The sequence below is a fragment of the Macrococcus carouselicus genome (assembly GCF_004359515.1).
GTDB classification, from domain to species: domain Bacteria; phylum Bacillota; class Bacilli; order Staphylococcales; family Staphylococcaceae; genus Macrococcus; species Macrococcus carouselicus.
In genome coordinates, this window is the sequence record NZ_SCWD01000004.1 from 1 (window position 1) to 115343 (window position 115343).

A 115343-nucleotide genomic window follows, 5' to 3' on the forward strand; every position below is an offset into this window, starting at 1 on the left:
CTCAAGATGAGATTTCCCAACTTCGGTTATAAGATCCCTCAGAGATGATGAGGTCAATAGGTTCGAGGTGGAAGCACAGTAATGTGTGGAGCTGACGAATACTAATCGATCGAAGACTTAATCAAAAAAGATTTTTTATCGGTCTCGCTTGGCAATCACTTCTTCTTACTTATCTAGTTTTGAGAGTATATTCTCAATCTGTCTGGTGACGATGGCAGAGAGGTCACACCTGTTCCCATACCGAACACAGAAGTTAAGCTCTCTAGCGCCGATGGTAGTTGGACTTACGTTCCGCGAGAGTAGGACGTTGCCGGGCAATTTATAAATGGATGCGATGAGCCGCACGCGAGACCTGTTAGGTCTCTTTTTTTATGCATTTTTTAGTATAATAGCAGTAATCTGTTACAATAGAAGTTATTAAAGAGGGTGATAAAATGAAGTTGACCATAAATTCTTTGGATGAAATAGAACAGTTCGCAAAAAAAATAGCAGAGCAGGCAGAGGAAAACGATGTCTACCTGTTAAAAGGGAATCTTGGTGTAGGTAAGACGACATTCAGTCAGTTTTTTGGTAAGCATCTAGGCGTCAAAAGATTGATCAATTCTCCTACTTTCAATATCATTAAAAGTTATCAAGGACGTCTGCCATTTCATCATATGGACTGTTATCGTTTAGAAGGCAGTGAGGATTTAGGATTTGATGATTATTTTTATGGAGACGGTGTAACATTGATTGAATGGCCACAGATGATAGAAGATTTTCTGCCTGATCAATATATGACGATTGAAATCAGTCGTCTGAGTGATACGAGCAGGCAAGTGGAATTGATCCCATTCGGCAGACGTTACAAACGATTACTGGAGGAAATGACATGATATTACTCAACATCGATACAGCCAATCAGCCGCTATCAGTCAGTGTGACAGATGGAATTGAAGTACTTGCGGAATTTAATAGTGCCAGGAAAATCAATCATTCCATTATGTTGATACCAAAAATCGAGATGGTGATTGAGCATGCTGGTATTGGAATGAAGGATCTTGAAGGCATTGTAGTAAGTGCCGGGCCCGGTTCTTATACGGGCCTTAGAATCGGCGTAACTGCGGCAAAGACGCTCGCCTATACACTGAATATACCGCTCTATAGTGTCTCTTCATTAAAGGCACTGGCGGCTACTGTCAGAATGCATGAGTTCCTGCTTGTACCTGTGATTGATGCCAGACGAAATGCGGTCTACAGTGGTATTTACCGGTTCAAAGGAATATCTGTTGAGCCGGTGGAAGAGGATCGTTACATGATGATTGAGGAGCTGAACGAGTATCTCAAGAATCAGCATATGCCTTATCTCTTCATCGGCATGGATGCTGTCAGGCTTCAGGATGAGCTGCAGGGCCCGGTATTCTACTGTATTCCTCGTAGTGCTGAGATGAGACGAATGATAGACCTCGATAAACCTGAAGATGTTCATAGTTTCGAACCGATGTATTTAAGAATGACGGAGGCGGAGCGCAATTGGCTGAACAATCAGGTTTAACAATCAGAAAAATGACAGTGGAAGATGTGCCAGCTGTCCATGCCATTGAACAGCGTAGTTTTCCGTCGGGTTCCTGGACGATAGATGCTTTCTACCATGAGCTTGAGAAGAATGAGTTCGGTCATTATTTTATTATGGAAGCTGATGACGAGATCATCGGATATCTGGGTATGTGGCTAGTGATCGATCAAGCTCAGATCACGACTGTGGCGATCCGGGAAGATAGACGAGGTCTCGGCCTCTCAAAAATACTGATGGAGTATATCATGAATTATGCGCGTCTGACCTGTGAGATGATGAGTCTTGAAGTCAGGGAAGAAAATACAGCTGCCCGACGTCTGTATGAACAGATGGGGTTCTCTTACGGAGGAATCCGGCGTGATTACTACGGCGCAGGGCAGGATGCGAAAGTGATGTGGGTGAGGTTGAGAGATGAATGATATAACAATTCTAGCAGTGGAGACAAGCTGTGATGAAACAGCTGTCAGTATCGTAAGAAATGGGCGTGAAGTGCTCAGTAATAGCGTGAACAGCCAGATAGAATCACATAAACGGTTCGGTGGTGTTGTACCTGAAGTGGCAAGTCGTCATCACGTTGAGAATATTACGACCGTGATTGATGATGCTTTGACAGAAGCAGAAATGACTATGGAAGATATCGATGCGGTGGCTGTGACGGAAGGTCCCGGGCTGATCGGTGCACTTCTGGTCGGAATCAATGCAGCGAAAGCGTTGGCGCTCAGTCACCAGAAGCCACTGATTCCTGTCCATCATATCGCAGGTCATATTTATGCCAATCATATTGTAGCACCCCTTCAGTTCCCGCTTCTTGCACTCATTGTGTCAGGAGGGCATACAGAACTTGTTGTCATGAAAAATCACCTTGAGTTCGAAGTCATCGGCGAAACAAGAGATGATGCGGTAGGAGAAGCGTATGATAAAGTGGCACGTACTATCAATCTGCCTTACCCAGGCGGACCGCATGTTGACAGATTGGCGGCGGAGGGAGAGGATACATTGAAATTTCCGCGTCCTATTCTTGAGGGCTATGATTTCAGTTTCAGTGGTCTTAAAAGTGCTGTGATCAATACACTGCATAATAAGCAGCAGAAGGGAGAGACAGTACCGCCGGAAGAGGTAGCTGCAAGTTTTCAGGCGAGTGTAGTAGATGTTCTTTCCCTGAAGACTTTTGGAGCGCTGAATGATTATCATATCAGTGAACTGATCGTCTGTGGGGGTGTTGCTGCTAATAGAGGCTTACGCACGAGACTGTCAGAAATGGCAGCAGAGGCAGACATCAATCTCCATATTCCGCCTCTTCAGCTCTGTACAGACAATGCAGCAATGATAGGTGCCGCCGCTTATTACTATTATACGAAGAATATTAGAGCTGAACTTGATTTAAACGGAAAAAGTACGCTTGATCTTTAAGATCAGGCGTACTTTTTCAGTGCGAACATATGTACTTGTACACAAGTTGTTAACTTTTTGTGGATAACTTTTTGTCTATATGCGATATTACACAGAAATAAACAATGGAAATGATTATTTTACTGTGGATAAGTCTAATAACTTTGTGGATTACTGTTAAACTGCCTTTTTTCATGTGTATAACTCTGTGAATAGCAAAAAGAAGCAGATTACTCTGCTTCTTCAAGTTCCGCCCATTCATTCATCGCTTCTTCAAGGCGAGTCTGATAGCCGACCATCTCCTGATGAAGCGCATAACTTTTCTGAGAATCGTTGAAAACATCAGGGTGTGTCAGTTCAAGCTCAATGGTCTGTATACGTGCCTCGTATTTTTCGATTTTCTCTTCTAGCTGCACGAGAGCCCGTTCAATTTTACGACGTTCTTTTCTCTGGGCTTTATTTTCTTCGTAACCCGTCGTCTTCGGTTTCTCTTCTGCAACCTCTATTTTTTCAAATGCTTCGTATGCCAGACGTTCCTCCTCTTTCTCGATGAAGTACGTATAATCGCCGAGGAAGAGACTGGCGCCTTCAGCTGTGACGTTTAGAACTTTTGTCGCAATCTGATTGATGAAGAAACGGTCATGGGAGACGAAGAGAATTGTGCCCGGATAGGTCATCAGCGCCTGTTCCAGTATTTCCTTCGCATCGATGTCCAGATGGTTGGTCGGCTCATCCAGAATGAGAAGGTTATTATTTTCAAGGCTCAGCTTCGCCAGCTGCAGACGTGCCTTTTCACCGCCTGACAGATCATTGATGATTTTTCTGACATCATCCTGTACAAAGAGAAAACGTCCGAGCACAGCACGTATATCTTTCTCAGGCATCTCCGGATAATACTGCCATAATTCTTCAAGAACTGTATTGGACGATGTGAACTCTGCCTGCTTCTGATCGTAGTAACCGATTGAGATATTTGCACCGTATTTGATCTCACCGCTGAGCGCCGGCAGTTTTTTAGCGATAGTCCTGATCAGTGTCGTCTTGCCGATACCGTTGGGACCGATGACGGCGATTGCATCCTGTTTCTTGACATCGAATGTAATCGGTGAGGTGATAGGGGACTTGTAGCCCACTTCGAGTGCTCTGACGTCCAGCACGTCATGACCTGATTCACGGTCGATATGAAACTGCAGATTGACGGAATGGTTATCCAGTTTCGGTGCTTCAATCCGCGTCATCTTCTCAAGAATCTTCCGGCGACTCTTTGCCATGCCGGATGTTGAAGCCCGAGTGATGTTCTTCTGGACGAATGTCTCGAGACGCTCAATCTCTGCCTGCTGTCGTTCGTATTCAGCAGTCATCTTGTCATAAAAGGCGTCTCTCAGTGCCAGGAATTTAGAATAGTTACCGACGTAACGGCTCACACGGCCGAGCGCCACATCATAGACTGTGTTCACGACTTTGTCCAGGAAGTAACGGTCATGGGAAATGACGACGATGGCACCCTGATAAGTGGTCAAGTAGTTCTCGAGCCATGCTGTCGTGTCCATATCGAGGTGGTTGGTCGGCTCATCCAGCATGAGAAGATCCGGTTCGCGGATCAGCATCTCCGCAAGAGCAAGCCGTGTCTTCTGACCTCCGGAGAAGTAATCAATCTTCTGATTGAAATCGTCTGGAGTGAAATTCAGACCGGTCAGGATGGTCTTGATTTTATGCTCATACTGATAACCGCCTGTCGTTTCAAACTGAAGCTGCAGTTTCTCGAAATCAGCTAGTTTCTGATCATACGCCGGCGTCCCTGCCTGAGCACTTTCTTCAGCAAGGTAAGTTGTGATATCTGCCAGTTTTTTCTCCATCTCAATCAGATGACTGAAGGGTTTCAGCATGGCCTCATAGACAGTACCTTCAGCATCGAGTGTCATCTGCTGCGTCAGATAACCGATGTTGATGTTCTTAGCCCGCATGAAATGGCCGCTATCATAACTCTCAGCGCCAGCAAGAATCTTCATCAATGTGGTCTTGCCGGCACCATTTCGACCGACAATCGCTATACGGTCATTCGTCTTTATTTCTATTTTTACGTCAGTGAAGATATCTTCTCCACCGAAGGATTTATTCAGCTGACTAGCCTGTAGTAAAATCAATTTCTTCACCTCAAGTCTATTCTACATGATTAATGACACACATGGTACTTAACGACAAAATTTCACATAGTCAGTCCGGTGGTAACATGTTATAATTTATATACTGTGAAAAAGGTCACAATTATTTTAAGAAGGTGAACAGCGTGTCAAAGACGGAAGCAAAGATTCCTAAAGCGACTTTAAAACGCCTGCCTCTTTATTATCGTTTCGTCAATACATTGCACGGGGCAAACGTGGATCGTATCTCTTCAAAGGAGCTGAGTGAAGGTCTTAAGATTGATTCAGCGACTATCAGAAGAGACTTCTCCTATTTTGGCGAATTAGGTAAAAAAGGTTATGGCTATAATGTTGAGTATTTACTCAATTTCTTCAAGACAACTCTGCAGCAGGATGCTATCACTAAAGTTGCGATTATCGGTATCGGTCATTTAGGACATGCACTGGTCAATTATAATTTCTCTATTAGTGATCGTATGCAGATAGAAGCGGCTTTCGATGTTGAACCCAAGATTGTCGGTGAAAAAATCGGTGATATCTATGTTGAACATATGGATCAGTTTGAGAAGACTGTGGAAGACATCGGTATAGAAGTGGCCATTCTGACGGTACCCGGAAAAATCGCCCAGGATATAGCAAATAGAGTGACAAAAGCCGGAATAAAAGGTATATTAAACTTTACACCGGAACGCTTAAATGTTCCCTCAGATGTTCAGGTACACCATATTGATTTAGGAGTAGAACTCCAGTCCCTTATATTCTTTATGAAAAATCACTAGGAGGTATAACATGCAATTTATTAGTACACTTGGCTTTGCATCACCTACTATTTTAATCTTCCTTGGCGTGGTAGCGCTGATTATATTCGGTCCTAAGAAATTACCTGAATTCGGACGTGCGATGGGCTCATCACTTAAAGAATTCAAGGATGCTACTGATGGCATCATGAAAGACCACGACAGAGACGATAACGTACGTAAATAAGGATTGAATGAAGCGACAGGCCCTGTCGCTTTTGTTATGAGGAGGGAAATACCTTCAGATGAATAAAGATGAATTAACAGTTGTTGAGCATCTTGATGAACTGAGAAAACGTTTAATGATCATCGCTTATTTTCTGATGGGCGGGATATTTGTTGGATTCTACTTCGGGAAACCAGTGACGCGCTATCTCACGAAAGATGATGTGCCGGCAGAAATCACTCTGCATTATTTCAAAGTGACAGACCCACTTTCCATCTATATCTCTGTTATCATGATCATCGCGGTGCTCCTGATATCACCCGTCATACTGTATCAGTTATGGGCGTTCATATCCCCGGGGTTACATCCTCAGGAAAGACGCGCAACGCTGAGCTATATTCCGATCAGCTTTATCTTATTTATCACAGGCCTGACGTTCAGTTATTTCGTCATCTTCCCGTACATGATTCATTTCACGATCGGACTGGCAGATGAGATGGGCGTCGAACAGATCATCGGTGTCAGGGAATACTTCAATGAACTGCTGAAGTTCACGATTCCGTTCGGTTTTGTCTTTCAGCTGCCGATCCTGCTCCTCTTCCTGACGAGACTGGGCATTGTATCACCCGCTTTCCTGAAGAAGAACCGGAAATATGCTTACTTCTTACTGATGGTCATCGCAGCAATCATCGCGCCGCCTGACGTCATGACTTATGTGATATTCGTGCTGCCGATGGTTATACTGTATGAGTTCAGTATCCAGATCAGCCATATCGGTTACCGGATGTATCTGAAAGGTGAACAGAAACTGGTTGAAGAAGAACTAAAACAAGATTAAAACCATCTTTAGGAGAGATGGTTTTTTTATAGAGAAAGAAGATGAAAGGAATGTTTTTAGTGGAATGGACGAAAGAAGAACGTTATAAGAGACTAGAAGAGATACCCGCTGAACAGTATCAGGCATTGCTCGAGGAAACGACTCAGTCAAAATGGCGACAGCACTTTCATATACAACCGCCGACTGGTCTATTGAACGATCCGAATGGTTTTGTCTATCATGAGGGTCTTTATCATCTGTTCTATCAATGGTTTCCGTTAGGACCCGTTCACGGACTTAAATACTGGTATCATGTAACTTCATCTGATCTTGTCAGCTTTGAATCACACGGTCCGGTTATCATTCCCGATACGAAGTATGATTCTCACGGGGCGTACAGTGGATCAGGCATTGTACAGGATAACAGGGTCAAGCTTGTCTATACCGGTAATCATCGTGACAGTGACTGGCAGCGGATTCCTTATCAGATAGTAGCGGCGCTTGAATCAGACAAAGTCACCAAGAAAACCATTATTGAAGGGCCGGCACCAGGCTATACGTCACATTTCAGAGACCCTAAAGTCTGGTATGAAAATGGATACTATTATATAGTCATCGGCGCTCAGCGTACAAATTCAACAGGCACAATAGTAATCTATGAATCAGATGACTTCAATGACTGGAGGTTCAAAGGGGAACTGGGCACGGAATACAATGAATTTGGTTATATGTGGGAGTGTCCTGATTATTTTGAGCTGGATGGTCAGGATGTGGTTCTTTTCTGTCCACAAGGTATCGAGAAATCAGGCGATCAATTTAATAATACTTATCAGTCCGGTTATCTGATCGGTGACCTTGATAAAGAAACATTCAGAATGGAACATGGTGAATTTACTGAGCTCGATAATGGCTTTGATTTTTACGCACCTCAGACGACACTTGGCGCGAATGGTGAACGGATTCTCTTCGGCTGGATGGGACTGCCTGACACCGATTATCCGACAGATGCCGAGAACTGGGCACACTGTCTGACGATACCCCGCGTGCTGTCAGTTGAGAACGGCAGACTCAGACAGCGTCCTCTACCAGCACTGGAGAAGATGCGCGGCGCAGTAGAGACGGCAGAAGGCTATGCCATGAAGCACAATATCAAGCTACATCCTTATGAAGGCAGCTGTTACGAACTCATAGTTGATGTGCTCGAGAATGAATCAACAGAGTTCTATATTGAACTCCGTGTCTCTAAGAAAGAATCCACTAGACTGATTTATAATCGGGCTGATAAGAGATTCACACTTGACCGGTTTGATAGCGGAGCTCTTAGCGAAAAAGTGGAGGGTTTTACACGTTCAGTGGTGTTGGAAGAAGATTTAACGAAGCTGCAGATTTTTGTCGATGAATCCAGTATCGAGATTTTTCTGAACAATGGCGAAAAAGTGATGACGTCACGTATTTTCCCGAGGAAAGATGCAACAGGCATTCGTACTTCAACTGAATCAGGACAGGTCTATTTCAAGTTCACTAAATATGATTTAACGGTTAATTAAAATGCGCAGCCGCGCATTTTTTTGTTTTGCTGCTTTCTCCTCTATAATAGTATGTGAAAAGAGGGATGAAGATGCCAGTTGTGCTAAACCAGATCAAATCCATTGAACATTTACTGTCACCTGTTGAGAAGCGGATCACTGCTGTTATAATCAATCAGCCGGCGCAGTGCACTGAGCTGTCCGGAAGGGAGTTGGCTGCACTTGCAGGGGTCAGCGAATCAGCACTGATTCGTTTCAGTCAGCGGATCGGTTTCTCCGGCCTCCGTGAACTGAAAGTTGTGCTTGCTAAAGAACTGCACCTGATGGAGGAGGAAGCAACGGCACTTATTACGAAGGAAGATTCACCATGTGAAATCAGGCACAAGGTGTTCAGTCAGTCAAGACAGGCATTGTCCCGGACTGAGGCGCTGCTTAATATGAAGCAACTGGAGGAAGCCGCACATTGTCTGTCAGCTTCAAAGTGTATCCTGATATATTCTGCAGGAGAAGCGGTAGTTGCTGCAACAGATTTAAAGCTGAAGCTATTATCGCTTGGATTTATGGTAGAGCTGATTCAAAACATGCAACTATATGATAGGCTGGCTCAGCATTTTTCAGTTGTCTTTATCATCAGCGAAACTGCTCAGCTGAATGATCTGGAGAAGATATACGCATCTGAATTAAAGACCATTCTGCTCTCACAGTGGCCGGATAAGCGAACAGATATTCATCTGCTGACCTCAGCTGAGGAGAATATCAATCGTCTTTCACCTACAGCAGGACGTCTCGTTCAGCTCGCTGTGATTGATGTCTTATGGATGCTGCTGATTCGTCTGCAGCCATAAAAAAGAGACCCGGGTATTCCGGGTCTACTGATTTATTATTATTTTTTGATGATAAAGCGTTCGTTAACCGGTTGGAATTCTTTAGGACCCGCTTCAGTGCCGATTGCGCCGAACGGCATCTGAGCGATCAGTTTCCAGTCATGTGAGATATCGAAGTTCGTGTAGACAGCTTCGTCAATCACACCGTTATAGTGCTGAAGTGAAGCACCGATACCCTCAGTTGCAAATGCAGTCCATACCGCAAACTGGTGCATCGCGTTAGTGTGGTGACTCCAGATCGGGAAGTTGTCTGCATAAGCTGCGAAGTTTTTCTGTAATCCTTTAACGACTGTTTCGTCCTCGAAGAATAATACAGTACCGTAACCTGCCTTGAAGCTGTTGATTTTATTTTCAGTTTCAGTGAAGTCACGCTCTGGCCCCATCACCTTTTTTAATTCCTCTGCTGTCAGGTTCCATAATTTTTTATGTTGATCATTCAGTAATAATACCATGCGTGTTGACTGTGAGTTGAATGCTGAAGGGACGTGCTTGATGATATCTGTCAGGATACTCTCGATTTTAGCGTCCGTAAGAGGTACCGTTCCTTGAATATCATAGATTGAACGACGCTTTTCCATTGCCAGACCAAAATTCTCATAACCTTTTTTATTGAATAAACCCATCTGTAATTCCTCCATTTAAAATTAATTTTTATTTAAATACATAACGCGGATGCCGATACCATTCGGATCACGTATTATCTCTGAACCGCCATCTTTTTCTGTACGGATACCTTTTGCTGAGAATTGTTCTCTGAAATAATCAAAGTCCTCCTGATTCGGAATATTGATTTCAAACTTTCTGAGTCCTGGTGCATCAGGAGAAGGGGGTGATGCTGCCTGCTGCCATGTGTTTAATCCCAAATGGTGATGGTAACCTGCCGCACTCATGAAAGCTGCCTGTGTGCCGTAGAGCTGCATGATGTCCATGCCGAACACGTCCTTGTAAAACTCAATAGAAGCAGGCAGATTCTGAACGGACAAATGCACGTGTCCCATTATCGTATCGGGATGAAGGCCTGTAAATGGTTTACCATCCTGAGCATCAAGGACGCCTTGGTAATCCATCTCAACAGTACCCATCGTTACATAACCATTATCCTGGAAAATCCATTCTTCTGTCGGATAGTCACGGTAAATCTCGATACCGTTACCTTCAGGATCCTGCAGGTAAAGAGCTTCCGACACGTCATGGTCACTAGCTCCAGCAAGTGGATACTGAGTCTGAATGAGGTGATTAAAGATATTACCCAGTTCAGTCCGATTTGGTACAAGAAGTGCCATATGGAAAAGACCTGCCTGACCCGGTGCACGTTTAGCATCTGTCTGGTAAAGATAGATAAGTGGATGCCCTCCGAGACCAAGCGCTGTATAGTCATTGTTTTGTTTGAGAATTTCCATGCCAAGTATTTCATGATAAAAACGAATACTGTTCTCAAGGAAATTGACATTCAGATGAACAGCTCCCATATGTGTATCATTACTGAAGAATTTAGAGCCCATATCATTCCCCCTTAATATATTTATTATATCTGATATATTTAATATATTACATATCACGTGTTAATGCAAGTAATTATAAAGATTTCAGAAATATATTATTTATTAAAACTTGATAACAATATTTTACATAAACGATTATTGCCTCATCTATTCGTTATAATAATCAGTAATAGAGATCTGGAGGACTAATATGTGCAAAATGATAATAGCATCGACTGCCCTTCTTGTACTGTCAGCTGCAGGAACAAGCTATGCAGATGCCAATGAGCCGATCGACACGAGCACTGCTGATGAAACAATAGAAATTATTTCAGCTGAGATGCCCCCTGATAAAACTGAAGCACCAGTGACGACAGAAGTGCCGATGACTGACAGACCGTCGGCACCACCAATGACAGAACAACCTGTGATGGATGAACCATCGCCAGCCGTAGGCGTGACAGAAGTGCCTTCGACAGAGATACCCTTAACTGAGAGGCCTACGACAACCACTCCGTCAACAGAAAGACCGGCACCTACGACTGAACTGCCTGGTTCTGACCAGCAGCTGGAGATAGTGCCGTCACCGGTTCAGCTGTCAGAGGAGTCATCTACAGGTCAGCCGTCACCGGTTCAGTCGTCAGAGGAGCCATCTACAGGTCAGCCGTCACCGGTTCAGTCGTCAGAGGAGCCATCTATAGGTCAGCCGTCACCGGTTCGGCCGTCAGAGGAGCCATCTACAGGTCAGCCGTCAGAGGAGCGGGACATTCAGGCACCGAGCGTCGAACAGCCGTCAGCAACAGACCTCTCAAAAAATAAGGCTCAGTCAGACGAAATCAAGATAGGTAAATTTTATCCTGAGTCAGCGGAGAAGTTCTATAAGGCACTCGATAAACAAATCAGTGACATAATGACAAAAGACAGCAAGAAAAAAGAGGGCAAAGAAGTTAAGAAAAAAGTCAAAAAGAAAAATGACAATCAAACAGATAAAAAGAATCTCCATATACTTCCCGATACAGGTGAAGATAAATCATATTCAACAGCTTTCATCATGATAATCGGTGGACTTGTTCTACTGGCATTCTCAAGACTTAAAGCCTGATAAATAAGCCCCATACCACTGGTATGAGGCTTATTTCAGTTAAAAACTGCTCGTATCAATCTGCTCGATATAATTTTCAAGATACACCATAATATCCTTCAGCGTTCCCGTTCCAAACGGCGAATCAAGATGAGCTTCCTGCACCAGTGCATTAAATGGTAGTGAGCCTCCTAACTGGCAGAGATGAAGATAATCATTCCATGCTGCAGTGAAATCTTCACGGCTGCGTTTAAAGAACTGGAAGGCACATACTTGAGCAAGTGTGTAATCAATATAATAGAAGGGTGAGTTGAATATGTGACCTTGACGATGCCAGAGAGAACCCTCTGCAAGCGGCAGAATACCGTCATAATCGCGATGGGGCAGATACTTTGCTTCAATTGACTGCCAGAGTTCTCTGCGCTCATCAGCGGTCATAGCTGGATTTGCGTAAACACCATGCTGGAATTCATCTACTGCCACACCGTAAGGCAGGAACTGAATCGCATCCGTTAAATGTTTATATTTGAATTTATCAGGATTGCTGAAGAATAAATCGAGCCATGGGTATGTGAAAAACTCCATGCTCATGGAGTGAATCTCACATGCCTCATGCGTCGGCCATAAATAATCAGGGATTGTCTGATCACGTGAAGAATAGACCTGGAAGGCATGTCCCGCCTCATGTGTCAGTACAGTGATATCGTGATCTGTCGTATTGAAGTTCGCAAAGATAAAAGGTGCGCGATAACGATCAATATAGGTGCAGTAACCGCCTGCTTCCTTCCCTTTTTTGGCCAGGACATCAAAAAGTTCATGGTCCATCATATACCGGTAGAACTCATCCGTCTCGGGACTGAGTTCACTATACATTTTGCGGCCGTTCTCCAGGATGATTTCTGCAGAGTCTTTAGGGTCTTCATTACCGTTCAGGAACATGACAGATTCATCATAGAACTTCAGTCGATCGACACCGATGCGTTCTGCTTGCTGTTCGTATAGTTTAGTCGCTACAGGAACAACAAAATCTTCCACCTGTCTGCGATAATCCTTGACCATATTCTGATCATAATCGATACGCTGCATGCGCATATAACCGAGTTCAATGAAATTATCAAATCCAAGTTTCTGCGCAATCTGATGACGGATCTTAACAAGCTGGTCGTAGAGGCTATCGAAGTCCTGAAGATGTTTCCCCATGAATCTCTGGACAGCTTTCGTAGCAGCCGTACGTACATCGCGGTCCGGTGACTGTGTATAAGGTGACATCTGTGCCAGGTTCAGCTCCTGACCATCAAACTCAATCTGCGCACTGGCCATGAGCTTGGAATAGTCGCTGCTGAGTTTATTTTCCTGATTGATCAGGTCCTCGACTTCATCTGAATAAGAATGGACGACATTATACGCAAGGTCAAATAACTGCCGGCCATAATGCGCTTCCAGTTCTTCACGGAAAGGACTCGCTAAGAGTGCCTCAAAATAAGCAGCATCAAGTGCGACGATTTTCGCACCGTTGTTATCGAAATAATCGCGTTCATCCGAATAGAACTGGTCAGTTGTATCGATAGAGGCACGGACATAGGCGATATTCTGGTTTGTGTCGATATCTTTACGAATCTGGTTGATCTCAGTGATTAACTGAATCTGCTGGTCAGCACTGTCAGCATTACGGAACTGTGCCAGTAAATCATCAGCCTTTTTCCGTTCTTCGTTCAGATCTGGCCTGCTGTATTCAAAATCTTTGAATGTTGTCATAAGTCTCCTCCTTGTGTAAGCTTAAATTAATATTACAATATTCTGTCAAATTAAGATACATGATTAGCTTCAAAAAGGGGAACAGGCATTGTAATAGCAAAGGAGGAAAACAGATGACTAAGATCGATGAAACATTAGAACTGAAAGTAGCGGAGCTCGCCCGACAGACCCATGAGGCGAAGATTCCGGTCATGATTGTATTTGAAGGGGTGACGGCGTCAGGTAAATCGCGGCTGTCAAATGAGTTACTGCTGGCACTGGATGCGAAGTATACGCATTTCTATGCGACGAAATCACCCTCAGAAGAGGATCTGCGCATGCCATTTCTTTTTCCTTACTGGAAGAATATACCGAAAAAAGGGGACATCACGCTTTTCTTCCGTAGCTGGTATGCCAATCTGATTGACTACAAATATCATAACCTGAAAGCCGATATCTTCAAGGATCATCATATTCTGATGCAGGAAATCAAGGGATTTGAGCAGATGCTGCTGAACGACGGATACCGCATCATCAAATTCAATGTGGAAGTGGACGAGAAGAAGCGTCAGGAACACATTCAGCAGACGAAGGAAAATCCGCTGACCCGCTGGAAAGCACAGGAATATGAAAAAGCGATTCCGGCCGATATCTATACGGAAGAGATGGAATATCTGATGAAAGAGACAGAAGATATTGCACCTTGGCATACTATCAACTATACGGAGCGTGGTCAGGCAGTCAATGATATGTATGAGCATATTATCGAGGAGCTGGAAAAAGCACTGAAAGATAAAAAGAAAAAAGAAGAAAATAAGAAAGTGGACGGCAAATTCTCGGAGCATTTTGAAACTGATATGTTTGAGGACACGGAGGATGAGATGTCGAAGAGCGAGTATAAAGACCTGCTGCCGGAACTTCAGCAGCGTATGCGGGAACTTCAGTATGCGCTATATGACCGCAAGATTCCGCTCATTCTGGTCTACGAAGGAATGGATGCTGCAGGTAAGGGCGGCAATATCAAGCGGGTACGTGAGAGCCTGGACCCGACCGGTTATGAAGTCAACGCAATCTCTGCACCGACCGAAACGGAACTGAGCTACCATTACTTATGGCGCTTTGCGACACAGGTGCCGAGAACAGGCCATATCGAAATCTTTGACCGCAGCTGGTATGGCCGCGTGCTCGTAGAACGTGTAGAGGGATTTGCATCAACAGAAGAATGGCAGCGCGCGTATGAGGAGATCAATGACTTCGAGAAGAGTCTGGAGATTGAAGGTGCGATAGTCATCAAGTTCTTCCTTGTCCTGGATAAGGAAGAGCAGCTGGAACGCTTCAAGGAGCGTCAGAACACGCCTGAGAAACAGTATAAGATTACTGATGAAGACTGGCGTAACCGTGAGAAATGGGATATCTATTTAGAGGCAAGTAAAGACATGATCGATCAAACATCAACAGACCATGCACCGTGGATTATCGTGCCTGCCAATAATAAGAAAGCAGCGCGGATCAAGGCGCTGCGTGCTATTATTGAACGCTGTGAGGCAAGACTCTGGGGCGTGAAGCGCTACTAATAGGAATATTGAAAAAGTGTCTCAGTTTCTAAGGAACTGAGACACTTTATGATGGAATCAAACAAAAGCGTCCTGCTTAATGAGCAAAGTCAGAGAAAAAATGGTATTGCTAAAAATACGACTCTTTCTATTGGAACAGATGCCAGATCAGCTGACTGGTTGACTTCAGCTGGTCAGCTGCTTCATTCAGCTTATCACCTAAAGCAAGCTGCATGATGACAACGAATGAATTCATCGCCATATGTGCTAAGATCGGCACGATAATGCGACGTGTTGCAACGTATAGACCGGCAAATACAAATGCCATACCGAGATAGATCAGCGTATGGTCGAAATCCATATGAGCTGCGGCAAATAACAGACCGCTCAATGTTCCGGCAATGAGAAAGGCAGCCCAGCGCGGTAAGTTGAGCCATTCATAGAGTTCACCGAAGATGACTTTACGGAAGACGAACTCTTCCAGGAAAGGTCCGGCGAGTGAGATGATCACGATAAAGAATGGATACTGTTTCGCGACTGCCATGATATTATTCGTATTCTGGCTTTCAATCGGCTGATGAAGGATATAGACATTGATCATATTCATGATAGCCTGGATGATGAGTGCCATAAAGAAGCCGGCAATAACCCAGATAATAGTATAGAGCCATCTTTCTTTAGGGGAACGTTCAAGCCGGGTTTCATCCTTGATGCTTCTATTGATGAAGTAGACCAGTATACTAGCAAGCACAAAAGCGCCGATCATATAGGGAATGACTTTCGTCATCATTTCTGAAGGTGAAAGATTCTGACCATGGTAAATTGCTGCGGGTATTAAAGATGAGACCTGTGCACCTGCATAAATCAGGATAATCCAGATGTTGGCCCAAAGACGACTTAATTTCATAATTAACTCCTTTAATTCGATATAGAACCATTGTACAGGAAATCAGGCATGAGTAGAAATTTTATATAGCATATCAATTGCATTTTTGACCTTCTTTGATTAAACTAAGAGTATATTAGCACTTGAACCATCAGAGTGCTTATACATTCCACTAAGGAGGATTTCACATGTTAAGACCATTAGGGAACAACGTGATTTTAGAAATGAAAGAACAGGAACAGAAAACGGCAAGTGGTATCATTCTGACAGATTCAGCGAAAGAAAAATCCAATGAAGGTATCGTTGCTGCAGTGGGACCTGGCCGCTTACTTGAAAACGGCACTCGTGCTGAGATGCAGGTTAAAGCAGGAGACAAAATCATTTACTCACCATTTGGTGGCTCTGAAGTGAAAGTCGGAGAAGCGAAATATTTAGTGCTCTCTGAAGATGACGTACTTGCAGTAGTAGAATAGTTATACAATCAAATTCATCTAAAACTAAACTTAAAAAATAATGGAGGCATTCACACATGGCTAAAGAAATCAAATTCTCTGAAGATGCAAGACGCTCAATGCTGGAAGGTGTTGATAAGCTTGCCAATGCAGTCAAAGTAACACTTGGGCCAAAAGGGCGCAATGTCGTATTAGATAAAAAATTCGTAGCACCACTCATCACAAATGACGGTGTGACCATCGCAAAAGAAATCGAACTTGAAGATCCTTACGAGAACATGGGTGCGAAACTCGTTGCAGAAGTCGCAAACAAAACAAATGAAATCGCAGGGGACGGTACAACAACTGCAACAGTGTTAGCGCAGGCTATGATTCAGGAAGGTCTGAAGAACGTGACAAGCGGTGCGAATCCGGTCGGTATCCGCCAAGGGATCGATAAAGCAGTCGCTGTAGCGCTTGAAGAACTTGCAGCCATCTCAAAACCGGTATCCAGCAAAGAAGAAATCGCGCAGGTCGGCGCTATCTCAGCAGCTGATGAGGAAATCGGTCAGTTCATCTCTGAAGCGATGGAGAAAGTCGGTAACGACGGCGTTATCACTATTGAAGAATCAAAAGGCTTCAAAACAGAACTTGAAGTTGTGGAAGGCATGCAGTTCGACCGTGGCTACGCATCACCTTACATGGTCACAGATTCAGATAAAATGATTGCAGACCTTGAAAATCCATTCGTTTTAATCACAGACAAAAAAATCTCATCATTCCAGGATTTATTACCACTCCTTGAACAAGTCGTACAGACATCACGTCCGATCCTGATCGTCGCTGAAGATGTAGAAGGCGACGCACTGACGAACATCGTCCTGAACCGTCTCCGTGGTACATTCACAGCAGTGGCAGTCAAAGCACCAGGCTTCGGTGACCGCCGTAAAGCAATGCTTGAAGACCTTGCTATCTTAACAGGCGGACAAGTCATCACAGACGACCTTGGCCTTGAACTGAAAGAAACAACAGTCGATATGCTTGGACAAGCAGCGAAAGTGCACGTAACGAAAGACGATACAACAATCGTTGAAGGTAAAGGTGATGTGAACAACATCTCAGCACGTGTCTCACAATTAAAGGCACAGATTGAAGAAACAACATCTGAATTCGATAAAGAGAAATTACAGGAACGCTTAGCGAAATTATCAGGTGGCGTAGCGGTGATCAAAGTCGGTGCGGCAACTGAAACTGAGCTGAAAGAACGTAAACTCCGTATCGAAGATGCACTGAACTCAACACGTGCAGCAGTAGAAGAAGGTATTGTAGCAGGTGGTGGAACAGCACTTGTCTCTATCTACAATAAAGTAGCGGCAGTGGAAGCGACAGGAGATGTGGCAACAGGCATTAAAATCGTCCTGAAAGCACTCGAATCACCAATCCGTCAGATCGCTGAAAATGCAGGACTTGAAGGTTCAGTCATCGTTGAGAAAATCAAGCATGCAGAAACAGGCATCGGTTACAACGCGGCAACAGATGAGTGGGTAAACATGATCGAAGCAGGAATCGTGGATCCAACTAAAGTCACACGCTCAGCATTACAGAACGCAGCATCAGTCGCAGCGATGTTCCTGACGACAGAAGCAGTCGTCGCAGACATCCCGGAAGAAAATCCAGCACCAGATATGGGCATGGGCGGCATGCCGGGGATGATGTAAGAATAGCAATTTAACCACTTTTCAGATTGAATCCGGGAAGTGGTTTTTTTATTTAAAATAAAAAAACCTCACTGAGAATATACGGTAGTACCTGTCCGTATAAATGAAAATAAATTTGGTGCTGGAAAATTTGAAAGGTTCATATTTGAAAGGTAATTTCAGTCTTTTGGTGGTAAAATATATACATCACTTTAAAGGATGAGAGAGATGAATTATTTTATAGTGGGCGATGTCCATGGTTGTTATTACACGTTGAAGAAATTGCTGCAGAATTGGGACAGTGACCGTCAGAAACTGATTTTTGTCGGGGATTATATCAATAAAGGCAAACATTCACGCAAAGTGGTTGAATTAGTGAGAGAACTGCAGTATAGATATCCGGGTACTGTGTGTATTAAAGGTAACCATGAGTATGAGATGGTCCGTTATATTGAGGACGGGACAAAAAACAGTGACATCAAAGAGAACTTCCGCAACACTCTCATGGATTATGATCTGAGGAATAAGTACCGAGATGATGTGAAGTGGATGAAGAGGCTGCCGCTTTATTATGATGATGGCGATATTTATGTGACGCATGCAGGGGTGAACTGGTTAGGTCTCAGGAAGTTCAAGGAGAATTCAAGCTGGTGTGTCCTACGTTACCGCGGCCGGCTGAAGCGCATGTCCAGGCTGCAGGTGTTCGGTCATACACCGACTGAATCGAAACGTCCTGAGTTCAATAAGAAATCCAACGCTATTAATATCGACAGTGGAGCGGGCAACTTCGATAATATGTCTGCCGTGCTGATTGACGATGCCGGAAAGATCAGGAAAATATATACGGAACAGATACGAAAAGAGGACTATCACTAGTCCTCTTCTGCTATATCCGGATGCTTGTATTTGTATAGATAAAGATAAATCAGAAAGATAGTGACAGTCGTTATCACACAGATAATCGTCAAAGTATAGGCGTAGTTTCTGGTTAAATAAGCAATCATAAAGCCGATAATAAGAATGACGGGGATAAGGATACGCAGTTGTCGCGCACTGGTGAATTTCTCATGGGCGTATTGCAAGGTCAGCATCATACCTGAGTAGAAGGAAGCGAGAGCTGCGTACATGAGCTGAATATTGAAAGTGTCTTCCACCGGCTCTTTCGCATTAAGGACAAGTGAAGCATTCAGTAGCCCGATACCGAGAATCATCAGGAAATGAGCAATAATCATGCTGAGTCCTGATGCATAGTTCTCCTTTTGTATCAGCCTGTTTGTCTTGAGCCAGTATGTACCGAAGAGCGATATCAGAATCAGGAACAAGAGAATATAGGTGAAATGAAATTCCTTGATTTTGAATATCTCAGTCAAGCCGATAATTGCTTCGCCGAACATGATGATAATTAATAGCGAATAACGTTCTGACATGTGCGGAACGTTGATCCCTGAAAGCTGCAGTTTTTGATTGAATGGCATCGGCATAAGATTGGCTGATAGTATAGCAAGCACAAACGCCACATACATCCACGGAGCAGATATGAAAATTGCAAGAGACGCAAGTAATGCACTGACCAGCAGAGAGCTGCCGAAAACAATGGAGGCAAACCGGTCATGCGGCAGAATCTTGTCTCTCAGCGTCAGAAAGAACTGAAGACTGGTACTTGTAAAAAGAATGGCAATACAGATGTTGATAGGATCGAAGACCGATTCAATATCGGCCTTTAAGCTGATAGCCAGAAAGATGGCGATGAACATGTTGAACAACAGAAAAAAGAGATCTTTAGTTCTGATCAGTCCGAAACGATTCGTATAGCTTGTCTGATATGACCAGACCGTATAGAAGACCAGCGTCATCATCAAATATTTGGCGAAATTAATAAGCGGGATATTGCCGTGTTCGGTGGACAGGATGGTATGAGAGATCTGGGAAATCGCATAGACAAAGACTAAATCATAGAAGAGTTCGGTCGTATCCACTGCTTTCTCTTTTTCCTCATGGCGATTTGTCAAATCTTCAGGATGGTAGGATTCGTTCATGTATAGCTCCTCGTCATTGATATAAAAAAATCAGCCGCAGCTGATTTTAAAGTGTGTCGATACCTTTCGGTGTAAGTTTAAGGATTTTATTGACATTGATTGATGAATAATCATCGGTTTCTTTGACTGTCAGAAAACCGTTTGCATCGCGTCCTAATTTTGCGATAAAGTTATTGAAGGTGATAGTTTCATTTGTTGTGACGCGTTCATAATGGTAGACGACCACGTTATCTTCCATTAATACCTCGATTTTCAGATACTGATTACTTTCAGACATTAAGAAAAGCTCCTTTGTAAAAATAATTTACTATTCTTTACCCCTCTCTCTCAGTTTTACACATCATATAATAAAGAAGGAATGAAAATATGCTGCATAATGGAGATATATTCTGGCCGGAAACATTTGAAGGGAAAGCGTTCCCAGTTTTAAAGGAATCACTGCGGTGTCAGGTTGTGGTGATAGGAGGCGGTATGAGTGGTGCGATGAGTGCTTTTACCTTTGCGCAGGCAGGCTATCAGACCGTACTGATTGATCAGGGTCAGATTGCAGCCGAGAGTTCAGCCGCGAACACGGGCCTCCTGCAGTATATGAGTGACAAATCCCTGCATGAATGTGTGGAGGACTTCGGAGAGTATGACGCCTATCATTTTTACCGTCAGTCATACGAAGGGCTGTCTCGGATTGAATCATTGTGCCGGGAACTGCCGGATGACGTCCAGTTCATCAAAAGAGAAAGTGTCCTCTATGCATCAAAGAAGCGGGACGCAAGGCATCTGAAGAAGGAATATATAACGTTAAGAAAGTATGGATTTCCGTGTCAGCTGCTGGATAGGGCTGAACTGCAGACGCGTTACAGGATTGAGGCTGAAGCGGCACTCATTACCTATGAGGATGCAGAGATTAATCCATACGTCTTTATTCATCGACTGATTGAAAAAGCGGTCAATGAGTTCGGACTGCTTGTGTACGAGCAGACTGGGATGAAAAAGTGGAAATCGAAGAACGGTAAGGTTCTGTGTCAGACAGACAAGGGATACACGCTTACGGCGGAGCATGCGATTTATGCAGGTGGATATGCGGATACTCACTTTGTGAAGTGGGTCCGAAAACGGAAGCTTGTCCGTTCCTATGCACTTGTCTCAGAACCAGTAGGTCAGTTGTGGCCGAGAAATGCCATGATCTGGGAGACTGCACGTCCGTATCTCTACATCCGACATGCGGAAGGTGGTCGGGTCATTGTAGGCGGACTTGATGACAATACGAAGAGAATTCCGAACAAGCGTAAAATCAAGAAGAAGACTGACCAGCTGAAGCGGTCATTTGAACGTATTTTCCCGGATATCTCACTTGAGATTGAGGAACGCTACGGCGCACGGTTCGGTGAAACGAAAGATGGTTTACCATTCATTGGAGAAGTGCCGGGTAAAAAGAACTGTTATATGCTGCTTGGTTACGGGGGGAACGGTACTGTTTATTCTTCTTTCGGCAGTAAGATGCTACTGGATATGGTAGCAGGCAGACGAAGTGAAATCCAGCAGATTTTCAGACTGAATAGATAAGGGGTGCCGGATGATTCCTGAAAGTGCTAAGTCTCACAAAATGCTGGCTGTTGAGGGAAGAAGTATGATGACAGAAAGGAGCCTATCATGACCTCAAAACTACAAAAAGAAGTGAATCAACTCTACTACGGGGAAGGACTGTCTGCAGCCGGCTTCTTTGTACTGTGGTTCGGCACTGCTTTCTTCAGGCCCGAAACACGTCCGTTCCTGCTCAGTCCGGCTGCATCGATTTCGCTGATCAATATCTGCATCATTCTTTCAACCGGCTCTTATTTCTGGGGCATCATGAAGTGGCATGTGGATGAGCGGCGGCTGCTGAAGCTCACTTCTACTCAGATTCAGCGTTTCAGCCGCATTCATTATCTGATTATAACGATGGCAATCTTATCAACGCTTACTATTATCTTAAGTATGCCGCACTCAGCTGAGATGTGGCTGCTGATTGCACTCACCTACATCTTTATGTGGCTTGAATATATCAATTACTTTCATATCAGGCTCTCATATCTCACACCGCGAGAATTCCGCCAGCTCCTCATCAACCGCAAAGTCACACCTTCTCACTTGAATCGTGCACTGAAGAACAAATAGTTTTATAATTACCATTTATCCGCTAAACTTATCATACGTTGAAAGGAGGACGTTATGGTCTCGAAAGAACAGGAAGCGTTACATTTGGAAGGTGTCAAAAGCCTGATTGACATAATAAATAATGAACTGTCGGGTGAACTTGAGAAGACGACAGGTGAACTGATAGAAGAACGTAAATTCGCGCTGGAGGAACTCGGCTCAGTCATCACGGATGATGCACAGATAGAATATTCGCAAGTACTGCCGTCACTGAAATTCCAGGAGGAGCTGCAGGTCAGTCGTCAGGACGTGAAGAATAGTCTCGGCAAGATGAAGGACCGTCCTTATTTTGGCGCTGTGACCATCAAAGACGAAGATGAAGCGGATTCAGAGAAGCTGTATATTGGCCTTAACAGTCTGAAGGACCCATCGACGAACGACCTCATCATCTACGACTGGCGTACACCTATTGCATCGACTTACTATGCGAACCACCTCGGACGTGTAGAGTACGAAGTCCCTTCTGTCGGTCTGCAGTCTGTTGATGTCAAAGAACGGATTCAGCTAGTCATTGAAAAAGGTGAACTGCTGGATGTCTTTGACTCCGAGCTGTATATCGGTGACGATGCGCTGCAGCATTTGCTCGTTGATACTGCGAAGGACAAGATGAAGTCGATCGTCACAACGATTCAGGAGGACCAGAACCGCATTATCCGCCAGAACTCAGCGCAGGATCTGCTCGTGCTGGGTCCGCCGGGCAGTGGTAAGACGTCTGTCGCCATGCAGCGTATTGCTTATCTGCTGTATCTGCATCGTCATAAGATGAATGCGGACAACATGCTTTTCATCACACCGAATGAGATGTTTGGCGATTATATTGCAGAAGTGCTGCCGGAACTTGGCGAGGCTTCCATCAATGCGATGACATTTTACCGGCTGCATGATAAACTCAGCCGCAGATACGAGTTTGAGACGCTTTTCCAGCATATCGAACGTATGCGCCGTGCAGCTGATACGACGGCATACAGACTCAAATCCTCGCATGATATGCTGAACGCAATCAACAGACATGTAGCAAAGCTTGCGGATAGCGGCATTAAATTCAGAACGATCAAGATCAAGGACGAGCCATTCACCACTGCTGAAGAACTCTCTGAACTCTTCTATCACAAGTTCAAGGACTCGCCGATTGATTCAAGACTTAAGAAAATTCAGGTCGAGTTCTGGCCGCGTTATAAAGAAGTGCTGAATAAGGCCATTAAAGAGCGGACGAAAGCATTGAAGAGAGTAACGAATTATATCGGTACAGATGCTGAACTTGAGAAGCAGGCTGAACAGGAAAAGACTAGACAGTTCCGTGTCGTAAAAAACTATATTAAACGACTCGAGTTCATCAATATCGAAAAAATCTATCTTGATATTCTGAAACAGCTGAATCCAGCTGTCCGTGCCGCGACTCTTGAGTCTCTCAGAAACAGACAGCTGAACTATGAAGACATAGCACCTCTGTTACTCCTTACAGTCAAAGTGAAAGGCCTGCAGCGTGAACCGAAGATCCAGCATCTGATCATTGACGAAGTGCAGGATTACAGCCCCGTGCAGCTCGCGGCCATCACTGCTGTCTTTCCGAACGCGCGGAAAACGATGCTCGGGGACCGCAATCAACTTGTCCATCCGGTGCATATCGATACGATGGAGACGACGGCACTCGAACTCACGAAATCTTACCGCTCAACCATCGAAATCACAGAGTTTACGAAGTCCCTTATCGGTAATACATCAACCCAGTCCCTTGGTGTGCATGGAGACGAAGTGAAGCCTCTGTCATTCACTCATTTTAAGGAAATGCTGAGTCACCTCGATTCTGAAAGTGTCGCGATTATAGCACGGGATGCAGACCATGCTCAAATGGTAGCGGCTGAACTGCCTGACGTCACATTACTCACGCATGACCAGTACACCTTCACAAAAGGCACGATTCTGATGCCCAACTATATGTCTAAAGGCTTCGAGTTCACATATGTCTTTATACTGGACTATGATCTCTACGATAAAGATAAGGACAAATTCCTGCTCTATACAGTAGCGTCAAGGGCAACCCGACATCTTTATTTAGTGGAGACAGAATGATGAATGAAACCATGAATCAGATTGGATGGCAGATTGAAAGTCTGAAGAAACTCTTTAAACATGTCAGCTTCTTCTCGCTGCAGCAGGAGATTTACCCAGGGGGTCGAACGTGTCAGGCACTGCTGAATCATATCGTCCTGCTTCCTGAGGCAGATTACCGATTGAGTCAAGGTGCCACGGAGGAAGAAATAGAACAGTTCTATCTCTACTGGGAGAAGGAACTGACATCGACTGAAATGCTGGAGGCCCGGCTTGATCTCAGTTTCAGTATATTGAAAGATGCCTACAAAGAACTCGAACCTGAGGAACTTGCAGTGAAGACAGCAAGCTACTGGGGAACGAAATATAATCAGACGGAATGGCTGCTCGTTATTCTGACTCATTTAAGTCATCACCGTAGTCAGCTGTTTACATTTCTCAGAACGGAAGGCGAGCAGCTGGATGTTCAATTGTTTGAATGATCAACTGTGTTTTTTGACACAGAAACATGAAAAAACAGCGTGCTATAATCTGAATGAGGTGGCGCTATGGTAATAGGTGAAAGACTTGAGACAGAACGACTGATCATACGGCCGCTTGATCAGGAACTGATAACAGAGATGGGCTCGGATTACAGACACCAGCGATTTCTGGCACATGCTCGTAAACTTGCGATTGATCCTACTTTAAAGGGCTGGGACGCGTGGATAGTCCAAAAGAAAGATGGAACGTATATCCGGGATATAGGCTTTAAAGGAAAACCCAGCATAAACCGGGAGATTGAAATGGGCTACGGTTTTGAAGAAGCTTATAGAGGTCAGGGTTATGCGACTGAAAGTGTAGGTGAGCTGATGCGCTATGTATGTGGTCTTTATCCTGAACTTACAGTCAAAGCTGAATGTCTGACGGATAGCCGAGTGCTCGAAAAGCTCGGATTTAACAAGATTCATCAGGATAACCTGCTGATATACTGGCAGAAATAAAGACCTGCATCTGCAGGTCTATTTATTTTGTCAGTCGATTTAACATTGAATAATACACACCGTTCCAGAATTCAGGAGAGCTCAGAAACTTGTCATGTGCAAGCTGATACTTCTCTTTGCTTTTTGCTTCAAAGCTCGGGTCTTCTTTTGAAGGCAGATCTTTTCTTGAATCTTCAATGAAAGCCTGTACTTCTTCGGCGCGGGGTCCCCAGACAGCCTGCTCTTCAAAGTTCTCATCGATGAAGACGTATATTGGGATAGAACGTGAAGTCCCGTTAGTCAAGTACTGGTCAATTAAATCCAGATGACTGTCACGCAGGACAAATCTGACTTCCATATCTGCTTTTTCGGCAAACTTCAACAGAATGGCGTTATTCATCATCGCATCACCACACCAGTCCTCACTGATAGCTATCACTCTTAATTTTCTTTTCTTCACTTCATCAATTCGTTGGTCTTCAGGTGCTTCAAACTGATCATAAATCTGCTGCATTTCCTCTTTGTTGACCTGCATCTGCGCTTTATAATCTTCTGCAGATAACGCATTTTCAAAGTATTCTTTTAACGATAACATCATGAGCCCTCCTTCTTTTCTTCTTTCATTATACCCATATGAAAAAAATAAGCAGCTGAATACTATAAAAATGTTTCGGTTTCCGATATAATTAAGAGATATGATAAAGGGGGCCAACCAATGACTTATGAAGAGAAAGTTAAGAAATATGCAGAGCTTGTCGTTAAAGTAGGACTGAATATTCAGCAAGGACAGAAGCTGATGATCAGTGCAGATATTGATGCCATTGATTTTGTCAGAGCAGTCACAAAAGCAGCTTATGACAAAGGGGCAGTAGATGTCATCCAGAAGCTGACAGATGGACCATCCAGCCAGCTGAAATATGAATATGCACCCGTTGAGACATTCACTGAAGTACATGATTATCAGAAAGCTGAGATTGATCAGCATCTGACAGAGCGCGTTGCGCATCTGCGGATTTATTCTCAGTCTCCTGAACTTCTGAAAGATGCAGATCCGGACAAGATTGCCGCGAATGCAACAGCGATCGGTGAACTGAACAAGGATTTCGCACGTGCGGTCGGGCGGTTTGACTTCTCGTGGTGTATCGTTGCATTCCCTAATATTGCATGGGCGGAGCTTGTCTTCCCGGAACTGAAGGGAGAAGAGGCACGTATGAAGCTCCTTGATGCCATGATTGCAGCAGTCAGAGCAGATCAGCCTGACCCGATCAAAGCCTGGGAGGAACATAACAGTAATCTGAACAGCCGGGCACAGCTGCTGACAGAAAAAGGTTTTGACCGACTCCATTATAAATCAGAACGTACAGACGTCGAAATCGGGCTGAATCAGCGTCATATCTGGATGGGTGCAAGTGCAGTCAATGCGGACGGCGTGGAGATTCAGGTCAATATGCCGACGGAGGAAGTCTTTACGTCGCCTGACTTCAGACGAGTCAACGGCGTTATCGGTAATACAAGACCTCTCAGCTATAACAGTGCAATCATTGATGACTTCAAGCTGACATTCAAAGACGGTTCTGTTGTTGACTTTGAAGCAGGCAAAGGTTACGAGGTCCTGAAAAATATGCTGGCGACAGATGACGGTGCAAAGCGCCTCGGTGAGATTGCACTTGTGCCTGACGATTCGCCTATCTCAAATTCCGGTATTCTTTATTACAATACACTCTTTGATGAGAATGCATCCTGTCACGTCGCACTCGGTCGTTCATTCCCGGGTGCACTTCAGAATGGCAAAGAACTTTCAAAAGAAGAGCTGGAAGCATATGGACTCAACCAGTCACTGATACATGTTGACTTTATGATAGGAGGACCTGATCTGTCGATTGAAGGAATTCACGAAGATGGCTCGAAAGAATTCATATTTAAGGACGGCAACTGGGTCATTTAAATGTTAGGATGAAAAAAAGAAGTGTTTGTGGTGACAGATGATCTGGTCACTAAGATCAGAAGTCAGATAGAAGGATTCAGTACACAGATCATTGTCAATGCAATGCATTCACGTGATGAAGAAAAGTTTCTTCTCCATTGAAAAAAGCGCCTAGGCGCTTTTTTTACTTATCTTCAGTGACTGCTCCGCTGAATGGATCAACATTGTAATCTTTTTCAGTCGTGCCATTCAGTATCTCTGCTTTAAAGACAGGAACGTTATCCTCGGTTGTAAATGACCATTCTTTTATTTCTGCCTCAGCTCCAGCTTTATCCTGGATGTTTTTGATGATGTCGTCAAATGCCAGGGCTTTATTGTAATTGATGCCTTCTTCTTTTTCATTATCTTCTTCTGTTTTAATTAATTTGCGGTCATTCATGCCGTAAGTATACTCGACATTCTTGTCGCCTTCATTCTGTGCCACTTTATAGACCCAGCGATTATCTTCTTTTTCGAACTTCAGATCAGTGATTTCGCCTTTTTTCTTCTGTGACTCTATGATTTTAATGATATCATCCGGTGTTGAATTGATATCTTGAATAGCTAAAGCTTCTTTAGTGTCTGCATCAGTTGATGAAGGAGTCTTTTCATCATCCTTTTCAGCATCACTGGAGGCGTCCTGATCATTGTCATCAGAATTTTTTGCTGCATTATCAGCTTCGTCTTTCTTCACATCATTGGACTGATTAGTCTCAGCAGAATTTACATCTGACTGGGCATTGTCATCTGGACCTGTCTGTTTATCATTACTATTATCAGCATCACACGCGGCAAGCGCAAGACCTGCTGAAAGAATAAGACTTAGTACCTTGAACTTCATAAAGATATCCTCCTATAAATAAGTATTAATACTTATTTAACCCATTTTGTGAAGGACTAAACAAATCGTCATTGTTTTACGTTAACTTGTGATTAAATAACGATTAAGTGCATCAATTGTCCGGACAAGTGCAATATGAGGGTGAGAAGAAAGCTCCTCTTCTGAGCCATAACCGTAGAGAACCCCGATAGCGTCCATATTATTCATATCTGCACCTATCAGATCATGCTTACGGTCACCGATCATCACACAGTTCTTTGCCTGAAGATTATTCTGTTCAATGACATACTGGATGACCTCAGCTTTATGGTTGCGTGTCCCGTCCAGTTCGCTGCCTGCAATCATCTCAAAATATTGACTCAAATTGAAGTGAACAAGAATCTGACGTGCATAATCCACAGGTTTGCTTGTTGCGACATAGAGCAGCGCCCCCCGGCTTTTCAGATCCATCAGTAACTTTTCAATACCATCATAGACCCGATTTTCAAACAGACCTATGTCTGCAAAATATTCACGGTAGTAAAGGATGGCCTGAGCGTTTTTATCATCAGTTAATCCATAATCAGCTTCAAAGCTGTCTTTCAGCGGTGGGCCGATAAAATGAATGAGCGCATCATTGTCAGGTGCCTCTATATCCATCTTTGTGAGCGAATGGATGATAGCATTTGTGATACCTTCTTTTGGATCGGTCAATGTCCCATCCAGGTCAAATAGAATATGCTTATATTTCAGTGGATTTCTTGCTGCTGTCATTTAATCATCTCCTCAATCTGATTATAGAGCTCAGAAAAGACGGAAGATAATGATATGCTTTTATTCACAGGCTGCTGGAGCAGCACAAACATCCTGAAGTTCAACTTATTAGTCTGCCAGTTGAACTTTAACAAAGTAAAGCACTGCCTAATGTTAGCAATATTCTGTTTTTTTTCTATAATAGAAGAAAGCGCAGTAAGGGTGTGAAGAGATGTATCAAGTAAAGACTGAAGTGAAAATTATTCCTGACGGCTTTGAGGCAGTGAATGATTTCTTTCATGAACATGTATTCCGTAGTTATATTGAACTCGGTGCGAGACTTGTCGGACGCTGGGTTGATGAGGATCATACCCTGATTACTGAGATATGGGATTTTCAGAATCGCGAACATTATCAGCAGTTCTTTGATTTAAGAAAAGAGACATCACACTATAAGAACAGCCGGCTGCAGAAGATTGCCAATGATAAATGGATCATTTCAAAAAAAGAGACACATATGATGCCGACAGGTGACTATTTTCAGCCGCAGCACAGTGTATCAGCAAGTGTCTTCGTGCAGAATGATAAAGGTGAGACATTACTGGTCAGAAGTCTGCATAGGAGCAGCACGCTGGAAATGCCAGGCGGGGCACTTGATAAGGAAGAAAGTCTCATAGATTGTGCGATTAGAGAAACGAAGGAAGAGACAGGACTGGATGTCAGCATCATCGGACTTGTCTGTATCACTCAGAACTTATCCAGCGGGGTGATTAATTTTGCTTTCCATGGTGAAGTGACAGGAGGAGAACTGACGGATTGTCCAGGTGAGACGCAGGACGTCGGCTTCTATGATCTGACTGATCAGAAGATGCATACGCATGTCACCTATCCGCATTTCAAGGAGCGTATCCTTGAATGCAGCAAGCTGAACTATATCAATATCGATCTATATGAAGTCAGACCCTATGAACTTATACAACGACTGAACGGCGCTCATTAAGAGCGCCGTTTTCTATTCGCTGGCAAAGGTGATGTCACTGTCAATCTGGCCATGAAGTAAGGTCATATCAAGTGCATGACCGTCCAGCCATCTGCCGAAATCAAGCATAACAGGAGACTGGTCACCGCCGAGGGCAATCAGTGCTTTCAGTTCCTTCGGGAAGTAGCAGCTCGTATGAATCGTACCGCTCCAGCTGGCATATTTATCACTGAAGATGCCGGCTTTGGTGTCATTCATTATCTTGAAGGCCTGCTCGGCTGGAAGTGTGTCGGTCACCTGTTCTGTCATCGCCTGCATGCGCATCTCAGAATCCGTCAGCACACGTCTGTTCTCGTGGGTCAGCACTTCGAAGTGATTCGTACAGTAATGATGATCTCTGACAACGACGTCACGCGGTGTGATCTCAATGATCTTCGTCTCACCGGACGGGTCAAGAACAATATAGGAGAAACTGGACCGGTGGGGAATCTCGTGCAATAACTCAACGACATCTTCAACAGTTGCGCATGTCTCTAAGATCAGACGACCGACCATATAGCAGACAAAACCATCACCTGGCTTCTTACGGTGCATGAAATTATATCCCATCGCGAGCCCTTTTTCATTGATGCCATCCATGCGTCCTGTAATTCGCGACACTGGTGCCATCGTCGCAAGACCCCCATCATTTGGCTGTAAGAATGTCAGACGACCATCATAAGTAGCAGGATGATAATCATAATTTCTGACGAGATAATCCGCCGTCGTAAAGACAGAACAACCACTTTCCTTGGCGTACACACGATAATGACCGAAGTTGAGCAGCACCTGCTCAAGACTCAGCTTCAGACCATCCTGAATACCGAGCAGTTCCTCCCATATCTTCGGCGCAAAACGCTTATAGACCTCTTCTGTCTCGACAGGATCAATATCAAAACGAGGACGACGAATACGCCACTCCCGCTCACGATTCTCCATCATCAAAGTCGACTTCAGCCATTCAGCCTGATTCAATCCGAAATCATAATGACTGCCTCTGAATTCTGTAATTACACTTTTAACCTGTTGCATCTAATCACGCCTTTATCAGTAGTAATCCTAGTTTAACACAGTCACTCATGACAAATAAAATGATCATTTTGACTAATATAGTTGTCAAAATGATAAATATATTTTACAATAAGGATATATATGTTAAAGAAATAGGTGAAGCTATGAAAAATCGCTTGAAAGAATTAAGAGCACGGGACGGCTACAATCAGACGGAACTTGCTAAAAAAGCAGGTGTCTCACGTCAGACCATCTCACTGATCGAACGGGATGACTTTATGCCGTCCATCCTGACAGCAGTGAGAATCGCGAGAATATTTGATGAACCGGTGGAGAATATCTTTATATTTGAGGAGGAAGAGTTATGACGCGGAGCTGGAAAGGTTTTTTATTAGGTGGATTAGTCGGAGGTATAAGTGGATTTATATTCATGTTTGGAATAGATTTCGTTCGCTTTCTCATGAATTATTATCCTGATTAGACTAAGATGACGGTGGTGACATTTCTCTTTATCTTACTACTGACTTCATTGATTCTTTCTATAAGTAATCTGAAAAAGTCAGAGGAAAGGTTGAGTGTGAATCATTCAGATGATGAACATATTAAATTGATGAATGTTTATAACAGAAGTTCGATGTTTGCAACTATCTCTCTACCTCTCTCTTTATTGTGGTTTTCAAGTGCACTTATATTTTTTGAGAGCTATATTATAATTACTGTATTAGGATTGATTTTTCTTTTCCTTTCAACTTGGCTATGTCGAAAAAATGTTGTAATGATGCCGCGCATTTATAATGGTGATTGTGAATATGATCCAACACGTAAAAATATGAATCGTATTTGGATTAACTCTATGGATGAAGGAGAACGCTTAATCACTTTACAAAGTCTATTCGACTGCTATAGTGCTTTAATTCTATTAAGTAGCTTATCTATGTTGATACTTGCTGGTTATTCAGTACTAGGGGACAACAATCAGCTACTTGGAATCTTGTTGATCGGAATGACAATGATTATTTCAACGTTTGTCTATTACCGTACTGCTGCCAAATACAATCAGTAAGAGAATCAGGATGAAAATAACGATTACGATTCACAGATCATGCCTTATTGACTATCACTATCGCTGGTCTTGGAAGCGGCGTTGTATTCATTCTCTGTATGCTCTCGTGCACGTGCAGTATTGCCTTATCAGTATTCAGACAATCAGTGCTATCTTCAGGATATGACAGATAGCTGGACAACCTTCTTAGGAGGGTTGTTTTTTTGAATGGATATGTAAAGTAAACTTGACGTAAAGGGTGCTTTACATTTAATATAATAACGAGGTGAATATATGAAAAATAGACTCGCTGAATATAGACAGTTGAGAGGCATGTCGCAGCAACGACTAGCTGATCGACTGCATGTATCGAGACAGACAATCATTTCCATTGAAAAAGGAAAGTATAACCCATCACTGCCACTCGGACTGATTATTGCAGAGTTATTTGATGTCGAGGTCACTGAGATTTTTATTCTGGAAGAAACAGATTATTAGGAGGGATGCTTTATGAAACGGACGTTTAATCAGCAGGTTTTACTTGGATTGGGTATCATGCTTACTTTGATGGGATTAGCCATAGGTCTTATTGTAGGAATGAATAATTTGAGTCTATGGCTTACCATGTTTGTTTTAGGAATAGTATTGATTCTCAGGTCTTTTATTTTTGAAGGGGAAAAGTTTGATGAACGTGAACAGATGATTAACTGCAGAAGTTATAAGTTTACTTTTATGATGACGCTCTTTGTCAGTTTTATCTTTTATTCACTTTATTTTTTCAAGATGGTTCATCTAGCTGGTGAAGATGCGTTTATCATTTTCATGGCAACAATGATATTAACACAAGGTATTTCCAGTTTCATTTATGCGAAGTTGCTTTAATTGATGTGTTTATTACTAGTTTCTGACGTTTTCTATAACCCGTCTCTTTTGACTTTGTGTCATTTCTCCCTTAGGCTAATAGATGAGGAGTGATAGAATGCGAACGTTTGAACAGGAGAAGGATCTTTTTTTCATCGACAGTTCAGCGTATGATTTATTGCAAGATCACTTAAAAACAACTGTGGTCTGTCCTAAGGATGAATTCAAAGGGCATATTCTCTATAAAAACTTTCACGTCAGTAACTGCCATCGTACTTGGAAGATCACTGATTACGATTATGTTATCGTCGCGCGTCCAGGCTGGTATGAAGAGCTGCCGGATGAAATGCAGCAATTGATTCTCAGCGAGCAGCGACGGACGGGTTCCCGGCTCGTTCTTGGAGATTTACTGATTACGCAGCATTACTGGCGCAGTTTGTCTGAGGAAAATCAGCAGAAATTAATACGTTTGTATGATGAGCGAATTGAGGATATTGATATCAGTGGACTCCCTGAGCGTTTTCAGCGTCTTCATGGTCAGTATCCTGAAGCGCATGGCGGCAACTGCTTTGCGGCTGCGCTTTATGGTGTCGCTGATGAATCATTTCTGCTCGAGGAATGGGTGCATAGTCAGTCGTTCCTTGATATGCTTGAGCGCAATAACTTCAGACGTTTTGACCGTGCGACAAAGGACAGTGTGCTCGTCTTCGTACAGGAGGGGGTTGTTGTCCATGCATGCTATGTCATTGATGATGAATACTGCTTCAATAAATCAGGGCAGACATTCTTCAATCCGTGGCATATTGCACGTATTGATAAAGTGATAGCAGACTGGGACGACTGTAAAGTCATGTTCTTCTGCGCTCCGGATAAACTGGATCAGCTTGTCTGCTTAGGAATAGATGACAAGCAGGTGGCATAAAAATAGGCAGGAGACGTTGTCTCCTGCCGTTTTTATTTAGTAGACGCCTACTTTAGACCATGCATTTGCGATAGTATTAGCATCTGTTGAACCGTAGAGATCCTGTGCTGACTGGATAAGAGCTGCACGCGCATCTGAGAATGAAGCGTTAGGTGTTAAGTAATAGCTGAGGGCACGGTAATAGATTTTTTCTGCTTTCTGTTTACCCATCACTGTCACTGTGTTGTAGAATGCTTTGTTCGGAATCCCGCTGTTGATGTGCACACCGCCGTGATCACCATCGTTTGTGTTAGGAAGACTACGATACTGGTTCATATGTGCCGGTTGGTTATACTGTTCCGGATTTGACATGCTGCGGAGCGCATCACCGCTCACACCTGGTGTGTAGACATCTTCACCCATCAGGAAGTCAGGGTCAACGAAGTAGCCGAAAACATCTGAGAATGACTCATTTAATGCACCCGGCTGGTTCTCATAGACGAGTCCTGCTGTGTGTTCAGTCACTGCATGTGTCAGTTCGTGTGCGATAACGTCATTAGCACCGGATAATGGAGAGAATGTGCGACCGTCACCATCACCGTAGAACATCGCTTCGCCGTTCCAGAAGGCATTATTATAGTTGGAGCCGAAATGAACGACTGAATAAAGAGGCGCGCCCTTACCATCATATGAATCGCGGTTATGCGTATTTTTGTAGTAATCATAGACCTGGTCCGCATAATAGTGAGCATCTACACCTGCGCGTTGTGATGTACTGGTGAATGCTTTATCGTAATCAGACATTATTGTGAAGTTTGTTTCTGTATTCTTGGCATCATACGTTTCGATGTCACCAGTATGTGTGAGGTCAGTTAAATAATATTTTCCGTTCTCAGCAGAGAGATTAAGTGACTTATAATCACCTTTATTGCCGTAGCCATAGCCTGTCGTTGCCACTTTCTCGATCAAGTTCTGTTTCTTAACGACTTCACCTGTTTCTGCATCAATCTGGATTTTCCAGTTAGCAGGTTCAGGTGTCACGTAAATCAGCTGTACATTATAGACATATTGATTTGTATCTGCATTAATCGCAAGTTCAGCTTTTTTCACAACTTTACGATCCATATTCTTAACTTCAGATTCCTTGACGCCTGCTGCATCAAATGCTTTGCTGACTGCGTCAGCACTTGAAATCTGCTGTGTATTAGTCGGCGCAACTTCTTGTTGATTAAGATCACCATTGACGAAGACAATTTCTCCGGACTGGTTAACGTGGACCTTCACTTCCGTATTGAGGGCCGCTTTGCCGTTGACTTTTGGTTTGAGGGTGTAGTGTGTGAAACCTTCGGCATCTGTTTCAGCGGCCGTTACTTCATATTGCTTATAGTTCTTTTTTACAGCTTTTGAGCCCGGCAGATTTTTAAGTGCTTTTTTTGCATCTTGTTTACTATGGACTTTTTCCAATTTTTTGAGTTCTTTAGAAGCATCTGATTTTGCTTCAGTGACATGAGTTGGCATTAATGAAGCGAGCATCACAGTAGACAGAACAGCAGGTGCAATAATTTTTTTCATTTTCAGGTCCCCTTAGTCAATGAGTATTTTTAAAGCTTAAATTTATTATAATCAGAAAATTATAAAAAGACAACAAAAATATTTAAATAAACATTTTAAAAATGCAAATAAAATTATTTTTAGCATTATAAGTACATAAAAAGCATCTGTCTGTATTAGACAGATGCTTTTAAAAGGTAATTACTGAGCATCCAGCTCCAGTTCAAAGTGGAGACGTGACAGTTTGTTGATTCCATCCACCATACGAAATGTAAATAAACATATTGAAGGTGCATCAAGCTGATTGTAATCTTTATCTTCTCTTGAGATCTTCAAGATGACGAGTGAGTCTTCACCGCGGTCTGACTTATGAATGATGTCGAAATTCCAGTCCTGCTGGGTATTGAATCTTTGCTGAAAAATTTCGATTAATTTGTTATAGTCCCCATATGACACATGTCCATCCCTATACACAAATGTTGCAGTTACATCTTTATCAATCAGTTCTTTCAGTTCTTCCAAGTTCTGCTGCTGCCATGCAGCAAGTAGATGTACATGTGACAAATGGCTCAATCCTCCTTTAGTAGAGTTTTAGATATTATAGCACATATCAGTCTGAAATATTTCTTTAGAGTTATTTTATATGTTAAAATGAAATTACTATAAAGATAGAGGTGAAACAAATGAAGGGATTTTTTAAAGGTTTATTCTTTATCGTATTCTTGTTAGCAATCGTAGTAACTGGTGGCGCTGCTATCTTATTCACTCGCTTTAAAGCTGACTTTGAAGATATTGAGCGTCGTACAAAAGATATTGTAGCTCAAATTGAATCTCAAAATCCATAAGAACTTGCCGAATGGCAGGTTCTTTTTTATGATGCTCTTGAGCGCCGGGCTGCGTAGAGAAGAAAAGAGCCAATGAGAAAAGAGGTCAGGCTATAGAATTTTGTAAAATCATGTTCACCTGTTTCAGGCAGTTTGCTTGAGATAGGAGGAGATGATTTTTTTGGGTTTCGCTTCGAAACCGGCGACCGGGAATCAGACTGATGAGCGGATATGTGTCTGACATCCGTGTCACGTGGATCAACGGTAGGGAGCTGAGGTGGAAGCTGAGGTTTAGGGGTAAGATTTTCTGGTTTCAGGTTATTCCTTCCTGCAGTTTCAGTCTGCTTTTTATGCGATAGATTGTCCTGTTTCATGGTGGTTTGTTTTAAGACTGTTTTTTTCAGGGCTGTCTGCTGATGATTGGTTTGATGAGGAGCTGTTTTCTTATAAGGGATAGCTTTTTTTTGAAAGGTCTTTTGCTGGATGAGCGTTGCGTCTTGAGGGAGAGGTTTCGTATCTTTGAGAATGACTCTACGGGTTATCTTTGTTTGAGTCGGTTCTTTTACTTTTGTATCAACAGGCCTCCTGGTGGGTTTCTGGATGATGAGAGTGGCTTCTGTGCTTGCTTCTTCAGAGGTCGGTTCCTTCTGAAGTGTTCTCGGAGCTGTAATAGTGGATGCGGTGATTGAAGGGGGCTCCTTTACAGTCTCCGGCTGTTCAGAACTTTCGGATTCTATTTCGGGTGACTCAGACAGCGGTTCAGAATTGACCGTAAAGTATTTTTCTTCGCCCGGCTCAATTTTCATTGTCTGATTCTGCAGGCTGAGTTCATAGGAAGTATCCGGCTTAAGTGATAAGGTGAGGCGACCGTCCTGGTCGGTGATGACTTCTTCATCATTCAGCAGAAGATTTTGAGAGGGAAGCGGCTGAGCTGCTGATGTGATGACATAAATGATAGTTTCAGATGAGAGTGCTGGATCTGAGGGTGACTCAGACTCAGCATCAGATTGTGGTTCTGGGTCTATGGGGGGTGCTGGATCTGAGACTGACTCTGTCTCAGGTTCTGGTTCTATTGGATGTTCTGTTGCTGCGCCGTTGTCCGGGGATGGAACTGTCACCGTAACAACGGGAGTCTGAAGAGAGACCTTGTTATCATCTATCATGATAACATCTGACTCTATAAGACGCTGGCCATCTGAAAGTGTGGTCATCTCCAGAATCTCGCCGTTCTCCTCTACAAGACGCAGTGGATAGTGAGGGACAGGATTGTTGTTGCTATCCATCACCTTGACGAGGTGGCTGGCCTGCAGAGGGGCGCTGATGCAAAGGGTAAGGACGGTCAGTAGAAGTATCCGGAAAGTTCTCATAGTTCATCTCCTTAATGTATTCTCCTGAATTGTGACAGATATGAAACCTGACCGCTACACAATTACAGACTGTATAGAATCTCTACAGGTTTTTTTCATTGTTAATACTACTGTCTTACTGCGTTTATTATTCTGGTCAATGCCAGACATTTACTGTAATTTCTTTCTCTATATAATAGTCATTGTGAAAAAGGACTGTAATTTGCTTTACAAAAACTATCTGAGTGGCTCAGATAGTTTCAAGGGCGATATTGATGACATCCATAAATGAAATGAAGCACATCTGCTGATTTGCATGGTTAGTTCCGATGATATGGAGCGCCCACGTATCAATTCGTTCAACGGTCATTGTCAATTCATCGATATAACCATCGTGATAGAACTGAATAAGAACCGGACATTGTCGGTGAAGTGCTTCTTTAAGCTGTATGTCCAGTTCCTGCAGGCGGTCATCTGATAATTCAGGCCGTGTTATTTTGTTCTGATTCTCTATCTGCTGTCTGACATCCTGGAACTGTTCAGGCATGGTCGCAAACGGTGCCCATTTAATCATGCCACGCCCCTTAGGTATGTGCGGATTGAGCTGACTCGTATCGACTTTACGATAATCCAGCTCACCATAGACTGGATGCTGCATGCCATCACTTCTTTCATTGATGTAGCTTCATTATACGAACGTATGTTCTATATTGCAACCTATTTATTTTTTTAGACCATAGCATCTAAAAACAGCCCTATTTCCTAACGGAAAGAGGCTGTTAATTCTGCGATGACACAGGATATAGACTGAGTCTCTGATGAGCGGATATTCTGACCGGACCAGTTACTCATAAAATCTACTTGTTGCTGATTTTTCGCGGCAGCACGTATATCTTTTGTCATGATGTTCATGTAGGGATAGGGCGGAATCTCCAGATGCGATAACTTATCCATCATCTGATTACGAATGCCACGAGCGGTTTTGCCGGAAAAAGCTGACGTATAAAGGGCATCAGTTTCATAGGCCCGACTGATGGCGGCTTTATGAAGTGGATGTGCTGTGCTCTCAAAGGTATTAAGAAAACGAGTGCCTGCCTGAATGTAATCTGCACCGAGCAGAATAGCTGCCTGAACGCCACGTCTGTCACTGATGCCCCCTGCAGCAACGACAGGCAGGTCAATTGCGTCAACAACCTGAGGTACAAGTGCCATCAGACCGATGGATGGACTATCAGTGAAGCCCCCTTTATGACCACCGGCCTCGTATCCTTGAGCGATGACTATATCAATACCGAGATTCCGCATCCTCAGGGCTTCACCTACAGTGGAGATGGTGCCCATTATAGTAACACCTGCATCATGCAGTTTATCGACGAGGGATGGAGTCGGACAGCCAAATGTGAAGCTGACGACTGGCACTTTATACTGGATACAGAGATCGACGTAACTTTCAAGGGGTTCAGCTGTTGTGAAGCTGTAGCTTTCAATAACCGGAATACCCAGCCGCTGTCTGATGGTATTGAGTTCTTTATTAATCGCTGCGATAGCGTAGGGTTCAGGATAATCGTTTGCGAACAGATTGACCTGAAAAGGGGACCGCGTCAATGCATGTACGGTTCCAATCTGACTTTCCAGTTCAGTGATTGACAGACCGCCAGCCGCAATGGAACCGAGACAGCCTGCATTTGAAATGGCTGCAGCGACATCAGGCGGTATAATACCGCCGGCCATCGGGGCCTGGATAACTGGATATTTGATGTTCAACATATCATCACCCCATTAATCAGGAATTGGCTGTTTGAATATTGTTGAGTGAACAGCCAGGTAGAAGAGCAGCATGCCGATCAGTCCGAGAACGATCACATAGACAGACATCATCATGCTGTTCAGCACTGTACCGATAATCAGCCCTGAACTGGCGACAAGACCAGCTCCGCTGAAACCGAGGGAACTGAAGGCGATATAACTCGCCCGTTTATCCGCCGGCATTAACTTGGCCTGGAAGACAGAGATGATCGGTGTCTGCATCAGTTCGCCGACTGTTGCGAGGAAGATGACAAGCATCAGTAAATACCAGGTTGTCAGATGATGAGCAAGACCATAACCTGCTGTGTAAAGAAACGTACCCATCAAGAGGACATAGACCTGATTGCGATGTTCTGTCAGCTTTGCTATCAGGAAAGTGATGGTGACGACAAGCAATGTATTCTCGATCAGCAGGATACTCATCATACGTACCCCGTCAACATGGACACCGAACAGGTCAACAGGTTTAAAGACATTGTGGAGACGCACACCGATATAATTAGTCAGAGCGAATTCAGCTGAAAAAACAAAGATCATCGCTGACGTAAAGACAACAAAACGTGTATCTTTCAACGCAACCTTGTAACTGCTCAGTAAATCACGTACCCAATGAGCTTCAACAACTTTACGTGCTTTATGGACAGTCGGATCTATAAGATAACGCTGGAAGATAACCGTATTGACCAGCATGATGAGTACGATGAACATAAAGAGCAGAACCCGATGGTCCTTGTAGAACAGACCGCCGATCGCTGTACCGATAGCAGTCGCAAGATTGTTGGTCCAGTAAGACATCACATAGACAGATTTTCTCATCTCTTCAGTTGTAGAATCAATGATGAGAGCTTCAAGCGCCGGGAAAATCATAGCCCCGCTGATGGCAGATAGCATAAAGAGGATGGATACAATCCAGGGCATATTGATAGCAGGGTGAATAAAAATCGTCATCAATATCATAATCATGGCAAATAAGAGCTGACCGGCAACAAGCTGTCCTTTACGGCTGAAACGATCAGCAAAATAACCGCCGCACAAATTACATATGAGGCTAAAGACGACATTGACACTTAAAAGAATGCCGGATGTCACTTTGCCCAGTTCATCAGCAATATAAAGGACCATAAATGGCATGACACTCATACTGGCTGCATGATCAAAGAAACCGCAGATAATTCTGAGTTTGACGTTGGAGGGGAATTGTGAAAACTTCATAGTTGAATCCTCGTAGTTCTGTAGAATAACTCTATTATACCTATATTGAAGATGAAATAGTTGGATTTTTCTAACATTTATCACTCGGAGAATATGACGCGATAGAAAGAGTTATGAGCGATAAACGGCAAATATCGCTCATAACGCTGTGCCGCAATAAAAAAGGTCCTCATACATCAATATGTATGAGGACCTTTTATCTATTTTGTGATGGCAAGCATCAGTTCGCGTGCGACTTTTGCCGCGACTGCATTGGATACACCTGATGCATCGTACGGTGGAGAGAGCTCCACGATATCTGCTGCGACGACGTTCAGCTGTTCAAATACTTTGAATGCCGGCTGCAGTTCCTTGTATGTCAGTCCACCGGGTTCCGGTGTGCCGGTACCCGGGAAGATGGACGGGTCAAGACAGTCGAGATCTATTGTCACATAGACTGGTGTGTCTTTTAACAGGGCCGGCAGGTCTTTCAGTGTATCGATAGAGAATTTCTCTAAGTGCGTATGTTCAGTGCTCCAGTCGAATTCTTCTTTCGTGCCTGAACGGATGCCGTACTGATAGATACGGCCGTCGCCTGTGATGTCATGAATACGGCGCACGACTGTCGCGTGACTGAGTGGCTCACCCATATAGTCATCGCGTAAGTCCGTATGTGCATCGAGCTGCACGAGGACGACATCCGGATATTTCTCGTGGACAGCACGGAAAGGACCGAGCGTCACTAAATGCTCGCCGCCGATCATAAACGGCAGCTTGCCGGCAGTCAGAATCTCGCGTGCTGTTGCTTCCAGTTCATCCAGCACTTTCACTTTGTTGCCGATTGTAATGTCAACGTCGCCTGAATCCATGATGCTGACATCTTCTAAGTCTTTATCAAGATAAGGGCTGTAAGTCTCAAGACCGTATGACTCAGAACGGATGGCATCCGCTGCGAAACGTGTGCCCGGACGATTGGACACAGTGCCGTCAAACGGTGCGCCGTAAATAACGGTTGATGCTTCTTCAAACGATGCCTCGCAGGCCATATAGACATGCTTATTCGGCTGCATCTTCAAGCATCTCCTTGACGAATGTCGGCAGGGCGAATGCACCTGTGTGAATATCAGTATTGTAGTATTTGGTTTTAAGTCCAAGCTTGTTCCATGCATCTAAATCTGCATCTTTCAATGGATCATATTTCTTGGATGCGAAGCCGAACAGCCAGTGACCTGATGGATAAGTCGGCATATGGAACTGATACACACGTGTGATCGGGAATAAGCCTTTGATTTTTGAGTGTGCACGTTTCATTTCGTGTGCGTAGCTTGGATAATATGGTGACTCATGCTGGTTGATAAGGATACCGTCATCTGTCAGGACGCGGAAACAGTTGTTGTAGAAGTCGTGAGAGAACAGACCTTCACCAGGACCGATCGGATCTGTTGAATCTACGAGGATAAGATCATAGTAGCCCTCTTCTTTATTTTTCACGTAAGCGAGACCGTCTTCGAATAGCAACGTCACACGTGGGTCTTCAAGCTTGCCTGCTGTGATCGGTAAGTATTCCTGTGACAGACGGACGACACGTTCATCAATCTCCACCATATCAATCTGCTCAATGGACTCGTAACGTGTCAGTTCGCGCACTGTACCGCCGTCACCGCCACCGATAACGAGAACTTTCTTTATATTCGGGTTTGTTGCCATTGCGACGTGTGTGATCATATCATGATAAACGAATTCGTCCTTTTCGTTGACCATCATTAAGCCGTCCAGTGTAAAGAATGTACCGAATTCTTCAGATTCAAAGAAGTCGATCTGCTGGAAGTCAGACTGCTCAGAGTGGATATGTTTATTGGTTTTGATTGAGAAACGTACGTTATCTGTATGATTTTCTGTGTACCAAAGATCTAACATGATAATCCTCCTTATTTAACGTCTACTTCAACAGGTTTGAATGATTCTACAACAATTTCGCCTTTAGAGTATTTATGAATTTTATCAGCCATACCGCGGCCGATTTCGTATGAGTCAGAGAGCTCAGCTTTCAATGCTTTCTCAAGGTAATCTTCAGCTCTCCATGGGTCTACTGTATCACCACATGTGAAGACATCAACTGATGCGTAGCCGTATTCAGGCCATGTGTGGATGGTTAAGTGAGATTCAGAGATGATGACTGCACCTGATACGCCGTACGGATTGAATGTATGGAAGCAGCTTTCAACGATAGTCGCGCCTGCTACACGTGCAGCATCGTTCATGATTTCCTCAATTTTAGCATTATTTTTTAAGATATCTTTGTCACAGTTGTAATATTCGATTAAAACGTGTCTGCCTAAAGTCGTTAATTTCATAATGATTTTTCCTCTTTTCTATTGATAATATAAACTTGATTTGAATTTTCTGTACCGATCTTGATAATCGGCTGATTGTTGATGAACTGCCAGTAATCAATGACTGCCTGAGAGATTCGCTCTCCTGCCATCAGTATAGGGATACCCGGTGGATAGATCATCAATGATTCTGCACAGATTTCACCGAGCGCGTCCTCGATTGCGACTGCATGTTTCTCAGCGTAAAGCACTTCGCGCAGGCCCATTCCTTGTTCCGGAATTGCAAGCTGCTTCAGCACCGGTGCATGTACTTCCCGACTGGCATCATGATGTTTACGGCTGATATCAGCCAGCGCCTCCTGCAGTCGTTCTAATACGTACAGATTGTCGGCTGCTGATACAATACCCATCACGACATTCGGTTCTGCCAGTTCCATCTGAATATGATAATCGCTACGTAGTAATTTGTAAATTTCAAAGCCTGATAGGTTAATAGTTGAGTCCACATATATCGTCAGCTTCGTTTCGTCAAGATTCTGACTATACACTGATCTGAACTCGTCGCCATCCACCATATGAAAACCTGGAATCCTAGTCACTGCTTCTTTGAAGTGACGGACATGCGGCATCAGCTTTCTGAACCGTTCCTGACCGTTCAGTGCGAGGTGTCTGCGTGCGATATCAAGTGATGACATCAGCAGATACGAAGCTGATGTTGATGTCAGCATATTGATGACACTTTTGACTTTATGAGGGTCAACCCGGTTCCCCTTGACAAGCAGAACACTCGACTGAGTGAATGAACCGCCTGTCTTATGAAGACTGGTAGCAGCAAGATCTGCGCCCGCCTCCATACTGGATATCGGCAGTTCCGGCGAACATCTGAAGTGAGCCCCATGCGCCTCGTCAACTAAGACCGGCATATCGTGTGCATGGGCTAAGTCAACGATTGTCTTTAAGTCGCTGACTGCGCCGAAATAAGTAGGGTTCATAATGAAAAGCGCGCGAGCATCAGGATGCTGTTCAATCGTGTCAGTGACAGATTTCACGCTTAAGTTATGGGCGATACCGAATTCCGTGTCGAATTCCGGCAGGACGTAAATCGGTGTGACATCCGCCAGTGCCATCGCATTCAGCACTGATTTATGGACGTTACGGGGTAGAATCAGTTTATCGCCTGGCTGACAGACCGAGAAAATCATCGCCTGGATGCCTTCTGTCGTACCATTGACGAGAAAATGCGCCTCGTCAGCCAGATAGAAGTCCGCCATCAGATTCTGGGCGTCCTTGATAACGCCTTTCGGATTATCATAGTTGTCAAGCTGTGGCATCGAATTTACGTCATGACGCAAAGTGGAAGAACCGTAATAGTGAAGAGCGGTTTCCGGATCGAGCCCGCGCTTATGACCGGGTACATCAAAACTGATGACATCCTGTTCTTCATATAATTTCAATGCGTCGAACAGGGGTGTCTGCTGGTGCAGGTCATTATCGACAGGGATGAAGGTTTTGAGATCATAAGGCTTAATCATGCTGACACCTCCTGAATACAAAATTGTAAAATATAGTATGACTTAACTTGAGGTTTTATACGACTACTAATTTATTTTTACCAAACAAATTGTAATGTATTACTAAACTGATGGCAAGGAAAAATTTCTGATTTTGCATATGTTTTTTTGATAAGGGAATAGTCTGATAAAATAAAAGAAAAAGGAGGCAATAACATGATCGGCTATATTGGTTCATATACGAAAAAAGAGGGCAAGGGCATTTACCGTTTTGAATTGGATGAAAATGTGAAAGAAATCAGTACAGTAGAAACAGGATTTGAAGTCCCTGCATCCACTTACGTCGTACAACATGGTGACTTCCTTTATGGTATCAAAAAAGAGAATGATAAAGCAGGAGTCGCGGCTTATAGAATCGGTGCGGAAGGTAAACTTGAATTGATCAACGACTGTCTGGAATCAGCGGAATCAGGCTGTCATATCTCTGTGAGTGCAGATGGACAGTATTTATTTGAAGCGGTCTACGGTGCTGGAGAAGCTAGACTTTACGAACTGGATACAGCAAGTGGTGCCATCAAATATTTAATTAACGTTGTAGTGCAGGAAGGTCTGGGACCAAATGAAGACCGCCAGGATAAGGCGCATACACACTTTATCCAGCAGACACCCGACGCGAAATATGCGGTGGCAGTTGATTTAGGTGCTGATGAAATCATCACGTTCACGTATGATGAAGCAGGGTTGAAACGAAAATGTGCACTGAAAGTACCGGCAGGAACCGGCCCGAGACACTTAGTATTCAATCAGAACGGACAGTATGCGTATGTGATGACTGAATTAAGCAATGAAGTATTTGTGCTGAAGTATCAGAATGGTGAGTTTGAACTGCTTGAACAGTATCTGGCTATTCCAGCTGACTTTACGGAGAATACGCAAGGCGCAGCCATTCGTATGAGCCATGATAATCAGTTTGTCTATGCGTCAAACCGAGGTCATCAGAGTATCGCTGTATTCAAGGTTGAAGCAGACGGCGCAGCGTTATCGTTAGTTGAGATTGTAGATTGCGGTGGAGACTGGCCGCGTGACTTCAATATTTCCAATGATGACCAGTTTTTGGTCTGTGTGCATGAAGTGAGCGGTAATCTGTCATTATTTGAAAGAAATGTTGAGACAGGTCGACTGGTGATGCTTGACAATGACAAGAAAGCAGCAGAAGGTGTCTGTGTGCAGTTCCTGACATGAGATTAGCACTTTATCAGATGGAAGTCGTTCCTGGGCACCCTGGGAAGGCGATGGGGAAAGTAGAGTCGTGGATTGAAAGTCTTGAGAATACGGATATCGCCGTAATGCCGGAGATGTGGAATACCTCTTATACCCTCGACCGTCTGGAAGAACTGGCAGATGAGAACGGCAGACGTGAGGTGGAGTTTTTGCAGCGGCTCGCACGTGACCATCATATCAATATTATCGGTGGTTCAATCGCAGTGAAAAAACACGGTCGGCATTATAATGAAAGTGTGATTGTGAACAGAAAAGGCGAGGTCATCTATCAATATGATAAGATTCATCTTGTGCCGATGCTGGATGAGCCGAAGTATTTAACGGCAGGTGATCAGTTCGGGATATTTGAAATTGACTCGGAGAAGATGGGTGTCATCATCTGTTATGACCTCAGATTTCCGGAATTATCTCGTCAGCTTGCATTGGAAGGTGCAGAGATCATCTACGTTGTCGCTGAGTGGCCGGTCGAACGCATGGATCATTTTGCAGCGTTACTGAAAGCGCGGGCCATAGAGAACCAGTGTTATATCGCCGCATGTAATGCAGCAGGTGAATGCGAAGGAACGGTGTTCGGTGGTCGGTCAATGGTGATCAGTCCTTCAGGAGAAGTAATGGCTGAAGCTGGCACTGATGAAGAGACACTGATAACTGAAATTGATATTGAGGTCTCTAGAAGAATTCGCCAGTCCATTCCTGTGTTTGAATCACGAAGAACTGACTTATATTAAATAGTGATTATGGAACCGCCCTTGTGCTAAAGGGCGGTTTTTTTGATGGGACAGGTGAGTGGTGGAGTTATGGACGGTAACAGGGGAATATCGGTCATAACTATGGGAGGAAGCCGGTGAGCGGGGAGTTATGGACGGTAACAGGGGAATATCGATCATAACTATAGGATGAAGCCGGTGAGTTGGGAAGTTATGGACGATAACAGAGGAATATTGATCATAACTATATAAGTTACTTTAGAATATACTGTCGATTTTTATTTGCTCCTTTTGAATGACAAGCATTAGACATCATTCTTTTAACAGTCTGATGAGGCATACCACTCCAATTACTCACTTCTGCTGCTTGCAGTGAATCATTCTTAAGTAACGACATTTCTTTTATCAGCTGCAGTAAAGCGGTCTTATTATCTATACGATGACGGCAATTACTGCAAAAAATATACCTTTTATTATAATCAGGCGTCATAGTCAATCTCCTGCACTTTTCGCATCTTATTCCACCTTTATACTCTCTGAAGGGATAGTAATGAATACGTTCCTGAATAAGGTCATCATTATGGTAAGATATTATTTTTTCAGCAGTTGCTTGATGTTCTCGTAATGGTTCGATGGATTGAATATGTCGAACGACATTCTCAACTTGGTGAGGTAGTAGTACGTTTTGGGGGACAGTTGTGACTGCCAGATCATAATCACAATTGACAAACAATATTCTGCTAACCAGTTTGTAAGGAATATACTGCTTTTTCAAAAACATTTCTAATTTATAATGTGCTTTATTTAATTGTGAGATTACATCAGCATGTACATGGCCATTTGCTGAAACGAACTGCTGGTTCACCAACTGATAAGAACCCGTATAGTTTTTGATATCGATATGGAAAATGGTACTTTTGTCAAAAATCAAAAAATCGAACTGACACCCAGATAGATAGTCAAGGCGAAGGTCCCAGATTTTTACGCATTCAGTGTTCTTAAGCTGCTCGTGAAAATAGGTTTCTCCTTCAACACCTTTTGAATAGGTAAATAATTTATGCTGATCATAGTCATGCAGAATGGTACGATGCTCCGCAGCAAGAAGAAACTTCTGATAAGTATTAGGTTCATGTATTTTAAGGAACATGGTTTCACCTCGTTCCTAATATAGCGACCTTCTATCTAAAAATCAAAAAGCAGAAAAAGATGAAAATGTCTCGTTTGAACGACTGAAAATGATAAAAAACTATCGTTTCGTTATATTCAGTGAAAAATTCATTGAATTTGTGGAAAGTGGCTTACTTGGCAATTTTTATTTTTCTGCTTCAATATATGCTATTCTGAAAAGTTCAACAAAAAAGACTACTGATTGTTCAGCAGCCTTCTTAACACGTACTTATTTATAGATTTGTCTGATATATTTGAACTTTCCTTTATAAGGCGGGAACATCAGTCCTGTCTCCAGCTTCGTGCCTTTTGTCATATAAGCTTTCTGGTGGCTGAAGAGGTCGAATGAATATTTGCCGTGATAGTGTCCGATACCGGAAGCACCGACGCCACCGAACGGCAGGTAAGGGTTTGAGACGTGCATCAGCGTATCATTGATACATCCCCCGCCGAATGACAGACGCTTGAAGACGGTTTTCACGAAGTCTTCGTCTTCACTGAAGAGATAAAGTGCAAGCGGTTTGTCATACGATTTGACGATGCGGAAAACGTCATCACGGTCATCAAATGCAACAATCGGCAGTAAGGGACCGAAAATCTCTTCTTTCATCAGTTCGTCATCCAGTCCGACGTTATCGATGAGGGTCGGTGCGATATAGCGTGCTGCTCTATCTGTTTCACCGCCGATGACGATATCATTCTCAGCACTTTTCAGTAATTCGTTCAAGCGGTCAAAGTGTCGTTCGTTCACAATGCGGCCGTAGTCTTCCGAGTTCTGTGGATTCTTCCCGTAGAAATCCTTGATTGTTGAACGCATCGCCTTGATGAACTGATCTTTCACTTCGCGGTCGATTAAGAGGTAATCCGGTGCGACACAGGTCTGACCGGTATTCATAAATTTCCCGAATGCAATCCGTTCTGCTGCCACTTTGATGTTCGCAGTCTTGTCGATGATGGTCGGACTTTTACCGCCCAGTTCAAGCGCAACGGGCACTAAGTTCTTGCTGGCTGCTTCGTAGACAATCTGTCCGACTTTTGTGCTGCCGGTGAAGAAGATGAAGTCAAATTTCTGTTCGAGGAGTTCTGCTGTCACTTCTTTTTCACCCTGATAGACTCTGACATAATCCGGTGCAAAGACAGTGGAGATAATCTCCTCGATCACCTGACTGGTCGCAGGGGTCTGTTCAGAGGGTTTCACGACTGCACAGTTACCGGCAGCGAGTGCACCGACGAGCGGCTCCATCACGAGCTGGAACGGATAGTTGAAGGGCCCGATAATCAGCACAGTCCCAAGCGGCTCGCGCATAATGTAGCTTTTTCCCGGGAACTGCATCAGCGGAGTATTGATTGTCTCGACTTTACTGTAGTTCTTCATCTCTTTGATGAACATCGAGATTGATTTCAGGACGATACCGATCTCTGAGGCATAACCCTCTAATTTCCCTTTGCCTAGGTCATGTGCCAGTGCGGCTAATATATCTTTTTCACGTGTTTTGATTTCTTTGCGTAAGGCCTTCAGCTGTTTCTTTCTGAACTTCGGATCTTTCGTTCTATCTGTATCAAAAAACTGATTGATTTCTGCTAAGTCAGATCTAAACAAGTCGTTCACCTCTATATGTGATTTGTATTTAGTGTACAATATATCGTGGCTCGTTAAAATCAATTGAACTTAAAAGAGGTGCTCTATATGAAGTTTGGAATAGTCGGTACGAACTGGATTACAGATCGATTCATCGCGGCAGGACAGACAATAGAAGAATTCGAAGTGACTGCCGTCTACTCACGTACACAGGAGCGTGCGGATGCATTCGGAGATAAACACGATATTGCCTATCGCTTTACAGACTGGCAGAATTTTCTGGCGAGTGATACATTCGATGCACTCTATATCGCGACGCCGAATCTCCTGCATGCAAAGCAGACGATGGATGCACTGACTGCCGGCAAGCATGTGTTATGCGAGAAACCGCTGACCTTAACAGCTGAAGAAGGCAGAAAGCTGTTCGACTGTGCCCGGCATAATGAGGTCGTCCTGATGGAAGCGATGAAGTCGACAGAAGCAGCAGCTTTCAAGGAGCTTGAGAAATGGATTCATGATATCGGCACGATCAGGCGTGTGAACTTCCATTACAATCAGTATTCATCACGCTATGACAAGCTGAAAGACGGCATCGTCGAGAATGCCTTCAAACCGGAACTGGGTAATGGCTCACTGACAGATATCGGTGTCTATACAATTGCGCCGCTCGTCAGACTCTTCGGACTGCCGGAGCGAACTTATGCTGAGGGCTATCTGTTGTCGACAGGCGCAGACGGACAGGGGACAGTCATGGCGCGCTATAAGGGGATGACAGCGGTGCTCAGCTTCTCGAAAATCATTGACAGCCATCTGCCGTCTGAGATCATCGGTGAGGAAGGGATCATCACGGTCGACAAAATATCAGCGCCTGCAGTCACCCAGAAACTGAACAGGCAGGGTGACGTCATTGAGCGTTTTGAACATCATGAACCGCCGATGTCATACGAAATCAGCACGTTCATCGACTGCTGTAAAAAAGGCATAGGATCAGCTGAAAATGAACAGATGAGCATGGACACATTAATGATGCTTGAGGAGATCAAGCAGCAGATTCATCAGGAGGGTTATCTTGAATAACAGTAAAGCGTGGACACTGCTCGTTATCGGCGGCTTCCTGGAAGTCGGCTGGGCAGTCGGCCTTAAATATGCGCATGGATTTACAGATTTGAAGTGGACCTTGATCACTCTTGTCATTATGGTATTTTCATTTTACTGTTTCGGCTACAGCTTATCGAAACTTGAGATCGGCACGGCATATGCCATCTATACCGGTATCGGTGCAGTCGGAACAGTACTGTACGGGGTGTTCTTCCTGCAGGAGGATATGTCTCTCCCGAGAATACTTTTTCTGATTCTGCTGATCGGTTCAATTCTCGGCCTGAAGCTGATTGAAGGAGGGGATGAAGTGTGAACTGGATTATATTAATTCTGGCCGGTGTGATGGAAATTCTGATGGTCACAGCCCTTAAGAAAGCAGATAGCTTTAAAAATAAGAAGTGGACGATCATCTGGTTTATACTCAGCATGATGAGTTTATTTCTGCTCTCGGTCGCTATCAAAACGATTCCGCTCGGCACGGCATACGGGGTCTGGACCGGAATCGGTGCGATGGGCAGTGTCATCGTCGGCATGGTCTTCTATCACGAGAAAGTCAGTCTCCTTAAAATTGTATTTGTCACCTGTATCATCATCTCGATTGCAGGTCTTAAAATAGTATAAAAAAGCCGGTATTCAGATTTGAATACCGGCTTTACTGTTACTTCAGTACATCGTGAGTTGATGCATCACGGTCCATCACTACTTTAGCATAGGAACATAATGGCACGATGACCAGGTTGTTCTCACGTGCATAGTCGATGACTTTATCCACTAATTGTTTCGCGATACCTTGACCGCGAAGAGAAGGGTCAACAAATGTGTGATTGATCACAATCGTCTTTTCGCCTTCAGGGTAAAATGTGATTTCAGCTTTATCATCTATATAGAATCTATTACCTGCCTGCTTGATTTCCATCAGAAAAACCTCCTTACGATAAGACGTCAGTTAATTGAGGCACCACTTGTTTCTTGCGGGATACAACACCTTTAAGAAGCGCCGTGTTTTTATCTAAAGCTACATTGAATGCTTTATTCACAGCTTCCTGTTCCTGACCTAGAGCGAGAATCCTGGAATCAGAGTTGATGATATCTGTCACAACGAGAACGAATAAATCATAACCATTTTGTGCAGTTTCAGCATTGATTGCATTCTCAAGTTCTTCCTGACGTGCGAATACTTCGTCAATGTCAACAGTATTCACCTGAGCGACACGGACTTCTTTCTCGCCCATTGAGAATGATTTGGCATCAATATTCAGTAATTCTTCTGCTGTTTTGTCAGCTGTGGAAGCGCCCGCTTTCAGCATGTCAAGGCCGTATTCTTCTTTGCTGATGCCGGCGATTCTTTCAAGTTCTTCAGCTGCTTTCACATCTTCTTCAGTGCATGTCGGTGATTTGAATAATAATGTGTCAGAGATGATCGCTGATAACATCAGACCTGCGATCTCAGGTTTGATTTCAATGTTGTTCTCTTTATACATTTTATTCAAGATGGTCGCTGTACAGCCGACAGGTTCTGCACGGTAGTAGAGCGGCGCTGCTGTCTCGAAGTTGGAGATGCGGTGATGGTCGACTACCATCAGGACAGTCGCATCTTCAATGCCGGGTGCTGACTGCTGGAATTCGTTATGGTCAACAAGAATAACAGTCTGTTTCTCAACTTTGTCAATTAAGCGAGGTGCCTGCACTTTGAACTGGTCAAGTGCGTACTGAGTCTCTGCACTGACTTCGCCTAGTCTGACGGCCTCCACTTCTTTACCTGCAGCATTCTGAAGATCAGCCATTACAAGCGCTGAAGTAATAGTATCTGTATCAGGATTCTGGTGTCCGAATGTTAAAATTGTCATGAGTTCTACTCCTTTGATATGAATATCTATTATTTTATCATGATTGACTGGTAATCGTCATGCCGAGTGAATGTTCAAAGTGAGAAAGTGCAAACTCATGCCCTTCCTGACTGAATGACTGCACAGCATCTCTATCGACAAGTATCGTGTAGCCAAGGTTATAGCCATCAACGGCTGTGTGCAGGACGCAGATATCGGTACAGACACCTGTCAGTTCAATGATCTTAATCTGACGTTCTGATAAATACTGATGCAGCGGTGTACCGGCGAATGAGCTGTAGCGTCTTTTGTCAATCCAGAAGACAAGCGGATTATCCTTGTGCTGATCATAAACCTCTTTGACAGCACCGTACAGTTCCCGTCCTTCAGTGCCGCGGATATTATGCGGCGGAAATAGCTTGGATTCAGGATGAGCCATATCATTTAAATCGTGCAGATCCATCATAATGAAAACAGGGTTATCTTCAGCTAGATAGACCTCAAACTTACAGGCGATGGCCTGCTGAATAGCTTGACCCGGCTTGCCGCATGTCAGTCTGCCGTCGTCAGCCACAAAGTCATAGGAATAATCAATAATCAACAGTGCTTTATCCATAGTGAACCTCCTGATAGGGTATAATAGCTAAAATTATAAATAACAATAAGGATGAATGAAATGAGAAAAATCACGGTTAAACAATACGGTGCACGGGGCTGCAACCCATTGCTCGATACAATCAGCTTCCAGCGGGCTTTGAACCAGGCGAAAAAAGGACCGACTGAAATATATGTATCAGAAGGAACCTATTATATCGCAAAAGAACTTGTTATCTATTCTCATACTACCCTTATTCTCCATAAAGATGCAGTGATCAGAAGGATGAGCAATGGCGCGCTGTTGAAAAATGGGAAGAAACCCGGCTATCACGGTTACGAGGGTCAAGGGCATATTACAGTCAAGGGTGGGACATTCGATCAGTTCGGTCATATACTCAACTTCAACAATACAATCATGTCGCTCGGTCATGCCCGTGAAATCAAGTTAGAAGATGTGACCTTCAAGAATGTAGTAGGTGGTCATGCCATTGATGCGTGTGGCCTGGATGGATTTCACGTGAAAGACTGCCGATTTCTAGGTTTCAGAGATGACTCAGGTCGCCGGCAGTTCAGTGAAGCCATTCAGATTGACCTGCAGCTGAAGGATTCCTTTCCGAAGTTCGGCTACTACGATGGTACGCCGACAAAGAATGTCATCATTGAAGGCTGTTATTTCGGTGACTCAGGTGCCCCTCACATGAGATCCTGGAACCGCGCCATCGGGTCCCATGCGAGTCGGTACGATATTTACTATGAGAACATCTTTATCGAGAATAATATATTTGTAGGTATGAGTGACTATGCGGTGACGCTGCTGAAGGCAAAGATGGTCAGTGTTTCAGGCAATCAGTTCATCGACTGCGAAGGCGGTATCCGCTATCTCGCAGTCAATAAAGGCAAGTATTCAACGACGATAGACGGGGTCGACAAAGGGGTGCAGGGCGGTAAAGAAGTCATCATCAGAAATAATGACTTCAGGTCCATCAGAAAAGAAGATGTCATTCTGATCAAAGGCTACGCCGGCGTCAGGAATGAAAAGATCTATATCTTTGATAATGTATTCAATGACAAAGAAACATGCGCCATTAATTTGAAGGAAGCGGCAGATGTCTATTGCCGAAGCAACCAGAATCTCCACACAATTCATCAGTCCCATGTGCAAGGCTTATATAGTGATATGTAAAAAAGCTCGTTCAAGCTGAACGAGCTTTTATTGTCCAGAGAAGGGACACCTTTTTTTACGGGAGTAAAAATTCGGATCTCTGTAAGTGTTGTCGTAGCCTTTATGGAAATTATGGACGAGGGAAGGTGATATCGGCGGAATGAGCCAGGTCCAGTCGCCTGTGACTTTGCGGCCGCACTCTGCTTCCTGTTTCTCAAACTTCTCGAACTGTTTACTAGCGGTGTAATGGTCAACAATCGCAACACCTGCTGCCTTATAGGAATGATAGACGGCATAGTTCAGTTCAACCAGTGTCTTGTCACGCCAGTAAGATGATGTCCTGGAACGGTCGAAGTGGAAGCTGTCAGCAATCTCCTCGAGCAGATTATAACGGTAGCAGTCGAGCAGGTTGCGGGACGCAATCTCTGACTCCATATACCAGCCGTTGAACGGTGCGCAGGGATAGATGATGCCACCGATTCTGAGCTCCATGCCTGAAATAATCGGCACGGCATACCAGGAAAGATTCAGGTTGCTGAAGTCAGCATAATGAGGATGGCGGAGTGGAACTTCCTTGATGATCTCTTCCGGCAGCCGGAACGAGCGGATCTCATTGTGATGACGGTAGACGATCGGCAGGAAGCGGTCCTTGATACCCGGCACCAGTTTTCGGACAGGTTCCGCGAGTGTATCGCTTGTATAACGAATCAGCTGATCATTCAGTATGACAAAGGGTGCGCCGTTTCGTGTCTGTTGAGGGAATACCGTGATGCTCGGACGTATCTTGCCGTTGTTGGTCGCGTACTGGATATGTTCCGTGACCGCTGCTTCAAAGTCAGTGGCATCATCGATATGACGCTGATCGATTAAGAATAGCTTATCCCAGAACAGACGGCCGATGCAGCGGTTGCTGTTGCGCCAAGCGACACGTACGCCGTACTGCAGTTCGTCTGTAGTATGACTATAGGTTTCTGTTTCTTCAATTTCTGCCTTGATCTCAGAGAGTCGTCTGTCGGTGACGGTATGTTCGATGTTCAGTTCGGCATGCATCTGTTTGATGAAAGATTCAGCCTGTCGGTACATTTAATCACTCCTCAGTTGATTGGCGGTTAGTCATGATAAAGATAAAAGTAGCGAAACTTGTCAGCAGTATCAGTGAGCTGATAGCAATAAAAAACGATTGATGATCAGTGGCTGAAATCACAGCCCCACCGATAACAGGACCCATTATGCTGCCGATACTGAAGACAATTCCGCACATCAGATTGCCGGCTGGAAGAAGATGTCTCGGCGTCAGCTCCGTCATATAAGTCACGCCGAGGGAATACAGTGAACCGACGAAGACACCTGCAACGAAGAAAATACCCATCATTATATAGCGATGGATGATGAAGACATCACCGAGTATAAATACAGCGGCCCCTATCAAAGTCAGGACGAGCATGAGACGGCTTCTGCTGACGTGGTCAGACAGACTGCCGATCGGCACCTGGAACAGGATGGTCCCTAGGCTGAACATCGGCAGTATCCAGGTAATGTCAATCAGTGCCAGTCCATGCTTCAGAGCGAATATCGGAAAGTTACTGTTCAGAGCGCTTTCCATCACGCCGAAGACCATCGGAAATAAGAAGGCGACCCATGAAGTTTTGAACACTCGGCTGAAATTGATGAATGTGGACTTCAAGGAGACTGGCTTTTCGTCTGCTGCCGGGTAACTGTTCTTCAGTGTGAAGACGAGTGCGAATGCAATCAGCGTCATCATGGCACTGATCAGAAACGGCAGTGACTCATGTATATTGACGAGCGGCACGATGAGTGGGCCAAGCATGAAGCCGAGTGAGAAACTGAGCCCGTAATACGCGAGCGCCCGACCGAGCTGAGCGCGCGGTGTAACATGAGTGAGCCAGGACTGTGTCGCGAAGTGCAGCATATTATCACCGACTCCGACCAGGAGCCGCAGCATAAACCAGAAAGTCATTGTCTTCATTATAGGAAAGAGCAGGAAAGATAGACTGACAAGCAGACCCCCTGTGATGATCAGTGGTTTAAAGCCCCATTTCCTGAGCAGTCCTTCCAGGAAGAGGGAAGTCAGAAAGACGCCGATATAGAGGGAAGTGGCATGCATGCCGTTAACGATGCTTGGCACGTGATCACGTTCGAATATAAAAGAGATGAGTGGCAGCAGCATGCCCTGTGAAAATCCAGAAATGGAAACCACGGCCGATAGAATTAGGACGAATTGTTTATTTTTCATGACCTGACCTCATTTACTAGTTATTTGAATTGTAGCATTATTGAGTCGGTTCAGGGTATGTTAATATTAAATAAATGAACAATATCACATGGAAAATGAGGAGATTAGATGTTTCAGAAAAATGACGATAGCTTGATGCTTCATACAGACTTATATCAGATCAATATGGGGGAAACTTACTGGTTTGACGGAATCCATGAAAATATCGCTGTCTTTGATGTCTACTTCAGAAGTATGCCGTTTGACGGCGGTTATGCAGTATTTGCCGGCCTTGAGAGAATCATTGACTACGTGAAGCGCTTCAGATTCACGGACAGCGATATTGATTATCTGCGTGAGCAGGGATATCAGGAAGATTACCTCGCTTATTTAAAAGATCTGAAGTTCACGGGCAGTATCGTTGCCATGCAGGAAGGTGAAATCTGCTTCAATAATGAGCCGTTACTCAGAGTGGAAGCACCCCTTATCCAGGCCCAGCTGCTTGAGACAGCCATTCTGAACATCGTGAACTTCCAGACATTGATCGCAACGAAAGCAAGCCGCATCAAGAACATCGCGCCGGACGAGATCTTCATGGAGTTCGGGACGCGTCGTGCCCAGGAGATGGACGCAGCGATCTGGGGCGCCCGTGCCGCTTATATCGCAGGCTTTGATTCAACGAGTAATGTTCGTGCCGGTAAACTCTTCGGCATACCGATTTCAGGGACACATGCCCATGCGATGGTCCAGGCTTACGACGATGAATATACAGCATTCAAAAAATATGCTGAACGTCATAAGAACTGTGTCTTCCTGGTCGATACATTCCATACACTGAAAAGCGGTGTGCCGAATGCGATCCGGGTAGCGAAGGAACTGGGCGATAAAATCAACTTCATCGGTATCCGTCTCGATTCAGGCGACTTAAGCTATCTGTCGAAAGAAGCGCGCAAAATGCTTGACGCAGCAGGATTTCCGGATGCCATTATCTTCGCATCGAATGACCTTGACGAAGCGACTATCATCAACTTAAAACAGCAGGACTGTAAAGTGACGGCCTGGGGTATTGGTACGAAACTGATTACAGCATATGACCAGCCGGCACTTGGTGCAGTTTATAAGCTGGTGGCGATTGAAGATGATGAGGGTGTGCTGCAGGACCGCATCAAAATCTCAAATAATGCTGAAAAAGTGACCACACCGGGTAAAAAAGAACTTTATAGGATTATTAATAATAAAACAGGGAAATCTGAAGGAGACTATATCACGCTTGCACATGAAAATCCTCAGGCTGCAGAAGTGCTGAAGATGTTCCATCCGATCTACACTTACAAGCAGAAGTGGGTCAAGGATTTCACGGCGAAGAAACTGCTGCAGCCTATCTTTGAACAGGGTGAATATGTCTATGAACAGCCATCACTGGATGATAGCCGTTCATTCCATCAGGAGAATCTTGGTCTCATATGGGAAGAGACAAAACGCTATATGAACCCCGAAGAGTATCCAGTGGATTTGAGTACGGCCTGCTGGGAGAATAAAAACAATAAAATTCATGAAGTGGCAGACAGAATAAAGGAGTGGGACTAATGACATTACAACAGCAGATTATTAAAGAACTTGATGTTAAGCCATCAATTAATGTTGAAGAGGAAACGCGTGCTATCCTCGATTTTATGAAGGATTATCTTAAGAGCTATCCTTTCCTGAAATCTATGGTCTTAGGTATTTCAGGCGGACAGGACTCAACTTTAGCAGGTAAACTTGCACAGATGGCAGTGGATGAACTGAACGCTGAAGGTTCAGATTATCAGTTTATTGCCATCCGTCTGCCTTATGGTATCCAGAAAGATGAGCAGGATTGCCAGGACGCGCTTGATTTCATCAGTGCCTCAAAAGAACTGACGGTGAACATCAAGCCAAGTGTGGATGCCAGTCTCGAGTCACTGAAAGAAGCGGGTATTGAGCTGACTGATTTCCAGAAAGGAAATGAAAAAGCACGTGAACGCATGAAAGTTCAGTATTCAGTGGCAGCTGCGACCAGCGGAATTGTACTGGGTACAGATCATGCAGCGGAGAGCATTACCGGTTTCTATACGAAATATGGTGATGGCGGTGCTGATATTCTGCCGCTTGCTGGCCTCAACAAACGTCAAGGTCGTGAGATTCTGAAATATCTAGGATGTCCGGAACACTTGTACAACAAGAAACCGACTGCTGACCTGGAAGAAGACAAGCCGCAGTTACCTGATGAAGTCGCACTTGGGGTATCTTATGATGCCATTGATGATTATCTTGAAGGACGAGACATTCCTCAGCACGATAAAGACGTGATTGAAGGACATTTCCTGAAAACACAGCATAAACGCATGATGCCGATCAGTCGCTATAATCTTGATACACTGATTCGCTAGTCTTGTGCAACTTCTTAATCTCTGATAGAATTCCATTGAATTAGGAGGTGCACAATTGTTGGAGAATCCCTGGCTGATGGTTGCTGTTATATTTTTTATCAATATTATTTACGTTTCCTGTCTGACGATGAGAATGATCCTGACGCTGAAAGGCTATCGTTACCTGGCAGCTGGTGTATCTGTTGTTGAAGTGCTGGTTTATGTCGTCGGTCTTGGGCTTGTCATGAACAGTCTGGATAACATCTGGAATGTGCTGGCCTATGCTTTCGGGTTTGGTGCCGGAATCATAGTCGGTATGAAGCTTGAGGAAAAGATTGCACTTGGCTATATCGTAGTCAATGTGACAACAGCGGAGTACGAACTGGACATCCCCCATACACTGCGGGATCTGGGATATGGTGTCACCCATTATGCAGCACATGGGCGCGATGGCCAGCGCATGGTCATGCAGATTCTGACACCACGGAAATATGAAGTGAAGCTGACAGATACCATCAAGCAGCTGGATCCGAAGGCCTTCATCATTGCATATGAACCGAAGAACATCCACGGCGGGTTCTGGGTCAAAGGTGTCCGCAGCAAAAAACTGAAAGCGTATGATACAGATGAAATTTGAAGTTGCAGAAAATGAAACGATTGCTGAATGTCTGGAACGTATGAAAAAAGAAGGCTTCACGCCGGTCAGAAGAATGGAGAAACCCATTTTCCATGAAACAGAGACCGGCATAGAAGTACTACGCCAGCAGATTATATTTGTCGGCAGGAAAATCGAATAACAGGCCTATCTGATGATCAGTTAGGCTATTTTTTTGCTCCTTTTCCGTACGTTCAATTATTTTTAATATTTAATGTACGTAAATAGAAACATTTGTTATAATGGAACTGAAATCTAATCAGTTAGGAGAATACGGATGATAGAACGTTACTCAAGAAAAGAAATGACAGATATCTGGAGTGAGCAGAATCGCTTTGAAGCATGGCTCGAAGTGGAGATCTTAGCATGTGAAGCATGGAGCAAGCTGGGTGTGATTCCTGAAGAAGATGTGAAACTTATCCGTCAGAACGCTAAAGTAGACGTAGAACGTGCGAAAGAAATCGAGATGGAAACACGTCACGATGTCGTTGCATTTACAAGACAGGTCAGTGAAACACTCGGAGAGGAACGTAAATGGGTACATTATGGTTTAACGAGTACAGACGTAGTCGATACGGCCCTCAGCTTTGTCATTAAACAGGCGAATGAAATCATCGAAAAAGACCTGGAACATTTTATCGAAGTATTAAAAGAAAAGGCATTGAAATACAAAAACACGCTGATGATGGGACGTACACACGGCGTACATGCAGAACCGACAACTTTCGGTCTGAAGATGGCACTCTGGTATATGGAAATGCAGCGTAACTTAAAGCGTTTCAAAGAAGTACGTCAAGAGATTGAAGTCGGTAAGATGAGTGGTGCTGTCGGAACATTCGCCAACATCCCGCCTGAGATTGAGGCGTATGTCTGCAAGGAACTCGGCATCGGATTCGCTGAGATCTCCACACAGACGCTGCAGCGTGACCGTCATGCTTATTATGTCGCAACACTCGCATTAATCGCAACCTCACTTGAGAAATTCGCAGTTGAAGTCCGTAACCTGCAGAAGACTGAAACGCGCGAAGTGGAAGAAGCATTCGCTAAAGGCCAGAAAGGCTCATCAGCAATGCCGCATAAACGTAATCCGATCGGTTCAGAGAATATCACAGGTATCGCACGCGTCATCCGTGGTTATGTGACCACTGCATACGAGAACGTACCGTTATGGCATGAACGTGACATCTCGCACTCTTCAGCAGAGCGCATCATGCTGCCTGATGTGACGATTGCTCTTGACTACGCATTGAACCGCTTCTCCAATATCATCGAGAACTTAACTGTCTACGAAGAGAATATGAAGCGCAACATGGCTAAAACATTCGGTCTGATCTACTCACAGCGCGTGATGCTGACATTGATCGATAAAGGGATGGTGCGCGAGGAGGCGTATGACTTAGTGCAGCCTAAAGCAATGGAATCATGGCAGACAGAAACACCGTTCCGTGAACTGGTCGAAAAAGAAGAGAAAATCACTTCATTACTGTCACCGGAAGAACTTGACGAGTGCTTCAATGAGAATCACCACTTAAATCAGGTGGACACACTCTTTGAACGTGCCGGTCTAGAATAATATGACCTTAAAAATCTCTGCGCTACAACGCAGAGGTTTTTTAATGACGAAGGTCTATTTTTATCAATTATTTTGATGTAAAATACTTATACATGTTCAAAAAAAGAGAATGAGGTGACTAAGATGAACCAGGATAATGTGGAAGTCATTTTAACATCAATTGATAATAATGAAGCTCAGAGCATCAATGAACTGGAGCTTAATCGGGATGAGATGGGTGATACGCTGACTTATATCAAGAAGAATAAGCTCGCGGAAGATATATTACTTCGTAAAATTGAAAATACATATACAATGATGGATGTCAGCCAGGCTTATCTGACGCCTAAAGGAAAAGAGCAGTTACCAGATAGTGAATAATGCTGTACTTCATTCCATTAATGCGCTAAACTTAGATTATATTAGTCAAGGGGTTGAAGGCGATGCAGATTGAAAAATTAAGAGGTAAGCGTCTTGATGATTTGTTCGATGTGATTCTCGCACTCGAAAATCGTGAAGAATGCTACCAGTTTTTCGATGATTTATGTACAGTGAATGAACTTCATTCAATGTCACAACGAATGCAGGTTGCTAAAATGATCAAACAGGGTCATACATATGCAACAATTGAAAAGGAATCAGGCGCTTCGACAGCGACAATCTCTCGGGTTAAACGTTCATTGCAATGGGGAAATGATGCGTACACGATGGTGATGGAGCGTCTGGAAGAGAAATAGACAGAAAATGGTACTGAATTGATTCAGTACCATTTTTGTCTTATAATAGAGTCGAAATGAGGGGGTAACGTGAAGAAAATAATAATAGCAGCTCTGGCTCTCATCGCCTTATCAGGCTGCTCAGAACAGGTAGAATATAGCGCTTCGATTACTGACAACATCAAGAAAATCAGCCCTCTCGAGCTCTGGACTGAAAGCAAGGAGAAATCAGTTGTTGATGGCATCACTTATTACGGGGATACGCTGATTGTCAATAAAGAGATTGCCCTGCCTGAAGACTACGCCCCTGGAGAAAATGCCGCTGCAAGAAAAGCGCTGAATCAGCTGATAGCAGCAGGAGAAGAACAAGGACTTCATTTTGCAATCAGAAGTGGCTATAGAAGTTATGATGAGCAGAACGTGCTCTACAGTAATTATGTAGCGCGTGACGGCAAGGCTGCAGCCGATAAATATAGCGCTGAACCTGGTCATTCTGAGCATCAGACAGGGCTGGCCTATGATCTCGGCAGCGTGGAATCAGTGAAAGATTTCACTATTTCATTCGGCGATACGCCGGAAGGCAAATGGCTCCAGACACATGCTCAGGAATATGGGTTCATCATCAGATACCCTGAAGGTAAGACGCATGTGACCGGTTATCAGTATGAACCCTGGCATATACGCTATTTAGGCAGGGCGCTGGCACAGGATGTCTATCACAGTAAACTTACATTAGAAGAATATTTCGGCATGTATAATCCCGCTGAAAGTCAGTCGTAAAGGCTGGCTTTTTTTCGTTATCAGTTCATGAAAATGCTATAATTATAAATATGTCTTTAAAAGGAGTTTCTATATGTATGAGATAAATGACTGGCAGCATGTATTTAAACTGGATCCGGCAAAGTCGATTGATGATGATTCACTGCAGCGAATCTGTGAATCAGGAACAGATGCCATCGTCATCGGCGGAACAGACAGTGTGACGATGGATAATGTGCTGGACCTGATGTCGCGGGTACGACGATATACCGTGCCCTGCGTACTTGAAATATCTAATCTGGAGAGTGTGATTCCTGGATTTGACCGCTATCTGGTGCCGAGTGTTCTTAACAGTCCGAATGTGCAGTTCCACAATGGCTTACTGATAGAAGCGCTTAAAGAATATGGCCATATGCTGAACTTTGATGAATTCACGATGGAAGGTTATATCGTTCTGAATCATGACAGTAAGGTCGCTAAGCTGACAGCGGCGGATACGACACTTGATAAGGAAGCCCTCTATGCTTATGGTCAGATGATTGAACATTTCTATCGTTTTCCAGTCTGCTATATCGAATACAGCGGCACATATGGTGACGTTGAGATGGTGAAGGAAGTGAAATCTGCACTCCAGCATACACGTCTCGTCTACGGCGGTGGGATTGAGTCGCTGGAACAGGCACGTGAGATGTTCCAGTATGCCGATACGGTTGTCGTCGGCAACATTATCTACAGAGACTTGAAGCAGGCACTTGAGACCGTGAAAATCAAAGGAAAGAAAGGATAATTCCTGTGAATGAACTACTGAATAGAATGAATGATGAACAGCGGGCAGCTGTCAGAACAACAGAGGGACCGTTACTGATTATGGCGGGGGCTGGTTCGGGTAAGACCCGTGTTCTGACTCACCGCATCGCCTATCTTATGCAGGAGAAAGATGTGAATCCTTATAATATACTGGCGATCACTTTCACGAATAAAGCAGCTAAAGAGATGAAGGAACGTGTGCAGAAGCTGATTGGTGAAGAGGCTGAAGCGGTCTGGATTTCAACTTTCCACTCGATGTGCGTACGTATATTAAGAAGGGATATCGACAGAATCGGCATTGAACGTAACTTCACAATTCTTGACCCGACTGATCAGCGTTCCGTGATGAAAGAAGTGCTCAAACAGGAGAATATCGATCCAAAACGTTACGAACCACGCTCCCTTCTCGCACAGATTTCCAATCTGAAGAATGAACTGAAGACGCCGGATGATGCCGAGAGGGAAGCGAATGACTTTATGGCGCAGATCGTGGCAAAGGCATACAAACGTTACCAGAACATACTGCTGAAGAACCATGCACTGGATTTTGATGATCTGATCATGATGACCATCCAGCTGTTCGAACGCGTTCCAGAAGCGCTCAGTTATTATCAGAATAAATTCCAGTATATCCACGTTGATGAGTATCAGGATACAAACAGAGCGCAGTACCTGCTGGTCAAGATGCTGGCTGAGAAGTTTGAGAATATATGTGTGGTCGGTGACTCTGACCAGTCCATCTACGGCTGGCGTGGAGCTGATATTTACAATATCCTGAGCTTTGAAGAGGACTATGAGAATTCGAAAACAATTTTCCTTGAACGAAATTATCGTTCGACGAAGAACATTCTTCACGCGGCAAATGAAGTCATTCGCCACAACTCGGAACGTAAGCCGAAAGCACTGTGGACTGAAAGTAATGAAGGCAGCAAGATTAAGTATTTCAAGGCTCAGAGTGAACGTCACGAAGCGGAATATATCATCTCTGAGATTCAGAATAAACAGCGTGAAGGGTACCATCTCGATGATATGGCTGTATTGTACCGGACGAATGCGCAGTCACGTGTGCTGGAGGAAACACTGCTGAAATCTAATATCAGCTACACGATGGTCGGCGGCACGAAGTTCTATGACCGTAAAGAAATCAAAGACATCCTGAGTTATCTGCGACTTGTTGCGAACAGCAATGAAGATATCAGTTTCACACGTGTCATCAATACACCGAAGCGTGGCGTCGGTCCAGGCGCCCTGGACAAGATAGCGGCATATGCCACGATGAATGGCCTCAGCTATTTCGATGCACTGGCAGAAGTGGACTTCATCGGCCTGCCGAAGAAAACGACAGAAGCACTGGTGGCGTTCTATGATATGATGGATGGCTTTATGAAACAGCAGGAGTTTCTGTCAATCACAGAACTGACCGAACAGATCATGGAGAAGACGGGCTATATGGAGATGCTCCAGGCTGACCGCAGTCTTGAGTCCCAGTCAAGAATCGAGAACCTGGAAGAATTCCTGAGTGTGCCGAAAGATTACGAGAAGAACACGCCGATTGAAGAACAGTCACTGGTCAATTTCCTGACCGATCTGTCGCTGATCAGTGATGTGGACAGCGCTGACCTTGAAGCAGGGATCACCTTGATGACGATTCACTCAGCGAAAGGGCTTGAGTTTAAAATCGTCTTTATCGCGGGACTGGAGGAATCGATCTTCCCGCACTCCAGAAGCTTGTCAGAGGAGCGAGAAATGGAGGAGGAACGCCGGCTGATGTATGTGGCGATTACACGTGCGGAGGAACATCTCCATATGACGCATGCCGATTCCCGGACTCTGTTCGGTCGTATACAGGCCAACCGTCGCTCCAGATTCCTGGATGAGATTCCTGCTGACCTGCTTGAAGGTAAGAAGCCTGCAGTCGTGCAGAAACGTGGCTTCTCCCGCCGGACAACAGCGAATAAACCAGCACCTGGCCAGTACAAGATGGGTGATAAAGTGATGCATAAATCATGGGGTGAAGGGCTTGTCAGCAATGTGACCGATAAAGGCGGTTCTCAGGAACTCGATATTATTTTCAAGTCCGTTGGTATGAAGCGACTCTTAAGTGAGTTTGCACCAATTGAGAAGAAGGGGTAGAAGATGCAGCAGAGAGTAGATGAATTACATCGTTTATTACACCAGTATAACTACGAATATCATGTACTTGATTCACCGTCCGTTCCTGACAGTGAATATGATAAATTGCTTCATGAACTGATCGCAATCGAAGAGGAATATCCTGACCTGAAGACGAGCGACTCACCGACTGTCCGTGTAGGCGGCACTCCGCTGTCTGCGTTTGAGAAAGTCCGTCATGACACGCCAATGCTGAGCTTAGGAAATGCCTTCAATGAAGCGGACCTGCGCGCATTCGACAAACGTGTTGTGGAGGGTGTCGGGCAAGTCGACTATATGGTCGAGCTTAAAATCGATGGCCTCGCTGTATCCCTGAAATATGAAGACGGACGACTTGTTCAAGGCCTGACGCGTGGCGATGGGACGACCGGTGAGAATATCACGGAGAATATCAAGACGATTTATGCGGTGCCTCTTGTGATTAAAGAACCTTTGACGTTTGAAGTGCGCGGAGAAGCCTACATGCCGCGCCGGTCTTTCATCAATCTGAATAAAGAAAAAGAGAAAAACGGTGAGCCGTTAGCTGCTAACCCGAGAAATGCAGCAGCAGGTTCACTCAGACAGCTGGATTCCAAACTCGCAGCCAAGAGAAAGCTCGATATCTTTCTGTACAGTGTGAATGATCTGCGTGAACTGGATGTGCCGTCCCAAAGTGCCGCGCTCGATAAATTAGATGAAATCGGCTTCAAGACGAATCATGAAAGAAGACGCTGTCAGAACATGGATGAAGTACTGGATTATATCAAGTACTGGACCGAGGAGCGCAATAACCTCAGCTACGATATAGATGGCATCGTCATTAAGGTCAATGATCTGTCCAAGCAGGAGGAGCTCGGATTCACTGCGAGAACACCGCGCTGGGCCATCGCCTATAAATTCCCGGCCGAAGAAGTGATCACCAAGCTGAAGGATATTGAAATCTCCGTCGGTCGTACAGGTGCGGTGACACCGACAGCCATCCTTGAGCCTGTCAAAGTGGCAGGTACGACGGTCGGACGGGCATCTCTCCATAACGAAGATCTGATTCGTGAGAAGGATGTCCGTATCGGTGATGAAGTTGTTATCCGAAAAGCAGGCGATATCATTCCGGAAGTCGTACGTCCGGTTCTTGACAGACGTCCTGCTGATGCCGTTCCTTATTATATGCCGAAAGTGTGTCCTGCCTGTGGACATGAACTGGTCCGTATTGAAGGTGAAGTCGCACTGCGATGTATTAATCCGGCCTGCGATGCGAAGCTCGCTGAAGGTGTGATTCATTTCGTCTCACGTCAGGCGATGAATATTGACGGTCTCGGAGAACGTATCGTTGAGCAGCTGTTTCAGGCAGAACTCATTCGCGACGTCGCGGATATCTATTATCTGAAGCGGGATGATCTGCTGCCGCTTGAACGCATGGCAGATAAGAAAGTTGACAAACTGCTCCAGGCAATAGAAGCATCGAAAGATCACTCACTTGAACGTCTGCTCTTCGGACTCGGCATCCGTCACCTGGGCGCGAAAGCAAGTCGGATCATGGCTGAGGAATACGGTTCGATGGCACGACTGTCAGAAGCGACTGAAGAAGAGCTGACAGGAATACATGAAATCGGCCATAAAATCGCACAGTCAGTAGTCACCTATCTCGGTAACCAGGATATGCAGAAACTGCTCCTTAAATTGAAGGAGGCAGGCGTCAATATGACTTATACGGGCACTAAAGTTCAATCGAATATCGACACCGAATTAACGGGTAAGACCATCGTACTGACCGGTAAACTGTCTGTCATGACACGCAGCGAAGCATCTGGGAAACTGACAACCCTCGGCGCGAATGTGACAAGCAGCGTGACTAAGAAAACAGACCTGGTCATCGCCGGAGAAGAGGCTGGCAGTAAACTTGATAAAGCTGAATCTTTAGGTATTGAAGTCTGGAGTGAAGAAAAACTCATCAACAAACTTAAGGAAATAGGTTAAGGTGAAACAATGAAAAAAGCATCTATTATATTATTGTCGGTGCTGCTTCTGGCAGGTTGCAGTGACAATGGTGATACAACCCAAAAAGATGACGAAAAACAGATAACAACCGATACGCAGATTTCAAAGGACTATTACCGGACACTGCTGCCGTTCAAGGAAAGTCAAGCAAGGGGACTGACGAGCACGAATATGGCAAGTTCCTATAATGGTGAAGCATTTGAGAGCGGCCTTCTTGAGATCAGTAAGAAGGTTTATTCGCCCGAAGATTATTATTATCGTGACGGCCAGCTGCTGACGAAGGAAGCAGTGAAAAGTTACCTTGAACCTCAGTTCACTAAAAAAGAGATAGCGGCAATGGATGAGGATACCCGTATAGATCGCAATGCTTATGCCAACTTCGGACTGAATCCTTCACATAACGGTGAAACAGATCCGGAGAAGATCGCGCAGAATTCACCGGCTTATCTGTCACATATTCTGGAGCAGGATTTTTACACGGTGGAAGATGCGGAAAATAAGAAGCTGTCAGGGATGACAATCGGTCTGGCGATGAACAGCGTGTACGATTACCAGAAAGAACCATACGGTGAAGTATACAGCAAGGAGCTGAATCCGAAAGTAAGTGCTGAGAAAGGGAAGGAGATGGCGGACGAAATTCTGTCACGGCTGAGAGTGAAGCAAGAGCTCAAAGATATTCCGATCACATTTGCTATCTTCATCCAGTCATCGACTGAGAGCATCACACCAGGCCACTTCGTTGCCTACAGCACGAGTGAACAGGGAGATGCGCTGAAGAAATGGGAGGATATCAGTGAGGATTACATTCTGCTGCCTTCACCGGACACTGATAAAATTAATCAGAATCTGAACAATAACTTCAAGCAGTTTAATGAGTCGCTGAACAGTTATTTTCCTAACTTCACGCAGGCGATCGGTACAGTTCATGTGGTGGATGGTCAGGTGAAGACGGTTGCTATCAATATACCGCTCGAATATTTCGGTAAGGCTGAAGTGATAGGGGTGACCCAGCATATTGCAGACCAATCCAGAAAATACTTTGATGGCATCAGCAGCTATGAGATATCAGTGGTTGATAATGATAAGCCGCTTGCGCTGATCACTAAAGAACGTGACGGCGAACAGCATATTCATATTTATGAGCAATAGAAAAAGGCTGGTTTCTTCAGAAACCAGCCTTTTATTTTAATTTTTTACGATATGGACCATTTCATCGAATTGATCAAGAACATGCTGTTCCGGTTTCTTCGTCATCATGCTGACAAGAACTGTCGAGATCAAGCTGATCAGGAAGCCCGGAATGATTTCATAGTAATCAAAGATAGCTGCGTGCTGTTCGGGTGCCTTCATGATAATCCAGAAGATAACGGTTAATGACCCAAGAATCATACCTGTAATAGCACCTTCTTTAGTGAGCCCCTTCCAGAAGAGTGACAACAGCACGAGTGGTCCGAACGCAGCACCAAATCCTGCCCAGGCATTACCTACGAGGTTAAGGATTGTATCATTAGGATGCCAGGCAATAGCGCCTGCGACAAGGGCTACGAGCAGCACTGACAAACGACCGACAAGAACGAATTCTTTCTCGCGGGATTTATCCTGGATGCTGGTCCTGCGGAATAACATGTAGAAATCCTGTGTCAATGAACTGGATGTGACGAGCAGCTGCGAAGAAATGGTACTCATGATCGCTGCTAAGATGGCGGCCAGGAAGAACCCTGCAATTAATGGATGGAATAACACCTGACTCATCACAACAAAGATGGTTTCAGGGTTATCGAGTGGTTTACCTGTCTTATGCATAAATGCAATACCGACGAGTCCCGTCATACATGCACCAAGCAGAGACACTGCCATCCAGGAGATACCGATACGGCGTGCTGCCGGCAGTAATTGATGAGAACGGATAGACATAAATCGGACAATGATATGCGGCTGACCGAAATAACCAAGTCCCCATGCGAGTAATGAGATAATGCCGACAGTCGTCGTCCCTTTAAACCAGTCAAGGTTAGTCGGTTCGAGTGTTGCAACGTTGTTCAGTGTATCTAAACCGTTCAGTTTCAGCATCGCAACGATAGGGACGAGTACCAGGGCAATCAGCATGATGACCCCCTGGAAGAAGTCAGTGAGTGAGACCGCTAAATAGCCGCCGAATAAGGTGTAGATGATTACGATACCGGCAGTCAGAATAAGACCCCAGTGGTAGTCAAGACCAAATGCACTTTCAAATAACACGCCGCCTGAGACCATGCCGGCCTGTGTATACAGTGTGAAGAATACAATGATCACAAGACCTGAAATGATTTTCAGGATACGCGTATGGTCACTGACACGTTTCTCGAAGAAATCCGGAATCGTGATAGCGTTATCTGCAAGCTCCGTGTAGACGCGAAGACGTGGTGCAACGAGCATATAGTTGAGCCATGCGCCGATCGTTAAACCGATGGCAATCCAGGTCGCTGACAGACCTGTCGAATAGACAGAACCCGGCAGACCCATCAGCATCCAGCCGCTCATATCTGCAGCCCCTGCTGATAAGGCAGTGACGAGAGGTCCAAGGCTTCTGCCGCCCAGCATATATTCATCAAGCGTGCTTGTCGACTGTTTATATGCATAGTAACCGATGCCAAGAAGAATTAAGAAGTAAACAGCAATCATCACGTAAGTCATCCAAGTCGCTTCAATTTTCACATTTTGAAAAGTGTTTCCTAAAAGCATAAATTTTCCTCCAAACTCATAAATATTTATTTCTACTTCAATTATATAACGCATTAAAGCGTTTTCATACAACTATTTTTAGTTTTTTTAGATTTTTGTATCGAAATTTGATAAAATTTATAGATGCTATATATGCTTAGGAGGATAAAAATGACGACGATTACAAATGATCAGGTTAAGCACGTTGCCCATTTAGCACGTCTCGCCATCACTGAAGAAGAAGCAGCGAAATTCAGTGGTCAACTTGAAGCGATTCTGAATTTCGCTAACCAGCTTGAAGAAGTGGACACTGAAAATGTTGAGCCGACTTTCCATGTGCTGGACCTGCAGAATGTTCTGCGCCTGGATACAGCTGAGAACAGCTTGAGTCAGGAAGAAGTACTGAAAAATGCACCGGTTAAAGAAGATGGCCAGTTCCGTGTGCCTTCAATATTAGGAGGAGAATAGAATGTCATTAAGATATGAATCGATTGAATCGTTGTCACAGATGATTCAGAACAAAGAAATCAAACCATCTGAAATCATTAAAGACACATTCGTCAACATTGAAAAAGAAGACGGCATCATCAACTCTTTCCTTCAGCTCGATAAGGAAAATGCCATCAGCAAGGCAGAAGCACTTGATAACCAGACACCGGAAGGGCGTCTGTTCGGTATTCCGATGGGTATCAAGGATAATATCGTCACTAAAGATGTCGAGACAACCTGTGCGTCCAAGATTCTGACAGGATTCAATCCTGTATACGATGCAACGGTGATGCAGAAGCTGAACAAAGAGAATGCGATTCTGGTCGGGAAACTTAATATGGATGAGTTTGCGATGGGCGGTTCCACAGAGAACTCTCATTATAAGAAAACCGTGAATCCATTTGACCAGACGGCGGTACCAGGTGGTTCTTCAGGTGGTAGTGCAGCGGCCGTTGCTGCGAGTCTTGTACCGTTTACGCTTGGTTCAGATACAGGGGGTTCTATCCGTCAGCCTGCATCATACTGCGGCGTTGTCGGCATGAAACCTACTTATGGACGTGTATCCCGTTACGGTCTTGTGGCCTTCGCGTCATCACTCGACCAGATCGGTCCGTTAACACGCACTGTCAGAGACAATGCGACCGTGCTTGAAGTCATCGCAGGTCATGACAAGATGGATTCAACAAGCGCACCGGTTGATAATGTGGACTTCACATCCAGCCTTGAGAAAGACTTGACAGGCTTACGTGCTGCTGTACCGAAGGAGTATTTAGGTGAAGGTATCTCTGCTGAAGTAAAAGAATCAATTGAAGCTGCGATCAAACAGTTAAGCGATCTCGGTGCAACAATTGAGGAGGTCTCATTGCCGAATGCAAAATACGGTGTGGCGACTTACTATATCATCGCATCATCAGAGGCATCGGCGAACTTAGCCCGCTTTGACGGTATCCGTTATGGCTATCAGGCTGAAGGGGCGCAGAACTTAGAAGAGCTTTATAAGAAGACGCGTCAGGAAGGTTTCGGTGACGAAGTGAAACGCCGTATCATGCTCGGTACTTACGCGTTATCTTCAGGCTACTACGATGCTTACTACAAAAAAGCACAGAAGGTCCGCACACTCATCAAACAGGATTTCGAAAAGGTATTTGCTGAATATGACATTATCGTCGGACCTGTTGCGCCGACTCCTGCATTCAATATCGGCGAACAGATTAATGACCCGCTGACGATGTATGCGAATGATATTCTGACGATTCCAGTGAACTTAGCAGGATTACCTTCATTATCTGTTCCTTGTGGTGAGCATAACGGTCGCCCGATCGGTCTGCAGCTTATCGGTAAACCATTTGATGAGCAGAAGCTCTATAACGTTGCATACCAGTACGAACAGAAATTCAACTTACATGACCGTTATCAAACATTATAAGGAGACGATGATATGCATTTCGAAACAGTAATCGGACTTGAAGTCCACGTTGAACTGAAGACTGAATCCAAGATGTTTTCAAGTTCACCTGCCCATTTCGGTGCAGAACCGAATACGAATGTCAGCGTCATTGACCTGGGTTATCCAGGCGTACTGCCGGTTGTAAACCGCACAGCAGTAGACTGGGCGATGCGTGCAGCGATGGCGCTGAACATGGACATCAGAACAGAGACTAAATTCGACCGTAAGAACTATTTCTACCCGGATAATCCGAAGGCCTATCAGATTTCCCAGTTTGATGAGCCGATCGGTGAGAACGGTTATATCGATATTGAGGTGAACGGCGAAACGAAACGTATCGGTATCACACGTCTTCATATGGAGGAAGATGCCGGCAAACTTTCGCATAAAGATGGCTACTCACTGGTCGACCTGAACCGTCAGGGGACACCGCTCGTTGAGATTGTATCTGAACCTGACATCCGTACACCGGAAGAGGCTTATGCCTACCTTGAGAAGTTAAAGGCGATCATCCAGTATACAGGCGTATCTGACTGTAAGATGGAAGAGGGCTCACTCCGTTGTGATGCCAACATCTCGTTACGTCCAGTCGGCCGCGAGGAATTCGGGACGAAAGCAGAGCTTAAGAATCTTAACTCATTCAACTACGTGAAACGTGGTCTTGAGCACGAGGAGAAACGTCAGGCTGAAGTGCTGCTTGCCGGCGGAGAGATCCTGCAGGAGACACGTCGTTTTGACGAGTCAACAGGCAAGACGATTCTGATGCGTGTCAAAGAAGGCTCAGATGACTACCGCTATTTCCCTGAACCGGACTTAGTGCCCCTCTACATTGACGAAGCATGGAAACAGCGCGTACGTGAATCTATTCCTGAACTGCCGGATGCGCGTAAAGTGAAATATGTCGAACAGTACGGCTTACCTGCTTACGATGCACATGTCCTCACGCTCACTAAAGAGATGTCTGACTTCTTCGAGGAAACGCTTAAGCTCGGTGCGGACGCGAAGCTGTCCTCCAACTGGCTGATGGGTGGCGTGAATGAATACCTGAATAAAAACCAGAGGGACTTAAGCGAGACAGCATTAACACCTCAGAACTTAGCTGAGATGGTCAAACTGCTTGCGGATGGCACGATTTCAAGTAAGATTGCGAAGAAGGTCTTTGCGGACATGGTGGAATCAGGCAAAGAGCCAAAAGTCATCATGGAAGAGCAGGGACTCGTTCAGGTTTCTGATCCTGAGCAGTTACGTGCATTTGTCACGGAAGCACTTGACCAGAATCCGCAGTCTGTCGAAGACTTCAAAAACGGTAAGGGCCGCGCAATGGGCTTCCTGGTCGGACAAGTCATGAAGATTTCAAAAGGACAGGCGAACCCGCAGATGGTCAACCAGCTGCTGAAAGAAGAATTGGAAAAACGATAAAAAATAAGAAGTCTGAATCGGGACAATCGATTCAGGCTTCTTCTCTTATTAATGGTCCCACTTTTTAAATATTTCTTCATCTATCGCTTTAAACCAACGATCAAGTCCTCTACTGGTCAGCAGTTCAGTGTCTTTGTTGTAGTTATCTTTCAGTTCATCTGTCGGCCAGCTTCCAGATTGTGAAGTATAGACCGTAGAATCTGCGAAGTATTTTTCTTCACTTTGCTGATATTCATTAAATGCGTCATCAGCTGATGGCCGGGTACCGAATACGTATACTGATATTTTATGAGACTTGAGTGCCTTAACGATTTTACTGAGCTGTTTGTTATGCGCTTTTATTGAGATTTTTTCAGCGTAGTCATTCAGCGTCATCGCATCCATTATCACGGCATCTGGTTTTGTTGCTATGATTTCATCAGGATTAATCTGCTTGCTGTCTTCAGTAGCCATTATCTCGTTTATTTTCAAAGATGGATAAGTTCTTTTAAGCTCTTCTGTAACGCTGTCATTATTATCAGACACTTGGTAAGGTGCTGAGATAACTGTGACCTTCAGAGAATGATTGGTCTGATAGGCCCTCTGCAGATGATCATCTTTGAAATGAATGGTCTCCGCCTGACCTTCTTCACCGGATGTCGTCACCTTTGACTGCCAGTATGTGTAGCCGAGACCCATCAGAATAATAGCCAGTGCAACGTAGAGCCAGAATAATATGTTCTTCATTTGAATCCTCCATCATATGCATATTTTATTCTTTCACATTTCAATCATATCATTGTCAAAATGGTATATAAATGTTTAAGGTTTTATGAAAAATGGTAATGTATATTTAATATGTATCTCTAATCTGCCAGGTGTGCGGCGTTTACAGAAGATACAAGTGAGGGATCAGTTATGATAGATAATATGCCATGCAGTTACACACAGCACCGCAATCTGTTCATTGAAGAATCGAAGCAGTTGATTGAAATATTAGGGAATCACATCATTGAAATTCATCATTACGGCAGCTCAGCAGTGGAGGGAATGCCTTTTACTGGAGACATCCATATCATGCCGGTTATCAAAAGCTATCAGCGTGTGGAAGAGAGCACAGCGGAATTTGAACAACTCGGCTTTGAGTATATGGAACGGAGTCCGGACAGTATTTTGTTTCAGAAGAGAAAAGGTAGCCATCGGATTTGCATCAGATGGGTCGAACAGGAGGACATGGGTCAGGTTCATACATGGCTGCTGATCAGAAACTATCTGAGACGGAATGAAGAAGCGAGAGAAAAATATGCGCATTTACAGCTGAAGAATAGACAGCAGACAGCAGGTGCATTTGAGTTTCAGATTCATGAAACAGAATATCTGACCATGCTTCTTGAAGAGGCGGAAGAATGGGAGAAAAGATTCTGAGAGGAATCTTTTTTTGTGTTAAGAGATATAATGAGCTACATTAGTTACAGTGAGATGAAAATAAGAGAGCGACTTTCTTACTGCCATCCGTCTGCCGTCAGAGAATCAGCAGAGGCTGCGGAAGTGAATGGAGACAGGATTGAAAGGTCTATTCTGAGAAGGTGGGTAATGATGAAGAAAAGAGCAAGAATTATCTATAATCCGACGTCAGGGCGTGAACTGTTCAAAAGGACCCTGCCGGATGTGCTGATTAAGCTGGAGCAGGCTGGTTATGAGACAAGCGCTCATGCGACGACTGCTGCAGGAGATGCAACACTTGCAGCGCGTGCGGCCGTTAATGATCGCTTTGATCTGCTCATCGCAGCAGGGGGTGATGGCACGCTCAATGAAGTGGTGAACGGTATAGCAGAATTAGCACACCGGCCGAAGATCGGTATCATACCGATGGGTACAGTGAATGACTTCGGCCGAGCACTGATGATTCCGAAAGATATTATGGAAGCGGTGGATGTTATCATTGAAGGCGTGACGGTGCCGGTTGATATCGGGCGTATGAACAGTCGCTACTTCATCAATATCGCAGGTGGCGGTAAGATTACTTCAGTATCGTATGAGGCACCGAGCAAGCTGAAGACCATGGTTGGACCGCTCGCTTACTACATCAAGGGTCTTGAGATGCTGCCGGAGATCAAGCCGACAGATGTCAGAATTGAATATGACGGTGAGGTCTTCTCAGGGGAGGTCATGCTGTTCCTGGTCGGACTGACCAACTCTGTCGGTGGATTCGAGAAACTGGTGCCGGATGCCTCAATCAATGACGGCCACTTCACCCTTCTATTCCTGGAGAGAGTGAATCTGGCAGAGTTCGGTCATCTGCTGACGCTCGTTTCCAGAGGGGAACATCTGAACCACCCGAAAGTACATTATATCAAGGCGCGGGATATCAAAGTCTCCTCGTATGAGAAGATGGACTTAAATGTTGACGGTGAATTTGGCGGCGTGCTGCCCGCGCATTTCAGCAATCTGGCGAGCCATCTCGAAATCTGCAGTCCGCTTGATACCATCACACGCTCTAATAATATCGAAAAAATGCGAAAAATCGATGAACAGTACAAGATGTTTGATAAAGAATAAGAACAGCCCTGGCAGTCGCGTGACTGCCAGGGCTGTTCTGCTATTAAATCTCGTCTGTGAAATCTGCTGCAATCTCATCATATTCCCAGTTGCGGTGTGATGGATAAAGTGACAGGCCGCCGTCAGCGACGATCGTCTGTCCTGTGATATATTTGGATTCCTTACTGGCCAGGAATGCAGCGATATTCGCCATTTCCTCAGGTTCAGCAACGTAGCCCATCGGCACGAAGCCGTCTGCCTCTTTCTTCTTCTCCTCAGTTGAGAAGTTCTCGGCATTGATCGGCGTATCGATGGAACCAGGCGCAATGTTATTGACGCGAATCTGAACACGCGCATATTCCAGGGCAAGACTCTGGGTCATCAGCTTCACACCGCCTTTACTTGCACAGTACTGAGCATAATGCGGCCACGGGATGATTTCATGGACACTTGAAATATTGATAACAACGCCTTTATATTTGCGTTCCATATAGTGTCTGATGGCTTCACGTGAACCGATGAATGTCCCGCGCAAGTTGACGTCCATTACTTTGTCAAAATCCTCAGTCTTCATTTCGTGACTGACGATATCATTCTGCATGCCGGCATTATTGACCATGACGTGAAGTGCACCGTATGTATCGATCGTTTCCTTGAATAAGTTGAGAAATTCTTCTTCGTTAGTGGTATCAGCTTTGACGGCGATAGCTTCACCGCCGTCTTTCCTGATAGCTTCAACGAGTGCCTGTGCCTCTTCATCTCTTGAACGGTAATTGATGACGACTTTCATACCTTCTGCCGCGTAACGTTCAGCGATGGCTTTACCGATACCTGAGGCGCCGCCGGTAATAAGTGCAACTTTATCTTTTAAATCGTTATACATCATTGTCATCTCCTTTAAATGGTGTACTTGTCCTATACCCATATCACTTTTAAGTAATCTATGTGACAATGAATTAATAGTGGAATAAAATAGTAGGGAAAGGCGGGAGACAGATGGATTATCGATTAATGATTCTAGGTACAACGGATATACATGCCCATATCAGTCTTTATGATTATTTTATGGAAACAGAGCAACAGGCAAATGGACTCATTCTCGCAGGCAGTAAAATCCGGGAAATCAGTCAGAAGAACAAAGAAGAGGGAATTGCTACAGTCGTGCTTGATAACGGGGATATCCTGCAGGGGAGTCTGATTGCTGACTACGCCGCGGATAAACGACCGCATCCTCACCCCGTCATGCAGATGATGAACGAAATCGGCTATGACGGGATGACGCTCGGTAATCATGAATTCAATTACGGCCTGGATTACTTACGTGAGACAATGGCAGAGGCGAACTTCCCCGTTGTGAACTGCAACGTCAGAACGGCGGACGGTGAGTATCTGTTCAAGCCTTACACCATTGTCGAGAAGACATTCAGAGATGGCTCTACGGTGAAAGTAGGTGTGACAGGTGTGGTTCCTGAACAGATCATGATGTGGGATGAGAAATGGCTGAAGGATAATGTTAAGGTCGAAGATATGTATCAAGCAGCGAAATCATGCGCAGCTGAACTGACTTCATTATGTGATGTCGTCGTCTGTCTCTGTCACACAGGATTGGATCCATCGTTACCTGATGATCCGGGTCTTGAGAATCAGGTCCATCTGCTGACGACCCTCACTGACATTGATGCGGTTATTTTCGGTCATACCCATCAGCTGTTCCCGTCAGATGAGGTAACGGCTGATTATGTCGAAGGGAGTCGTATCCATCATGTCTATGCGGTGCAGCCGGCTTCATTCGGCAGCCATCTCGGCAGAATTGAACTGAATCTGAAGAAGACAGCAGACGGCTTTAAGATTGTATCCGGTCAGTCTGAGGTCATAGAACTGAAAGATAAGACCTCTATTGACGAAGGACTTGTAAGGTTGAATGAAGAGACTCATCACGCCATCTTCAGCTATATCAACGAGAAGATAGGTCACACGACGCGTTACATCGACAGCTTCTTCAGTCAGGTCGCACCGAGTGCAGCTGTAGAGATTGTGGCGAGAAGCGGCAAAAAAGCCTATATCGACAAGTACGGCGAAACTGATCATCTGATTGCTACCTCTGCCCCGCTGAAAGCAGGGCGTGACGGCGCGAACGATTATGTCATGGTGCCAAGCGGAGATGTGACGATCAAGGATGCTATCAGCATCTATCGTTTCCCGAACAAGCTGACGTCTGCAACTGTGAAGGGCAGCGTGCTGAAGGAATGGCTCGAATGGAGCGCTTCCGCTTTCAACTGTTATGACGACTATCTTCTGAAAGACAATCAGTCGATTGCACCAGGCTTTCCGAGCTATAACATGGATATCTTCTATGAGCTGGACTACTTGATCGACCTGACACAGGAAGCCCGCTATAATCATGCCGGCGTACAGGTCAGTGAGAGTGAACGGATCAAGGAAATCACATTTGAAGGTAGAGCGGTCACTGAAGATGATGTCTTCACAGTACTGACGAATGACTACCGTGTGAACTTCACACCCTTCCTGAAAAACCTGCCGGCAGTAGTGGAGGACATCGATGTCAGAGAAACTGTGATAAACTATATTAAGGACGAAGGCACTGATTTCAGACCTGTCTGGCCGTTCAGATTCACCCAGGAAGGGACTTATCGCATCAAGACGAGTGCGCACGCTGAACAGGTCATTAAGCAGTATCCAGCTAGAGTCCTGCAGAAACTGGCAGATGATTTCATTGCTGTAGAAGTAAACACGAAAGAGAGAAATGAATGAAGAAAAACGATATACTGACAGGCACTGTCATTGATTATACACACGAAGGGAACGGCGTCGTTAAAATAGACGGCTATCCGGTCTTTATTCCGCATACAGTTAAAGATGAACGCATTACCTTCAAACTGATTAAACAGAACAAAGGGTTCGGTATCGGGAAACTGGTGTCGATAGAAGAGGAAAGTGCAGACCGCACGACACCACCCTGCATTTATTACCATCAGTGCGGAGGCTGCAATATCCAGCATCTGACTTATGAAGCTCAGCTGACGATGAAGAGGAACCAGGTGAAGAACCTGGTGCATAAAATGACGAAGCTGGATATTCCAGTAAGGCCTATCATTGGCATGGATCATCCTTGGCGCTATCGCAATAAGAGTCAGCTGCCTGTGCAATACAATAATGGCATCGTGACAGGTTTCTATAAGCCTCGGTCACATGATATCGTGCCGATCGAGGAATGCCTGATTCAAAAGGAGAGTCATGACCATATCATGAATGCTATCAGAAATCTCCTGCAGAAATATGAAGTCAGCATCTATGACGAGCGGAGACACAAAGGAAATCTACGTCATATTGTGCTGCGAAGCGGAACGAAAGTAGACGAGACAATGATTGTCTTCGTGACGAAGAGTCAGAAGCTGCCAAACGCAGAACAGATGGCAGAGGAACTGATGACTCAGTTTCCTCATATCACGAGTGTCAGACAGAACATCAATCCCGATAAGACGAACGTCATTCTCGGCAGAAAGTCTCTGACTATTCTTGGTAATGACTATATTCATGATCAGCTGGATGATCTGACATTCGAGATATCAGACATGAGTTTCTATCAGGTGAATCATGAGCAGACGGAGAAGCTGTATCGCCAGGCGTTGAAGTATGCAGAACTGACAGGCACAGAGAATGTCATTGATGCATACTGCGGCATCGGTACAATCGGCTTATTTATGGCATCACATGCAGACCGTGTCTACGGGGTTGAAATTGTCGAGAAGGCGATTATGGATGCCAAGCGCAATGCAGGGAACAATCAGCTGTCAAACACTCATTTCGAGGCGGGCAAGGCCGAGGAAATCATCATCAGATGGCAGCAGGCAGGTATCAAGCCGCATGTTGTGATGGTCGACCCGCCGCGTAAAGGCTGTGACCCGGTATTCATCGAGACGCTGCTTGAACTTGAACCGGCGCGCATCGTCTATGTATCATGTAACCCGTCGACTTTGATGCGTGATATTCAGCTGCTGCAGGCGAAGTATGATATCGAGGCGCTCACACCAGTCGATATGTTCCCGCAGACGACCCATGTTGAGGTAGTCTGCAAGATGACGTTAAAGGGATGAGGCTATGGAAAAGAGAATCATTCATGTCGATATGGATGCATTCTACGCGCAGATAGAGCAGCGAGATAACCCGCGACTGAAAGACAAGCCGGTCATTGTGGGCGGTAAATCCAGTTCGCGGGGCGTCGTCGCAACGGCCAGCTATGAAGCGCGGAAGTTCGGCGTGCATTCCGCAATGCCGATGAGCCGGGCACATCAGCTCTGTCCGGACGGCTATTATGTCACGCCAAGATTCAATAGGTACCGTGACGTCTCCAACACCATTATGGAAATTTTCAGAAGCTATACAGATTACGTGCAGCCGGTGTCCCTGGACGAAGCCTATCTCGATATCACGCACCTCGTCCGCCGGGATATGCCGGCATCACGCATTGCCTCCTTCATCAAACGGGATGTACTGGAAGCGACGGGCTTGACCTGCTCAGCGGGTGTATCCTATAATCGGTTTCTCGCCAAAATGGCATCGGGTATGAATAAGCCGGACGGTCTGACTATCATCCATCACGGTAATGTCCATGATATCCTCATGCCGCTTCCTATCGGTGACTTTCCAGGCGTCGGCAAAGTGACGGAGGAACGGATGAAAGAGCGTGGCATCCATACAGGTGAGGACCTGTACAGCCATTCAGAGCGTGACCTCATCAACTGGTTCGGTAAACGCGGTCCAAAGCTGTATCATTATGCACGCGGCATCGGCGACGATACCGTGCAGTCTGAACGTATCCGTAAATCCATAGGCAAGGAGACCACCTTTGAAGTCGATAAGAATGATGACGAGGAAATCCTCGCCGTTATCAGGAAGCTCGCGCAGCAGGTCAGCACCAAGATGAATCAGTATGGCCTGGTCGGTGACACGGTGACCGTCAAGATCAAGGAATTCGACTTCAGGTCGCTGACGAAACAGCTGAAACTCCCGGAAACAATTGCTGAAGCAGACGAAATCTATAACATCAGCTATCATCTTTATACGGAACTTAAATCAGTGGAGCGTCCCATACGTTTAATCGGGGTCACTGTGGGGAATCTAAAAGAGAAGAATTTCGAGAACATGACCATATATGATTTTATACAACGGAAAGAGTGAGCACGATGAAATTTAAATTTTCTATCATTGCAATTACTGCACTGTTATTTGCAATGTTTGTCATGGATACATGGGAGCATGGATTTGACCTCTGGAAACTGCTCGGCATTATTGTGCTTGCCGCATTTCTGTTCTGGGTGGATCACAAACTGGAACGACCCGTATCGCGTACAAGCATCAAGGAGAACATACAGAGAAAAACAGGTCCAAAATAAAGAACATATCCTGGTAGCAGGATATGTTCTTTATTTATTGATAGAAGGTGATGAGCTGTTTCAGCTTATCGTCACTGATCAGCAGGACATCCTCACCGCGAGCGATACGGTTGGTCACTGCATTCTCCTTGGACGCGGGTTTATTTCCTTTCTGTCTGCCGAAGATAAAGATATCTGCTGCTTCGATATCACTTTCGTAACTACCGCCATGATCGACGATATACTGGACGACGTCTTTTCGTTTCAGATGCAGGGTACCTGAGATGGCAATCTTCTTATTGTGGAAGGGATGCGTCATATCAAAGGATTCTGTGGTCGGCCTGATATCAGCCAGTTCCTCGTTGTAACGGCTCATCTGCTGTCGCTTCGATGTCTTATATTTCATGCCGGATAGATAGGACCGGTGGCGTTTCAGATAATCATCAAGAGAATCATAGTGCTTGAGCAGACGTAGTGTAATCATCGCACTGGCTTTTGCATCATTCAGCGCATGATGGTGCCCGTGAAAATCAAGGTCGTAGAATGCCATCATATTTTTCAGGCTGTAACTATGGTTCTTAACGGTCTTCCGCGCCATATTGCATGAACAGAAGTAAGGTATTTTCGGCAGTTCAAGATCATAGCGTTCAATCGACTGATAGAGCACATTCATATCGAACCGCGCGAAATGAGCGACAATAGGCAGGTCACCGATGAAATCCATCATATGAGGGAAGACGTCCGGGAATATCGGCGCATTCGTCACATCCTCCGGTTTTATGCCGTGAACCGCAATATTGCCTTTGGAGAAATACGTCTCCGGATTGACCAGGGTATAGAAGGTCTCTGTCATCATATTACCCTGAACTTTGACCATCCCGACACTGCAGACACTGGCCGGCTGCCCGTTCGCTGTCTCGAAATCGAGCGCAATAAATTCATTCATCAGTCGTCCTCCTTTTGTATCAATTATACAAAAAAAGAGACAGAACCGATAAAGGTTTGTCTCTTATAGAAGTTTGTCGTTTGGCACCTCGCAGCCGCAGTCTTTGTTCACAGAGCAGCTGTTGCATTTACCTTCTTTTGATTTCTTGAAGAACTTCACAAGGGTATAAGTCGCATAGCCGAAGATAAGCAATGCGAGCAATAGATTGATAAGTAATGACATAAGCGTCTCCTTATATGAACCAGTTGCCGATCTGGTAGACGGCAAAGGTCAGAATATAGGCGATGGCAATAGGATAGAGCATCGCGAAGAACGTCCATTTCCATGACGAGGTCTCTTTTCTGATAGCGGCGACAGTCGACAGACATGGAATATAAAGCAGGATGAACAGCATGAAGGCATAGGCGGAAAGTGGCGTGAACTGACTATGGATGATCTGGATGAGGGCATCATCACTGACAGCATAGATAATCGCCATGGCACTGACGATAACTTCTTTCGCCAGGAACCCGGGAATCAGTGTCGCACCTGCCTGCCACGTACCGAAACCGAGCGGTGCGATCAGCGGCGCGAATATACCGCCGATCATCGCGAGATAGCTGTCACCGATACCGACACCCAGGCCGTCAGGACCGGTATAGTTCAGTAGCCAGATCAGCACAGAACCCCCGAAAATGAATGTACCTGCCTTCTTGACAAACCCTTTTCCTTTTTCCCACGTGCTGCGCCATAACGTCTTGAGTGACGGCAGCCGGTAAGGCGGAAGCTCGATGACGAAAATCGATGTATCATTCCTGAGCACTGTCTTGGACAGAATGAAGCTCATCAGTAATGCGACGACCACACCGATGACGTAGAGACTCAAGACGATCAGTGCCTGATTCTCCTTGAAGAAGATGCCGGCAAACAGAGCATAGACAGGCAACCGCGCTGAACACGACATAAAGGGTGCAATCAGAATAGTCGTCAGCCGTTCCTTTTCCTCCTCGATACTGCGAGCAGCCATAATACCAGGTACATTGCAGCCGAAGCCGATGATCATCGGAATGAAGGATTTGCCGTTCAGACCGAAGAACTCCATCAGGCGGTCCATGATGACGGCGATCCGGGCCATATAGCCTGAGTCCTCCAGCAACGAGATAAAGAAGAACAGAACGAGAATCTGCGGGACGAAGACAAGAACGCCGCCGACCCCGGCGATAATACCATCAGTGACCAGGTTCTGCAGAAAAGGGACAACACCGAGACTCGTCATCACATTATGTGCCCAGTCTGTCAGCGGGCCGCCGAAGAAGCCATCCAGTATATCGGATAAGGGTGTACCGATCCAGGTGAACGTCGTCTGGAAGATCAGCCACATCAGCAGCAGGAAGATCGGCATGCCGAAATATTTATGCGTCACAATATTATCGATGCTTTCTGTCAGATAGATTTTCTGTTCAGTCGGCCTGACAATGACACCGTCCAGCAATTCTGTTATTTGCTGCTGGCGAGCTGTTAAGATGGCTTCTTTAACAGGAAAATCAAGGCTCGCTTTAATATGTTCACGTTCCGCGTCGTGTTCGACATATTCAATGACAGCGGGATTATCCATCAGATACTGAACGGCAAGGAAGCGATGATGCCTCTTCTCGAGCTTAAGATGACTGAAAGTCGGGAGCAGTTCCTTGATTGCCGCTTCAATCCGTTCGTCGTAGCGGATGGTCATGCGCGTTGCTGACAGGTTGTTATCATTGAACGCCTCAAGCACTTCATGTGTACCTTTTCCCGTACGCGCAACGACCGGAATCACCGGGATGCGCAGACGACGCATCAACAAGTTGATGTCGATATGAAGTCCGCGTTTCGCTGATACGTCCACCATATTCAGTCCCATCAGCATCGGCGCCCCGAACTCCATCAGCTGAATGGTCAAGAGCAGATTGCGACGTAACTGCGAGGCATCGACGATATTGATCATACCGGAGAATGTTTCATTTAAAAGAAAGCGGGTGACAACTGATTCATCCTTTGAGATAGGAAGTAAATCATATGTACCCGGTAGATCGACGAGATTACCATAGTTCTTTTTGAGTTTGCCGACCTTCTTCTCAACAGTGACCCCGCTCCAGTTACCGACATATTCGTAGGAACCGGTCAATGCATTAAAAAGAGAGGTCTTACCCACATTAGGGTTGCCGAGAATGCAGAATGTATTAGTCATGGGCTGATTCCAGCAAGATTCTGCAGGCATCACAGTTACGGATGCAGATATGCTGTCCTTCTATATCAAAGACGCAAGGTCCTTTGAACAGACTTTTACGCTGCACTTTCAGCATACTGCCAACAGACAGACCGAGTGCATTCAGGCGGTGTGCGAGAACAGGATTATCGAATGACATGGATTTAACTAAATAAGTACCGCCGATTTCGGCGTTTGCAGCATGAAGCATATAGGACACCTTCTATTATGAGTTTGATAATCATTTTCAGTTACATATTAGCATGATTAAGAATGATTCTCAAGGACATAATGGAGGCGAATTCATGAAAGTTGCTTCCTTATGGATATAATTTATGACTGACAGATGGTATAATGAATTGTTAAACAAGGAGGTCATTATGAGAACTTTTTCAGCTAAATTACTCGCGAAGATGGCGAGACAGGCAAGTATCGCTGCAGGCAAAAGGGGAACTGACTTACCCGGACAGCTGGCGAGAAAAATAGATCCGGCTATCTTAAGAAAAATGGCAGCAACAGTAGACGATGTCGTCTTTATCTCCGGAACGAACGGTAAGACGACAACCTCTAACTTAATCGGTCATACACTCAAAGCAAACGATATCAATATCATTCATAATACAGAAGGCGCAAATATGGCGGCAGGTATTACCTCCAGCTTTATCGTGCAGTCAAAGAAGAATACGAAGCTTGCTATCATCGAGATCGATGAAGGCTCAATTCCACGGGTCCTAAATGAGATGACTCCGACGATGATGGTCTTCACAAACTTCTTCCGCGACCAGATGGATCGCTTCGGAGAAATTGATATCTTAGTGGACCGTATCGCTGACCATATTAAGAACAAAGGGATCAAACTGATTCTGAATGCCGATGACCCGTTTGTCTCACGACTGAAGATTGCGAGCAGGGAAGTCGTCTACTACGGCATGAAAGCAGGCATCCATCAGTTCGAGGAGAGTACGATGATTGAAAGCAAGTATTGTCCGAACTGCGGGCGCCTCCTGAACTATGAAGCGATTCATTACAATCAGATCGGTCACTATACATGTGAGTGCGGCTTCAACCGTGCTGAGCCGACGTATGAAGTGGAACAGCTGACTGAAAATCCTTACTTAGTGCCGGTTATCAATGGCGCGACCTTCCATATGAAGCTTGCCGGTGACTTCAATGTCTTCAATATCATCGCAGCCTACAGTGTACTGCGTGAACTCGGTCTGAACGATGACTCCATCAGAAAAGGATTCGAGAGCTATGCATCTGACAACGGCCGTATGCAGTACTTCACGAACGGCACAAAAGAAACGATTATCAATCTGGCGAAGAATCCGGCCGGACTGAATGCCAGCCTGTCAGTCGGTGAAAAAATCAAAGGCTCGAAATCGTATCTGATCAGCCTGAATGATAACGGTGCGGACGGTCGTGATATCTCCTGGATCTGGGATGCTGACTTCGAGAAGCTGGAGCGCCAGACCATCACTCACATCATCTGTACAGGTAACCGTGCAGAGGAACTGGCCGTGCGTCTGAAATATGCGGAAGTATCAGCAGAGGTAATAGTAGAACGCTCAATCGAGCAGGCAACATTAAAGGCAATGACATTACCGGATTATACGGTCTGCATTCCGAACTATACATCGCTTGAACCGATGCATACGACCTTGACGTCGTACTTCAAGGAGGGAGAGTAATGTCAGTTATCAATATTTATCACTTTATGCCGGACAAACTGAATCTATACGGCGATATCGGCAACATCATCGCTCTGTCAAAAAGAGCGAAATGGCGCGGTATTGATATCAAAGTCACTGACGTCAAAGAGACAGATGGACTGTCACTCGCAGACGCAGATATCCTCTTTATCGGTGGCGGCAGTGACCGCGAGCAGGCCATCGCGACGCAGGAACTCTTCAAGGTCAAGAATGAATTCAAAGCCGCGATAGAAGACGGCGTGCCCGCCTTAACCATCTGCGGCGGCTATCAGTTCCTCGGAGAGAAATATGTGACGCCGGACGGCCATGAACTGAAAGGGCTCAACATCCTTGATTTCTATACGGAATCGCGGAAAGAACGCCTGACCGGGAATATTGTCATTGAATCGGAGACATTCGGTCAGATCGTCGGTTTCGAGAACCATGGGGGCCGTACGTATCACAACTACGGCACACTCGGCAATGTCGTATCAGGTTATGGTAATAATGACACCGATAAAAAAGAGGGTATCCATTATAAGAATCTCCTTGGAACGTATCTGCATGGACCGATTTTACCGAAGAACCATGAAATTACAGACTACTTGCTTAAAGCAGCCTGTGAACGTAAGAATATCGAGTTCAGACCGCTGAATGACAACATTGCAGAAGAAAATGCGAAGAAAGTCATCATCGACCGACTGCTGTCAGATAAGTAAGCGAAGGTCAACAGCTGGGATACTGATCATGTCTATTTAGAGAATAACGTACTGCTTAAACGCTTTTAAATATAGAGTTCTACTGAAAGACCACCCGGCTTATGCCGGGTGGTCTTTCAGTAGTTTCTGTATCATTAAGAGTTCATAGATATAATGGCTTTTCAGCTGGTTATCGTCAAATTCGTTCAGGTGTTTGACGCTTGTTTTGAAGGTTGAGAGTGCGGGTCTTGGGACTGTGTTCTTTCGTTCCATTGCTTCTAGTATCGCTACGTAGGCTTCTCGTTCGTTCAATGTGAAGTCGAAGTACTGGTTTTCAGGCAGGTAGATCATATTGGAGAGGTGCAGGATAATCAGCTGGTCGATCTGCAGTCGTTTCTCGAGTTCCGTCATGGTGCGTTTACGGCTCAGGTCTTTATGATACTGATATTCCTCATGCTCGTATTTGATGAGCTGATGCGCTTTGCTGACTTTCGTGTTGATCGTTTCTATTTTGCGGGTGCTTGCTGTCGACTGGAAGTTGCCGATCAGGACTTCTTTGCTGCGCAGTATAAAGAGGTCATGTGTATCGTTCTCAATGTTGCGGATGAGTTCCTGTATCTGATGCTGGTACTTGGCAGGCAGGACAAGATAGTTCACAAGTCCGGCTGTTGTCAGTCCGATAGTGGTCGTTGCGAGCCTTGAGAAGAAGTTATAGGCAAATGCGTCGTGGATATTCGGAACCATGGCGACGGCTGTCAGGCTTGCGACCAGCATGCCGTCGAAGAGTTTCAGCTGATAGCAGACGACAATGGTCAGTGTCGCTGCGATACTGTAGGCGAGGGGGGAGTCGCCTAGAAAGTATGTGGCTGTAACAGCGATGAAGGCACCGAGAATGGAGGCAGGAAACCTGATGTAGGCTTTTCTGAGCGATGCTTTAGCGGTCGGTTCAATCGAGACGATGGCAGTGATGACAGCGAATGTGGATGGTAAGGTCAGCAGCTGACAGAACAGTGCTGTCAGAAAGGTGGCGAGTCCGGTCTTAATGATGCGCGGTCCCAGTATGTGTTTGAAGTTCATCTGAATCATCCTGTTTTTTAAATTTATTATAACATTCATTTTTTGTTATAATAAAGAGACAAACAAATGAAAGAAGAGATTAGATGATTATTAAATCAAACGAGGAACTGGAAAAATTAAAAGCAATCGGACAGATTGTCGCTGAAATCAGAGATACGTTGAAAGAGAAAACTGTAGCGGGTATCACGACGAAGGAACTGGACAACATCGCGGGTGAGATGTTTGATCGGCTGGGTGCGAAGTCAGCGCCGATCACTGAGTATGATTTCCCTGGCTATACGTGTATCAGTGTCAATGAAGAGGTGGCCCATGGTATTCCAGGCAAGCGTGTAATTGAAGAGGGCGACTTAGTCAATATCGATGTATCGGGCTGCAAGGATGGTTTCTACGCGGATACAGGTATCTCATTCGTTGTCGGTGAAAGCACTGATCCGTTGAAACAGAAAGTGGTCGATGTGGCCCTGATGGCCTTCGAAGAAGCGATGAAGAAAGTGAAGCCAGGCACAAAACTCAGTCAGATCGGTCGTGCGGTCAATGCCACGGCGCGTAAAAATGATGTAACAGTCATCAAGAACCTGACAGGCCATGGTATCGGTACGAGTCTTCACGAAGAGCCGCAGCATATCCTGAACTACTATGATCCGCATGATAAGGTCCTGCTTAAAGAAGGCATGGTTCTTGCGGTTGAGCCTTTCATCTCTTCTAAAGCGACAATGGTCGGTGATGGCAAGGATGACTGGGCTTTTGAGACGAAAGATAAAAGCTTTGTTGCGCAGATTGAACATACGATTGTTGTCACTAAAGATGGCCCGTTCCTTTTAACTGAGCGCACGTCAGACTAAAGTATGAGATTGACCTCGTTCCTCAGACGTTTTACGTTCTGAGGAACTTTTTTTATAATGATAGTGATAAGGAGATGAGGGCATGAGCAGAATAACGTCCGTATTGACCCGTACTGTCAAAAAAGCAGTGAATCATAGTTTGTTTGCTAAAATCATTGAACTGCAGCACCGGCTGACGGATCTGAATGTCCAGAAGGCTGCAAAAACAAACGAGCAGCAGATGCTGCTTGATCAATATGACCATTATCATTTTAAGCTGACAGTAATCGATTCAGAAGATGGCAGTCAGAGAGAGTTCCGTTCCAACCGCAACATGCATCTCCATAAGCTGAATCAGCTGGATAACGAACTTTATGAAGTTGAAGTCTCCCTTGCCATGATTGAATCAATGAAAGAAGAAGTACAATATGAGATAATGATGCTGCAGAAGTTGAATGAAAGAGAAGTGAGTATGTGAAGCAGCTGGTTTCCACTGAAATCTTAATTACTTTTATTATCTTATTAATCATATCTAATCTTTACTATCTGTTTTTTTTGAAGACAGGTATGATACTGGTTCTGCTGGTCGGCATGCTGCTGATCTACAGCAGTCAGTTCTACAAAAAGAAGCTAAGAGGACTCGTCCTGCTCTGGATAGGGATAGTACTGATTGCTTTTGGCATGCTGTCAAATCCCTACACACTGATTCTGCTGTTCAGCTTTCTCATTATTCTATCGCTCCGTTATCTCATCGCGAGACGACAGCCGGCTGTGATTGCCATCGAAAACAATGAACTGCAGGTATCTGAACAGAACTGGTTCAATACGAAGAAGACGCCGGATGAAGTCTATAAATTCGATGATATCCATCTGCAGCACGCAATAGGTGACATCATGATCGACTTGACGACAGCAGCGAATCTGACACAGGACAATGTCATCGTCGTCCATCAATTGCTCGGTAAGACGACCATTGTCGTCCCGCATCATTACCAGGTGAAGGTTGATTACTCCTCTTTATATGGCCAGCTGACTGTTGATGATGAGTTTACAAGACGCTCGAAGAATCAGCGGCTGACTTATATGACGCCCGGTTACGCGAACGGTGTGCTGATCAAGGTGATGGTATCCTCCATTATCGGCGATCTGGAGGTTATCCACAGATGAATAATTACACAAGACTCATTGGTGTCATGCTGATACTGATTTACAGTCTATTATTTGTCTTTTATATATTAGACCGGATTTTTACGAATATCATCTATTTCCAGGGTATGCTGCATTCCTATATTATCGGCGTACCGGCTTTTCTGTTCTTGAATGTCGTCGTTATTCTGGCTTGTGTCATCATGGGCTCACTTGTTGCGTACAAGCAGAATGAGCAGTATGCATGGCTGAAGGAACAGATTCGTGCTGTCGATGACGGCGAGACGATTCGCAGTACAGCCGGCATCGAGCTGCATCCGGAAGCAGATGAAGTATTCGAAGCCATCATCAAACTGAATGAGACATTAAGAACCATTAAGCATCAGAATCAGCTCGCGACAAGTGGCGTCAATGAACAGATTGTCAAAAAAATCGTCGAGGAGGAACGTCAGCGGCTGGCACGTGAGCTGCACGACTCAGTCAGTCAGCAGCTGTTCGCAGCAAGTATGATGCTCTCCGCTCTTAAAACAAGGGAAGTAGACGAGCGTATGAGCCGGCAGATCGAACTGTTGGAGCGCATGCTCCATGAGGCCCAGCAGGAGATGCGTGCATTGCTCCTGCATTTAAGACCGCTTGCTCTGCAGAACAAGTCGCTGATAGAGGGAATCAAAGACTTGACGACCGATCTGCAACAGAAGACACCGCTTGATATTCAGCTTGATATAAACCCGGTGCCTCTTGCCAAAGGCATCGAGGATCAGTTGTTCAGGATCACACAGGAAGCGATATCGAATACACTGCGGCATGCACAGGCGAAGCGACTGACAATAGAGCTCTTTGCGATTACAGGGGGGCTGATTCTCCGGATTGCTGATGATGGTCATGGCTTTGATATGACAATGAGAGACGAGACAAGATACGGCATCAATACCATGAAAGAACGGGCACTCGAAATCGGAGGGAGCTGTCAGATAATCTCGGCCCCTGACAGCGGGACCCGAATAGAGATCAAAGTACCTTTGACTGAGGAGGAGTAAGATGAAAGTATTATTCGTAGATGACCATGAGATGGTCAGAATAGGCATATCAAGCTTCCTGTCGACTCAGCCGGATATTGAAGTAGTGGGTGAAGCGGGGGATGGACAGGAAGGGGTGGCAAAGACGCGAGACTTAAGACCTGATGTCGTCCTGATGGATATGGTGATGGAACCAATGAACGGTATTGAGGCGACGGCAATCATCAAGAGTTCGATACCGGAGACGAAGGTCATTATGCTGACAAGCTTCATCAATGACAGGGAAGTATATGCAGCGCTTGATGCCGGCGTGGACAGCTATATCCTGAAGACATCGAGTGCAGACCGGATAGCTGAAGTGGTGCGCAGGACATATGCAGGTGAAACAGTATTTGAAGCTGAAGTGATGACGAAAATGCGCAACCGGCTGCAGCAGAAGGCAGAGCTCTATGAAATGCTGACGCAAAGAGAGATGGAGATCCTGTTACTGATTGCTAAAGGGATGTCAAATCAGGAAATTGCAGATGTGAGTCATATTACCATCAAGACGGTGAAGACACATGTGAGTAATATCCTCAGTAAACTGGAAGTTCAGGACCGAACCCAGGCAGTGATCTATGCGTTCAAGCACCACCTGATAGAACAGGCACATTAAGAGTCAGATGATCATTGATGCTGTTGAAGACAAGCGTAACCCAAAATGAAACCCAGTTTCCAAATGGAAACTGGGTTTCATTCTGCCTATTTGCTGATGACTTTCGCGTAACCATCCTGGATCAGCTCAACTTCACCTGTATGAGGGTCAATGACAAGACCATGTACAGGCACGGATTTATCGAATAAGGGATGATTATAGACTATGTCAATATTGGCACGGACATTTTCTCTGACATCTGAGAAGCCGCCAAGAAAATGATTCAGGTCAATACCTGAATGTTCAAGAATTGCGATCGTTTCTTCTTTGATACCCCGTTCCTTCATTGTGCCAAGCACAGTGTCGACATCAATACCGCCCATACCGCAGTCCTTATGGCCCATGATGATAATCTCCTCGGCACCTAACGCATAGATACCTACCAGCAGACTTCTCATAGTCGAGCCGTAAGGATGAGAGATAGTAGCACCTGCATTTTTGACGAGTTTGACATCGCCATTTTTAAATCCTAGGGCTTTAGTTGAGAGTTCAACGAGGCGTGTATCCATACAAGTCAGCATGACTGCCTTCATTGTAGGCACTTTAGAAGTTTTGTAGTTCTCGTATTCTTTGTCTTCTACAAATCTCACATTGTAATTCAGAATGTCTTCAAGTAATGTCATAACAATCTCCTATCGTTCAGTCGGTAGCTGGCCGAGCTTCTTCTGATGCAGAATCGCATTGATCTGAGAGCCGACGATAATGATGAAACCAGTTAAGTATAACCAAGTCATCAAGACGATGACTCCACCGATACTCCCGTAAGTCTTGGAGTAGTTCGCAAAGTTATTGACGTATACACCAAATAGAAAACTTGCACCCAGCCATACAATCGTTGCAAACAATGCGCCAGGTAGCACGGACTTCCAGTTCAGTCTGATATTCGGTGCAATCGCATATAGTGTTGTAAAAACAACGAATGTCAGTATCAATGGTAACACAACTTTGATTAAGTTGAACAACCAGATGAACTGATCACCCATTCCGATAGCCCCGAACAGCAGCTGACCTAACTGTTCACCGAAGACCGGCAGAGCAAGAGTGATAGCTACAACAAGTATCATCACGATAGTGAATAGAATACTGAGCAGTTTAGCTTTGAGCGGACTCCTTGCATCTTCAATTTCATAGGAGACATTGAATGCATTCATCAGTGCCGTCATCCCGTTGGAAGCAGTCCAGAGCGCTGCGATTAAACCGAATGACAGTAACCCGCCATTGGAATTCGCCATGACGTCAGTGATGATCGTATTGATTGTATCAGCAGTATCGCCAGGTGCACTTTTTGCGATGAAGTCAGTGATGGTTTCAGGTTTCAGTTTGAAGAGCGGTAGAAGTGTCAGCAGGAAAATAAGTAATGGGAAAAGAGAGAGCAGGAAATAGTAAGCAAGCTGAGCAGACAGACCTGCTGCATCATCTTTTCCGATACGATATAAAAGACGTTGAAAGAAGTTGCCTTCTTCTTTATATTTTACGGGTTTATTGATTTTTGAGACATGGAACTCCTCGTCAGGTTTCTTCGCATCCTTGGACTGGAATTGCTGTGTCTCTACATAATTTTCTTCTAAATGGCTAGACTCAGACGGATTAGCCGTCTGAGTCAGGAATTTAGAAGAGCTTTTCTGGTCTTTAGCCAAATGAATCACTCCTCCTCTATAAAATTATGAGCCGTTATTATTTTTTATTTTGCAGCATATCTTTTGTTTCCAGAAGTGCTTTTTCAAGTTCTGGGTTGTTGCGACGAATTTCTTCGATCTGGTCTTTCCAGTACATCAGTTCATCTTTAATACCACTGAATTTGTCTTTTACTTCAGATGGATTTTTACGAAGTTCATTCGCACTGCTGACTTGATTTTTTACAGAATAACGAGTGTTTTTGTCAAGCATAGCGATTGCGGCACCAACAGCGGCGCCGATAAGCATACCAGGGATTAATTTGTTGTTCATGATGATTCCTCCAATAAATTAGTGTGTTGATAATACTATTATATATCCTAATATATAATATGGTAAACTTGTTGCAGATGAGATTTTTATTTTATTGTACTATTAATGGATAACTGGAGGTTAATATGTCTAAAGAAGAAATGCTGACAGCAATCATGACAAAGTTGAAACTGATCAACAAAGGGGTCATCAATGCTGAGGATATCGATGATTCAAAGCAGGAAGATTTACAGGATCTATACGATATGGTGATGAAACGGGACAATATCTCACCGAGTGAAATTGCTGCGATTACTGATGCACTGGGACAGCTGAGAAAATAATCTAGACAACAAAGGGGATTGTATAATGATTGAAAACCAGAATGAACGACTTAAATTATATGCACAGCTGTTAGTGAACGTCGGGATGAATGTTCAGCCGAAACAACGTGTCTATATCCGTGCGACTATTGATGCTGCCGAATTTGTACATCTAGTGGTAGAGGAAGCATACAAAGCAGGCTCTGAGGACGTTAAGGTGAGCTACGGGGATGACCGTCTGACGCAGCTTAATCTTGCATATCGTCCGAAAGAATCATTTGAGACAGTACCACAGTACCTTGTCGATGAGCGCATGGATTATGCGCGGGACGGTGCGGCACAGCTTGCACTTATCTCTTCAAGTCCGGAGAATCTGAAGGATGCGGATGCTGATAAAGTGAGCACGATGATGCGTTCTTACGGTAATGCTTACCGTGAATATATGCGTATGATGCAGTCTGACCAGTTCCCGTGGACAGTGGCGGCCTATCCTTCCAGGGAATGGGCGAAGCTGGTCTACCCGGAACTGCCTGTTGATGATGCGGTTGACAAACTTCTTGAGCTGATGCTGTACACAGTGAGAGCAAACGAAAAAGATCCGGTGCAGGCATGGGAAGAACACAATAGAAATCTGCACTTAAAAGCAGAATACTTAAATAAGAAAGCATACAAAGCACTGAAATACTCAGCGCCTGGAACTGATCTGACAATCGGTCTGCCGGAAGGACATATCTGGTGCGGCGCTTCGTCCGTCAGTGCTGAAGGTATAGAGTTCATGGCCAATATGCCGACTGAAGAAGTCTTCACGGTGCCGCATCAGGACCAGGTCAACGGCACGGTGACTAACTCACTGCCACTGAGTTATGGCGGCAATATCATCGATGACTTCACTCTGACATTCAAAGAAGGTAAAGTTGTTGATTACAAAGCGGGCGTGGGTGAGGAGATCTTAAAAGGGTTGCTTGAGTCAGATGAGAATGCGGTTCAGCTCGGTGAAGTGGCACTTGTTCCGCATGATTCACCCATCTCAAACAGTCAGACACTTTTCTACAATACGTTATTTGATGAGAATGCATCCTGTCACTTAGCACTCGGCTCTGCCTATCCATTCTGCTTAGAAGGTGGCAAAGAGATGGACGATGCTGAGCTTGATGCAGCAGGCCTTAATCAGTCGATCACCCATGAAGACTTCATGATCGGCAACGCTGAGATGAACATCAGTGGTATGACCGAGAATGGTGACATGGAACCCATCTTCATAAATGGTAATTGGGCGTTTTAATTTAAGCTATATAATGATATGATTATTCTATAATGATTAAAGCAGGAGGCTGAACATGTCAGTAGCTATGATGTGGTTTGTTGTTATCGCCTTTCTTTTCTCGATGTTTGTTTTCGGTGGCATGCTAATGTTCTTCCTTAGAGCCGCTTTTGATTCCAAAGAGGCAGACATTGTTGACACTCCAGAAGAAGCACTCGAGAAGAAAGTCTTTGCAGATGACCTACACTAAATAAGAAACAGAACGGGAGATAGGAGACTATCTCCTTTATTATAGAGAAAATGAGGTGTGTAATGAGAGAGAGAAAATCAATGTCTGAATCAAGGACAGTCAAAACGCAGCAGGTCTTTCCGTCTGATACCAATCATCATCATACTTTGTTCGGCGGCAAGCTGATGGCGATGGTGGATGATGTCGCTTCTATCGCGGCCACCCGTCACTGTGGTTATTCTGTTGTGACGGCATCCACAGATTCGGTGGATTTCATCAAACCGATTCGACCGGGAGATATCGTGTCACTTGTCGCAATTGTCAGCTATACGGGTAATTCTTCAATGGAAGTTTTCACGAAGGTCATCGCTGAGAATATTCTGGAGGGCAGGAAAGAACTTGCAGCGGTGAGCTTTCTGACATTCGTGGCGCTTGACGAGAATAACCGGCCGGTTCAGGTGCCTGAGGTCTATCCGGAAAATGCGGATCAGGAGTGGCTGAACGAGTCAGGGGCGGAGCGGGCAATCAAGCGTAAAGAACGGACAGGCCATAGTAAAGAACTGCTGAAATTCTTCTCCACCAAGCTTTACACGTAATAATAACACCGGTAAATCACTTGATTTACCGGTGTTATTTTGTCTATCACGGCGATCCTTGTTATAATGACAAAGGAAAATATAGACAAAATGAGAGGCTGAATTTATGTTAAAACGTTTTATCAAGATAATGGGGATTGCGCTCGTGATGAGTGGTATATTCTATCTGCCGGATGTATACCGTTATATGGCTGACGGTGTCCTGTATGTCGGCAAAGGTGACGGAATGAAACAGATGATTCCCTTTCAGCTCTATCTCTATGAACATTTCAAGCATGCTCGCATGTGGTATGATCTGTCATTTGGCTTAGGCGGAGATTATTTCACCAGCCTCAGCTATTATTATTCAACATCACTTGTATCATACGGGACATTTGCACTGCTCCATCTCTATCAGCTGATGGACCGGCAGTCGACTGTCGAACAGCTGATTCATATGCAGTACGTGACGGCAGTACTGAAATGCAGTTTCGTCTTTTCAGCGACTTATTATGCCGCCAAGGAAATCGGTATCAGACATAAGATGGCAATGCTTGCAGCGGTACTTTACAGCTGGTCCACTATCTTCTACTATTTCACATTTACCTGGTCTTTCTTCAGTGATGTCATGATTTATCTGCCCCTGTCCGTACTCGGAATTGAACGGCTCCTAAGAAGAAAAAAGCCGCTTGTTTTTATACTTAGTATTGCAGTAACCGTCTTCTCGAACTTTTATCTCGCATATTACGAGATGATAGCAGTCGGCGTCTATTTTCTCTTTCGCATTATTCGGCAGCATGAAGAGGATAGATTCACTCGGACCCGGGCCTTAACAACCACTGTTCTCAGTGCAATCACCGGCTTTATGATCGGGAATATCGGTTTTGTCGCAGGTGTATCGTCATTTCTGAACAATGACCGCACACTGGAAAAGCTCAAAATTCCACTGCTGATCGGCTGGTCCTCTGATAATAATATTTTCTACGGGGGCTTCCACCTGGTTGTCATGTTTGTTGCAGTTATTGCGCTGTTCAGCTTTTCGCTCTATCGGTATTATTATTACCGGTTATTCGCCGTGACGACCTGGATACTGATGGCCGGCTCTCTGACACCTTTTGTCGGCAGTCTGTTCAACGGCTTTTCGATGCCGCAGCGCAGATGGGTGTATATTCTGGCCTTCTCAACTGCAATGCTTTCGGCACTCTTCATCCAGCATCTGGCGGAGCTGTCTATACGACAGCTGGTCTACGCCGCAGTGCCGGTCGTGCTGGTGATTATTATATCAGCGTTGATGCAGAGAGATTTTCATTACTGGATACTCTATATCCCTATCATTCTTCTGCTGATGATGTTATATCTGAAAGAAAAATCAACAAGGCTGCTGAATGTCATTATCTTTGCGATTGCGATGTGTCAGCTGACATTGATCCAGGATTATCATTACGGTGTGCAGCACAAATACTTCAAGACGAAGGACTATATGACTGAGAAGGTCTATAATCCGGCGATGCAAAAAGAAATCAATCAGATCAAGAAAGGGCAGGCGGATGATTTCAGACGTATCACGCTGTCAGACGATTCGTCAGTCAATGTGCCGATGTATTATCGATTTAACGGCACTATGCTGTACTCGAGTATATTTGACAAAAAAATCCTGAAGTTCTATGAGGAAGAGCTGCAGATTGCACAGCATAAGCAGAAGAACAGTTATTATGCAAATCTATCAGGACGGACGAACTTAGCGAGTCTTTATAATGTGGATTATTTTATAACTGCTGAAGACGATCATCCGACATTATTTGAGAAGGTGGATGCTTTTACAGCTAATAAGACTTATGAGCTATCGAAAAATCCTTATCCACTTCCGAGTGTCAGGGTTGCTGAGCAGACATTCGCTGCCTCCTCACTTCATACACCGCTTGCCAGAGAGCGCGCGATGCTTGAAGGCGTGGTGAAAGAAACAGGAACAGCGGGCAACTTTGAAGCGGAGAATATACTGCCCGCTGCGACCTTACGAACAGAGTATGCTGAATGGACGGACGGCTTACTGAATGTAGAAAGAGACGGCGGTGGACTCGTGATCAAATTAGATAAAGAACAGACGTCCCGCTATAAAGAGCTCTATATCACGATGAAAACAGATATTGCAGCACCGGCGGACAAAGACTTTTATGTTCAGGTCAACGAGAAGAAGCTGATGAAACCGAAGAAGGACTACAAATACAGAAGAGAAGCCAAAGATATCGTGATGAATATTAAGGCGACTGATGACATTCATATACATTTTCCTGCCGGACGGTATCACTTAAGTCTGAAGTCAGTGCAGGGGGAGGATTACACCAGTCTGAAAAAAGCATACCATCATTATCGCAAACACCCTCTGACGTTCACAAGGAAAAGAAATGCATTCGAAGTAGATCTGCAAGGTGATAAAGGGACACTCGTCTTTCCTATGCCTTATGCTGTAGGACTGAAAGCTTATGTGGACGGTGAGGCCCGGCCTGTTGAAGCGGTCAATTATCTGATGACAGGTGTACCGGTCAAAGAGGGTGATAGGAAAGTGGTTCTGACCTATACCCCGCCTTATCTTAAATGGGGCAGCGTTGTCATGCTGCTCGGTCTGGCGGGTGCTAGCCTCTTGAACAGATGGATCCGAAAAAATAACCAGCTCAGCTGAGCTGGTTATTTTATTTGATTTCATTGAACTGCTGATGCATCTGGTGTTCGCGTTCTTTAAAATCAACGTCTGGGTAGTACATGTTTTTGACGAGCAGGTTCGGACCTAGGCACTTCACAGGTGCACAGTGGCAGTTAAGCTGTTGATTCAATGCGCTTTCCTGCCATTTGTCATAGACGGACTGCAGGGAATGAGTCTGTATATTATTGATTGTCCCCGTCTCATCGCCGAAATCAGTCACAATGACGTCACCCGTGAAGACATTGACATTCAGCCTTGAGCGTCCGTCCGGATCGTTCCGGATGGTGATAGTTGGATCTGTATGTAATGCTTGCTGCAGTTCGAGATCATCTTCATTCATAGCGCACGGGAAGAACGGTAATGTGCCGAACAGCATCCAGGTCTCAGGGTCACGAAATGTCAGCAGCTGACGAATAGCCTCTTTCAACTCATCAAGCGTCAATATATTGAGGTCTGACGCAAAGTCAGAAGGGTACATCGGATGAATCTCGTGACGTGCACATCTCATATCACGTACCACTTCACGATGTATTTTCTCAAGATGAGGTACAGTGTTTTTGTTCAGCATGGTCTCTGCTGATACAAACATACCTGCTTCAGATAACTGGCGTGCGTTGCTGATCATCTGTTCATATAATTGATAGCGGGCTGCAAGCGGAGGTTTCTTGTCCATTACATGGAAGCCGACTTCAGCGAATTCGTCCAACGTGCCCCAGTTATGTGAGATGTGCATAACATCCACTAAGTCAAAGACATCCTCATAGCGGTTATAAGGCAGGGTCAGATTGGAGTTCATCTGCGTATAGATGCCACGGTCCTGAGCGTACTGCAGTAATGGCTTCACTGTCTTCTTAATGGATTTCTTAGAGAACATCGGTTCTCCGCCGGTTACACTGATAGTGGATAGATGAGGAATTTCGTCAAGCCTTCTGAGTATCAGGTCCATATCCAGGACTTCCGGGTCTTTGACCTGCAGTGTATAACCGACTGCACAGTGGGCGCAGCGCATATTGCAGAGCGTAGTCGTCGTGAATTCAATATTGGAGAGTTTGTTCGTCCCGTATTTTTCAACTTCATTGTAAGCTTCCCATGGATCGAACTGAGGGGAGATGGGTTGTTTTGCGGCTAACATAAATGTCCTTCTTTCAAGAAATAATCTTTTCCATTATCTCATCGTTACATAAATTGTCAACGACAATAGATTGAAAGTTAAAGGGTTCTCGTTCATAATAAAGGACGATATGAAGACAACATAAAAAGGAGAATCATGATGGCAAATGAATCATTGAATGAAATTAAAGAGAAATTAAGTGATTTCATCGAGAAGATAGATGCTGTAGATCCTGAAACGACGGATATGGCTGATATCGATGAGTGGCTCGCAATTTTAGATCAGCTTGAAGCAAAAGTGAAATCGATTAAATAGGAGGAATGGAATGAAAGATATAGAAGTGAAAGTCGGACAGAAATTCCCTCTGACGATTAAAAGACTGGGTATCAATGGTGAAGGAATCGGCTATTACAAGCGAAAAATCACGTTTGTACCGGATGCACTGCCTGGAGAAGTCGTACTGACTCAAGTAACGAAAGTCAACAATCGCTACCTGGAAGGTAAAGTACTTAAAGTCCGTGAGAGTGTGCCTGAGCGTGTCAGTCCACCTTGTCCGGTCTTCTTTTTGTGTGGCGGCTGTCAGCTGCAGCATATGAGCTATCCCGCCCAGCTGAACTTCAAGCGGCAGATTATCATGGATTCACTCGAAAAATACGCGGGTCATGTGAACCCTGAAACCGTCAGACCGACTATCGGTATGGATAAACCATTCCGGTATCGCAGCAGAAACCAGTTTCCAGTTGAGAAATCCGGCCGCAATATCCGGGCAGGTCTCTACAAGGAGCAGTCGAATACACTGATTGACCTTGATGAATGTATCGTGCAGGACAAACGGACGATGCAGGCGACAAATGCCATTAAAGTCATCATGAGCGAACTGAATATTGATGTCGCTAAAAATGTGAATAAAGAAGAAGGGGTCCGTTATATCATGACGCGTGCTGCGAGACATTCTGATGATATACAGGTCATTCTGGTCGCCACGACCCGTGACCTGAAGAAACTGGATTTACTGACAGAACGCATCATGCGTCTGCCGAATGTCGTCAGTTTTGGACTTAATATCAATGCTGACCGCGATCTGTTGACTGGCTCCGAGACCATTATTCTGGACGGACAGCAGGCAATCCATGAAACACTGGGAGAGACTGACTACGAAGTGACCGCTGAAAGTGCCTTTCCGATTAATGTCAGACAGGCGGATGTACTCTATGAGACCATCTTGGCAGCAGCAGGCTTAACAGGCAGCGAAAATGTAGCAGACTTATTCTGTGGTTCAGGAGGCAGCGCCCTTAAGCTTGCGCGCCACGCACGGGCGCTGCGCGGTGCTGACTTAAACGAACAGGAAGTCATCAATGCTGCTTATAGTGCAGCGGCGAACAACATGGAGAACTGTCTCTTTGAAGCAGGGGAACCGGCAGATAAACTGGAGGACTGGATTCAGGACGGCTTCTATCCGGATGTCATCACCATCAACCCGAATCGTTCAGGTCTGACAGCGGATGAGATTGATGCCGTCAATGAAATCAAACCTGCCGTCTTCATCTATATCAGCCGCAACCCGTCAACGCTCGCCAAGGACCTGGCTCATCTGACAAAGGCCTTCACGGTTGATTATATTCAGCCGATTGATATGTTCCCGCAGACGACACAGGTCGAGGCAGTCGTCAAGCTCGTCCGCAAGAGAAGACTGTAATGTTTTACTGCGTACAGGGCGGGTAAATATAACTATCACTACTTAGGAGGAATATACAATATGACTAAAAAAGTAGCAGTAATATTAGATAACTTATTCGAAGATGTTGAATATACAAGCCCTGTTGAGGCCATTCAAGAGGCAGGCCACGAAGTAACCGTCATCGGTAAAGAAGCAGGTCAGTCAGTTAAAGGGAAAAAGGAAAATACAGAAGTGAAAATTGAGAAAGCAATCGGCGATGTGAACGCAGCTGACTATGATGCACTGCTGATTCCTGGCGGATTCTCACCTGACCAGTTACGCGGTGATGAAGAAGGTCGTTTCGGTAAATTCGCGAAAGAATTTATGACAGCTGATAAACCGGTATTTGCTATCTGTCACGGACCGCAGGTATTAATCGATACGGATGAATTAAAAGGTCGGACAGTGACCAGTTATTTATCAGTCCGTAAAGACTTAGAAAATGCAGGGGCTGAAGTGGTTGATCAGTCAGTTGTTGTCGATAACAATCTGATCACTTCAAGAACACCTGATGATTTGCCGGATTTCAACAAGGAAATTGTGAATTCACTTCAATAATAAGATATTCAGGCACCGCCCAGGCGGTGTCTTTTTTGTCTCAGTCCTGAGACCGATTTATCAGGGTTACAGATCGTTTTCGTATATCCTTCTTTCTTAATTTGTTAAACTATTTTTAAGATAAGGAGAAATGCGTATGAAACGATTAGGATGCGGACTGATGCTGGTGATTCTTCTATGTGCTGCTGTAATAGGCGGCTTCTTTTACTTCACAAGCAGCGGGGCGGACTTGAATGACATCAGAGCCCTGCAATCAAACAAGTATTATGTCTCAGCTGACCAGATGCCGAAATATGTGCCGGCTGCCTTTATTGCGGTAGAAGATAAACGATTCTATCAGCATGATGGTATTGACTGGAGAGGCACAGGCCGTTCTGTCGGTGTAGCAGTCAAGAACCGCGAAGCTTCGCAAGGCGGCAGCACCATCACGCAGCAGCTCGCTAAAAATCTCTATCTGAACAGCGATAAAAAGCTCAGCCGTAAGCTGAATGAAATGATGATTGCGAAGAGAATTGAAAATAACTTCTCAAAAAATGATATAATAAGTGCATACTTGACGACGATTTATTTTGGGAACGGCATCTACAATATCGAAGAAGCAGCCAACACTTATTTCGGTACAACGACTGATGCGAGCTATAACGGCCTGCCGCAGATCACTGTGCTGCAGAGTGCGGTGCTGGCGAGTACGATCAATGCGCCGAGTACCTATCAGCCAGGAGACTTTCTGACGGACACGGCCCTGCAGGAACGGACAAAGTCCACGCTTAAAAAGATGCATGACCAGCAGCTGATCACTGATAGACAGTATCATGAGGCAGTCGCCGGTATACCTGACTCTGACTAACGCTCCGGCGTTAGTTTTTTTAAGGAGTGATCACATGAAGATAACGAAGATAGAAGTGCAGAAGAACAATAAGGACCGTTTCAATCTCTATATTGACGGGGACTTCAATATGGGCATCGACAGTGCCACCTATGTGAAGTTCAATTTGAAGAAGGATGACGTGCTGACAAAGGAAAGACTGCAGGCAATCAAGGCATATGATGACTATAGACGGGCCATCAACTCTGCAGTCATCTATCTCTCATATAAGAAGCGGACTGAGAAAGAGATCCGGGATTACCTGAAGAAGGCAGAAGTGAGTGAAGAGGTCATACAGGATGTCATCAAATACTGTTATGATAACCGTTATATCGACCATGATGACTATGCACGCAGTCTGATGAACACAATGCTGAATACAACGGATAAAGGACCGGATGTCTTCAGGCAGAAACTTTTCGACAAAGGGATAGAGCGTGCCATCATTGATGAATATTATGATAATTATACTGAGGAAATCACAGCGGAACGGATGGAAAAACTCATCCAGAAGCAGCTGAAAAGACACCAGGGTAAAACGTCAAGTTATATGGCAGCTCAGAAAACAATACAAACACTGGTCCAAAAAGGTTATAATTTGAATAATATCACGCCCTATCTGGCTGCCAGTGATATAACGGATACGGATGCACTGCAGAAGGAACTGGAGAAGCAGGTGAACCGTCTATCGAGAAAGGCGTCTGGTTATGAGCTGAGAACAAAAGTCATTACAGCATTGATGCGTAAAGGATTCAAATACGACGAAATCAATGCCTCTTTGAAGGAAAGTGGTATAGAAGATGAATGAAGAGAAGAAATTAGTAGAAATGTCTCCCGCTGAACTGAGAACCGCGATTGCGGCTTATAGAGAGAAAGCACGCAAAGCGGAAATGATGGGTATCATCAATGAATACGACGTCTATCAGCGAAAAGCGCTGATAGCAGAGAGCTACTTAGTGGATGCGTCCGAAATCGTCATCGGTAAGGTATACCGTCTGATCGGTAGTGAAGCGTCCTACTTCAAAGTCGAGAGAATCAAAGGCGTCTTTGCCTGGGGCTTTCGTCTGCAAGGTGATGCATCTGAGGAGGGCATCCCACTCTCACTGCTGCAACTTGATCAATAAAGGAGTTTGAACATGTCTGGTGATATTCTCGTAAGACTAGTTGAAGTAACAAAATATTTCCGGCACGATCAGACAGAGCAGTCTCTCCTGGCGCGATTTGTTCAGAATGAGAAGAATCGGTATGTCAGTATCAATAAAGTGACGATTCACCTCTATAAGGGTGAGACGATGGGTATCGCAGGTATTGCAGGTTCCGGTAAAACTGTTCTGGCGCAGCTGATCGCTAAAGTGATCGAGCCGAACAGCGGCCGCGTGCGTAATAATGCCAGGACGTTTCTGGCAGCTGAGAGTTCAACCACCCATTCAGTCAGTCACTTCATTGAGACGATGCTGCTCAGCTATAATATTCCGCTTGCCGATTATGCCGAACTCAAGCATGAGATTCTGATATTCGCAGAACTGGAAGACAAAGATAAGACGAAAGTCAGTGAACTGACAGTCGTAGAAAGAGCACAGCTGCTGATTGCCCTCACCCAGTTTCTGCAGCCGGAAGTGGTGGTCTACAATGACCTGACCCGTCATCTGTCTCCGGCCTTCAAGAAGAAGTTCGGTGAAGTCATCGACGAGCTGGTCAGCCGGGATAAATCGGTGGTGCTTATGGAAGAGAATCCTGACCTGATGCTGTATAAAGCTGATTATGTCAGCTGGCTCAGTCACGGTCAGCTCAGACGTTCCGGTGAGCCGGGTGATGTGCTGCCGCAGTATCTCGATTATTACAGACAGTATAAGGGGACAAAGGAGGAATTATTTGACCTCGACTACAAGATCAGACGTCAGACCTTACAATCTCGGGAATTAAAACGGGTGAATCGTCATACACGTACTTATGTGAATGAAGACTTGAGAAAATGGCTGTCACTGTCAGCTGTGCTGCTCGTACTTGGACTGGTGTTGTTCACGCTTGTCCTGAAAGATGTTCAGTATAAACCCGCAGTGGCTGAACAGCAGAAAGTGGCGATCAACAAACAGCCGGAGACGAGTTATACGGAGAAGTACGCGCTCGCAGCGGTCAGTAAACAGACAGCCGTCACCTTCAAAAACAAGACAGTTGCACAGCTGCCTGCCGGATCTTTAGTGGAAATCACCGCCATCAGCCCTGAAGATTATCGCATAGCCTATGACAGCAAAGAGATGAAGATAGAGAAGAAAAACCTCATCTATATCAACCCGGCGGCCTTATATGACGAGCGGTCCTTTGAGGAGCTGAAGCCCTATATGTACAGCAACTATGTGAACTTTCATCAGTTTTTCAACGGTTTCCTCGGGGCGAGTCGGCAGAAGGTGGAGGATGAGCTGTATCCTGAAATTCGTGAGCCCTTTGCCATCAAGCTGACTGACAATGAGATCTATCTGCAGTTTAATGAGCAAAAGAGAGTCAGTGGAATTCGTTTTCCGTTGGTAAATCGGCAGGAGATGAGGAAAAAGTTCAATCTGGACGACGACTTCTGGATAGTTAAAGTGGATAATGGTTATGCTGTTGCTGATTTTGATGCACAGACATGGCTGTATTTCCGGAGATAGGTGGAGGCAATGAAAGAATTAAGGACATATGTACCCTACATCGTGAAAAATACAATCATTGATTTAAGATATAACATCAGACAGTATATCGGTTGGCTGCTGATTAATTTCGCATTGATTTTACTGAGTTACTTTATTGTGAATCTTATTTCGCCATCAGAACCGGATAAGACCAGACTGTTCTTTCAGCTGAGCGGATATCTGCTCTTTTTCTGGATGGCGGGTGTGCTCTACTATTCAAGTTTGCTGTTCTCACGGCGTGGCTTCATACTGGATATCACCAATCTGCCGCTCTACGTGCTGGTAAATGTTCATATTGTCAGCTTCCTGCTGCAGTTCGCTGCAGCATTCACCTTTCTTGTCATAGTGATGCTGACGGACCGTATCGAACTCAATATGAGCCTGATAGGAATCGCTTACTTTATCGCTCTGACCTATCTGCTGCTGATTCCCTCAGGCATTCTACTCAGCCTGCTGGAGTATTTCAGTCAGCATATGCGTAGAAATGTGATCATCCTGCTGACTGTCATCATGTTATCTGTTTCAATCCTGTGGGTGCCGGTCCAACTGCCTGCACTTGTAGTGAAGATCTTAAGTCTGAACCCGTTCTATTTTCTCGTAAATGGTTTTCAGACGGCAGTAGTGGAAGGCGTCAGTGTATTCTATAAGGTGCCGCTGCATCTCCTCTTCCTATGTGAACTCATCTTTGTCTATATATGGACATTCTACCTGTACAGAAAGCTGAAGGATGAAATAACCGGGAAATAAAGAGATCCCATCATTTCAATGTGTGACAATGAAATGATGGGATTTTCAGTTATTGACGGATAGGGCGGCTGTTCAGTTTTCTGAGGAGTTTTTCCTCTGAGAAGACCCAGCCGGTGTAGCTGTGCGTGACTTTGCAGTGGTGATCGAGATTAAGAATAGCAACAAACGAATAGTGGCCATTCTTCAAGTATCTTAAATCGATGAATCTCAGTTCATAGCCATGCTCTTTTTCAACCAGCGTCCAGCGGTAGATGGAGCTGAAGCTGATAAAGGCTTTTAAGTTCGGGTCTCGTCGCGCATCAGCCATCACCTCATCCGGTGGTATAGGGGTACGTCTGAAGCGGTCGCTGAAGTTGACGTGACGTTTATAACCGCGTCCGATATAATAATGTTTATCTGTTTCAACTGCCACACGCCATTCGAAGAAGCGGATGGTCGGTGCGACAAACAACTTGATGACCTTCTCATCATGCGGCAGAATTTTCAGTGCCTGCTTCTTCATGGATTGCTGCAGGCTGCGTCTGATGATATAGTAAATGACTAAAAGTACTGCAATAGTGAGGAACACAGGGACTGGGTTCACACCGGTTGCCCAGAGTATGCACCCTGTTATCAGTAATGTGAACATGATGGGATCGAATGTATTGATGATGCCGATCTGAATCCATTTTCTCGAAAACGGCCTAAGCGCCTGTGTGCCATATGAATTGAAGATATCAACGAAGACATGCAGAAAGACAGCAAGCTGAGTCCACAGCCAGAAGTGAAGTACATTAATGTCTTGTATAAAGAGATAGATGATGCCCACGATGAGAAGTGGCCACATCAATGTGAAAGGAACGGAATGTGTGATGCCGCGGTGATGTGTGATATAAACCGCGTTATTTCTCAGTTTGAGCACTGTATCGATATCCGGAATCTGCGAGCCGGCGACTACAGCTGTTGTGATTGCAGGATAATAGGCAGTCACAGAGGGATCGACGGTGGCGAGACCGGCAAGTGCGGCACCCATTGCAAAGTGTGTAGCTGTATCCATTGGACTGTCCTCCTTTTGTCTTATTATAAATGAAAAAAGGAAGTTTGACATAAATTTTAATGACTATGAGGTGACAATATGAAAGACCCGGAAAACTTTGCAGCAGACCTGCTCGCCTGGTTTGACACAAACAAAAGAGAGATGCCCTGGCGGGAGACAAAGGACCCGTATAAAATATGGCTGTCAGAAGTGATGCTGCAGCAGACACAGGTCAATACAGTGAGGAATTACTATATCAGATTTATTGAGCGTTTTCCGACTATAGAAAGTCTGGCGCATGCTGATGAGGACGAAGTGCTTAAATACTGGGAGGGACTCGGCTACTATTCACGTGTGCGTAACTTTCAGAGTGCGGTCCGGGAAGTGGGGGAAACTTATGGCAGCGTACCGGCAGACGGTGAGAAGTTCCTGGCATTAAAAGGTGTCGGACCGTATACAAGAGGGGCGGTGATGAGTATCGCCTTCAACTTGCCCTATCCTGCAGTGGACGGCAATGTCTTCCGGGTGTTCTCAAGACTCGATAATGATGCGACCGATACAGCTAAGCCCTCAGCGCGCAGACATTTTGAGGACAAAGTGATGGCAGTGATGCCTGAGCGAGCCGGAGATTTCAACGAAGCACTGATGGAACTGGGGGCTACAGTCTGCACGCCGCGTAATCCGATCTGTATGCTCTGCCCGGTCAATGCGCACTGCGAGGCATTTGAGGCTGGAACTGCTCTTGAGCGTCCGGTCAAGATCAAGAAACTGAAACGCAAGGCACTGAAGTATAAAGTCATGCTGATCATCAATGATAAAGGTGAGATGCTTATCACTCAGCGGCCGAAGACCGGTCTACTCGGCGGGATGTGGCAGTTCCCGATGTTCGATGAGGATCTGTCAATGAGTGAGGTAGAGGAGATACTGGAAATGAAGCTCGCGGATGAGCAGGAGAAATATCATACGGTGACCCATGGCTTCACTCATCTTGACTGGATGCTTGACGTCTATATTGCAAGGACGACGGATACAGCTGCTGCAGGTTATCAATTCATGGCCGCTGCCGACAAGGAAAATTACACTTTTCCCGTATCGATGACTAAAATCTTCAACCATTACCACTTAGGCAAATAGGTTTCATGATACACAATGTATGATATAATATGATTGCAAATACTAAATACTAGGTGGTGTGGAACATGGTCAAAGAATCCATACCAAAAGAAGGCCAGAATGTGCAGATTCAAAGTTATAAACATAACGGTAAAATCCATCGCGTCTGGTCCGAAACAACGATTTTAAAAGGGACCAATCATGTCATCATCGGGGGGAATAACAGAACGCTTGTTACAGAGAGTGACGGTAGAACGTGGGTCACACGAGAACCTGCGATTGTCTATTTTCATGCTGAATACTGGTTTAATGTGATCTGTATGTTCAGAGAAGACGGTGTCTACTATTACTGTAACCTCTCTTCACCATTTGTCTATGATACAGAAGCCATCAAATATATCGATTATGATCTCGATATCAAGGTCTATCCGAATGGTAAATATCATTTACTGGATGAAGATGAGTATCAGCAGCATATGAAGCAGATGAACTATCCCGCTGAAATTGATCAGATCCTTAGAAGAAACGTTGATACTTTGCAGCAATGGATTGAAAGAAAAAAAGGGCCATTTGCGCCGGACTTCATTAAAGTCTGGCAGGAACGTTTTCATTTACAGAAGCGTATGATGGAAGATTGAATCAACCTATGATCTATAGGTTGATTCTTAATTTTGAGGAGATGATTGAATGTTCAGGCGTTATCTGCAGTTCGTCAAGCCTTATTCATGGCTGATTGTGCTGACTATTATAATCGGGATACTGAAGTTCGGTATACCCTTGCTGATCCCGCTCTTGATCAAGTATGTCATTGACGATGTCATCGGCAATAATACGATGTCTGTCGCTGACAAAAAAGAGGCCCTGTGGCATGTGCTGCTGATATTCAGCTTTATCTTTGTTGTGATCCGGCCACCTGTCGAATACTTCAGACAGTATCTTGCACAGTGGACCAGCAACAAGATTCTATATGATATCCGTAAGAAACTATACCGGCACCTGCAGGCCCTCAGTGTACGTTTTTATTCTAATAACAAGGTCGGCGAAGTGATTTCGCGCGTCATCAATGATGTCGAGTCAACGAAGGACTTTATCATCACAGGTCTGATGAATGTCTGGCTTGATCTGGTGACGATCATCATTGCACTGGCCATTATGTTCACGATGGACGTCAAACTGACGCTCGCATCACTGGTCGTCTTTCCTTTCTATATGTTCAGCGTCTATTATTTCTTCGGCAATCTGCGCAAACTGACGCGTAAACGGTCACAGGCGCTCGCTGAAGTACAGGGCTTCCTGCATGAACGTGTGCAAGGCATGACGGTCATCAAGAGTTTTGCGATTGAAGAGAATGAGAACGAACGCTTCAATAAACGTAATATGAACTTCCTTGAGAAGGCGACCGACCATACAAAATGGAACGCGAAAAGTTTCGCGGTCATCAATACTATCACTGACGTCGGACCTCTGATCGTCGTCGGTTTCGGTGCTTACCTCGTCATTCAGGATGGTATGACAGTCGGTAGTCTTGCTGCATTCATCGCATATCTTGACCGACTGTATGGTCCGCTGCGACGTCTTGTATCAAGTTCAACGACACTGACACAGAGTCTGGCATCGATGGACCGGATGTTCCAGCTTTTCGATGAACCTTATGATGTCGTCGATCAACCTGGTGCCAGAAATATGAAGATCGAACAGGGCGATATCCAGTTCAGACAGGTCGGCTTCAAGTACAACGAGGCCGACAGTGAAGTGCTGCATCGTATTGACCTTGATATCAAGAGCGGTGAGACTGTCGCCTTTGTCGGTATGAGCGGAGGCGGCAAGTCTACGATGATCAGCCTGATTCCGAGATTCTATGATGTCACAAGCGGACAGATTCGGATTGATGGTCATGCCATCGATGACTTCACGATTGAAAGCCTGCGTCATCAGATCGGCATGGTCATGCAGGATAATATCCTCTTCTCAGAATCCATCCGTGAGAATATCCTGCTCGGCAAACCGGAGGCAACAGAAGAAGAGATGATCTATGCAGCGAAACTGGCCAATGCTCACGACTTCATCATGAGCCTGCCGGAAGGCTATGACACAGAGGTCGGGGAACGAGGCGTCAAACTTTCTGGTGGCCAGAAGCAGCGTGTCGCTATTGCCCGTGTCTTCCTGAAAAATCCACCTATTCTTATTCTGGATGAGGCCACAAGTGCGCTTGACCTGGAGAGTGAAGCGGTTATCCAGGAAGCGCTGGAGACACTGTCAAAGGACCGTACGACCGTTATTGTGGCGCATAGATTATCAACTATTACACATGCCGATAAGATTGTTGTCATCCAGAACGGTGAGATAGCGGAGATCGGTACACATGATCAACTGATGGCTAACAGATCTCATTATTATAACCTTTATACGATTCAACATCTGGATAGTTAAGCTTGCCCCTGTTGTATACAGTCATACAACGGGGGATTCTTTTATGGGCGATACAAACTATTGTCGATGCCATCCTTCTTGTATGATTCATCTATCTGCAGAACGCCATCATCCCGGGCGAGCTGCATGTTGATCAGTCTCCAAAGATCGAGACGGAAAAAGGACTGGTGATTGAGGAGAAGCAGTACAGGGTAACGAACTACAGATAGACTGTTCAATATAGCGGCGTGCGGTATTGTCTCCGGCTGATATCTCGCTCACCTGCTTTACAAGACAGAAAGAGGCGGTATAATATGGATTTAAGTTTTATGAAAGAGGATACACTGCAAGCGGCACAGGCGCTGCTGGGCAAGAAAGTGACCACTGTCATTGACGGTGCTGTGACGTCAGGATATATCACTGAAACCGAGGCTTATCTCGGTATAGAAGATAAAGCGGCGCATGCCTTTCAGGGCAGACGCACGAAGAAGAATGAGATGATGTACCGCGAGTACGGAGGCATCTATATCTATACGATGCACGGTCATCACTGCATGAACTTTATTACACGGGATGCTGCATCACCTGAAGGCGTGCTGATTCGTGGACTTGAGCCGGCGGATGGCATCGAAATCATGCAGGAGCGTCGCGGCAGAATGGACCATCTGACAGATGGTCCGGGGAAACTGACGAAAAGCATGGGAATCCGGCGTGATCCACATAACGGACTGCGTCTGAACCAAGGACCGATCATGATAAGTGCAGGTAAGGAACCGGCTGCTATCAGGGAATCGAAACGAATCGGTATCGACAATAAGGAAGAAGCGGTCGATTATCTGTATCGCTTCACGGTCTGCGGCAATCCTTATGTCTCAAAGGACCGCGTCCTACCAGCAGTTAACAATGGCTGGAAATAAAGAAGGTTGACTCAGATGAGTCAACCTTCTTTTTATAGGTCATGCATTTCATCCATGACCTTGATTTTATTGTCTTCCTTATGGAAGAGGTGGAAACTATGCGTTAATTTATCCAGATGCTCAAGTTTCTCCCGGTATTCGAAGAGTGCGCTGATGACCAGTATGATATGCTGTTTGTTATAGGGCGGGTCTTCATCAAGACGAAGTTCTTGCAGCACCATTTCAAGGACGTCTTTCTTGAAGTTACCTGTCATCTTCGTGTCTTCTGACAGGTGAGTAGGCGACAGCTTATTGGTGACCTGCATCAGAATACCTTCATGCAATGTCATCAGTTCGTCCATCTCAAACTTGATCTGGATTCTTAAGTCCTCCGGCAGGTTCAGAATGTCATTTTCATAGCGGTTGATTCGCCTCAGTAGATCGTATGCCCGCCTTGTCGTCATGATGAGTTCCTTGAAGAGGATTTTCTTGCGGATATTGCGATAGTTCTGCTTTTTGGTAAGGGCACGTTCGTTCTTATAGAGGTTGAATTTCGATTCAAGCGCCACAATGCGGTCCCTGATCTCTTCGACGTCATGCTTGACGACATGATACTCACTTGAGCCGTTGATGCTGAGACGCAGCCATTTGAAGATATCATTGCTCAGCTGCTGGCAGTTATAGTAGAGCTTTGTCTCATATTGAGGTGGAAGGAACAGCAGATTGACAAGTGCGGCACTGAGTACACCGATCATCACAAAAGCGAACCTTGTGATAGCGGTCATCATGAAATCGTCTCCGGACGCTTCCATGATGACCAGCTGAGTGACGACAGCAAGTCCGGCCACATTCTGGAGGTTAAGCTTTGTCAGAAGTGAAATCAGAATAATAGTTGTCAGACCGACAACAAAAAGATGATTGCCGAACATCTGTACAGCGATGATCGCAAGAAGCGCTCCCGTTGAATTACCCTGCAGATTCTCAAGAACAGATTTATAGGATTGATAGACACTGGGCTGCATGGCAAACAGAGCTGAGATACCTGCAACTACATAGCCGGGCGTACCGATCATTTCAGCTACAAACAGGGCGAGCATGATGGCAATGCCGGTTTTAAATATTCTGGCGCCTAATTTCATTCAATTTACCTCGTCATTCTTGATAATAATTCACTTATACAGCATGAATCATTATTTTACAAGGGACAGTTCCTTGAAGCTGTTCTCTACGGCTGCGAGTGTTTCCCTGATATCTTCTTCAGTATGGCGGATCGTGATGAACCATGCTTCGTATTTTGATGGCGCCAGATTGATGCCCTGGTTCAGCATCAGTTTGAAGAATTTCGCGAACATCTTGCCGTCCGTATTCTCAGCCTGCTCGTAGTTCACGACTTTCTCTTCAGTGAAGTAAATAGTCATGGCACCTTTCAGGCGATTGATTGTAGCAGGAATCTGATACTTCGCGATCAGTTCAGTGATGCCGTCTTCGAGCTGTTTACCGAGTTTATCGAGATAATCATAAGTCCCTTCTTCTTTAATGACTTCAAGAAGTGCAATACCTGCCTGCATGCTGAGAGGGTTACCTGCCATTGTTCCTGCCTGATAAGTCGGTCCGAGCGGGGCGACATGTTCCATAATATCCTGACGGCCGCCGTATGCACCGATCGGCAGGCCGCCGCCGATGATTTTACCGAATGCCGTTAAGTCGGGTGTAACGCCAAGCATATCCTGAGCGCCGCCGTAGCAGAAGCGGAATGCAGTGATGACTTCATCGTATATCACGAGGGCACCGTGCTCGTGGGCGACGTCATTGACCTGCTGCAGAAAGCCTTCTTCAGGCTCGACGATACCGAAGTTACCGACAATCGGTTCAACAAGAACGCCCGCTATCTGGTCACCGAAGTGAACGAATGCTTCTTTGAACTGCCCGATATCATTGAACGGCACAGTGATCACTTCTTTAGCGACACTTTCCGGAACACCGGCAGAATCCGGCGTACCAAGCTGACTTGGACCGCTGCCTGCAGCAACAAGCACTAAGTCAGAATGGCCATGATAACAGCCGGCGAACTTAATGATTTTATCCCGTTTAGTATAGGCACGGGCCACGCGGATGGTCGTCATGACGGCTTCAGTTCCTGAATTGACGAAGCGGATTTTCTCAAGGGACGGGATTGCTTCACGGAGCATCTTCGCGAATTTAACTTCGTGACGAGTCGGTGTCCCGTACAGCACGCCTGTTGCTGCTGCCTTTGTGATGGCTTCTGTGATATGAGGGTGCGCATGACCTGCGATGATCGGACCATATGCTGCGAGATAGTCGATATATCGATTGCCGTCTACATCATAGAAATAAGCACCGTCAGCATGATCCATCACGACAGGAGCACCACCGCCTACAGCTTTGTAGGAACGGGACGGTGAATTAACCCCGCCTAAAATAAACTCATTTGCTTCTGCCTGGATACGTTCTGATTCTGAAAAGTTCATCTGATAACCTCTTTTACTTATATTTTTTTCGTTCCTATCGTATCATAAATAAGAAAGAACTTTGAGCGGGAGGAATCATGATGAAGTTACCTGCATTTGAAATGAAGAATCAGAACGGGGAGATAGTCACTGAGGAAATGCTGAAAGGCAAATGTACGATCCTCTACTTCTATCCGCGTGACCATACACCGACATGTACGACACAGGCGATAAATTTCACGGAAAATCTGGCAGAGCTGAAGGAACGAGGGATCCAGGTCTACGGTGTGAACGGCGACAGTATGAAAAAACATCAGAATTTTATTGCCAAGCACAATATCGGCTTCGATCTTCTGGTGGATGAAGATTATCAGCTGACCAGAGAACTCGGTATCTACAAGATGAAGAAAGTCTTCGGCAAGGAATCGCCGGGCATTGTAAGAACGACGTTATTAATCGGGCCTGACCTGACGATAGAGAAGCGAATAGACAATGTCAAAGTGAAGAATCAGCTGGAAAATCTGCTGGAGAAATAAGCGATATTGAAGTTTTATGATATAAGTTGTATGATTAAGAAATAATAATAAACAGAAAGAAGGTGATAGTATGGCAGTCGAGAATGATTCAGCAGCCGTAAAACTGCAGGAAGCGGTGCAGCACCTAAGAGACCAGGGTGTCAGAATCACACCGCAGCGCCAGGCCGTACTATCCTATCTGATAGAATCGGACACTCATCCGACAGCAGATGAAATCTATAAAGCACTCAGCCCGAAGTTTGACAGCATGAGTGTGGCAACCATCTATAACAATCTGAAAGTATTCAAGGAAAGTGGTCTCGTCACTGAACTGACTTATGGTGACGCTTCAAGTCGCTATGACTTTGATACAGCTAACCATTACCATGTTATCTGTACAAGCTGCGGTAAGATTACAGATTTTCAGTATCCCCGGTTAGACGAGGTTGAACAGATTGCACAGCATCTATCGGGGCACAAGATCACGCATCATCGTATGGAGATATACGGTATATGTCCTGAATGCGCAAAAAAGGAAGAACGCTGAGTCAGCGTTCTTCCTTTTCTAGTTCTGCACTTTTACGTTTGTTGTTGTAATCTTCATTGAACGCTTTACCTTCCAGTGCAGGATCGAGTGTCAGAGGTTCATTGCAGTTCGAACAAATATCAGCGCGGCCGAGCATCTTCGTATAATTGTCGCAGTTCGGACATAAGACAGTGACAGCACGCATGGACAGCATGCCGATCCAGAAGTAGACGACAAAGCTCAGCAGAAATGCCAGCGTGCCGAGGAGCAGGAAGATACCGAACAGCACTCTGCTATGCGCCATATATAGAAGAACAACACCTAAGTACATCACAATCATTGCGGCAAAGATAAGCCCGAGAGCCCATGAGCGTATACGGTTGATCTTACTGGTAGATTTCTTATTCCATTTCATATTCAACACTCCTTATATGATACTGAAGAAAGTATAGCACAAAACGATGAAATA

123 protein-coding genes, 2 rRNA genes and 1 pseudogene are annotated in these 115343 nt (G+C 45.0%); 82 read left to right on the top strand and 44 right to left on the bottom strand.

Features of this window, described 5'->3' with window-relative positions; all coding sequences use genetic code 11:
• The 6 genes from ERX40_RS08880 to tsaD form a co-directional block, all read left to right on the top strand.
• A 23S ribosomal RNA gene (locus tag ERX40_RS08880) occupies positions 1–125 on the top strand; the annotation flags it as partial.
• A gap of 76 nt (positions 126–201) precedes the next feature.
• Positions 202–316 (top strand): 5S ribosomal RNA (gene rrf, locus ERX40_RS08885).
• 118 nt (positions 317–434) lie between these two features.
• Positions 435–875 (top strand): tRNA (adenosine(37)-N6)-threonylcarbamoyltransferase complex ATPase subunit type 1 TsaE, encoded by a 441-nt coding sequence (gene tsaE, locus ERX40_RS08890; RefSeq protein ID WP_133418151.1) that lies wholly within the window; start codon positions 435–437, stop codon positions 873–875.
• Positions 872–1534 carry a tRNA (adenosine(37)-N6)-threonylcarbamoyltransferase complex dimerization subunit type 1 TsaB gene (gene tsaB / locus ERX40_RS08895; protein ID WP_133418152.1) on the top strand — a complete coding sequence of 221 codons (663 nt, stop codon included), beginning with the start codon at positions 872–874 and terminating at the stop codon, positions 1532–1534. Before tsaE ends, tsaB begins: the two co-directional genes overlap by 4 nt.
• 11 nt (positions 1535–1545) lie before the next feature.
• Complete coding sequence (gene rimI / locus ERX40_RS08900; RefSeq protein WP_133418269.1) at positions 1546–1974, top strand: ribosomal protein S18-alanine N-acetyltransferase; 429 nt, start codon at positions 1546–1548, stop codon at positions 1972–1974.
• Positions 1967–2965: a tRNA (adenosine(37)-N6)-threonylcarbamoyltransferase complex transferase subunit TsaD gene (tsaD, locus tag ERX40_RS08905; protein ID WP_133418153.1), complete on the top strand. Its 999-nt coding sequence runs from the start codon at positions 1967–1969 to the stop codon at positions 2963–2965. The genes rimI and tsaD overlap by 8 nt, the downstream gene beginning before the upstream one ends.
• Positions 2966–3174: 209 nt before the next feature.
• Here tsaD and ERX40_RS08910 read toward each other — a convergent pair whose 3' ends face one another.
• On the bottom strand, positions 3175–5088 hold the full coding sequence (locus tag ERX40_RS08910) for an ABC-F family ATP-binding cassette domain-containing protein (RefSeq protein ID WP_133418154.1): 1914 nt from the start codon (positions 5086–5088) through the stop codon (positions 3175–3177).
• 143 nt (positions 5089–5231) lie between these two features.
• On the opposite strand from ERX40_RS08910, the gene ERX40_RS08915 reads away from it, so the two are divergent.
• The 5 genes from ERX40_RS08915 (at position 5232) to ERX40_RS08935 (ending at position 9236) form a co-directional block, all read left to right on the top strand.
• Positions 5232–5864, top strand: coding sequence for a redox-sensing transcriptional repressor Rex (locus ERX40_RS08915; protein WP_165980725.1), 633 nt, complete (start codon positions 5232–5234; stop codon positions 5862–5864).
• Between the two features lie 10 nt (positions 5865–5874).
• On the top strand, positions 5875–6069 hold the full coding sequence (locus tag ERX40_RS08920) for a twin-arginine translocase TatA/TatE family subunit (protein WP_133418156.1): 195 nt from the start codon (positions 5875–5877) through the stop codon (positions 6067–6069).
• A gap of 58 nt (positions 6070–6127) precedes the next feature.
• A complete protein-coding gene (gene tatC / locus ERX40_RS08925; protein WP_133418157.1) occupies positions 6128–6886 on the top strand; it encodes a twin-arginine translocase subunit TatC in 759 nt (252 codons plus the stop codon).
• A gap of 50 nt (positions 6887–6936) precedes the next feature.
• Entirely contained in the window at positions 6937–8412 is a 1476-nt protein-coding gene (locus tag ERX40_RS08930) for a glycoside hydrolase family 32 protein (protein WP_133418270.1), read from the top strand.
• Positions 8413–8483: 71 nt separating this feature from the next.
• Positions 8484–9236 (top strand): MurR/RpiR family transcriptional regulator, encoded by a 753-nt coding sequence (locus ERX40_RS08935; RefSeq protein WP_165980726.1) that lies wholly within the window; start codon positions 8484–8486, stop codon positions 9234–9236.
• Positions 9237–9274: 38 nt separating this feature from the next.
• Here ERX40_RS08935 and ERX40_RS08940 read toward each other — a convergent pair whose 3' ends face one another.
• Both ERX40_RS08940 and ERX40_RS08945 read right to left on the bottom strand, forming a co-directional pair.
• The gene (locus ERX40_RS08940; RefSeq protein WP_133418159.1) at positions 9275–9898 is read right to left on the bottom strand and encodes a nitroreductase family protein; all 624 of its coding nucleotides are present in this window, start codon (positions 9896–9898) and stop codon (positions 9275–9277) included.
• 21 nt (positions 9899–9919) lie between these two features.
• Positions 9920–10777 (bottom strand): VOC family protein, encoded by an 858-nt coding sequence (locus ERX40_RS08945; RefSeq protein ID WP_133418160.1) that lies wholly within the window; start codon positions 10775–10777, stop codon positions 9920–9922.
• Between the two features lie 190 nt (positions 10778–10967).
• Here ERX40_RS08945 and ERX40_RS08950 point away from each other — a divergent pair, with 190 nt between their 5' ends.
• A complete protein-coding gene (locus ERX40_RS08950; protein ID WP_133418161.1) occupies positions 10968–11858 on the top strand; it encodes a hypothetical protein in 891 nt (296 codons plus the stop codon).
• Positions 11859–11897: 39 nt separating this feature from the next.
• Here ERX40_RS08950 and ERX40_RS08955 read toward each other — a convergent pair whose 3' ends face one another.
• Positions 11898–13592 carry a M3 family oligoendopeptidase gene (locus ERX40_RS08955; protein WP_133418162.1) on the bottom strand — a complete coding sequence of 565 codons (1695 nt, stop codon included), beginning with the start codon at positions 13590–13592 and terminating at the stop codon, positions 11898–11900.
• A 113-nt stretch (positions 13593–13705) separates the two neighbouring features.
• Between ERX40_RS08955 and ERX40_RS08960 the strand changes: the two genes are divergently transcribed.
• Positions 13706–15145, top strand: a complete 1440-nt coding sequence (locus ERX40_RS08960; RefSeq protein WP_133418163.1) for a phosphate--AMP phosphotransferase — start codon at positions 13706–13708, stop codon at positions 15143–15145.
• A 127-nt stretch (positions 15146–15272) separates the two neighbouring features.
• Here ERX40_RS08960 and mroQ read toward each other — a convergent pair whose 3' ends face one another.
• On the bottom strand, positions 15273–16031 hold the full coding sequence (gene mroQ, locus ERX40_RS08965; RefSeq protein WP_133418164.1) for an intramembrane glutamic endopeptidase MroQ: 759 nt from the start codon (positions 16029–16031) through the stop codon (positions 15273–15275).
• A 167-nt stretch (positions 16032–16198) separates the two neighbouring features.
• Here mroQ and groES point away from each other — a divergent pair, with 167 nt between their 5' ends.
• The 3 genes from groES (at position 16199) to ERX40_RS08980 (ending at position 19014) form a co-directional block, all read left to right on the top strand.
• On the top strand, positions 16199–16483 hold the full coding sequence (gene groES, locus ERX40_RS08970) for a co-chaperone GroES (RefSeq protein WP_133418165.1): 285 nt from the start codon (positions 16199–16201) through the stop codon (positions 16481–16483).
• 56 nt (positions 16484–16539) lie between these two features.
• Positions 16540–18159 carry a chaperonin GroEL gene (gene groL / locus ERX40_RS08975; protein WP_133418166.1) on the top strand — a complete coding sequence of 540 codons (1620 nt, stop codon included), beginning with the start codon at positions 16540–16542 and terminating at the stop codon, positions 18157–18159.
• A gap of 207 nt (positions 18160–18366) precedes the next feature.
• Complete coding sequence (locus ERX40_RS08980) at positions 18367–19014, top strand: metallophosphoesterase family protein (protein ID WP_165980727.1); 648 nt, start codon at positions 18367–18369, stop codon at positions 19012–19014.
• Here ERX40_RS08980 and ERX40_RS08985 read toward each other — a convergent pair.
• Both ERX40_RS08985 and ERX40_RS08990 read right to left on the bottom strand, forming a co-directional pair.
• A complete protein-coding gene (locus ERX40_RS08985; RefSeq protein ID WP_133418168.1) occupies positions 19011–20174 on the bottom strand; it encodes a low temperature requirement protein A in 1164 nt (387 codons plus the stop codon). The genes ERX40_RS08980 and ERX40_RS08985 overlap by 4 nt on opposite strands.
• Before the next feature lie 46 nt (positions 20175–20220).
• Positions 20221–20451 carry a hypothetical protein gene (locus ERX40_RS08990; protein WP_133418169.1) on the bottom strand — a complete coding sequence of 77 codons (231 nt, stop codon included), beginning with the start codon at positions 20449–20451 and terminating at the stop codon, positions 20221–20223.
• 89 nt (positions 20452–20540) lie between these two features.
• Between ERX40_RS08990 and ERX40_RS08995 the strand changes: the two genes are divergently transcribed.
• The 5 genes from ERX40_RS08995 to ERX40_RS09015 all read left to right on the top strand — a co-directional run bounded on the left by ERX40_RS08995 (position 20541) and on the right by ERX40_RS09015 (position 25396).
• On the top strand, positions 20541–21734 hold the full coding sequence (locus ERX40_RS08995) for an NAD(P)/FAD-dependent oxidoreductase (protein WP_133418170.1): 1194 nt from the start codon (positions 20541–20543) through the stop codon (positions 21732–21734).
• Between the two features lie 87 nt (positions 21735–21821).
• Positions 21822–22325: a hypothetical protein gene (locus ERX40_RS09000; RefSeq protein ID WP_133418171.1), complete on the top strand. Its 504-nt coding sequence runs from the start codon at positions 21822–21824 to the stop codon at positions 22323–22325.
• A 54-nt stretch (positions 22326–22379) separates the two neighbouring features.
• Positions 22380–24434: a HelD family protein gene (locus ERX40_RS09005; protein WP_133418172.1), complete on the top strand. Its 2055-nt coding sequence runs from the start codon at positions 22380–22382 to the stop codon at positions 24432–24434.
• Positions 24434–24895 carry a DinB family protein gene (locus tag ERX40_RS09010; protein ID WP_165980728.1) on the top strand — a complete coding sequence of 154 codons (462 nt, stop codon included), beginning with the start codon at positions 24434–24436 and terminating at the stop codon, positions 24893–24895. The genes ERX40_RS09005 and ERX40_RS09010 overlap by 1 nt, the downstream gene beginning before the upstream one ends.
• Before the next feature lie 66 nt (positions 24896–24961).
• A complete protein-coding gene (locus tag ERX40_RS09015) occupies positions 24962–25396 on the top strand; it encodes a GNAT family N-acetyltransferase (protein WP_133418174.1) in 435 nt (144 codons plus the stop codon).
• Between the two features lie 22 nt (positions 25397–25418).
• Here the strand turns inward: ERX40_RS09015 and ERX40_RS09020 are convergent, their stop codons facing one another.
• Positions 25419–25970 carry a thioredoxin family protein gene (locus ERX40_RS09020; protein WP_133418175.1) on the bottom strand — a complete coding sequence of 184 codons (552 nt, stop codon included), beginning with the start codon at positions 25968–25970 and terminating at the stop codon, positions 25419–25421.
• A 120-nt stretch (positions 25971–26090) separates the two neighbouring features.
• Here ERX40_RS09020 and ERX40_RS09025 point away from each other — a divergent pair, with 120 nt between their 5' ends.
• Positions 26091–27320 (top strand): aminopeptidase, encoded by a 1230-nt coding sequence (locus ERX40_RS09025; RefSeq protein ID WP_133418176.1) that lies wholly within the window; start codon positions 26091–26093, stop codon positions 27318–27320.
• 163 nt (positions 27321–27483) lie between these two features.
• On the opposite strand, the gene ERX40_RS09030 is transcribed toward ERX40_RS09025, so the two are convergent.
• Positions 27484–28179, bottom strand: coding sequence for a hypothetical protein (locus tag ERX40_RS09030; protein ID WP_133418177.1), 696 nt, complete (start codon positions 28177–28179; stop codon positions 27484–27486).
• 81 nt (positions 28180–28260) lie between these two features.
• Positions 28261–28932 (bottom strand): HAD family hydrolase, encoded by a 672-nt coding sequence (locus ERX40_RS09035; protein ID WP_133418178.1) that lies wholly within the window; start codon positions 28930–28932, stop codon positions 28261–28263.
• 211 nt (positions 28933–29143) lie between these two features.
• On the opposite strand from ERX40_RS09035, the gene ERX40_RS09040 reads away from it, so the two are divergent.
• A complete protein-coding gene (locus tag ERX40_RS09040; protein ID WP_133418179.1) occupies positions 29144–29911 on the top strand; it encodes an NUDIX hydrolase in 768 nt (255 codons plus the stop codon).
• A gap of 12 nt (positions 29912–29923) precedes the next feature.
• Here the strand turns inward: ERX40_RS09040 and ERX40_RS09045 are convergent, their stop codons facing one another.
• On the bottom strand, positions 29924–30961 hold the full coding sequence (locus ERX40_RS09045; protein ID WP_133418180.1) for a C45 family autoproteolytic acyltransferase/hydrolase: 1038 nt from the start codon (positions 30959–30961) through the stop codon (positions 29924–29926).
• 143 nt (positions 30962–31104) lie between these two features.
• On the opposite strand from ERX40_RS09045, the gene ERX40_RS09050 reads away from it, so the two are divergent.
• The 5 genes from ERX40_RS09050 (at position 31105) to ERX40_RS09070 (ending at position 33765) form a co-directional block, all read left to right on the top strand.
• Complete coding sequence (locus ERX40_RS09050) at positions 31105–31308, top strand: helix-turn-helix transcriptional regulator (RefSeq protein WP_133418181.1); 204 nt, start codon at positions 31105–31107, stop codon at positions 31306–31308.
• Between the two features lie 119 nt (positions 31309–31427).
• On the top strand, positions 31428–32003 hold the full coding sequence (locus ERX40_RS09055) for a DUF3169 family protein (protein ID WP_133418182.1): 576 nt from the start codon (positions 31428–31430) through the stop codon (positions 32001–32003).
• Between the two features lie 273 nt (positions 32004–32276).
• Positions 32277–32480 carry a helix-turn-helix transcriptional regulator gene (locus ERX40_RS09060; protein WP_133418183.1) on the top strand — a complete coding sequence of 68 codons (204 nt, stop codon included), beginning with the start codon at positions 32277–32279 and terminating at the stop codon, positions 32478–32480.
• 12 nt (positions 32481–32492) lie between these two features.
• Positions 32493–32864 (top strand): hypothetical protein, encoded by a 372-nt coding sequence (locus ERX40_RS09065; RefSeq protein ID WP_133418184.1) that lies wholly within the window; start codon positions 32493–32495, stop codon positions 32862–32864.
• Between the two features lie 97 nt (positions 32865–32961).
• Positions 32962–33765, top strand: a complete 804-nt coding sequence (locus tag ERX40_RS09070; protein WP_133418185.1) for a hypothetical protein — start codon at positions 32962–32964, stop codon at positions 33763–33765.
• 36 nt (positions 33766–33801) lie between these two features.
• Here ERX40_RS09070 and ERX40_RS09075 read toward each other — a convergent pair whose 3' ends face one another.
• Both ERX40_RS09075 and ERX40_RS09080 read right to left on the bottom strand, forming a co-directional pair.
• Positions 33802–35316, bottom strand: coding sequence for a M4 family metallopeptidase (locus ERX40_RS09075; protein ID WP_133418186.1), 1515 nt, complete (start codon positions 35314–35316; stop codon positions 33802–33804).
• Positions 35317–35496: 180 nt separating this feature from the next.
• Positions 35497–35859, bottom strand: a complete 363-nt coding sequence (locus ERX40_RS09080; RefSeq protein ID WP_133418187.1) for a hypothetical protein — start codon at positions 35857–35859, stop codon at positions 35497–35499.
• A gap of 119 nt (positions 35860–35978) precedes the next feature.
• Here ERX40_RS09080 and ERX40_RS11310 point away from each other — a divergent pair, with 119 nt between their 5' ends.
• Entirely contained in the window at positions 35979–36140 is a 162-nt protein-coding gene (locus ERX40_RS11310) for a hypothetical protein (protein ID WP_165980729.1), read from the top strand.
• A 26-nt stretch (positions 36141–36166) separates the two neighbouring features.
• Here ERX40_RS11310 and ERX40_RS09085 read toward each other — a convergent pair whose 3' ends face one another.
• The 8 genes from ERX40_RS09085 to ERX40_RS09120 form a co-directional block, all read right to left on the bottom strand.
• On the bottom strand, positions 36167–37486 hold the full coding sequence (locus tag ERX40_RS09085; RefSeq protein ID WP_133418188.1) for a hypothetical protein: 1320 nt from the start codon (positions 37484–37486) through the stop codon (positions 36167–36169).
• Positions 37487–37715: 229 nt separating this feature from the next.
• Positions 37716–38123: a YolD-like family protein gene (locus ERX40_RS09090; protein WP_133418189.1), complete on the bottom strand. Its 408-nt coding sequence runs from the start codon at positions 38121–38123 to the stop codon at positions 37716–37718.
• Positions 38124–38227: 104 nt separating this feature from the next.
• The gene (locus ERX40_RS09095) at positions 38228–39232 is read right to left on the bottom strand and encodes an NAD(P)H-dependent flavin oxidoreductase (RefSeq protein ID WP_133418190.1); all 1005 of its coding nucleotides are present in this window, start codon (positions 39230–39232) and stop codon (positions 38228–38230) included.
• Positions 39233–39244: 12 nt separating this feature from the next.
• Entirely contained in the window at positions 39245–40483 is a 1239-nt protein-coding gene (locus tag ERX40_RS09100) for an MFS transporter (protein ID WP_133418191.1), read from the bottom strand.
• Between the two features lie 200 nt (positions 40484–40683).
• A complete protein-coding gene (gene speB, locus ERX40_RS09105) occupies positions 40684–41532 on the bottom strand; it encodes an agmatinase (protein ID WP_133418192.1) in 849 nt (282 codons plus the stop codon).
• Positions 41519–42379 carry a polyamine aminopropyltransferase gene (gene speE / locus ERX40_RS09110; RefSeq protein ID WP_133418193.1) on the bottom strand — a complete coding sequence of 287 codons (861 nt, stop codon included), beginning with the start codon at positions 42377–42379 and terminating at the stop codon, positions 41519–41521. Before speE ends, speB begins: the two co-directional genes overlap by 14 nt.
• A gap of 11 nt (positions 42380–42390) precedes the next feature.
• Positions 42391–42816, bottom strand: a complete 426-nt coding sequence (gene speD / locus ERX40_RS09115; RefSeq protein WP_133418194.1) for an adenosylmethionine decarboxylase — start codon at positions 42814–42816, stop codon at positions 42391–42393.
• Positions 42813–44327, bottom strand: coding sequence for an aminotransferase class I/II-fold pyridoxal phosphate-dependent enzyme (locus ERX40_RS09120; RefSeq protein ID WP_133418195.1), 1515 nt, complete (start codon positions 44325–44327; stop codon positions 42813–42815). The genes speD and ERX40_RS09120 overlap by 4 nt, the downstream gene beginning before the upstream one ends.
• Positions 44328–44522: 195 nt before the next feature.
• Here ERX40_RS09120 and pglS point away from each other — a divergent pair, with 195 nt between their 5' ends.
• Together pglS and ERX40_RS09130 are read left to right on the top strand one after the other, a co-directional pair.
• Entirely contained in the window at positions 44523–45548 is a 1026-nt protein-coding gene (gene pglS, locus ERX40_RS09125; protein WP_133418196.1) for a 6-phosphogluconolactonase, read from the top strand.
• Positions 45545–46315, top strand: coding sequence for a carbon-nitrogen family hydrolase (locus tag ERX40_RS09130; RefSeq protein WP_133418197.1), 771 nt, complete (start codon positions 45545–45547; stop codon positions 46313–46315). The genes pglS and ERX40_RS09130 overlap by 4 nt, the downstream gene beginning before the upstream one ends.
• 232 nt (positions 46316–46547) lie before the next feature.
• Here ERX40_RS09130 and ERX40_RS09135 read toward each other — a convergent pair whose 3' ends face one another.
• Both ERX40_RS09135 and ERX40_RS09140 read right to left on the bottom strand, forming a co-directional pair.
• On the bottom strand, positions 46548–47441 hold the full coding sequence (locus ERX40_RS09135) for a nuclease-related domain-containing protein (protein ID WP_133418198.1): 894 nt from the start codon (positions 47439–47441) through the stop codon (positions 46548–46550).
• 249 nt (positions 47442–47690) lie between these two features.
• Positions 47691–49061 (bottom strand): aldehyde dehydrogenase, encoded by a 1371-nt coding sequence (locus tag ERX40_RS09140; protein WP_133418199.1) that lies wholly within the window; start codon positions 49059–49061, stop codon positions 47691–47693.
• Positions 49062–49148: 87 nt separating this feature from the next.
• Here ERX40_RS09140 and ERX40_RS09145 point away from each other — a divergent pair, with 87 nt between their 5' ends.
• From ERX40_RS09145 to ERX40_RS09155, 3 genes are read left to right on the top strand one after another with little or no spacing between them, the layout of a single operon-like run.
• Entirely contained in the window at positions 49149–50117 is a 969-nt protein-coding gene (locus tag ERX40_RS09145) for a Gfo/Idh/MocA family protein (protein ID WP_133418200.1), read from the top strand.
• Entirely contained in the window at positions 50110–50451 is a 342-nt protein-coding gene (locus ERX40_RS09150) for a DMT family transporter (RefSeq protein ID WP_133418201.1), read from the top strand. The genes ERX40_RS09145 and ERX40_RS09150 overlap by 8 nt, the downstream gene beginning before the upstream one ends.
• Positions 50448–50759, top strand: a complete 312-nt coding sequence (locus ERX40_RS09155) for a DMT family transporter (RefSeq protein ID WP_133418202.1) — start codon at positions 50448–50450, stop codon at positions 50757–50759. The genes ERX40_RS09150 and ERX40_RS09155 overlap by 4 nt, the downstream gene beginning before the upstream one ends.
• A gap of 37 nt (positions 50760–50796) precedes the next feature.
• Here ERX40_RS09155 and ERX40_RS09160 read toward each other — a convergent pair whose 3' ends face one another.
• From ERX40_RS09160 to ERX40_RS09170, 3 genes are read right to left on the bottom strand one after another with little or no spacing between them, the layout of a single operon-like run.
• Positions 50797–51054: a GNAT family N-acetyltransferase gene (locus ERX40_RS09160; protein WP_133418203.1), complete on the bottom strand. Its 258-nt coding sequence runs from the start codon at positions 51052–51054 to the stop codon at positions 50797–50799.
• A gap of 13 nt (positions 51055–51067) precedes the next feature.
• The gene (locus ERX40_RS09165; protein WP_133418204.1) at positions 51068–51985 is read right to left on the bottom strand and encodes a manganese-dependent inorganic pyrophosphatase; all 918 of its coding nucleotides are present in this window, start codon (positions 51983–51985) and stop codon (positions 51068–51070) included.
• Positions 51986–52022: 37 nt separating this feature from the next.
• Positions 52023–52580, bottom strand: a complete 558-nt coding sequence (locus tag ERX40_RS09170; protein ID WP_133418205.1) for a cysteine hydrolase family protein — start codon at positions 52578–52580, stop codon at positions 52023–52025.
• A 60-nt stretch (positions 52581–52640) separates the two neighbouring features.
• Here ERX40_RS09170 and ERX40_RS09175 point away from each other — a divergent pair, with 60 nt between their 5' ends.
• Positions 52641–53744 carry a glycosyl hydrolase family 28-related protein gene (locus ERX40_RS09175; RefSeq protein WP_133418206.1) on the top strand — a complete coding sequence of 368 codons (1104 nt, stop codon included), beginning with the start codon at positions 52641–52643 and terminating at the stop codon, positions 53742–53744.
• 27 nt (positions 53745–53771) lie between these two features.
• On the opposite strand, the gene ERX40_RS09180 is transcribed toward ERX40_RS09175, so the two are convergent.
• Both ERX40_RS09180 and ERX40_RS09185 read right to left on the bottom strand, forming a co-directional pair.
• Positions 53772–54806: a nitric oxide synthase oxygenase gene (locus tag ERX40_RS09180; protein WP_133418207.1), complete on the bottom strand. Its 1035-nt coding sequence runs from the start codon at positions 54804–54806 to the stop codon at positions 53772–53774.
• Positions 54807–54810: 4 nt separating this feature from the next.
• Positions 54811–55977 (bottom strand): MFS transporter, encoded by a 1167-nt coding sequence (locus ERX40_RS09185; protein ID WP_133418208.1) that lies wholly within the window; start codon positions 55975–55977, stop codon positions 54811–54813.
• A gap of 108 nt (positions 55978–56085) precedes the next feature.
• Between ERX40_RS09185 and ERX40_RS09190 the strand changes: the two genes are divergently transcribed.
• The 12 genes from ERX40_RS09190 to ERX40_RS09245 all read left to right on the top strand — a co-directional run bounded on the left by ERX40_RS09190 (position 56086) and on the right by ERX40_RS09245 (position 68130).
• On the top strand, positions 56086–57543 hold the full coding sequence (locus ERX40_RS09190) for a nicotinate phosphoribosyltransferase (protein WP_133418209.1): 1458 nt from the start codon (positions 56086–56088) through the stop codon (positions 57541–57543).
• Positions 57543–58367, top strand: coding sequence for an ammonia-dependent NAD(+) synthetase (gene nadE / locus ERX40_RS09195; RefSeq protein WP_133418210.1), 825 nt, complete (start codon positions 57543–57545; stop codon positions 58365–58367). Before ERX40_RS09190 ends, nadE begins: the two co-directional genes overlap by 1 nt.
• Before the next feature lie 76 nt (positions 58368–58443).
• Positions 58444–58983: a DUF2179 domain-containing protein gene (locus ERX40_RS09200; RefSeq protein WP_133418271.1), complete on the top strand. Its 540-nt coding sequence runs from the start codon at positions 58444–58446 to the stop codon at positions 58981–58983.
• Positions 58973–59143, top strand: a complete 171-nt coding sequence (locus tag ERX40_RS09205; RefSeq protein WP_133418211.1) for an NETI motif-containing protein — start codon at positions 58973–58975, stop codon at positions 59141–59143. Before ERX40_RS09200 ends, ERX40_RS09205 begins: the two co-directional genes overlap by 11 nt.
• 135 nt (positions 59144–59278) lie before the next feature.
• A complete protein-coding gene (purB, locus tag ERX40_RS09210) occupies positions 59279–60574 on the top strand; it encodes an adenylosuccinate lyase (RefSeq protein ID WP_133418212.1) in 1296 nt (431 codons plus the stop codon).
• A 123-nt stretch (positions 60575–60697) separates the two neighbouring features.
• The gene (locus tag ERX40_RS09215) at positions 60698–60934 is read left to right on the top strand and encodes a hypothetical protein (RefSeq protein WP_133418213.1); all 237 of its coding nucleotides are present in this window, start codon (positions 60698–60700) and stop codon (positions 60932–60934) included.
• Between the two features lie 62 nt (positions 60935–60996).
• The gene (locus tag ERX40_RS09220; protein WP_133418214.1) at positions 60997–61290 is read left to right on the top strand and encodes a YerC/YecD family TrpR-related protein; all 294 of its coding nucleotides are present in this window, start codon (positions 60997–60999) and stop codon (positions 61288–61290) included.
• 69 nt (positions 61291–61359) lie between these two features.
• Positions 61360–62049, top strand: a complete 690-nt coding sequence (locus ERX40_RS09225) for a M15 family metallopeptidase (RefSeq protein WP_133418215.1) — start codon at positions 61360–61362, stop codon at positions 62047–62049.
• 73 nt (positions 62050–62122) lie between these two features.
• Positions 62123–62815: a heptaprenylglyceryl phosphate synthase gene (gene pcrB, locus ERX40_RS09230; RefSeq protein ID WP_133418216.1), complete on the top strand. Its 693-nt coding sequence runs from the start codon at positions 62123–62125 to the stop codon at positions 62813–62815.
• Between the two features lie 5 nt (positions 62816–62820).
• Positions 62821–64968, top strand: coding sequence for a DNA helicase PcrA (gene pcrA, locus ERX40_RS09235; protein WP_133418217.1), 2148 nt, complete (start codon positions 62821–62823; stop codon positions 64966–64968).
• 3 nt (positions 64969–64971) lie between these two features.
• Positions 64972–66960: an NAD-dependent DNA ligase LigA gene (gene ligA / locus ERX40_RS09240; RefSeq protein WP_133418218.1), complete on the top strand. Its 1989-nt coding sequence runs from the start codon at positions 64972–64974 to the stop codon at positions 66958–66960.
• Between the two features lie 9 nt (positions 66961–66969).
• Complete coding sequence (locus tag ERX40_RS09245; protein WP_133418219.1) at positions 66970–68130, top strand: CamS family sex pheromone protein; 1161 nt, start codon at positions 66970–66972, stop codon at positions 68128–68130.
• Positions 68131–68166: 36 nt separating this feature from the next.
• Here ERX40_RS09245 and putP read toward each other — a convergent pair whose 3' ends face one another.
• Positions 68167–69702, bottom strand: a complete 1536-nt coding sequence (gene putP, locus ERX40_RS09250; RefSeq protein WP_133418220.1) for a sodium/proline symporter PutP — start codon at positions 69700–69702, stop codon at positions 68167–68169.
• 150 nt (positions 69703–69852) lie between these two features.
• Between putP and gatC the strand changes: the two genes are divergently transcribed.
• From gatC to gatB, 3 genes are read left to right on the top strand one after another with little or no spacing between them, the layout of a single operon-like run.
• Positions 69853–70149 (top strand): Asp-tRNA(Asn)/Glu-tRNA(Gln) amidotransferase subunit GatC, encoded by a 297-nt coding sequence (gene gatC, locus ERX40_RS09255; RefSeq protein WP_133418221.1) that lies wholly within the window; start codon positions 69853–69855, stop codon positions 70147–70149.
• Position 70150: 1 nt separating this feature from the next.
• On the top strand, positions 70151–71596 hold the full coding sequence (gene gatA / locus ERX40_RS09260; RefSeq protein WP_133418222.1) for an Asp-tRNA(Asn)/Glu-tRNA(Gln) amidotransferase subunit GatA: 1446 nt from the start codon (positions 70151–70153) through the stop codon (positions 71594–71596).
• A 12-nt stretch (positions 71597–71608) separates the two neighbouring features.
• Positions 71609–73036, top strand: a complete 1428-nt coding sequence (gene gatB, locus ERX40_RS09265; protein ID WP_133418223.1) for an Asp-tRNA(Asn)/Glu-tRNA(Gln) amidotransferase subunit GatB — start codon at positions 71609–71611, stop codon at positions 73034–73036.
• Positions 73037–73084: 48 nt separating this feature from the next.
• Here the strand turns inward: gatB and ERX40_RS09270 are convergent, their stop codons facing one another.
• Positions 73085–73762 (bottom strand): substrate-binding domain-containing protein, encoded by a 678-nt coding sequence (locus tag ERX40_RS09270; RefSeq protein ID WP_133418224.1) that lies wholly within the window; start codon positions 73760–73762, stop codon positions 73085–73087.
• A gap of 171 nt (positions 73763–73933) precedes the next feature.
• On the opposite strand from ERX40_RS09270, the gene ERX40_RS09275 reads away from it, so the two are divergent.
• Together ERX40_RS09275 and ERX40_RS09280 are read left to right on the top strand one after the other, a co-directional pair.
• Positions 73934–74440, top strand: coding sequence for a GrpB family protein (locus ERX40_RS09275; protein ID WP_133418225.1), 507 nt, complete (start codon positions 73934–73936; stop codon positions 74438–74440).
• Between the two features lie 171 nt (positions 74441–74611).
• Positions 74612–75574: a diacylglycerol kinase gene (locus tag ERX40_RS09280; RefSeq protein ID WP_133418226.1), complete on the top strand. Its 963-nt coding sequence runs from the start codon at positions 74612–74614 to the stop codon at positions 75572–75574.
• A gap of 43 nt (positions 75575–75617) precedes the next feature.
• On the opposite strand, the gene ERX40_RS09285 is transcribed toward ERX40_RS09280, so the two are convergent.
• Positions 75618–76436 (bottom strand): glucose 1-dehydrogenase, encoded by an 819-nt coding sequence (locus tag ERX40_RS09285; RefSeq protein ID WP_133418227.1) that lies wholly within the window; start codon positions 76434–76436, stop codon positions 75618–75620.
• A 113-nt stretch (positions 76437–76549) separates the two neighbouring features.
• Here ERX40_RS09285 and ERX40_RS09290 point away from each other — a divergent pair, with 113 nt between their 5' ends.
• Genes ERX40_RS09290 through ERX40_RS09305 form a run of 4 tightly spaced genes read left to right on the top strand, consistent with a single transcriptional unit; the run spans position 76550 to position 80967 of the window.
• Positions 76550–78325 (top strand): 5'-nucleotidase C-terminal domain-containing protein, encoded by a 1776-nt coding sequence (locus ERX40_RS09290; RefSeq protein WP_133418228.1) that lies wholly within the window; start codon positions 76550–76552, stop codon positions 78323–78325.
• Complete coding sequence (gene rlmD, locus ERX40_RS09295; RefSeq protein WP_133418229.1) at positions 78322–79668, top strand: 23S rRNA (uracil(1939)-C(5))-methyltransferase RlmD; 1347 nt, start codon at positions 78322–78324, stop codon at positions 79666–79668. Before ERX40_RS09290 ends, rlmD (ERX40_RS09295) begins: the two co-directional genes overlap by 4 nt.
• Before the next feature lie 4 nt (positions 79669–79672).
• Positions 79673–80752, top strand: a complete 1080-nt coding sequence (gene dinB / locus ERX40_RS09300; protein ID WP_133418230.1) for a DNA polymerase IV — start codon at positions 79673–79675, stop codon at positions 80750–80752.
• 5 nt (positions 80753–80757) lie between these two features.
• Entirely contained in the window at positions 80758–80967 is a 210-nt protein-coding gene (locus ERX40_RS09305) for a hypothetical protein (protein ID WP_133418231.1), read from the top strand.
• Between the two features lie 424 nt (positions 80968–81391).
• On the opposite strand, the pseudogene ERX40_RS11465 reads toward ERX40_RS09305, so the two are convergent.
• The 4 genes and pseudogenes from ERX40_RS11465 to ERX40_RS09325 all read right to left on the bottom strand — a co-directional run.
• Positions 81392–81892, bottom strand: a pseudogene (locus ERX40_RS11465) (3'-5' exonuclease); the annotation flags it as partial.
• Between the two features lie 63 nt (positions 81893–81955).
• On the bottom strand, positions 81956–82114 hold the full coding sequence (locus tag ERX40_RS09315; RefSeq protein WP_133418233.1) for a FeoB-associated Cys-rich membrane protein: 159 nt from the start codon (positions 82112–82114) through the stop codon (positions 81956–81958).
• A gap of 10 nt (positions 82115–82124) precedes the next feature.
• Positions 82125–84095 carry a ferrous iron transport protein B gene (gene feoB, locus ERX40_RS09320; protein WP_133418234.1) on the bottom strand — a complete coding sequence of 657 codons (1971 nt, stop codon included), beginning with the start codon at positions 84093–84095 and terminating at the stop codon, positions 82125–82127.
• Complete coding sequence (locus tag ERX40_RS09325; protein ID WP_133418235.1) at positions 84088–84324, bottom strand: FeoA family protein; 237 nt, start codon at positions 84322–84324, stop codon at positions 84088–84090. The genes feoB and ERX40_RS09325 overlap by 8 nt, the downstream gene beginning before the upstream one ends.
• Before the next feature lie 169 nt (positions 84325–84493).
• Here ERX40_RS09325 and murT point away from each other — a divergent pair, with 169 nt between their 5' ends.
• Positions 84494–85804 (top strand): lipid II isoglutaminyl synthase subunit MurT, encoded by a 1311-nt coding sequence (gene murT / locus ERX40_RS09330; protein WP_133418236.1) that lies wholly within the window; start codon positions 84494–84496, stop codon positions 85802–85804.
• Positions 85804–86523: a lipid II isoglutaminyl synthase subunit GatD gene (gatD, locus tag ERX40_RS09335; protein ID WP_133418237.1), complete on the top strand. Its 720-nt coding sequence runs from the start codon at positions 85804–85806 to the stop codon at positions 86521–86523. The genes murT and gatD overlap by 1 nt, the downstream gene beginning before the upstream one ends.
• A 99-nt stretch (positions 86524–86622) precedes the next feature.
• Here the strand turns inward: gatD and ERX40_RS09340 are convergent, their stop codons facing one another.
• Positions 86623–87579 (bottom strand): FUSC family protein, encoded by a 957-nt coding sequence (locus ERX40_RS09340; RefSeq protein ID WP_133418238.1) that lies wholly within the window; start codon positions 87577–87579, stop codon positions 86623–86625.
• 83 nt (positions 87580–87662) lie between these two features.
• Between ERX40_RS09340 and map the strand changes: the two genes are divergently transcribed.
• From map to ERX40_RS09365, 5 genes are all read left to right on the top strand, one after another.
• On the top strand, positions 87663–88421 hold the full coding sequence (map, locus tag ERX40_RS09345; RefSeq protein WP_133418239.1) for a type I methionyl aminopeptidase: 759 nt from the start codon (positions 87663–87665) through the stop codon (positions 88419–88421).
• An 82-nt stretch (positions 88422–88503) separates the two neighbouring features.
• On the top strand, positions 88504–88878 hold the full coding sequence (locus tag ERX40_RS09350) for a hypothetical protein (RefSeq protein ID WP_133418240.1): 375 nt from the start codon (positions 88504–88506) through the stop codon (positions 88876–88878).
• Complete coding sequence (gene liaF, locus ERX40_RS09355) at positions 88875–89567, top strand: cell wall-active antibiotics response protein LiaF (RefSeq protein ID WP_133418241.1); 693 nt, start codon at positions 88875–88877, stop codon at positions 89565–89567. Before ERX40_RS09350 ends, liaF begins: the two co-directional genes overlap by 4 nt.
• Positions 89564–90583: a sensor histidine kinase gene (locus ERX40_RS09360; RefSeq protein ID WP_133418242.1), complete on the top strand. Its 1020-nt coding sequence runs from the start codon at positions 89564–89566 to the stop codon at positions 90581–90583. The genes liaF and ERX40_RS09360 overlap by 4 nt, the downstream gene beginning before the upstream one ends.
• 1 nt (position 90584) lies before the next feature.
• Positions 90585–91217, top strand: a complete 633-nt coding sequence (locus tag ERX40_RS09365) for a response regulator transcription factor (protein WP_133418243.1) — start codon at positions 90585–90587, stop codon at positions 91215–91217.
• Between the two features lie 86 nt (positions 91218–91303).
• On the opposite strand, the gene ERX40_RS09370 is transcribed toward ERX40_RS09365, so the two are convergent.
• From ERX40_RS09370 to ERX40_RS09380, 3 genes are read right to left on the bottom strand one after another with little or no spacing between them, the layout of a single operon-like run.
• Complete coding sequence (locus ERX40_RS09370; protein WP_133418244.1) at positions 91304–91879, bottom strand: beta-class carbonic anhydrase; 576 nt, start codon at positions 91877–91879, stop codon at positions 91304–91306.
• Between the two features lie 9 nt (positions 91880–91888).
• On the bottom strand, positions 91889–92902 hold the full coding sequence (locus ERX40_RS09375) for a YihY/virulence factor BrkB family protein (RefSeq protein WP_424960727.1): 1014 nt from the start codon (positions 92900–92902) through the stop codon (positions 91889–91891).
• Positions 92903–92930: 28 nt separating this feature from the next.
• On the bottom strand, positions 92931–93203 hold the full coding sequence (locus ERX40_RS09380; protein ID WP_133418246.1) for a YtxH domain-containing protein: 273 nt from the start codon (positions 93201–93203) through the stop codon (positions 92931–92933).
• A gap of 125 nt (positions 93204–93328) precedes the next feature.
• Between ERX40_RS09380 and ERX40_RS09385 the strand changes: the two genes are divergently transcribed.
• The 5 genes from ERX40_RS09385 to ERX40_RS09400 all read left to right on the top strand — a co-directional run bounded on the left by ERX40_RS09385 (position 93329) and on the right by ERX40_RS09400 (position 98247).
• Positions 93329–93526: a DUF1128 family protein gene (locus ERX40_RS09385; protein WP_133418247.1), complete on the top strand. Its 198-nt coding sequence runs from the start codon at positions 93329–93331 to the stop codon at positions 93524–93526.
• Between the two features lie 25 nt (positions 93527–93551).
• Entirely contained in the window at positions 93552–94787 is a 1236-nt protein-coding gene (locus ERX40_RS09390; protein WP_133418248.1) for an aminopeptidase, read from the top strand.
• Between the two features lie 55 nt (positions 94788–94842).
• Positions 94843–95016, top strand: coding sequence for a hypothetical protein (locus ERX40_RS11315; protein ID WP_165980730.1), 174 nt, complete (start codon positions 94843–94845; stop codon positions 95014–95016).
• Positions 95017–95078: 62 nt separating this feature from the next.
• A complete protein-coding gene (locus tag ERX40_RS09395) occupies positions 95079–95591 on the top strand; it encodes an acyl-CoA thioesterase (protein ID WP_133418249.1) in 513 nt (170 codons plus the stop codon).
• Positions 95592–95697: 106 nt separating this feature from the next.
• Positions 95698–98247: a YfhO family protein gene (locus ERX40_RS09400; RefSeq protein ID WP_133418250.1), complete on the top strand. Its 2550-nt coding sequence runs from the start codon at positions 95698–95700 to the stop codon at positions 98245–98247.
• Between the two features lie 10 nt (positions 98248–98257).
• Here the strand turns inward: ERX40_RS09400 and yfkAB are convergent, their stop codons facing one another.
• Positions 98258–99400: a radical SAM/CxCxxxxC motif protein YfkAB gene (gene yfkAB / locus ERX40_RS09405; protein ID WP_133418251.1), complete on the bottom strand. Its 1143-nt coding sequence runs from the start codon at positions 99398–99400 to the stop codon at positions 98258–98260.
• Between the two features lie 138 nt (positions 99401–99538).
• Here yfkAB and ERX40_RS11320 point away from each other — a divergent pair, with 138 nt between their 5' ends.
• The 8 genes from ERX40_RS11320 (at position 99539) to ERX40_RS09440 (ending at position 105932) form a co-directional block, all read left to right on the top strand.
• Positions 99539–99694, top strand: coding sequence for an SE1561 family protein (locus tag ERX40_RS11320; protein WP_165980724.1), 156 nt, complete (start codon positions 99539–99541; stop codon positions 99692–99694).
• Positions 99695–99704: 10 nt separating this feature from the next.
• Entirely contained in the window at positions 99705–101075 is a 1371-nt protein-coding gene (gene rlmD, locus ERX40_RS09410) for a 23S rRNA (uracil(1939)-C(5))-methyltransferase RlmD (RefSeq protein ID WP_133418252.1), read from the top strand.
• Between the two features lie 60 nt (positions 101076–101135).
• Complete coding sequence (locus tag ERX40_RS09415) at positions 101136–101654, top strand: type 1 glutamine amidotransferase domain-containing protein (RefSeq protein WP_133418253.1); 519 nt, start codon at positions 101136–101138, stop codon at positions 101652–101654.
• 136 nt (positions 101655–101790) lie between these two features.
• Entirely contained in the window at positions 101791–102501 is a 711-nt protein-coding gene (locus tag ERX40_RS09420; RefSeq protein ID WP_133418254.1) for a glycosyltransferase, read from the top strand.
• A 34-nt stretch (positions 102502–102535) separates the two neighbouring features.
• The gene (recX, locus tag ERX40_RS09425; RefSeq protein ID WP_133418255.1) at positions 102536–103327 is read left to right on the top strand and encodes a recombination regulator RecX; all 792 of its coding nucleotides are present in this window, start codon (positions 102536–102538) and stop codon (positions 103325–103327) included.
• The gene (locus ERX40_RS09430) at positions 103320–103643 is read left to right on the top strand and encodes a YfhH family protein (RefSeq protein WP_133418256.1); all 324 of its coding nucleotides are present in this window, start codon (positions 103320–103322) and stop codon (positions 103641–103643) included. Before recX ends, ERX40_RS09430 begins: the two co-directional genes overlap by 8 nt.
• A gap of 12 nt (positions 103644–103655) precedes the next feature.
• The gene (locus tag ERX40_RS09435; RefSeq protein WP_133418257.1) at positions 103656–105164 is read left to right on the top strand and encodes an ATP-binding cassette domain-containing protein; all 1509 of its coding nucleotides are present in this window, start codon (positions 103656–103658) and stop codon (positions 105162–105164) included.
• Positions 105165–105206: 42 nt separating this feature from the next.
• Positions 105207–105932, top strand: coding sequence for a hypothetical protein (locus ERX40_RS09440; protein ID WP_165980731.1), 726 nt, complete (start codon positions 105207–105209; stop codon positions 105930–105932).
• Between the two features lie 49 nt (positions 105933–105981).
• Here ERX40_RS09440 and ERX40_RS09445 read toward each other — a convergent pair whose 3' ends face one another.
• Positions 105982–106968 (bottom strand): metal-dependent hydrolase, encoded by a 987-nt coding sequence (locus ERX40_RS09445; protein WP_133418259.1) that lies wholly within the window; start codon positions 106966–106968, stop codon positions 105982–105984.
• 78 nt (positions 106969–107046) lie between these two features.
• Between ERX40_RS09445 and mutY the strand changes: the two genes are divergently transcribed.
• The 4 genes from mutY (at position 107047) to ERX40_RS09465 (ending at position 111386) form a co-directional block, all read left to right on the top strand.
• Positions 107047–108081 (top strand): A/G-specific adenine glycosylase, encoded by a 1035-nt coding sequence (mutY, locus tag ERX40_RS09450; protein ID WP_133418260.1) that lies wholly within the window; start codon positions 107047–107049, stop codon positions 108079–108081.
• Between the two features lie 65 nt (positions 108082–108146).
• The gene (ntdP, locus tag ERX40_RS09455; protein ID WP_133418261.1) at positions 108147–108698 is read left to right on the top strand and encodes a nucleoside tri-diphosphate phosphatase; all 552 of its coding nucleotides are present in this window, start codon (positions 108147–108149) and stop codon (positions 108696–108698) included.
• A 49-nt stretch (positions 108699–108747) separates the two neighbouring features.
• Entirely contained in the window at positions 108748–110490 is a 1743-nt protein-coding gene (locus ERX40_RS09460; protein ID WP_133418262.1) for an ABC transporter ATP-binding protein, read from the top strand.
• 293 nt (positions 110491–110783) lie between these two features.
• Complete coding sequence (locus ERX40_RS09465) at positions 110784–111386, top strand: DNA-3-methyladenine glycosylase (protein WP_133418263.1); 603 nt, start codon at positions 110784–110786, stop codon at positions 111384–111386.
• A gap of 32 nt (positions 111387–111418) precedes the next feature.
• Here the strand turns inward: ERX40_RS09465 and ERX40_RS09470 are convergent, their stop codons facing one another.
• On the bottom strand, positions 111419–112504 hold the full coding sequence (locus ERX40_RS09470; RefSeq protein WP_133418264.1) for an FUSC family protein: 1086 nt from the start codon (positions 112502–112504) through the stop codon (positions 111419–111421).
• A 51-nt stretch (positions 112505–112555) separates the two neighbouring features.
• Complete coding sequence (locus ERX40_RS09475) at positions 112556–113854, bottom strand: glutamate-1-semialdehyde 2,1-aminomutase (protein WP_133418265.1); 1299 nt, start codon at positions 113852–113854, stop codon at positions 112556–112558.
• An 80-nt stretch (positions 113855–113934) separates the two neighbouring features.
• Between ERX40_RS09475 and ERX40_RS09480 the strand changes: the two genes are divergently transcribed.
• Together ERX40_RS09480 and perR are read left to right on the top strand one after the other, a co-directional pair.
• Positions 113935–114369 (top strand): peroxiredoxin, encoded by a 435-nt coding sequence (locus tag ERX40_RS09480; RefSeq protein WP_424960728.1) that lies wholly within the window; start codon positions 113935–113937, stop codon positions 114367–114369.
• Positions 114370–114439: 70 nt separating this feature from the next.
• Entirely contained in the window at positions 114440–114895 is a 456-nt protein-coding gene (gene perR, locus ERX40_RS09485) for a peroxide-responsive transcriptional repressor PerR (RefSeq protein WP_133418267.1), read from the top strand.
• Position 114896: 1 nt separating this feature from the next.
• Here the strand turns inward: perR and ERX40_RS09490 are convergent, their stop codons facing one another.
• Positions 114897–115289 carry a DUF2614 family zinc ribbon-containing protein gene (locus tag ERX40_RS09490; RefSeq protein WP_133418268.1) on the bottom strand — a complete coding sequence of 131 codons (393 nt, stop codon included), beginning with the start codon at positions 115287–115289 and terminating at the stop codon, positions 114897–114899.
• Between the last annotated feature and the right edge of the window lie 54 nt (positions 115290–115343).

Bases quoted from the DNA above. Each gene is read 5' to 3' on its own strand.
- tsaE (WP_133418151.1), top strand. From the start codon at position 435: ATGAAGTTGACCATAAATTCTTTGGATGAAATAGAACAGTTCGCAAAA.
- tsaB (WP_133418152.1), top strand. From the start codon at position 872: ATGATATTACTCAACATCGATACAGCCAATCAGCCGCTATCAGTCAGT.
- rimI (WP_133418269.1), top strand. From the start codon at position 1,546: ATGACAGTGGAAGATGTGCCAGCTGTCCATGCCATTGAACAGCGTAGT.
- tsaD (WP_133418153.1), top strand. From the start codon at position 1,967: ATGAATGATATAACAATTCTAGCAGTGGAGACAAGCTGTGATGAAACA.
- ERX40_RS08920 (WP_133418156.1), top strand. From the start codon at position 5,875: ATGCAATTTATTAGTACACTTGGCTTTGCATCACCTACTATTTTAATC.
- tatC (WP_133418157.1), top strand. From the start codon at position 6,128: ATGAATAAAGATGAATTAACAGTTGTTGAGCATCTTGATGAACTGAGA.
- ERX40_RS08930 (WP_133418270.1), top strand. From the start codon at position 6,937: ATGTTTTTAGTGGAATGGACGAAAGAAGAACGTTATAAGAGACTAGAA.
- ERX40_RS08935 (WP_165980726.1), top strand. From the start codon at position 8,484: ATGCCAGTTGTGCTAAACCAGATCAAATCCATTGAACATTTACTGTCA.
- ERX40_RS08940 (WP_133418159.1), bottom strand. From the start codon at position 9,898: ATGGGTTTATTCAATAAAAAAGGTTATGAGAATTTTGGTCTGGCAATG.
- ERX40_RS08945 (WP_133418160.1), bottom strand. From the start codon at position 10,777: ATGGGCTCTAAATTCTTCAGTAATGATACACATATGGGAGCTGTTCAT.
- ERX40_RS08950 (WP_133418161.1), top strand. From the start codon at position 10,968: ATGTGCAAAATGATAATAGCATCGACTGCCCTTCTTGTACTGTCAGCT.
- ERX40_RS08955 (WP_133418162.1), bottom strand. From the start codon at position 13,592: ATGACAACATTCAAAGATTTTGAATACAGCAGGCCAGATCTGAACGAA.
- ERX40_RS08960 (WP_133418163.1), top strand. From the start codon at position 13,706: ATGACTAAGATCGATGAAACATTAGAACTGAAAGTAGCGGAGCTCGCC.
- mroQ (WP_133418164.1), bottom strand. From the start codon at position 16,031: ATGAAATTAAGTCGTCTTTGGGCCAACATCTGGATTATCCTGATTTAT.
- groES (WP_133418165.1), top strand. From the start codon at position 16,199: ATGTTAAGACCATTAGGGAACAACGTGATTTTAGAAATGAAAGAACAG.
- groL (WP_133418166.1), top strand. From the start codon at position 16,540: ATGGCTAAAGAAATCAAATTCTCTGAAGATGCAAGACGCTCAATGCTG.
- ERX40_RS08980 (WP_165980727.1), top strand. From the start codon at position 18,367: ATGAATTATTTTATAGTGGGCGATGTCCATGGTTGTTATTACACGTTG.
- ERX40_RS08985 (WP_133418168.1), bottom strand. From the start codon at position 20,174: ATGAACGAATCCTACCATCCTGAAGATTTGACAAATCGCCATGAGGAA.
- ERX40_RS08990 (WP_133418169.1), bottom strand. From the start codon at position 20,451: ATGTCTGAAAGTAATCAGTATCTGAAAATCGAGGTATTAATGGAAGAT.
- ERX40_RS08995 (WP_133418170.1), top strand. From the start codon at position 20,541: ATGCTGCATAATGGAGATATATTCTGGCCGGAAACATTTGAAGGGAAA.
- ERX40_RS09000 (WP_133418171.1), top strand. From the start codon at position 21,822: ATGACCTCAAAACTACAAAAAGAAGTGAATCAACTCTACTACGGGGAA.
- ERX40_RS09005 (WP_133418172.1), top strand. From the start codon at position 22,380: ATGGTCTCGAAAGAACAGGAAGCGTTACATTTGGAAGGTGTCAAAAGC.
- ERX40_RS09010 (WP_165980728.1), top strand. From the start codon at position 24,434: ATGAATGAAACCATGAATCAGATTGGATGGCAGATTGAAAGTCTGAAG.
- ERX40_RS09015 (WP_133418174.1), top strand. From the start codon at position 24,962: ATGGTAATAGGTGAAAGACTTGAGACAGAACGACTGATCATACGGCCG.
- ERX40_RS09020 (WP_133418175.1), bottom strand. From the start codon at position 25,970: ATGTTATCGTTAAAAGAATACTTTGAAAATGCGTTATCTGCAGAAGAT.
- ERX40_RS09025 (WP_133418176.1), top strand. From the start codon at position 26,091: ATGACTTATGAAGAGAAAGTTAAGAAATATGCAGAGCTTGTCGTTAAA.
- ERX40_RS09030 (WP_133418177.1), bottom strand. From the start codon at position 28,179: ATGAAGTTCAAGGTACTAAGTCTTATTCTTTCAGCAGGTCTTGCGCTT.
- ERX40_RS09035 (WP_133418178.1), bottom strand. From the start codon at position 28,932: ATGACAGCAGCAAGAAATCCACTGAAATATAAGCATATTCTATTTGAC.
- ERX40_RS09040 (WP_133418179.1), top strand. From the start codon at position 29,144: ATGTATCAAGTAAAGACTGAAGTGAAAATTATTCCTGACGGCTTTGAG.
- ERX40_RS09045 (WP_133418180.1), bottom strand. From the start codon at position 30,961: ATGCAACAGGTTAAAAGTGTAATTACAGAATTCAGAGGCAGTCATTAT.
- ERX40_RS09050 (WP_133418181.1), top strand. From the start codon at position 31,105: ATGAAAAATCGCTTGAAAGAATTAAGAGCACGGGACGGCTACAATCAG.
- ERX40_RS09055 (WP_133418182.1), top strand. From the start codon at position 31,428: ATGACGGTGGTGACATTTCTCTTTATCTTACTACTGACTTCATTGATT.
- ERX40_RS09060 (WP_133418183.1), top strand. From the start codon at position 32,277: ATGAAAAATAGACTCGCTGAATATAGACAGTTGAGAGGCATGTCGCAG.
- ERX40_RS09065 (WP_133418184.1), top strand. From the start codon at position 32,493: ATGAAACGGACGTTTAATCAGCAGGTTTTACTTGGATTGGGTATCATG.
- ERX40_RS09070 (WP_133418185.1), top strand. From the start codon at position 32,962: ATGCGAACGTTTGAACAGGAGAAGGATCTTTTTTTCATCGACAGTTCA.
- ERX40_RS09075 (WP_133418186.1), bottom strand. From the start codon at position 35,316: ATGAAAAAAATTATTGCACCTGCTGTTCTGTCTACTGTGATGCTCGCT.
- ERX40_RS11310 (WP_165980729.1), top strand. From the start codon at position 35,979: ATGAAGGGATTTTTTAAAGGTTTATTCTTTATCGTATTCTTGTTAGCA.
- ERX40_RS09085 (WP_133418188.1), bottom strand. From the start codon at position 37,486: ATGAGAACTTTCCGGATACTTCTACTGACCGTCCTTACCCTTTGCATC.
- ERX40_RS09090 (WP_133418189.1), bottom strand. From the start codon at position 38,123: ATGCAGCATCCAGTCTATGGTGAGCTGGATTATCGTAAAGTCGATACG.
- ERX40_RS09095 (WP_133418190.1), bottom strand. From the start codon at position 39,232: ATGTTGAACATCAAATATCCAGTTATCCAGGCCCCGATGGCCGGCGGT.
- ERX40_RS09100 (WP_133418191.1), bottom strand. From the start codon at position 40,483: ATGAAGTTTTCACAATTCCCCTCCAACGTCAAACTCAGAATTATCTGC.
- speB (WP_133418192.1), bottom strand. From the start codon at position 41,532: ATGCAGCCGAATAAGCATGTCTATATGGCCTGCGAGGCATCGTTTGAA.
- speE (WP_133418193.1), bottom strand. From the start codon at position 42,379: ATGTTAGATCTTTGGTACACAGAAAATCATACAGATAACGTACGTTTC.
- speD (WP_133418194.1), bottom strand. From the start codon at position 42,816: ATGAAATTAACGACTTTAGGCAGACACGTTTTAATCGAATATTACAAC.
- ERX40_RS09120 (WP_133418195.1), bottom strand. From the start codon at position 44,327: ATGATTAAGCCTTATGATCTCAAAACCTTCATCCCTGTCGATAATGAC.
- pglS (WP_133418196.1), top strand. From the start codon at position 44,523: ATGATCGGCTATATTGGTTCATATACGAAAAAAGAGGGCAAGGGCATT.
- ERX40_RS09130 (WP_133418197.1), top strand. From the start codon at position 45,545: ATGAGATTAGCACTTTATCAGATGGAAGTCGTTCCTGGGCACCCTGGG.
- ERX40_RS09135 (WP_133418198.1), bottom strand. From the start codon at position 47,441: ATGTTCCTTAAAATACATGAACCTAATACTTATCAGAAGTTTCTTCTT.
- ERX40_RS09145 (WP_133418200.1), top strand. From the start codon at position 49,149: ATGAAGTTTGGAATAGTCGGTACGAACTGGATTACAGATCGATTCATC.
- ERX40_RS09160 (WP_133418203.1), bottom strand. From the start codon at position 51,054: ATGGAAATCAAGCAGGCAGGTAATAGATTCTATATAGATGATAAAGCT.
- ERX40_RS09165 (WP_133418204.1), bottom strand. From the start codon at position 51,985: ATGACAATTTTAACATTCGGACACCAGAATCCTGATACAGATACTATT.
- ERX40_RS09170 (WP_133418205.1), bottom strand. From the start codon at position 52,580: ATGGATAAAGCACTGTTGATTATTGATTATTCCTATGACTTTGTGGCT.
- ERX40_RS09175 (WP_133418206.1), top strand. From the start codon at position 52,641: ATGAGAAAAATCACGGTTAAACAATACGGTGCACGGGGCTGCAACCCA.
- ERX40_RS09180 (WP_133418207.1), bottom strand. From the start codon at position 54,806: ATGTACCGACAGGCTGAATCTTTCATCAAACAGATGCATGCCGAACTG.
- ERX40_RS09185 (WP_133418208.1), bottom strand. From the start codon at position 55,977: ATGAAAAATAAACAATTCGTCCTAATTCTATCGGCCGTGGTTTCCATT.
- ERX40_RS09190 (WP_133418209.1), top strand. From the start codon at position 56,086: ATGTTTCAGAAAAATGACGATAGCTTGATGCTTCATACAGACTTATAT.
- nadE (WP_133418210.1), top strand. From the start codon at position 57,543: ATGACATTACAACAGCAGATTATTAAAGAACTTGATGTTAAGCCATCA.
- ERX40_RS09200 (WP_133418271.1), top strand. From the start codon at position 58,444: ATGGTTGCTGTTATATTTTTTATCAATATTATTTACGTTTCCTGTCTG.
- ERX40_RS09205 (WP_133418211.1), top strand. From the start codon at position 58,973: ATGAAATTTGAAGTTGCAGAAAATGAAACGATTGCTGAATGTCTGGAA.
- purB (WP_133418212.1), top strand. From the start codon at position 59,279: ATGATAGAACGTTACTCAAGAAAAGAAATGACAGATATCTGGAGTGAG.
- ERX40_RS09215 (WP_133418213.1), top strand. From the start codon at position 60,698: ATGAACCAGGATAATGTGGAAGTCATTTTAACATCAATTGATAATAAT.
- ERX40_RS09220 (WP_133418214.1), top strand. From the start codon at position 60,997: ATGCAGATTGAAAAATTAAGAGGTAAGCGTCTTGATGATTTGTTCGAT.
- pcrB (WP_133418216.1), top strand. From the start codon at position 62,123: ATGTATGAGATAAATGACTGGCAGCATGTATTTAAACTGGATCCGGCA.
- ligA (WP_133418218.1), top strand. From the start codon at position 64,972: ATGCAGCAGAGAGTAGATGAATTACATCGTTTATTACACCAGTATAAC.
- ERX40_RS09245 (WP_133418219.1), top strand. From the start codon at position 66,970: ATGAAAAAAGCATCTATTATATTATTGTCGGTGCTGCTTCTGGCAGGT.
- putP (WP_133418220.1), bottom strand. From the start codon at position 69,702: ATGCTTTTAGGAAACACTTTTCAAAATGTGAAAATTGAAGCGACTTGG.
- gatC (WP_133418221.1), top strand. From the start codon at position 69,853: ATGACGACGATTACAAATGATCAGGTTAAGCACGTTGCCCATTTAGCA.
- gatA (WP_133418222.1), top strand. From the start codon at position 70,151: ATGTCATTAAGATATGAATCGATTGAATCGTTGTCACAGATGATTCAG.
- gatB (WP_133418223.1), top strand. From the start codon at position 71,609: ATGCATTTCGAAACAGTAATCGGACTTGAAGTCCACGTTGAACTGAAG.
- ERX40_RS09270 (WP_133418224.1), bottom strand. From the start codon at position 73,762: ATGAAGAACATATTATTCTGGCTCTACGTTGCACTGGCTATTATTCTG.
- ERX40_RS09275 (WP_133418225.1), top strand. From the start codon at position 73,934: ATGATAGATAATATGCCATGCAGTTACACACAGCACCGCAATCTGTTC.
- ERX40_RS09280 (WP_133418226.1), top strand. From the start codon at position 74,612: ATGAAGAAAAGAGCAAGAATTATCTATAATCCGACGTCAGGGCGTGAA.
- ERX40_RS09285 (WP_133418227.1), bottom strand. From the start codon at position 76,436: ATGTATAACGATTTAAAAGATAAAGTTGCACTTATTACCGGCGGCGCC.
- ERX40_RS09290 (WP_133418228.1), top strand. From the start codon at position 76,550: ATGGATTATCGATTAATGATTCTAGGTACAACGGATATACATGCCCAT.
- rlmD (WP_133418229.1), top strand. From the start codon at position 78,322: ATGAAGAAAAACGATATACTGACAGGCACTGTCATTGATTATACACAC.
- dinB (WP_133418230.1), top strand. From the start codon at position 79,673: ATGGAAAAGAGAATCATTCATGTCGATATGGATGCATTCTACGCGCAG.
- ERX40_RS09305 (WP_133418231.1), top strand. From the start codon at position 80,758: ATGAAATTTAAATTTTCTATCATTGCAATTACTGCACTGTTATTTGCA.
- ERX40_RS09315 (WP_133418233.1), bottom strand. From the start codon at position 82,114: ATGTCATTACTTATCAATCTATTGCTCGCATTGCTTATCTTCGGCTAT.
- feoB (WP_133418234.1), bottom strand. From the start codon at position 84,095: ATGACTAATACATTCTGCATTCTCGGCAACCCTAATGTGGGTAAGACC.
- ERX40_RS09325 (WP_133418235.1), bottom strand. From the start codon at position 84,324: ATGCTTCATGCTGCAAACGCCGAAATCGGCGGTACTTATTTAGTTAAA.
- murT (WP_133418236.1), top strand. From the start codon at position 84,494: ATGAGAACTTTTTCAGCTAAATTACTCGCGAAGATGGCGAGACAGGCA.
- gatD (WP_133418237.1), top strand. From the start codon at position 85,804: ATGTCAGTTATCAATATTTATCACTTTATGCCGGACAAACTGAATCTA.
- ERX40_RS09340 (WP_133418238.1), bottom strand. From the start codon at position 87,579: ATGAACTTCAAACACATACTGGGACCGCGCATCATTAAGACCGGACTC.
- map (WP_133418239.1), top strand. From the start codon at position 87,663: ATGATTATTAAATCAAACGAGGAACTGGAAAAATTAAAAGCAATCGGA.
- ERX40_RS09350 (WP_133418240.1), top strand. From the start codon at position 88,504: ATGAGCAGAATAACGTCCGTATTGACCCGTACTGTCAAAAAAGCAGTG.
- ERX40_RS09360 (WP_133418242.1), top strand. From the start codon at position 89,564: ATGAATAATTACACAAGACTCATTGGTGTCATGCTGATACTGATTTAC.
- ERX40_RS09365 (WP_133418243.1), top strand. From the start codon at position 90,585: ATGAAAGTATTATTCGTAGATGACCATGAGATGGTCAGAATAGGCATA.
- ERX40_RS09370 (WP_133418244.1), bottom strand. From the start codon at position 91,879: ATGACATTACTTGAAGACATTCTGAATTACAATGTGAGATTTGTAGAA.
- ERX40_RS09380 (WP_133418246.1), bottom strand. From the start codon at position 93,203: ATGAACAACAAATTAATCCCTGGTATGCTTATCGGCGCCGCTGTTGGT.
- ERX40_RS09385 (WP_133418247.1), top strand. From the start codon at position 93,329: ATGTCTAAAGAAGAAATGCTGACAGCAATCATGACAAAGTTGAAACTG.
- ERX40_RS09390 (WP_133418248.1), top strand. From the start codon at position 93,552: ATGATTGAAAACCAGAATGAACGACTTAAATTATATGCACAGCTGTTA.
- ERX40_RS11315 (WP_165980730.1), top strand. From the start codon at position 94,843: ATGTCAGTAGCTATGATGTGGTTTGTTGTTATCGCCTTTCTTTTCTCG.
- ERX40_RS09395 (WP_133418249.1), top strand. From the start codon at position 95,079: ATGAGAGAGAGAAAATCAATGTCTGAATCAAGGACAGTCAAAACGCAG.
- ERX40_RS09400 (WP_133418250.1), top strand. From the start codon at position 95,698: ATGTTAAAACGTTTTATCAAGATAATGGGGATTGCGCTCGTGATGAGT.
- yfkAB (WP_133418251.1), bottom strand. From the start codon at position 99,400: ATGTTAGCCGCAAAACAACCCATCTCCCCTCAGTTCGATCCATGGGAA.
- ERX40_RS11320 (WP_165980724.1), top strand. From the start codon at position 99,539: ATGGCAAATGAATCATTGAATGAAATTAAAGAGAAATTAAGTGATTTC.
- rlmD (WP_133418252.1), top strand. From the start codon at position 99,705: ATGAAAGATATAGAAGTGAAAGTCGGACAGAAATTCCCTCTGACGATT.
- ERX40_RS09415 (WP_133418253.1), top strand. From the start codon at position 101,136: ATGACTAAAAAAGTAGCAGTAATATTAGATAACTTATTCGAAGATGTT.
- ERX40_RS09420 (WP_133418254.1), top strand. From the start codon at position 101,791: ATGAAACGATTAGGATGCGGACTGATGCTGGTGATTCTTCTATGTGCT.
- recX (WP_133418255.1), top strand. From the start codon at position 102,536: ATGAAGATAACGAAGATAGAAGTGCAGAAGAACAATAAGGACCGTTTC.
- ERX40_RS09430 (WP_133418256.1), top strand. From the start codon at position 103,320: ATGAATGAAGAGAAGAAATTAGTAGAAATGTCTCCCGCTGAACTGAGA.
- ERX40_RS09435 (WP_133418257.1), top strand. From the start codon at position 103,656: ATGTCTGGTGATATTCTCGTAAGACTAGTTGAAGTAACAAAATATTTC.
- ERX40_RS09445 (WP_133418259.1), bottom strand. From the start codon at position 106,968: ATGGATACAGCTACACACTTTGCAATGGGTGCCGCACTTGCCGGTCTC.
- mutY (WP_133418260.1), top strand. From the start codon at position 107,047: ATGAAAGACCCGGAAAACTTTGCAGCAGACCTGCTCGCCTGGTTTGAC.
- ntdP (WP_133418261.1), top strand. From the start codon at position 108,147: ATGGTCAAAGAATCCATACCAAAAGAAGGCCAGAATGTGCAGATTCAA.
- ERX40_RS09460 (WP_133418262.1), top strand. From the start codon at position 108,748: ATGTTCAGGCGTTATCTGCAGTTCGTCAAGCCTTATTCATGGCTGATT.
- ERX40_RS09465 (WP_133418263.1), top strand. From the start codon at position 110,784: ATGGATTTAAGTTTTATGAAAGAGGATACACTGCAAGCGGCACAGGCG.
- ERX40_RS09470 (WP_133418264.1), bottom strand. From the start codon at position 112,504: ATGAAATTAGGCGCCAGAATATTTAAAACCGGCATTGCCATCATGCTC.
- ERX40_RS09475 (WP_133418265.1), bottom strand. From the start codon at position 113,854: ATGAACTTTTCAGAATCAGAACGTATCCAGGCAGAAGCAAATGAGTTT.
- ERX40_RS09480 (WP_424960728.1), top strand. From the start codon at position 113,935: ATGAAGTTACCTGCATTTGAAATGAAGAATCAGAACGGGGAGATAGTC.
- perR (WP_133418267.1), top strand. From the start codon at position 114,440: ATGGCAGTCGAGAATGATTCAGCAGCCGTAAAACTGCAGGAAGCGGTG.
- ERX40_RS09490 (WP_133418268.1), bottom strand. From the start codon at position 115,289: ATGAAATGGAATAAGAAATCTACCAGTAAGATCAACCGTATACGCTCA.